General features: G+C 53.4%; 95 protein-coding genes (1 of these 95 only partly in view). 74 read left to right on the top strand and 21 right to left on the bottom strand.

Going from position 1 to position 115,343, the window contains the following annotated elements:
• Positions 1–82, top strand: the final stretch of a protein-coding gene (locus BBD41_RS30200; protein WP_237087022.1) for a DUF421 domain-containing protein. It extends 899 nt beyond the left edge of the window; the window shows 82 of its 981 coding nt (coding positions 900–981); its start codon lies off the left edge, out of view; its stop codon occupies positions 80–82.
• Here BBD41_RS30200 and spoVB read toward each other — a convergent pair.
• Positions 79–1,677, bottom strand: coding sequence for a stage V sporulation protein B (gene spoVB, locus BBD41_RS07080; RefSeq protein ID WP_099477113.1), 1,599 nt, complete (start codon positions 1,675–1,677; stop codon positions 79–81). The two genes, BBD41_RS30200 and spoVB, sit on opposite strands and share 4 nt — an antisense overlap.
• 203 nt (positions 1,678–1,880) lie before the next feature.
• On the opposite strand from spoVB, the gene BBD41_RS07075 reads away from it, so the two are divergent.
• The 6 genes from BBD41_RS07075 (at position 1,881) to BBD41_RS07050 (ending at position 8,500) form a co-directional block, all read left to right on the top strand.
• Positions 1,881–2,138 (top strand): post-transcriptional regulator, encoded by a 258-nt coding sequence (locus BBD41_RS07075; protein WP_077569196.1) that lies wholly within the window; start codon positions 1,881–1,883, stop codon positions 2,136–2,138.
• Positions 2,139–2,269: 131 nt separating this feature from the next.
• Positions 2,270–3,520, top strand: coding sequence for a protein translocase subunit SecD (gene secD, locus BBD41_RS07070; protein ID WP_077569195.1), 1,251 nt, complete (start codon positions 2,270–2,272; stop codon positions 3,518–3,520).
• Positions 3,510–4,430 carry a protein translocase subunit SecF gene (gene secF, locus BBD41_RS07065; protein ID WP_077569194.1) on the top strand — a complete coding sequence of 307 codons (921 nt, stop codon included), beginning with the start codon at positions 3,510–3,512 and terminating at the stop codon, positions 4,428–4,430. Before secD ends, secF begins: the two co-directional genes overlap by 11 nt.
• Before the next feature lie 99 nt (positions 4,431–4,529).
• Positions 4,530–5,498, top strand: a complete 969-nt coding sequence (locus BBD41_RS07060) for a cation diffusion facilitator family transporter (RefSeq protein WP_099477112.1) — start codon at positions 4,530–4,532, stop codon at positions 5,496–5,498.
• Positions 5,499–5,558: 60 nt separating this feature from the next.
• Positions 5,559–7,958: a single-stranded-DNA-specific exonuclease RecJ gene (gene recJ, locus BBD41_RS07055; RefSeq protein WP_077569192.1), complete on the top strand. Its 2,400-nt coding sequence runs from the start codon at positions 5,559–5,561 to the stop codon at positions 7,956–7,958.
• A 26-nt stretch (positions 7,959–7,984) separates the two neighbouring features.
• A complete protein-coding gene (locus tag BBD41_RS07050; RefSeq protein WP_007133175.1) occupies positions 7,985–8,500 on the top strand; it encodes an adenine phosphoribosyltransferase in 516 nt (171 codons plus the stop codon).
• A 329-nt stretch (positions 8,501–8,829) separates the two neighbouring features.
• Here the strand turns inward: BBD41_RS07050 and uraA are convergent, their stop codons facing one another.
• Entirely contained in the window at positions 8,830–10,131 is a 1,302-nt protein-coding gene (uraA, locus tag BBD41_RS07045) for a uracil permease (RefSeq protein ID WP_099477111.1), read from the bottom strand.
• A gap of 334 nt (positions 10,132–10,465) precedes the next feature.
• Here uraA and BBD41_RS07040 point away from each other — a divergent pair, with 334 nt between their 5' ends.
• The 9 genes from BBD41_RS07040 (at position 10,466) to BBD41_RS07000 (ending at position 21,698) form a co-directional block, all read left to right on the top strand.
• Positions 10,466–12,646, top strand: a complete 2,181-nt coding sequence (locus BBD41_RS07040; RefSeq protein ID WP_077569190.1) for a RelA/SpoT family protein — start codon at positions 10,466–10,468, stop codon at positions 12,644–12,646.
• A gap of 115 nt (positions 12,647–12,761) precedes the next feature.
• On the top strand, positions 12,762–13,208 hold the full coding sequence (dtd, locus tag BBD41_RS07035) for a D-aminoacyl-tRNA deacylase (RefSeq protein WP_099477110.1): 447 nt from the start codon (positions 12,762–12,764) through the stop codon (positions 13,206–13,208).
• Positions 13,209–13,315: 107 nt separating this feature from the next.
• Positions 13,316–13,483 carry a hypothetical protein gene (locus tag BBD41_RS29760; protein WP_157929276.1) on the top strand — a complete coding sequence of 56 codons (168 nt, stop codon included), beginning with the start codon at positions 13,316–13,318 and terminating at the stop codon, positions 13,481–13,483.
• Between the two features lie 216 nt (positions 13,484–13,699).
• Positions 13,700–14,206 (top strand): type 1 glutamine amidotransferase domain-containing protein, encoded by a 507-nt coding sequence (locus tag BBD41_RS07030; RefSeq protein WP_077569188.1) that lies wholly within the window; start codon positions 13,700–13,702, stop codon positions 14,204–14,206.
• A gap of 77 nt (positions 14,207–14,283) precedes the next feature.
• On the top strand, positions 14,284–14,736 hold the full coding sequence (locus tag BBD41_RS07025; RefSeq protein WP_099477109.1) for a hypothetical protein: 453 nt from the start codon (positions 14,284–14,286) through the stop codon (positions 14,734–14,736).
• 688 nt (positions 14,737–15,424) lie between these two features.
• A complete protein-coding gene (gene hisS / locus BBD41_RS07020) occupies positions 15,425–16,678 on the top strand; it encodes a histidine--tRNA ligase (RefSeq protein ID WP_099477108.1) in 1,254 nt (417 codons plus the stop codon).
• A gap of 47 nt (positions 16,679–16,725) precedes the next feature.
• Entirely contained in the window at positions 16,726–18,501 is a 1,776-nt protein-coding gene (gene aspS, locus BBD41_RS07015; RefSeq protein ID WP_099480504.1) for an aspartate--tRNA ligase, read from the top strand.
• A gap of 36 nt (positions 18,502–18,537) precedes the next feature.
• Complete coding sequence (locus BBD41_RS07010; protein WP_007133185.1) at positions 18,538–19,293, top strand: tRNA threonylcarbamoyladenosine dehydratase; 756 nt, start codon at positions 18,538–18,540, stop codon at positions 19,291–19,293.
• 233 nt (positions 19,294–19,526) lie between these two features.
• Positions 19,527–21,698: a HelD family protein gene (locus BBD41_RS07000; protein WP_099477107.1), complete on the top strand. Its 2,172-nt coding sequence runs from the start codon at positions 19,527–19,529 to the stop codon at positions 21,696–21,698.
• A 373-nt stretch (positions 21,699–22,071) separates the two neighbouring features.
• Here the strand turns inward: BBD41_RS07000 and BBD41_RS30465 are convergent, their stop codons facing one another.
• A complete protein-coding gene (locus BBD41_RS30465) occupies positions 22,072–22,197 on the bottom strand; it encodes a hypothetical protein (RefSeq protein WP_257790698.1) in 126 nt (41 codons plus the stop codon).
• Between the two features lie 26 nt (positions 22,198–22,223).
• The gene (locus BBD41_RS06995; RefSeq protein ID WP_099477106.1) at positions 22,224–22,499 is read right to left on the bottom strand and encodes a hypothetical protein; all 276 of its coding nucleotides are present in this window, start codon (positions 22,497–22,499) and stop codon (positions 22,224–22,226) included.
• A gap of 93 nt (positions 22,500–22,592) precedes the next feature.
• Here BBD41_RS06995 and BBD41_RS29755 point away from each other — a divergent pair, with 93 nt between their 5' ends.
• The 5 genes from BBD41_RS29755 to nrdG all read left to right on the top strand — a co-directional run bounded on the left by BBD41_RS29755 (position 22,593) and on the right by nrdG (position 27,988).
• Positions 22,593–22,751 (top strand): hypothetical protein, encoded by a 159-nt coding sequence (locus BBD41_RS29755; protein ID WP_157929275.1) that lies wholly within the window; start codon positions 22,593–22,595, stop codon positions 22,749–22,751.
• A gap of 241 nt (positions 22,752–22,992) precedes the next feature.
• Positions 22,993–24,300 (top strand): replication-associated recombination protein A, encoded by a 1,308-nt coding sequence (locus BBD41_RS06990; RefSeq protein ID WP_099477105.1) that lies wholly within the window; start codon positions 22,993–22,995, stop codon positions 24,298–24,300.
• 83 nt (positions 24,301–24,383) lie between these two features.
• Positions 24,384–24,920 carry a PCYCGC motif-containing (lipo)protein gene (locus BBD41_RS06985; protein WP_099477104.1) on the top strand — a complete coding sequence of 179 codons (537 nt, stop codon included), beginning with the start codon at positions 24,384–24,386 and terminating at the stop codon, positions 24,918–24,920.
• Positions 24,921–25,265: 345 nt separating this feature from the next.
• Positions 25,266–27,491 (top strand): anaerobic ribonucleoside triphosphate reductase, encoded by a 2,226-nt coding sequence (locus BBD41_RS06980; RefSeq protein WP_099477103.1) that lies wholly within the window; start codon positions 25,266–25,268, stop codon positions 27,489–27,491.
• Complete coding sequence (nrdG, locus tag BBD41_RS06975; RefSeq protein WP_099477102.1) at positions 27,488–27,988, top strand: anaerobic ribonucleoside-triphosphate reductase activating protein; 501 nt, start codon at positions 27,488–27,490, stop codon at positions 27,986–27,988. Before BBD41_RS06980 ends, nrdG begins: the two co-directional genes overlap by 4 nt.
• Before the next feature lie 785 nt (positions 27,989–28,773).
• Here nrdG and mnmA read toward each other — a convergent pair.
• A complete protein-coding gene (gene mnmA / locus BBD41_RS06970) occupies positions 28,774–29,883 on the bottom strand; it encodes a tRNA 2-thiouridine(34) synthase MnmA (protein ID WP_189636140.1) in 1,110 nt (369 codons plus the stop codon).
• A gap of 302 nt (positions 29,884–30,185) precedes the next feature.
• On the opposite strand from mnmA, the gene cymR reads away from it, so the two are divergent.
• The gene (gene cymR / locus BBD41_RS06965) at positions 30,186–30,605 is read left to right on the top strand and encodes a cysteine metabolism transcriptional regulator CymR (RefSeq protein WP_077569177.1); all 420 of its coding nucleotides are present in this window, start codon (positions 30,186–30,188) and stop codon (positions 30,603–30,605) included.
• Positions 30,606–30,620: 15 nt separating this feature from the next.
• Here the strand turns inward: cymR and BBD41_RS06960 are convergent, their stop codons facing one another.
• Positions 30,621–30,872, bottom strand: a complete 252-nt coding sequence (locus tag BBD41_RS06960; RefSeq protein ID WP_099477101.1) for a hypothetical protein — start codon at positions 30,870–30,872, stop codon at positions 30,621–30,623.
• A gap of 221 nt (positions 30,873–31,093) precedes the next feature.
• On the opposite strand from BBD41_RS06960, the gene BBD41_RS06955 reads away from it, so the two are divergent.
• The 15 genes from BBD41_RS06955 (at position 31,094) to BBD41_RS06885 (ending at position 47,770) form a co-directional block, all read left to right on the top strand.
• Entirely contained in the window at positions 31,094–31,405 is a 312-nt protein-coding gene (locus tag BBD41_RS06955) for a hypothetical protein (RefSeq protein ID WP_099477100.1), read from the top strand.
• A gap of 435 nt (positions 31,406–31,840) precedes the next feature.
• Positions 31,841–32,986: a cysteine desulfurase family protein gene (locus tag BBD41_RS06950; protein ID WP_099477099.1), complete on the top strand. Its 1,146-nt coding sequence runs from the start codon at positions 31,841–31,843 to the stop codon at positions 32,984–32,986.
• 143 nt (positions 32,987–33,129) lie between these two features.
• On the top strand, positions 33,130–33,651 hold the full coding sequence (locus BBD41_RS06945; protein WP_077569173.1) for a PRC-barrel domain-containing protein: 522 nt from the start codon (positions 33,130–33,132) through the stop codon (positions 33,649–33,651).
• Positions 33,652–33,662: 11 nt separating this feature from the next.
• A complete protein-coding gene (locus BBD41_RS06940) occupies positions 33,663–33,872 on the top strand; it encodes a hypothetical protein (protein WP_007129253.1) in 210 nt (69 codons plus the stop codon).
• 170 nt (positions 33,873–34,042) lie between these two features.
• Entirely contained in the window at positions 34,043–35,110 is a 1,068-nt protein-coding gene (locus BBD41_RS06935; RefSeq protein WP_077569172.1) for an AI-2E family transporter, read from the top strand.
• A gap of 430 nt (positions 35,111–35,540) precedes the next feature.
• Positions 35,541–38,168 (top strand): alanine--tRNA ligase, encoded by a 2,628-nt coding sequence (alaS, locus tag BBD41_RS06930; RefSeq protein WP_099480502.1) that lies wholly within the window; start codon positions 35,541–35,543, stop codon positions 38,166–38,168.
• A 201-nt stretch (positions 38,169–38,369) separates the two neighbouring features.
• The gene (locus BBD41_RS06925; protein WP_007129256.1) at positions 38,370–38,630 is read left to right on the top strand and encodes an IreB family regulatory phosphoprotein; all 261 of its coding nucleotides are present in this window, start codon (positions 38,370–38,372) and stop codon (positions 38,628–38,630) included.
• A gap of 11 nt (positions 38,631–38,641) precedes the next feature.
• A complete protein-coding gene (gene ruvX, locus BBD41_RS06920; RefSeq protein WP_077569171.1) occupies positions 38,642–39,055 on the top strand; it encodes a Holliday junction resolvase RuvX in 414 nt (137 codons plus the stop codon).
• A 12-nt stretch (positions 39,056–39,067) separates the two neighbouring features.
• Entirely contained in the window at positions 39,068–39,370 is a 303-nt protein-coding gene (locus tag BBD41_RS06915; protein ID WP_007129258.1) for a DUF1292 domain-containing protein, read from the top strand.
• Positions 39,370–39,681: a DUF1292 domain-containing protein gene (locus tag BBD41_RS06910; protein ID WP_077569170.1), complete on the top strand. Its 312-nt coding sequence runs from the start codon at positions 39,370–39,372 to the stop codon at positions 39,679–39,681. The genes BBD41_RS06915 and BBD41_RS06910 overlap by 1 nt, the downstream gene beginning before the upstream one ends.
• 105 nt (positions 39,682–39,786) lie before the next feature.
• Complete coding sequence (gene mltG / locus BBD41_RS06905) at positions 39,787–40,833, top strand: endolytic transglycosylase MltG (RefSeq protein WP_099477098.1); 1,047 nt, start codon at positions 39,787–39,789, stop codon at positions 40,831–40,833.
• A 13-nt stretch (positions 40,834–40,846) separates the two neighbouring features.
• Entirely contained in the window at positions 40,847–41,779 is a 933-nt protein-coding gene (locus tag BBD41_RS06900; protein ID WP_077569168.1) for a peptidase U32 family protein, read from the top strand.
• A 12-nt stretch (positions 41,780–41,791) separates the two neighbouring features.
• Complete coding sequence (locus BBD41_RS06895; protein WP_077569167.1) at positions 41,792–43,135, top strand: peptidase U32 family protein; 1,344 nt, start codon at positions 41,792–41,794, stop codon at positions 43,133–43,135.
• A gap of 226 nt (positions 43,136–43,361) precedes the next feature.
• Positions 43,362–45,548, top strand: coding sequence for a methyl-accepting chemotaxis protein (locus tag BBD41_RS06890; protein ID WP_099477097.1), 2,187 nt, complete (start codon positions 43,362–43,364; stop codon positions 45,546–45,548).
• Between the two features lie 407 nt (positions 45,549–45,955).
• Positions 45,956–47,770, top strand: a complete 1,815-nt coding sequence (locus BBD41_RS06885) for a peptidoglycan D,D-transpeptidase FtsI family protein (protein WP_099477096.1) — start codon at positions 45,956–45,958, stop codon at positions 47,768–47,770.
• Here BBD41_RS06885 and BBD41_RS06880 read toward each other — a convergent pair.
• Positions 47,695–48,915 (bottom strand): AI-2E family transporter, encoded by a 1,221-nt coding sequence (locus tag BBD41_RS06880; protein WP_099477095.1) that lies wholly within the window; start codon positions 48,913–48,915, stop codon positions 47,695–47,697. The two genes, BBD41_RS06885 and BBD41_RS06880, sit on opposite strands and share 76 nt — an antisense overlap.
• A gap of 144 nt (positions 48,916–49,059) precedes the next feature.
• On the opposite strand from BBD41_RS06880, the gene BBD41_RS06875 reads away from it, so the two are divergent.
• A complete protein-coding gene (locus BBD41_RS06875) occupies positions 49,060–50,448 on the top strand; it encodes a polysaccharide deacetylase family protein (RefSeq protein WP_099477094.1) in 1,389 nt (462 codons plus the stop codon).
• Between the two features lie 138 nt (positions 50,449–50,586).
• Here BBD41_RS06875 and ilvD read toward each other — a convergent pair whose 3' ends face one another.
• Together ilvD and BBD41_RS06865 are read right to left on the bottom strand one after the other, a co-directional pair.
• The gene (gene ilvD, locus BBD41_RS06870) at positions 50,587–52,275 is read right to left on the bottom strand and encodes a dihydroxy-acid dehydratase (protein ID WP_077569162.1); all 1,689 of its coding nucleotides are present in this window, start codon (positions 52,273–52,275) and stop codon (positions 50,587–50,589) included.
• A 265-nt stretch (positions 52,276–52,540) separates the two neighbouring features.
• The gene (locus tag BBD41_RS06865; protein ID WP_099477093.1) at positions 52,541–52,786 is read right to left on the bottom strand and encodes a KGG domain-containing protein; all 246 of its coding nucleotides are present in this window, start codon (positions 52,784–52,786) and stop codon (positions 52,541–52,543) included.
• A gap of 206 nt (positions 52,787–52,992) precedes the next feature.
• Between BBD41_RS06865 and BBD41_RS06860 the strand changes: the two genes are divergently transcribed.
• The 3 genes from BBD41_RS06860 (at position 52,993) to mgrA (ending at position 55,782) form a co-directional block, all read left to right on the top strand.
• Positions 52,993–53,766, top strand: coding sequence for an HAD family hydrolase (locus BBD41_RS06860; protein ID WP_077569160.1), 774 nt, complete (start codon positions 52,993–52,995; stop codon positions 53,764–53,766).
• A gap of 160 nt (positions 53,767–53,926) precedes the next feature.
• A complete protein-coding gene (locus BBD41_RS06855; protein WP_099477092.1) occupies positions 53,927–54,685 on the top strand; it encodes an NAD-dependent protein deacylase in 759 nt (252 codons plus the stop codon).
• Between the two features lie 83 nt (positions 54,686–54,768).
• Positions 54,769–55,782, top strand: coding sequence for an L-glyceraldehyde 3-phosphate reductase (mgrA, locus tag BBD41_RS06850; RefSeq protein ID WP_077569158.1), 1,014 nt, complete (start codon positions 54,769–54,771; stop codon positions 55,780–55,782).
• A gap of 153 nt (positions 55,783–55,935) precedes the next feature.
• Here mgrA and BBD41_RS06845 read toward each other — a convergent pair whose 3' ends face one another.
• Positions 55,936–56,820: an AraC family transcriptional regulator gene (locus tag BBD41_RS06845; RefSeq protein ID WP_077569157.1), complete on the bottom strand. Its 885-nt coding sequence runs from the start codon at positions 56,818–56,820 to the stop codon at positions 55,936–55,938.
• A 185-nt stretch (positions 56,821–57,005) separates the two neighbouring features.
• Here BBD41_RS06845 and BBD41_RS06840 point away from each other — a divergent pair, with 185 nt between their 5' ends.
• The 12 genes from BBD41_RS06840 to BBD41_RS06785 all read left to right on the top strand — a co-directional run bounded on the left by BBD41_RS06840 (position 57,006) and on the right by BBD41_RS06785 (position 73,928).
• Positions 57,006–58,181: a galactokinase gene (locus BBD41_RS06840; RefSeq protein WP_099480500.1), complete on the top strand. Its 1,176-nt coding sequence runs from the start codon at positions 57,006–57,008 to the stop codon at positions 58,179–58,181.
• 1 nt (position 58,182) lies between these two features.
• Entirely contained in the window at positions 58,183–59,172 is a 990-nt protein-coding gene (gene galE / locus BBD41_RS06835) for a UDP-glucose 4-epimerase GalE (protein ID WP_077569155.1), read from the top strand.
• A gap of 19 nt (positions 59,173–59,191) precedes the next feature.
• A complete protein-coding gene (locus BBD41_RS06830) occupies positions 59,192–60,781 on the top strand; it encodes a UDP-glucose--hexose-1-phosphate uridylyltransferase (RefSeq protein ID WP_099480497.1) in 1,590 nt (529 codons plus the stop codon).
• A gap of 337 nt (positions 60,782–61,118) precedes the next feature.
• A complete protein-coding gene (locus tag BBD41_RS06825) occupies positions 61,119–62,282 on the top strand; it encodes an iron-containing alcohol dehydrogenase (RefSeq protein ID WP_099477091.1) in 1,164 nt (387 codons plus the stop codon).
• A gap of 232 nt (positions 62,283–62,514) precedes the next feature.
• The gene (locus tag BBD41_RS06820) at positions 62,515–63,048 is read left to right on the top strand and encodes an NfeD family membrane protein (protein WP_007129277.1); all 534 of its coding nucleotides are present in this window, start codon (positions 62,515–62,517) and stop codon (positions 63,046–63,048) included.
• A gap of 4 nt (positions 63,049–63,052) precedes the next feature.
• Positions 63,053–64,573 (top strand): flotillin lipid rafts scaffold protein FloT, encoded by a 1,521-nt coding sequence (locus BBD41_RS06815; protein WP_007129278.1) that lies wholly within the window; start codon positions 63,053–63,055, stop codon positions 64,571–64,573.
• Positions 64,574–64,948: 375 nt separating this feature from the next.
• The gene (glcT, locus tag BBD41_RS06810) at positions 64,949–65,800 is read left to right on the top strand and encodes a glucose PTS transporter transcription antiterminator GlcT (protein WP_099477090.1); all 852 of its coding nucleotides are present in this window, start codon (positions 64,949–64,951) and stop codon (positions 65,798–65,800) included.
• Between the two features lie 289 nt (positions 65,801–66,089).
• Entirely contained in the window at positions 66,090–68,192 is a 2,103-nt protein-coding gene (gene ptsG, locus BBD41_RS06805) for a glucose-specific PTS transporter subunit IIBC (protein WP_028405017.1), read from the top strand.
• Positions 68,193–68,270: 78 nt separating this feature from the next.
• Positions 68,271–68,546, top strand: coding sequence for an HPr family phosphocarrier protein (locus tag BBD41_RS06800; protein ID WP_007129281.1), 276 nt, complete (start codon positions 68,271–68,273; stop codon positions 68,544–68,546).
• Positions 68,539–70,260 (top strand): phosphoenolpyruvate--protein phosphotransferase, encoded by a 1,722-nt coding sequence (ptsP, locus tag BBD41_RS06795; protein WP_099477089.1) that lies wholly within the window; start codon positions 68,539–68,541, stop codon positions 70,258–70,260. The genes BBD41_RS06800 and ptsP overlap by 8 nt, the downstream gene beginning before the upstream one ends.
• Positions 70,261–70,703: 443 nt before the next feature.
• On the top strand, positions 70,704–73,061 hold the full coding sequence (pulA, locus tag BBD41_RS06790; RefSeq protein WP_099477088.1) for a type I pullulanase: 2,358 nt from the start codon (positions 70,704–70,706) through the stop codon (positions 73,059–73,061).
• Positions 73,062–73,298: 237 nt separating this feature from the next.
• A complete protein-coding gene (locus BBD41_RS06785) occupies positions 73,299–73,928 on the top strand; it encodes a 50S ribosomal protein L25 (RefSeq protein WP_077569149.1) in 630 nt (209 codons plus the stop codon).
• Between the two features lie 130 nt (positions 73,929–74,058).
• Here the strand turns inward: BBD41_RS06785 and BBD41_RS06780 are convergent, their stop codons facing one another.
• From BBD41_RS06780 to kduI, 4 genes are all read right to left on the bottom strand, one after another.
• Positions 74,059–74,943 carry a transporter substrate-binding domain-containing protein gene (locus tag BBD41_RS06780; protein WP_077569148.1) on the bottom strand — a complete coding sequence of 295 codons (885 nt, stop codon included), beginning with the start codon at positions 74,941–74,943 and terminating at the stop codon, positions 74,059–74,061.
• Positions 74,944–75,231: 288 nt separating this feature from the next.
• A complete protein-coding gene (kduD, locus tag BBD41_RS06775) occupies positions 75,232–75,984 on the bottom strand; it encodes a 2-dehydro-3-deoxy-D-gluconate 5-dehydrogenase KduD (RefSeq protein ID WP_077569147.1) in 753 nt (250 codons plus the stop codon).
• A gap of 90 nt (positions 75,985–76,074) precedes the next feature.
• On the bottom strand, positions 76,075–76,824 hold the full coding sequence (locus BBD41_RS06770; RefSeq protein ID WP_077569146.1) for a DeoR/GlpR family DNA-binding transcription regulator: 750 nt from the start codon (positions 76,822–76,824) through the stop codon (positions 76,075–76,077).
• 48 nt (positions 76,825–76,872) lie between these two features.
• Positions 76,873–77,706, bottom strand: coding sequence for a 5-dehydro-4-deoxy-D-glucuronate isomerase (kduI, locus tag BBD41_RS06765; protein WP_077569145.1), 834 nt, complete (start codon positions 77,704–77,706; stop codon positions 76,873–76,875).
• A gap of 308 nt (positions 77,707–78,014) precedes the next feature.
• Between kduI and BBD41_RS06760 the strand changes: the two genes are divergently transcribed.
• From BBD41_RS06760 to BBD41_RS06735, 6 genes are all read left to right on the top strand, one after another.
• Positions 78,015–78,914, top strand: coding sequence for a glycerophosphodiester phosphodiesterase (locus BBD41_RS06760; protein ID WP_099477087.1), 900 nt, complete (start codon positions 78,015–78,017; stop codon positions 78,912–78,914).
• Between the two features lie 294 nt (positions 78,915–79,208).
• A complete protein-coding gene (araA, locus tag BBD41_RS06755; RefSeq protein ID WP_099477086.1) occupies positions 79,209–80,696 on the top strand; it encodes an L-arabinose isomerase in 1,488 nt (495 codons plus the stop codon).
• Between the two features lie 122 nt (positions 80,697–80,818).
• Positions 80,819–81,928: a GntR family transcriptional regulator gene (locus BBD41_RS06750; protein ID WP_189636184.1), complete on the top strand. Its 1,110-nt coding sequence runs from the start codon at positions 80,819–80,821 to the stop codon at positions 81,926–81,928.
• Positions 81,929–82,021: 93 nt separating this feature from the next.
• On the top strand, positions 82,022–82,711 hold the full coding sequence (gene araD, locus BBD41_RS06745) for an L-ribulose-5-phosphate 4-epimerase (protein ID WP_028405028.1): 690 nt from the start codon (positions 82,022–82,024) through the stop codon (positions 82,709–82,711).
• A gap of 213 nt (positions 82,712–82,924) precedes the next feature.
• A complete protein-coding gene (locus tag BBD41_RS06740; protein ID WP_099477085.1) occupies positions 82,925–84,595 on the top strand; it encodes a ribulokinase in 1,671 nt (556 codons plus the stop codon).
• A gap of 159 nt (positions 84,596–84,754) precedes the next feature.
• On the top strand, positions 84,755–85,936 hold the full coding sequence (locus BBD41_RS06735; protein ID WP_099477084.1) for a sn-glycerol-1-phosphate dehydrogenase: 1,182 nt from the start codon (positions 84,755–84,757) through the stop codon (positions 85,934–85,936).
• A gap of 422 nt (positions 85,937–86,358) precedes the next feature.
• On the opposite strand, the gene BBD41_RS06730 is transcribed toward BBD41_RS06735, so the two are convergent.
• The gene (locus BBD41_RS06730; RefSeq protein WP_099477083.1) at positions 86,359–87,276 is read right to left on the bottom strand and encodes an ArsR/SmtB family transcription factor; all 918 of its coding nucleotides are present in this window, start codon (positions 87,274–87,276) and stop codon (positions 86,359–86,361) included.
• A 412-nt stretch (positions 87,277–87,688) separates the two neighbouring features.
• On the opposite strand from BBD41_RS06730, the gene arfA reads away from it, so the two are divergent.
• The 5 genes from arfA (at position 87,689) to BBD41_RS06705 (ending at position 92,863) form a co-directional block, all read left to right on the top strand.
• Positions 87,689–89,176 (top strand): arabinosylfuranosidase ArfA, encoded by a 1,488-nt coding sequence (gene arfA, locus BBD41_RS06725; RefSeq protein ID WP_206098316.1) that lies wholly within the window; start codon positions 87,689–87,691, stop codon positions 89,174–89,176.
• Positions 89,177–89,359: 183 nt separating this feature from the next.
• The gene (locus tag BBD41_RS06720) at positions 89,360–90,688 is read left to right on the top strand and encodes an ABC transporter substrate-binding protein (RefSeq protein WP_099480495.1); all 1,329 of its coding nucleotides are present in this window, start codon (positions 89,360–89,362) and stop codon (positions 90,686–90,688) included.
• Between the two features lie 80 nt (positions 90,689–90,768).
• The gene (locus tag BBD41_RS06715; protein WP_077569137.1) at positions 90,769–91,662 is read left to right on the top strand and encodes a carbohydrate ABC transporter permease; all 894 of its coding nucleotides are present in this window, start codon (positions 90,769–90,771) and stop codon (positions 91,660–91,662) included.
• A 2-nt stretch (positions 91,663–91,664) separates the two neighbouring features.
• The gene (locus BBD41_RS06710; protein WP_099477081.1) at positions 91,665–92,498 is read left to right on the top strand and encodes a carbohydrate ABC transporter permease; all 834 of its coding nucleotides are present in this window, start codon (positions 91,665–91,667) and stop codon (positions 92,496–92,498) included.
• Between the two features lie 149 nt (positions 92,499–92,647).
• Complete coding sequence (locus BBD41_RS06705; RefSeq protein WP_099477080.1) at positions 92,648–92,863, top strand: DUF2905 domain-containing protein; 216 nt, start codon at positions 92,648–92,650, stop codon at positions 92,861–92,863.
• Between the two features lie 199 nt (positions 92,864–93,062).
• Here BBD41_RS06705 and BBD41_RS06700 read toward each other — a convergent pair whose 3' ends face one another.
• From BBD41_RS06700 to BBD41_RS06680, 5 genes are all read right to left on the bottom strand, one after another.
• Entirely contained in the window at positions 93,063–93,938 is an 876-nt protein-coding gene (locus BBD41_RS06700; protein ID WP_099477079.1) for a YitT family protein, read from the bottom strand.
• A gap of 17 nt (positions 93,939–93,955) precedes the next feature.
• Positions 93,956–95,200 carry a cation:proton antiporter gene (locus tag BBD41_RS06695; RefSeq protein ID WP_099477078.1) on the bottom strand — a complete coding sequence of 415 codons (1,245 nt, stop codon included), beginning with the start codon at positions 95,198–95,200 and terminating at the stop codon, positions 93,956–93,958.
• A gap of 3 nt (positions 95,201–95,203) precedes the next feature.
• On the bottom strand, positions 95,204–95,695 hold the full coding sequence (locus BBD41_RS06690; protein ID WP_099477077.1) for a cation:proton antiporter regulatory subunit: 492 nt from the start codon (positions 95,693–95,695) through the stop codon (positions 95,204–95,206).
• A 204-nt stretch (positions 95,696–95,899) separates the two neighbouring features.
• The gene (locus tag BBD41_RS06685) at positions 95,900–96,268 is read right to left on the bottom strand and encodes a hypothetical protein (RefSeq protein ID WP_099477076.1); all 369 of its coding nucleotides are present in this window, start codon (positions 96,266–96,268) and stop codon (positions 95,900–95,902) included.
• A gap of 178 nt (positions 96,269–96,446) precedes the next feature.
• The gene (locus BBD41_RS06680; protein ID WP_077564822.1) at positions 96,447–96,638 is read right to left on the bottom strand and encodes a hypothetical protein; all 192 of its coding nucleotides are present in this window, start codon (positions 96,636–96,638) and stop codon (positions 96,447–96,449) included.
• A gap of 186 nt (positions 96,639–96,824) precedes the next feature.
• Between BBD41_RS06680 and BBD41_RS06675 the strand changes: the two genes are divergently transcribed.
• The 5 genes from BBD41_RS06675 to BBD41_RS06655 all read left to right on the top strand — a co-directional run bounded on the left by BBD41_RS06675 (position 96,825) and on the right by BBD41_RS06655 (position 103,427).
• Positions 96,825–97,430, top strand: coding sequence for a stalk domain-containing protein (locus BBD41_RS06675; protein ID WP_099477075.1), 606 nt, complete (start codon positions 96,825–96,827; stop codon positions 97,428–97,430).
• A gap of 108 nt (positions 97,431–97,538) precedes the next feature.
• Positions 97,539–97,970, top strand: coding sequence for a zinc ribbon domain-containing protein (locus BBD41_RS06670; protein WP_077564824.1), 432 nt, complete (start codon positions 97,539–97,541; stop codon positions 97,968–97,970).
• Positions 97,971–98,405: 435 nt separating this feature from the next.
• Positions 98,406–99,965 carry an extracellular solute-binding protein gene (locus BBD41_RS06665; protein WP_099477074.1) on the top strand — a complete coding sequence of 520 codons (1,560 nt, stop codon included), beginning with the start codon at positions 98,406–98,408 and terminating at the stop codon, positions 99,963–99,965.
• 27 nt (positions 99,966–99,992) lie between these two features.
• Entirely contained in the window at positions 99,993–101,807 is a 1,815-nt protein-coding gene (locus BBD41_RS06660) for a sensor histidine kinase (RefSeq protein WP_099477073.1), read from the top strand.
• A 3-nt stretch (positions 101,808–101,810) separates the two neighbouring features.
• Positions 101,811–103,427 carry a response regulator transcription factor gene (locus BBD41_RS06655; protein WP_099477072.1) on the top strand — a complete coding sequence of 539 codons (1,617 nt, stop codon included), beginning with the start codon at positions 101,811–101,813 and terminating at the stop codon, positions 103,425–103,427.
• Positions 103,428–104,918: 1,491 nt separating this feature from the next.
• Here BBD41_RS06655 and BBD41_RS06650 read toward each other — a convergent pair.
• Entirely contained in the window at positions 104,919–105,155 is a 237-nt protein-coding gene (locus tag BBD41_RS06650) for a DUF6953 family protein (protein WP_007129311.1), read from the bottom strand.
• A 562-nt stretch (positions 105,156–105,717) separates the two neighbouring features.
• On the opposite strand from BBD41_RS06650, the gene BBD41_RS30460 reads away from it, so the two are divergent.
• The 5 genes from BBD41_RS30460 to BBD41_RS06630 all read left to right on the top strand — a co-directional run bounded on the left by BBD41_RS30460 (position 105,718) and on the right by BBD41_RS06630 (position 115,275).
• Positions 105,718–105,840: a hypothetical protein gene (locus BBD41_RS30460; RefSeq protein ID WP_257790697.1), complete on the top strand. Its 123-nt coding sequence runs from the start codon at positions 105,718–105,720 to the stop codon at positions 105,838–105,840.
• Between the two features lie 994 nt (positions 105,841–106,834).
• Positions 106,835–107,821, top strand: coding sequence for an ABC transporter permease (locus BBD41_RS06645; RefSeq protein ID WP_077564828.1), 987 nt, complete (start codon positions 106,835–106,837; stop codon positions 107,819–107,821).
• 17 nt (positions 107,822–107,838) lie between these two features.
• Positions 107,839–108,756: a carbohydrate ABC transporter permease gene (locus BBD41_RS06640; protein WP_077564829.1), complete on the top strand. Its 918-nt coding sequence runs from the start codon at positions 107,839–107,841 to the stop codon at positions 108,754–108,756.
• A gap of 206 nt (positions 108,757–108,962) precedes the next feature.
• A complete protein-coding gene (locus BBD41_RS06635; protein WP_099477071.1) occupies positions 108,963–110,507 on the top strand; it encodes an extracellular solute-binding protein in 1,545 nt (514 codons plus the stop codon).
• A 130-nt stretch (positions 110,508–110,637) separates the two neighbouring features.
• Complete coding sequence (locus BBD41_RS06630) at positions 110,638–115,275, top strand: S-layer homology domain-containing protein (RefSeq protein WP_099477070.1); 4,638 nt, start codon at positions 110,638–110,640, stop codon at positions 115,273–115,275.
• Positions 115,276–115,343: the final 68 nt, after the last annotated feature.

Here is a 115,343-nt window from a genome sequence, read left to right as displayed (position 1 = left end):
ATTTAACGATTTTGAGGATGTATTCCTCTGCTCCATCGATCATAAAGGTAGAATCTACGTAGACGGGAAAGAGCAGGATTAACGGCGGCTGCTGCGGTTGAGCCAAGCCCCGACCACGGGAACGCGTTCCAGATCGCGCGGCGTCACCAGTCTGGTCAAAAAGATGACGGCAAAATAAACGACAAAGCCGATGAAAACGGACGCCAGAAATTGAAGCCATGGCTGTGTACTAAACGGCAGATGGTTATATCCATAGAGAATTGAAGCCCCCATGATCAGCATGACGGCAGCCGTTTTCATGTAATCGAGCCAACGGAAGCGAAATCCGATCAGCCGGGACAGACTGAAGCCGTGCAGCACGGTGACCGCAACGCTGTTCACGAGAATGGCTATGACCGCCCCCTTGATGCCGAAGGCCGGATTGGATGCCAAATAGACGATCAGGCTCATTTTAATCAACGCTCCGATCAAGGTATTGACAAGGGCTCTTCCTGGCCGATCCAGTGCCTGCAGCGCTGCTTGGAGCGGAGACTGAACATAAAGGAACAGCGCAAAGGGGGCCATCATTTTAAGCATGGATCCGACCTCTCGGTTATCGTACAAGAGGAGGCACAGCGGTTCGGCCAGGACATACATAACAACGGCAAAGGGCGCGCCTGATACGAGAGCCAGTCTAAGGGACTGGTTCATCCGTTTGTGTATGGTCACCCGGTCATTACGCGCGGAGGCCTCCGAGAGTGAAGGGACCAGGGAGATGGCGAGTGAAACCGTGAGCGCCCCCGGAAGCAGCAGCAGCGGTATGACCATGCCCTGAAGGGCTCCGTATTGGGCGGTTGCAACCGTTGTGGCGATTCCGGCCAGGGCAAGGCTTCGATTCGTAAGAATGGTTTCAAGCAGATAGGAGAAGGAGCCAACCATTCGGCCTCCGGTGACCGGAATCGCGATTCCCGCCAGCCGCTTCAGAATCCCCCGGGTAGAATCCGCCGGTTCCTTCAACCCGGAGGTGTCCGGCGGAGGCGATTTGGGCAGGAGCTTGCCGTTTCGGCGCCCCTCGCCGGCATACTGCATCAGCAGGGCAATCATCCCGATCAGCTCGCCAACGGCCGTGCCGAGCATCGCGCCAGCCGCTCCGTACTCGATGCCTTTGGGCATAAGAAGATGGGCAAACCACAGCATGCATACGATTCGGACGATCGTCTCGATGACGGAGGAGCTTGCGGAGGGAATCATGTTTTGTTTGCCTTGGAAGTAGCCCCTGTATACGGAAGAGACCGCAATGATAATCAGCATGGGCGTCATGCTGATAAAGGTCTGGAACACCCGCTCGTCCGGCAGGAGGACACCCGTAACCCAAGGAGCCAGCAGCAGGCTCAATCCCATAAAGAGCGTTCCGGCTGTCAGCGTCAGCATCAGGCTGACCTGGAGAATTTGCTTGGAAGCATCCCGCTTTCCGGCGCCTTCCGCCTCGGCGACCATTTTGGCGATGGCAAGCGGAATTCCGCCGGTGATGATCGTGACAAGTACGATGAAGAAGGGGTAACCGAGCTGGTAAATGCCAACGCCTTCCGGGCCGATGATTCGTGGCAGGGCGATCCGCGGAATGAAGCCGAGGATACGGTTCAGTATGCCTGCAGCCAGTAAAATTAATGTTCCTTTGATAAACGATTGCTTGTTCACTGTCCATCCCTCTCCCTGGTTGAGGCTGAATTTAAGGGCTTGTTTCCTGTAAGAACCGCCAAATTATCGTCATTCTTATGGATATGCCCTACCTGTCCCATCTGATGACTTTACTTTTTAACGCGGGCGTGGTACGAATAGAAGGAAACAGGCTTTAGGAGTCGAATCTATCAAAGGGGACGACAGGGAGGAGGCTATACGTCATGGAACTGACACCTATGACTGAGGACGAATTGATGAGCACCATCGAAATGGTCTGCCAAAGCAAAGTCGAGGAGATGCACCTCATAGGCTACGAGCACGTGACGACGGATGATATCTGGAACTGCGTCAACAGCAAGTATGAGAAGGAAGGCGTTCCGTCCCTCCACAAGCTGGTCAATGATATCTTATCTTTGAAGGCAATGAGCTTAATGAATTATATGACAATATCAGCATATAAGGGATCGTCTTTCGATTAATGAAAGAGGTCCCTTTTTGCCTTGCCGTATATAGAATTGATTCTCATCCCGACAAATTTTGATAAATTGACTGGGTTTTCTGACATCGCTATAATAGGAATATTGAGTAAAAAGGGGGAAAAAGGGACGGCATGAAAAGAATCATCAGTTTCATCGTTACCGTGCTCGGGCTTACCATTATAATGGCCGTTACAACTCCAGGCTTGCTGAAAGATGTCCGCCTAGGTCTAGATCTAAAGGGCGGCTTTGAAATACTCTATGAAGCGGAGCCGTTAATGGAAGGGCAGCAAGTCACGAAAGAAGCATTGCAGGAAACTGCGAAGAGCTTGCAGAAGCGCGCAGATGCGCTCGGCACAACAGAGCCGGAGGTTACACCGGAAGGAACCAACCGCATCCGGTTGAAAGTGGCCGGCGTGACGGATGAGGCCGAGGTCCGGAAGACGATGAAGGAACCTGCGAACCTCACATTCCGAAGCAATGACGGCTGTAAAGAAGGCGAGGAGTTCTGTAAGATCGAGCTCCGGGGCAATGATTTTGTAGAGAATGGCGCATCCATTGCCTATGACCAGCTGAATCAGCCTATGATAGACATTAAGGTGAAAGACAAAGCAAAGTTTGCTGAAATTACGGAACGCCTGCTTGGTCAGGAATTGGCCATCTTCATGGATGACCAGCTGCTGTCCGCTCCGACGGTACAAGCCGTACTTACCGATGGCTCCGCTCAAATCACAGGAAGCTATACGCTGGATGAAGCGAAGCAAATCCGCGATACGATCAACCTTGGCGCGTTGCCGCTCAAGCTGGTTGAGAAGTATTCGCAGAGCGTTGGCGCAACTCTTGGCATGCAGTCTCTAACGAAGACGCTTCAAGCAGGTCTCCTGGCTTCGGTTGCGATTCTGCTGTTCATGATTATCCGGTACCGCATTCCTGGCTTGCTGGCAAGCTTTGCACTCATTTTGCATACATGGCTCTTGATTCTCGTGTTTGTATGGGCGGACTTTACCTTGACCCTTCCGGGGATTGCAGCGTTCATTCTCGGGGTAGGTATGGCCGTTGACGCCAATATCATAACCTATGAACGGATCCGAGAAGAGATCAGAACAGGCAAGAGCGTCGCTTCCGCGGTAAAATCCGGAGGAAAGTCCTCGCTGCGCGCAATCATGGACTCGAACGTGACGACGATTCTCGTTGCGGCTGTCATGTTCGCATTCGGTACGGGTGCCGTTAAAGGCTTCGCCATCGTATTGATTTTGGAGATCCTTATCAGTATCGCCACGAACGTTTATTTCTCCCGTTTCTTGCTCAATCTACTTGTGAGAATAGGTTGGGCCGGCAAACCGAGCCATTACGGTGTAAAGGAGCGTGACATTCGTGAGCTTTAAAAACTTCAACTATGTCGGCAAAAGTAAAATCTTCTTTATCTTCTCAATTGTCATTACCGTTTTGGGCTTGGTATTCCTGTTGACGCGTGGGCTGAACTATGGCGTTGACTTCCGTTCCGGTTCCAACGTAGACATATCTTTGAAGCAGGAGCTGACGAACGAGCAGATTCAGCCGGTGCTAGATGAGATCGGGATCGGTAAGGACGCCAGCATTACACAAGGGGCAGACCGCATCAATATCCGGTTCAGCGACGTACTGAGCGAGGACCAGGACAGTCAGCTGCGGGCTGCGGTTCAAAAGCTCGACCCTTCGGCAACCTTTGAAATCAATACGGTAGACCCCGAGATGGCCAAGGAGCTTGGACGCAACGCCATTTATGCGGTGCTGCTGTCCTGTATCGGGATTATCATTTATGTCAGCATTCGGTTCGAGTGGCGCTTCGCCCTTGCAGCCATCGTAGCATTGCTGCATGATGCCTTTGTTGTCGTCAGCATATTCTCGATTCTGGGGCTGGAGGTCAATCTTACCTTCATTATCGCGGTGCTTACCATTATCGGTTATTCGATCAATGATACGATTGTTATTTTTGACCGGATCCGGGAAAATCTCCGCTTTGCTAAAATCAAACGCCGTTCCGATCTGGTTGAACTGGTTAATAAAAGCTTGTCCCAGACGATCGGGCGCTCGATCTACACGGCGCTGTCGGTGTTTATCGCAGCATTGTTCATGCTTATCCTCGGCGGTGAATCGATTCGCATGTTCTCCCTGGCGATCTGTATCGGTCTCTTGATCGGTGCATACTCGTCGATCTTCATCGCTAGCCCGTTGTGGCTTGTTCTTAAAGGGAAAAATGTCAGCAACAAGCCGCAAAAAGCAGTGAAGCCGAACAAAGATAAAATCGAGATTTAATCCAATCGATCCTATACACATGAAAGCCGCGTCGCAGGCGACGCGGCTTTCAAAAGTTAGCTGCCTTACAGCGTGCATGATTGGGGGGGGGGGCCTCAAGTGAGGAACGAACGATCGAACCAAACGGAAGCTGTCCTCTGGACAGGCATCGTGACAGATTTCGCCTTGGCAGTCTTCAAAGGCATTGCCGGCTATTTGTTAAACAGCAAGGCTTTGATGGCAGATGCCATGTACTCGTCAGCAAGCGCTGCGTCGCTGCTGGCGGACCGTTTGCCGCATCTCCGGATCTTCGGGCGAAGGAATGCAGAACGTAGTAAGCAAGGTCCATCCATGCAGTCTGAGTCCGTGATCTCCATTCTCTTTGCTGTATTGATTATGATGGGCGGGCTTCAAATCGGAGTTTCCGCGTTCCAAACGTTTTCTTCCGGGGTGCCGGAAGCGCCGGATAAAACAGCGCTGCTGGCCGTGCTCATCTCGTTGGCCATCAATGAAGCGGTATTTCAGTACCAGTATCATCATATGAAAAAGAACAGGGACCATCGATTGCAGTCGATATTGGAGAACCACCGCTTTGCGTTATATTGCTCGATCACGGTTATCATCGGTGTTTTTTTGTCTTTCATTTCGGGGGTATATTTTGACGGGTACGGACTTATCTATATGGATTCAGTGGCGGCTCTGATTGTGGCGTGCCTCGTGATCCGCAAAGGGTATATCTCCATCATTCATTCCGTATACGGCACGCTGACGGAGGAGAAGCGGCATGAATTCGAACCCGAATTTATGGACACGATTCAGCGCGTTCATGGCGTCATTACGGTTGAGAAACTTAAGGTTCAGGAGTACGGTCAGGTTCGCCAGGTCAATCTGGAGGTTATGGTCAGCGTCAACCCGCGTACATCCGTACTGGAGGCTCAGGAAATTGCCGAACGCATCCGCAAGCTTCTGACCCATCGGTTTATGCTGGTATCGGATGTCAAGGTTTCCGTCGTTCCGTATGATCCGGGTTATCCCTATAAATCGAATTTTGACCTGATGGACAATGATTCACCAACACTGCCGCAGTAATCGAATGATCTACGCACAAGACAGCAGGAAAGCGGCAGGAGAGAGGAAGGTGATTATCCTGTGCTGTATTCCAAATATGAATGGCGGGTAAAAGCCCCGGATCATCATACGGCACAATGGCTTGCTAAGGAAATGTCCCTGTCGCCTGTCGTGGCATCATTGCTGGCGGCACGGGGAGTATTATCCTTGGAAGACGGGAACAGGTTCCTGTACGGCTCTTTGGAGCTTACCCACGATCCTTATCTCATGCAGGGGATGCGTGAGGCCGTTCCGCGTATTCGAAAAGCGCTGGAGGATCGGGAGCATATTCTGATCTACGGCGATTATGATGCCGACGGGGTCTCCAGCACCTCGCTCATGATTCAGTTAATGCGGGAGCTGGGAGCCTCCTACGATATATACATTCCTCACCGCGCGAACGAAGGTTATGGCCTACATAATCATGCGCTCGATTGGGCGCACCAGCAAGGCGTTAGCCTGGTGATTACGGTCGATACGGGAATCAGCGCGGTCGAACAGATCGCATATGCAAATGAGCTTGGTATGGATGTGATCGTCACCGATCATCATGAACCGCCGGAGCGGCTGCCCGATGCGTATGCGCTGATCAACCCGAAAATGAAAACTTGCCCCTACCCGTTTAAAGGCCTGGCAGGGGTCGGCGTAGCCTATAAACTGGCACAGGCCCTTGTGGGAGAACCGCCGAAAGAATGGCTCGAGATCGTTGCGATCGGTACGATTGCCGACCTGATGCCGCTGACCGGCGAGAATCGCGTGCTCGTTAAGCAAGGGATCGAATCGATGCGATTTACCCGGTATGAAGGCATTCGTTGTCTGCTCGAGGTATCGGGGGTCCATGTCGAGCAGGTGACGGCTGTCAACGTGGCCTTTGCCATGGCCCCGAGGATTAATGCCAGCGGCCGGCTGGATCACGCCGGCAGGGCGGTTACGCTTCTTACGACGGAGAGCCGGGAGGAGGCCGAGCGGCTGGCGTTTGAGCTGGACGCCTTGAACAAGGACCGGCAGCAGGTCGTAGAAACGATCGTACAGGAAGCGCTTGAAATGGTTAACGCCAAGTGGGGAGAGCGCTTGCCCTCCGTTATTGTACTGGCTGGCGAAGGCTGGAATGTAGGGGTTGTCGGCATTGTAGCGTCCAAAGTGCTGGAGCGGTTCTACCGGCCGGTTGTCATTCTTGGTATCGATCCCGAGAGTGGCAACTGCAAGGGCTCGGCCCGTTCCATTCCAGGGCTGGACATTTATGAGGCTCTAAACTCCTGCCGGGACGTCATGGATCATTTCGGCGGCCATCCGTCGGCTGCAGGCATGAGCCTGCACCGGGACAGGCTGGACGAATTTGAACATGCACTACAGCAATTCGCTGATGGAGTGCTGAGGGAAGAGCATTTTACCGCTGTTTGCGAAGCGGATTTGGAATGCAGCATGTCGGACGTCTCGCTTCCCGTCATTGAGCAGCTGGAGCTGCTTGGACCGTTCGGGATGGCCAACGCCGTTCCCAAGATCATTTTTCGGGATGTTACGGTACAAGAAGTACGGAAAATCGGCAAGGAAGGCAAGCATCTGAAGCTGCGGATTGCGCAGAAGGGGCAGCAAATCGATGCGCTCTTCTTCGGGAGCGGCCATCTGGCCGATCTGCTGCCGGCTGGCACGGTGATGGATGTTCTTGGCGAGATGTCTGTCAATGAATGGAACGGCAGCCGCAGGCTCCAGCTCCTGGTTCAAGACCTTCGGGTTTCTTCCAGGCAGGTGTTTGATTTCCGCGGGACTCCGGAGCCTTTAAGTGCAATCAAACGGTGGAGAGCGGAGCTTGCGCCTTACCTGCAGTGCTCAGCCGACAAGTCCGCCGTCGTATATGCAAAAGATTCACATCCTGAAATAAAAAGTCAATTGTATGATATGTGCCTTTGGGTATATGATAGGAATGCTGGCATTATGCCGGATAATGATGTTGCTGAGAGCAAACCTAAAGAAGACACTTCCGTTTTGTTCGTGCTGGACATACCGGAGAGCGCCGAACAGCTGGATGCGATGATGAAGGCATTCCATAACGTTCCTAATATATTCATGCTGCATCCGACTCGGAATGAGCGTGAACGATTGCTGATCCCGAGCCGCGAACAGTTCAAGCAGCTATACGTTCTGCTCGCCGGCATGGCATCCTCGCCGGTACCGGAGCAGGAAGCGGTGGCCCAGCTGAAGCGGCGAACCTCGCTGTCCTCACGCATGCTGGCCAAAGCGCTGGATGTATTTGAGGAATTGGTGTTCATCCAGCGTTCCAAGGGATGGATTACCTTTGTTCCTAAACCGGAGAAGAAACCGCTTGATGCTTCCCGGCATTTCCGGGAATTAAGCAATCTTGCGGACATGGAACAGCATTTGCTGCATGCCGGTACTGAACAATTAACCCAGTGGATGATGTCCCGTACTAAAGATGTTTCTTAGCCGTAATGATACAGGAGGAGATTAAGTTGGATTTTAAAGATTATATTCGCGTCGTTCCCGACTTTCCGCAGCCAGGAATCAGTTTTAAAGACATTACGACGCTTCTGAAAAATGGCGAGGTATACCGCAAAGCAATCGAAGAGCTGAAAACGATGGTATCCGACCTCAAAATTGACGTGATCGCGGGCCCGGAGGCGCGCGGCTTTGTTGTCGGCGCACCGCTGGCCTATGCGCTTGGCGTCGGGTTTACGCCGATTCGCAAGAGCGGAAAGCTCCCTTACGAAACGATTGAGGTAGGATATGACCTCGAGTATGGCAAAGACCGACTGGCTATGCATACCGACGCCATCGAAAAAGGACAGAATGTACTGATTGCCGATGATCTTCTCGCAACCGGCGGCACCATTTCCACATCGGTTAACTTGATTCGTCAGCTGGGCGGCAATGTGGTCGGCGCTGCATTTATGATCGAGCTTGCAGATCTGAACGGGCGTTCGAAGCTGGATGGAATCGATGTCTTTACGCTTATGAAATACGAGTAAACGACAAATTTTCCCGGGAAATAAAGAAAGGTCCTGAGCAATGGCTCAGGACCTTTTTTTTACGATTGTTCAGGGGGCTGAAGGATATGCAACCGTGCCCTCTTTGGTCTATATTGAGATATAGCTCTCCCTGATTAATAACCTTCGATCCACTGAGAGGCGGTACGGAGAAGGGGGGAAATCCCTTGATTGAAATATACTTCATGTCCATACGATCAATGTCTTTATATCGAGGGCACTAAAAGGCGATTGAAACAGAGAATCTCGCAATGGAAGATGAAAAAACAGCCGCAGTTTGCGGCTGTTTTTCATCATGCTCCCACACAGCTTTAGTCCGGCGTTTTCTCGGTGATAGGCTGTTCGTTATTCTTTTCGTTAGAGAGCCCCGTTATTTCAAACAGTTTGAAGAGAATAGCGAGGCACATGCCCACGATCGTTGCCAAAGCCATACCTTTCAATTCTACCGTCCAGATCTTCAAGGAAACGCCGCTGATGCCGGTTACGAATACCAGCGTCGCCATAATCATGTTGCTTGCCTTGGAGAAATCGACTTTCTGCTCAACGAAAATCCGCAGGCCGGAAGCCGCGATTACACCAAACAGCAGCAAGGACACGCCGCCCATAACCGGCGTTGGAATATTGGCCACGACGGCCGAGAACGAGCCGGAGAACGAGAGCAGAATCGCAATGACGGCCGCTCCGGCAATGACGTATACCGAGTATACCTTCGTCAGCGCCATGACGCCGATGTTCTCCCCATAGGTCGTGTTCGGCGTCGAGCCGACGAAGCCGGACAAAATGGTGGAGACCCCGTTGCCGAGCAGGGAGCGGTGAAGCCCCGGGTCTTTCGCTAAATCCCTGCCAACAATATTGCTGGTTACGAGCAGGTGTCCGATGTGCTCCACGATCACGACAAGCGAGACCAGAATAATGCTGAAGATGGCTGTAGCGTCGAATACCGGCGTCGTAATTTCAGGCATGGAGAGGAAGCTGGCCTCGGCGATTCTCTCCGTTTCCACAACGCCAAGCGCAAAGGACAGCGCATAACCTACCACGATCCCGATCAGGATATGAATGATTTTGGGAAAGCCCCGGAACAGCACCGATCCGAACACGGTTACGCCGAGGGTTACGAGCGAGATCGTTACCGTTGTCGGATTGATGGACTCCCCTTCTGCAGGGAGTAAGCCGGCCATGTCTGCGGCAACTGGCACGAGCTCCAAACCGATCATGGCGATAATGGCGCCCATGACGGCCGGAGGGAAAACAAAGTCGATCCACTTGGTTCCTGCGTACTTAACGATAAGGGCAACAAAGCAGAAGATGACCCCGGTAACGATGAACGCGCCGAGTGCTTTTCCGTAGTTGGCATCCGGGTTGCCATCCAGCACCAGCAGGACCGGTGCGATGAAGGCGAAGCTTGAGCCGAGGTAGGCGGGAATTTTCCCTTTACAGAAAAAAATGTAGAGCAGCGTGCCGATCCCGTTCATCAGCAGGATCATGCCGGGATCCACACCGAACAAGTTAGGAACGAGCACCGTGCTTCCGAACATGGCGAACAAATGCTGAAGGCTCAGCAGGAAACCGGGGCCAAGCGGAAGCTTTTCATCAACCTGAATTTCGCGTTGCAAGTTATTCCACTCCTCTATAGGACTTTAAATATAGGACCGTTCGCGTACGATCTTTAATAGATTAAATACAATTGTTCGTTTTTTCAACAATATTTTTTGCAGTCCGTCAAAAAAGATACAAGCTTTGTCGAATCCGGATGTCTGTTCACCAGGAATAGGGCATAATGTATGTAACTGTTAGCGATTGCGCGATCCGTGATTGGAGAAACCTGCATACGGTTGACGTAAACCGCCACAAGCGTCATAATGAGAGGAAAACCATCAAGAGGGAACCTGCACGTTTTGACAAGGGCGGGTTCCATTTTATATAGAAAGGGAAGAGAAGGACTCCAAAATGGGCATAGAGCGATTACTCGAAAAGGCCAGCGCCTATATTAAAGAACCCGATCTTCTCCGCATCCGGGAAGCGTATGAATTTGCGGAACAAGCCCACCACGGACAAGTGCGGAAATCGGGAGAACCTTATATTCTTCATCCGCTCGCGGTTGCCGACATCGTGGTGAACATGCAGATGGACACGCTGTCGATCATCGCTGCGCTGCTGCACGATGTCGTTGAGGACACGACCGTATCCCTTGACCAGATTCGGGAGCGTTTCGGGGATACCTGCGCCATGCTGGTGGATGGGCTTACCAAGCTCGAGCGGATCCAGTTCAGATCCAAGGAAGAGCAGCAGAACGAAAATTACCGCAAGATGTTTATCGCCATGGCGCGGGATATCCGGGTCATCGTGATCAAACTGGCGGATCGACTTCATAATATGCGGACTTTGAAATACCAGTCCGAGGAAAGCCAGCGTCGCATCTCTTATGAGACCCTGGAGATTTTCTGTCCCATCGCCCATCGCCTCGGTATTTCCGCGATCAAGTGGGAGATGGAGGATATTGCACTGCGCTACTTGAACCCGCAGCAGTATTACCGCATCGCGAATCTGATGCATAAGAAGCGGGCGGAGCGCGAGCAGTATATTGACAACGTTATCGTCTGTATCCGCGAGAAGCTGGATGAAATGGGTATTCAGGCGGATCTGTCGGGAAGACCGAAGCATATTTACAGCGTCTTTAAGAAGATGACGGTGAAGAACAAGCAATTTAACGAAATTTACGATTTGCTTGCCATTCGGATTATTGTCGACAATATTAAAGATTGTTATGCCACGCTGGGGATCATCCACACCCTGTGGAAGCCGATGCCGGGCCGATTCAAAGATTATATCGCCATGCCGAAGACGAATATGTACCAGTCCTTGCATACGACCGTCGTCGGACCTAACGGAGAGCCTACCGAGGTCCAGATCCGGACGTGGGAGATGCATCGGACGGCCGAATACGGTATCGCCGCCCACTGGGCGTATAAAGAAGGCTCTGCCGGTTCCAGCGGAAGCTTCGATAACCGGTTGACATTTTTCCGTGAAATTCTGGAGCTCCAGCATGAGACAAAGGATGCGTCGGAATTTGTCGAATCGTTAAAAATGGACTTTTTCTCGGATTTGGTCTTTGTATTCACGCCGAAAGGCGAGGTCATCGAGCTCCCGTCCGGTTCGGTGCCCCTGGATTTTGCGTATCGGATTCATACCGAGGTCGGCAACCGGACGATCGGCGCCAAGGTCAACGGACGGATTGTTCCGCTGGATCATCAGCTGAAAACGGGCGATATCGTCGAAATCCTTACCTCCAAGCATTCCTACGGGCCGAGCCAGGATTGGCTCAAGATTGCCCAGTCCTCCCATGCTCGGAGCAAAATCAAGCAGTGGTTCAAGAAGGAAAAGCGGGAAGAGAATGTGGAAAAGGGACGCGAAATGCTGGAGCGGGAATTTAAGCGCCTCGGCCTTGACGTGTCCGAATGGACCACCGATGATAAGCTGATCGAAGCGGCGAAGAAATTCGCTTTCAATGATATCGAAGACATGCTTTCGGCCATCGGCTTCGGGGGCATTACCGCCGCGCAGATCTGTACCAAGGTTACGGAGAAGATGCGCAGGGAGCAGGAGGAAGCAGCCAATCAGCTGGAGATGACCTCCGAGATGAAGGAGATCAAGCCGGCCGAGAAGCGCAGCCGTCCAACGAACGGCGTTCGCGTCAAGGGGATCGATAATCTGTTGGTCCGTTTCGCCCGCTGCTGCAACCCGGTTCCGGGAGACGATATCGTCGGTTATGTTACGCGGGGCCGCGGCGTGTCGGTCCATCGATCGGACTGTCCGAACCTGCCGGCCACGGGCGAAGGCGAGGATGCCGCACGGGTGATCGAGGTCGAATGGGAATCCTCGGTGGAGGCTAACTACAGCGTCGATATCGAGGTGACCGGGCATGATCGGAACGGGCTCTTGAATGAGGTGCTGCAAGCCGTTTCGGAGAGCAAGACGAATATATCCGCCGTCACGGGCCGCTCGGACAAGAATAAAATGGCGATGATCCACATGACGATTCTGATTCGGAATACCGATCATCTGCATTCGGTCGTAGAGCGCATTAAGCGGGTGAAGGATGTCTATACCGTTCACCGGATCATGCAGTGATTCTTATTTCGTGCGGGCTTCCGGTGCCTGATGCATTCACGGTCTGCTGCCCTTCAGGGAGCAGGCCTTTTATTATTGTGGAAACTTATTTTTTTGACAGAGGGAGCTAAGTGTTATGAGAGTTGTCATTCAGCGATGCAAGCATGCGGAGGTTTCGGTCGGAGGCGAGGTTGTGGGCCGGATCGGAGAGGGGCTTATGGTGCTCGTCGGCGTGACCCATGAAGATGACGAGAAGGACGTAAAATATATAGCGGACAAGGTGGCCGGACTGCGGATATTCGAGGATGAGGAAGGGAAAATGAACTTCAGCGTCCTGGATGTCGGCGGGGCTGTGCTGTCCGTTTCCCAGTTCACGCTCTACGGCGACACCCGTAAGGGAAAGCGTCCGAACTTCATGGCGGCGGCGAAGCCAGACGCGGCCAAGGCACTTTACGAGGCATTCAACCAGGAGCTGACGGCAAAAGGACTGACTGTGGAGACCGGCATATTCGGCGCGATGATGGACGTGTCGCTCACGAACTGGGGTCCTGTCACGATTATTATCGATAGCCGTGCTTCCTAGCCATCAGTTATGATGGCCTTTCGTGCATGATCCCGAAATTTTTGGGCAACCTGTGGGGGTAATTGTTCTGCTTGCACTACCAAGCGAATGAAGGAGTGATGCGACCGATGCGTCAATCCCCCAAGTCTTCCCTTTGCAGCGGGTTGAAAGCATGTGAGCCGTCGAGCGGCATCAGAGAGAGCACGGGAGTGGAGCGGCTATCGGCGGCGCCGGATGATCCTGTGCTGGCGCTGGCAATGAAGGGGCAGTACCGAAGGCTGCTGCCGAGATCGTAGCCCCTTTATGGAATAGGGAACTTAGGAATAAGGTTTTAGAAGGTCCGGAGGTCGTGCTCCGGGCTTTTTTAGGTTGGAAGCCATGCTTAATGCAAGCATTGCGTGTCAAGTCAAGGTCGGTCGGCCCTCTACTGCCCTTCGGAAGTTCGTTGTTATAAAAGAAGCGCGACAGGGTAATAACAAATCGAGGACCAATCGTGAAAGGAGACATGCCAGATGAGCAAGGTTGCATTTCTGCTAGCAGATCAGTTCGAGGATTCCGAGATGAAGACCCCTTATGACGCCGTAAAGGAAGCTGGGCATGAGGCGGAGATAATCGGCTTGAAGCAGGGTCAGGAAGTGAAAGGCAAGCAAGGTAAGGCTTCGTACACGACGGATAAAGCAATTGCCGATGCTAAAATAGAGGATTATGATGCGGTGGTTATTCCAGGCGGCTCTTCACCGGAGAATTTACGTCTGGATTCCCATATATTGCAGTTTGTCACAGCGGCAGACCGTGCGGGCAAGCCGATTGCCGCCATCTGTCACGGACCGCAAATTCTGGCAAGCGCCGATCTGCTGAAGGGCCGAACGATCACATCGTATCCGCCGCTTCAGGACGACATGGTGAACGCCGGTGCGCAGTTCAAGGATGAAGAGGTTGTAGTGGACCGAAATTTCATTACGTCCCGCACGCCGAAGGACGAGCCGGCCTTTGTTCGCGAGCTGCTGAAGGCGCTCTGATCCGGCAGTAAAGGCAGTTTTTCCATGCAAGGCCAGTCTTTTCAAAACGATAGCTTTTGAAAAAAGGAGGAATGGACATGTCGAAACAAATTCAAGCTTATTTCAGGACCGAAGATGAAGCAGAAGGTGCCAGAACGACGCTGCTGACCTACCACACCGAGCAGCTTGAGGTGGGTCAGCTTCAAGACCCGATCCGCAGCTGGACAAATATTCTGGTGCCGCTAGTGCCTTGGAACAACTCAGGCACCGCCGGCGCGACGATGGGAACCGGTACTGCGGCCGCACCCGGCGGCGTCATCGGGGCACCCGGCGTCGTTATCGGAGGGGACAGGGCGCTGACCGGAGATCTCGCGGAGGACCGCGCGGACGGCGACGGAGACCGTTCCGACCGGTGGCGGGAAGCGGACGTGACGGACAGGGACTACGGGGATTTGAAGTATGCGTTGTCCGTTAAGGTAAGAGACGAGGATTACGACGCGATTGTCCACGCGCTTCGGGCAAACCACGCCTACGTCGAACGTTTCGATTGATTACGGGACGGGTCAGGAATGTCCGGATCCGAGAGCGGAAGACCATCTGAGATTATGACGAGACCCGACATCATTTTAAAGCGTTTTCCTGCTTGTAATATAACTGTAATGTTTGTTCAATCTTTCTTTAATATAAGATGCTTATAATAACAGCATGACCCCCTTTTTTATATAATATATGTTTTGGACCTACGGCATTTGGCCTGTAGGTTTTTTTCTTTTTTCGGGTTATTTCTACAAAGCAGCTTGACTTTAGCTCGGCGGTTCATTAGAATCTAAAAATATAATGTTTCGGGTATACTGATAACATGATATCGGATTTGATGACGGGACCAAGTACTCCATCCCCACAAGAACAGAGAGGAATCCCTTTGGCTGTAAGGATTCTCTTGATGAATGGACGAATGACTTCCTCGAGAACAGACGGCGAACCTTCGCACCGGCAGCCCGGTGGCAAGAACAGTAGCCGCTCTGCGCGGCCGGGCGTTACGCGGTTGAAGCGGATGCAGGATTGCATAGGAGTACATGATGTACGCTTGTGCGGGCCGTTCCGGAATGTGGGTGGTACCACGGGTGATTGCGTTTACGAACATCTCTCGTCCCAGTTGTCTTATGGACAGCGGGGCGGGGGATTTTTTAATTTCTAGCGATTGTTTGGGCAAAAGCAGTAGGATGTGGAGGGATGAAGATGGCAAACGAAAAATTTGAGAAACCGACCGGCACGCAGGATATTTTGCCGGGAACGGTTGAGAAATGGCAGCTGATCGAGGAGAAAGCCCGGGATTTGTGCCGGAGATATAATTACCGCGAGATCCGGACGCCGATCTTCGAGCAGACCGAATTATTCGAGCGCGGAGTCGGAGAGACAACCGATATCGTTGAGAAGGAAATGTATACCTTCAAGGATAAAGGCGATCGCAGCATGACCCTTCGTCCGGAGGGAACGGCGGGCGTCGTACGGGCCTATGTGCAGAACAAGCTCTATGGCGAGCCCGATATTACCAAGCTGTATTACATCGGGCCGATGTTCCGTTATGAGCGGCCCCAAGCCGGAAGATACCGGCAGTTCCACCAGTTCGGCGTCGAAGTGTTCGGCACGGCCGATCCGGCTGTGGATGCGGAGGTTATCGCGCTGGGCTACACCTTTTATAAGGAGCTTGGACTTCAGGGCGTGAAGGCGGAGATTAACTCCGTCGGTACGCCGGAGGTGCGGGCGGCTTACCGTAGCCGGCTGCTTGCTTACCTGGAGCCGATGAAGGATAATCTTTGTTCGGACTGCCAATCCCGAATGGAACGGAATCCGCTCCGCGTGCTGGATTGCAAGAAGGACCAGGACAAGTTCACGGACGCGCCTTCCATCCTGGATAGCTTGGACGAGGAATGCAGCCTGCACTTCGGTAAGGTGCAAAGCTATCTGGATGCGATGAACATCGAGTACGAGATTAATCCGAGACTGGTTCGAGGCCTCGATTATTATACGCATACCGCCTTCGAATTCAAGGCGCAGGGGATCGGCGCTATCGATACGGTCGGCGGAGGCGGACGCTTTAACGGATTGGTGGACCAGATCGGCGGACCGGATCAGCCGGGCATCGGCTTCGGAATCGGGCTGGAGCGCATTCAGCTGATTCTGGAGCACCAGAGCGTAGACCTGTCGGGCGTAAAACCGCTGGATGTGTACCTGGTGGCCCTCGGGGAAGCAGCCGAGCGGGAAATCGTGAAGATCATTTACGAGCTGCGCGGCAGAGGCATTTCCGCGGAACGGGACTATCTCGGACGGAAAATGAAGGCGCAAATGAAATCCGCCGATCGGCTGAACGCCCGCTATACCGCCATATTGGGGGATGACGAGCTTGCCCGCGGGGAAATCGCGCTGAAATCCATGGAAAGCGGCGAGCAGCGCACGGTGAAGCTCGAACAGCTGTTTGAAGAACTTGTTTAACCGCCCGCGATCAGCGGCTAACTATACTAAAGGGGAATGATATGAAGATGAAAAGGACACATCAATGCGGTCTGCTGACGACCGCGAACATCGGAGAAACCGTAACGCTGAACGGCTGGGTACAGACCCGCCGCGACTTGGGGGGCGTATTGTTCATCGACCTTCGCGACCGCAGCGGCATTATGCAGGTCGTATTCAATCCGGATTTCTCCGGCGAGGCTTTGGCGGTTGCCGACAAAGTGCGCAGCGAATACGTTATTGCCGTATCCGGCAAAGTCGTTAAACGCGCGCCCGAGACGTTCAATCCAAATCTGCCGACCGGCGAGATCGAAGTTCAAGTGACCGAAATCGAAGTGCTGAACGCTGCCAAGACGCCGCCGTTCTTCATCGAGGACGGGGTTGAGGTTGACGAGCAGCTGCGCCTGAAATACCGTTACCTGGACCTGCGTCGTCCGGAAATGCAGAAGACGCTCATGCTCCGCTCCAAAGCGGCCAAAGTATTCCGCGATTTCCTTGACGGCGAGGGCTTCGTCGATGTAGAGACGCCGATCCTGACCAAGAGCACGCCGGAAGGCGCGCGTGATTACCTCGTGCCGAGCCGCGTACATGCAGGCGAATTCTTCGCGCTGCCGCAATCTCCGCAAATCTACAAGCAGCTGCTGATGGTCAGCGGCGTCGAGCGTTATTACCAGATCGCGCGCTGCTTCCGGGACGAGGACCTGCGGGCGGACCGCCAGCCGGAGTTCACTCAGGTCGACATCGAAACGTCATTCATGGAGCGCGACGATCTCTTGAATATGATGGAGCAGCTCATGGTGAAATTGTTCAAGGAAACGATCGGCGTAGAGCTTGCGACTCCGTTCCAGCGCATCAGCTATGCCGAAGCGATGGGCAAGTACGGCTCCGATAAGCCAGACCTTCGGTTCGGGCTCGAATTAATTGAGATGAACGACATCGTAGCAAACAGCGGCGTAAAAGTATTCTCCTCCGTCATTGAAAAAGGCGGCGAAGTGAAGTGCTTGAACGCGAAAGGCTGCGGCACCTGGACTCGTAAAGAGATTGACGACCTGGGACCGTATGCGGCTCGTTATGGCGCGAAAGGTCTGGCCTGGATCCAAGTGAAGGAAGGCGAATTCAAGGGGCCGATCGTGAAATTCTTTACGGAGCAGGAGATCGAAGCGGTACGCGAGCGCACCGGCGCCGAGGAAGGCGACCTGCTGCTGTTCTCCGCCGACAACAAGAAGGTTGTAGCTGATGTGCTGGGCGCCCTCCGTCTGAAAATCGGACGTCAGCTCGGTCTCATTAACGACAACGAATACAAGTTTGCATGGGTGCTTGACTTCCCGCTGCTCAGCTATGACGAAGAGGCGAAGCGTTATGTAGCCGAGCACCATCCGTTCACCCGTCCGAAGGACGAGGATCTGGAGCTGATGGACACGGATCCGCTTGCCGTGCGCGCTCAAGCGTACGACCTGGTGCTGAACGGCTATGAAGTCGGCGGTGGTTCGATGCGGATCTACAAGCGCGAAATTCAAGAAAAAATGTTCGCTGCGCTGGGCCTTTCGCCAGAAGAGGCGCATGAGAAATTCGGCTTCCTGCTTGATGCGTTCGAGTATGGTACGCCTCCGCACGGCGGGATCGCCTTTGGCTTCGACCGTCTTGTAATGCTGCTGGCGGGCCGCAACAACCTGCGGGAAACGATCGCGTTTCCTAAGACGGCAAGCGCAACGGATCTGCTCATGGACGCTCCTTCCCAAGTGGACGGCGGACAGCTGGAGCAGCTGCATATCAAGCTGGCCAAGAAGCCGGGCGACGAGAAGTAAGCCGTCTGTCTCGATAAAGGAGGATTTGCATAGATTATGCTGCATCAATTTTCCCGGACGGAACTAGCCATTGGCCCTGAGGGCCTCGAGATCATGAAGAACAGCACGGTCGCGGTGCTCGGGATCGGAGGCGTCGGCTCCATTGCGGTAGAGGCCCTGGCCCGGACCGGCGTCGGCCGCATCATTCTGATCGATAAGGATGTCGTCGATATTACGAACATCAATCGTCAGATCCACGCCCTGACGACGACCATCGGTCAGAAGAAGGCGGATCTGATGGTCGAGCGCGTGAAGCTCATTAATCCGGAATGCGAAGCGATCGCGCTGAACATGTTCTACACGGAGGAGACCTATGAAGAGCTGTTCAAGTATGAGCTCGATTATGTGATCGACGCCTCCGACACGATCATTTACAAGGTGCATCTGATCAAGGAATGTCTGAAACGCGGTATTCCGATCATCTCGAGCATGGGGGCTGCCAACAAAATGGATCCGACCAAGTTCCAGGTGGCCGACATCTCCAAAACCTCGATGGATCCGATTGCGCGCGTTGTCCGTACCAAGCTGCGCAAGGACGGCATCAAGAAAGGCGTCAAGGTCGTCTTCTCGCTCGAAGAGCCGATGAAGCCCCGCAAAGACGTAACGGAGAAGATCGTTCCCGAGAATGCGCCGGAAATCCGTAAGGCCAAGCAGCCGCCGGCAAGCAATGCTTTCGTGCCGCCGGTAGCCGGACTCATCATGGTCAGCGTGACCGTAAGAGAGCTGCTGGAAAAGGGCGGCGTCACCGTATAACCGTAAAAATAGATCAGGCAAAAGCAGCATTCCATGGCCGGGATGCTGCTTTTTTTTGGCAAGCGCCATCTCGTCGACCGGATCACGCAGCACGTAACAGGGTGTAATGTAAGCGGTATGATCTGGTATAACGGCAGGAGGTATGTTACAATAGAACTCCTTTTTGTGTCACGGCTCGCTAAAGCCAGGCTTTTCGATGCGAAAAAATTAGATTTCTTAGGAGGTAACTGAAAGTGTCACAATCTTTTCAAAGTGCCTATCAAGAAGAGGAGTCAAGGCTTCGCGAGGTGATCGTCGAGATCGACCGGCAGCTTGAACGGCTGCGCAGCATCCCGGTGTATACCGGACATGATTTTACGGAGCAGGTGCTCGAGGCCGGGAGGGAAGAGAAGCGGCAGGCGCTGGCCAAGAGTCTGCCCGAGCCATACTTCGGGAGGCTGGATTTTCAGGAGAACGGAACCGGAGAGAAGAAACCGCTGTATATCGGGAAGGTAGGCTTCGATAAGGAAGAGGCTGGGGATCATCCGATGGTGATCGATTGGCGCGCACCTGTCGCAAGCCTGTTTTATTCGTTTACGGGCGGCACGGAGCCTGCATCCTTCGAGGCGCCGGAGGGTTTGATTGAAGGGCTGGTATATCTCAAGCGCAATGTCGTCATCCGGAAACAGATTTTGGAGCGGGTATCGGATACGTATAATCGCGAGAGCGGCGGTCCGGCCGTGAACGACGAGTTTCTGGTCTACCGCCTTGGAGAGAACAAGGACAACCGCCTGCGGGATATCGTCTCGACGATTCAGGCCGAGCAGGACAAGATTATTCGGGCGGCGAAAAACACGGCGCTGATCATCCAAGGGGTTGCAGGGAGCGGAAAAACCACGGTAGCGCTTCACCGGCTTGCTTATTTGCTGTATCAGTACAAGGAGCAGGTCCATGCCGAAAAGATGATTATTTTTGCACCGAACCTGATGTTTCTGGACTACATATCCGACGTGCTGCCGGAGCTGGGGGTTGGCGATATCCAGCAGCGAACCTTCGGCGACTGGGCAGCGGAGCTGCTTGGAATCGAGCTGTTCTCGGGTGATCATGCGCAGACGCTTCATCGGTGGTTCGAAATTGAGCCGGGGCGCGGGACGCCGGATATTAACGATGAGGTCAGCGGCCGCTACAAGGGCTCATTGCGCCTTATGGGGCTGATCCGCCGCTTTGTCGAGCGGATGGAGGAGAATGCGCTTCCGGATGAGGATTTCATCCCTTGGGACGGGGCCGTCCTGAAACGGGAGGCGATCGCCGAGTGGTTCGAGCAGGAGTATAAGCCCTATCCGCTTGCCAAGCGGAAGGAACGGCTGCTTGCCCGGCTGCATCGCTGGATCGAAATGGAGCTGAAGAAATCGCCATCCGGGGCGGTGATGAAGGAACGGAAGAAGAAAGCGGCCCAGCGGGAAAAAGCGTACGCAAACCGATGGCCGAAATTCGAGCCGCTCGCCCTGTATAAACAGCTGTTCGGGGCATCGAAGGCAGCTGGGGCATGGGTCGAGGAGCTGGCCGGAGAAATTCCGGCCGATGTGCTCAAGGCAACGCGGAAGGATCTGAAGCAGAATATCGTTCGGGAAGAGGATCTGCCGGCGCTGTTGTATTTCCACTGCCTGCTTCATGATATAACGGGCGAACAGCGGTTCGACCATATCGTCATCGACGAGGCGCAGGATTTCTCCCCGTTTCAGGTGGCCGTACTGGATCTGTTCGTCAGGGGACATTCCTTCACGATCCTCGGCGATCTGTCCCAGGGCATTCATGCCTATCGCGGCGTCCATGCCTGGGAGGAAATGAGCTCTTTATTCAAGGAAGAGGAGACCGCTTATTTTGCCCTGACGCGCAGCTACCGGTCGACGATGGAGATTATTGAATTTGCGAACGGTATTTTGGAAAAGGGTGTCGGCAGCGAGCTGCTTGCGGTTCCGGTATTCCGGAGCGGGGATGCGGTGCGCCTGATCCCATACGGTTCCGGCAGCTCAAGGACGAAGGACCTAAAGCGGGCGATGGAGTCTCTGATCGCGAAGGATTATCGTACGGTCGCGATTCTGACGCGGACGCTGCGCGAGGCGGAAGAGCTTCACGTAGAGCTGCGTGCGGCATGGCCGGAGCTGAACCTGATCGACGGCAGCGAAGGTACGTATCAGGGCGGATACTCGGTGCTGCCGGTCTATTTGTCCAAAGGCCTTGAATTCGATGCAGTCATCGTTGCGGATGCAGATGCGGGACATTACGCGGAAAAAGCTTGGGATGCCAAGCTGATGTACGTCGGCTGTACCCGGGCATTGCATGAGCTGTGGCTGCTGCACGGGGAAGCGCGTCCTTCTTACGTGACGGCGGAAGCCTCGGATATTACGGCCATCGGCTGGCCGTGAACGCCGGGTTACTTAGGCGTGAACCCGTGATACAAGGATACATGGCCGGGAGTAGACCGATTGGTTAGGGAATGACAACGAGTGGAGATATGAATGCGAAGAGCAGGGAAAGCCCCTGAAGTTAGCGGTTGCTGTATGTACCGTTTCTTCAGGGGCTTTTTTCGCGGCGGGGAATTCGTCCATTGTCTATTCAATACAGGGCAATCCATGGTATAAACGCAATACGTGCTATAAACGCAATCCGGTATAAACGCAATCCGGTATAAACGCAATCCGGTATAAACGCAATACGTGCTATAAACGCAATACATGGTGTAAACGCAATACGTGCAATACATACAATACACGTAATTAAACGCAAGGAATAAGTAATCTAACCCAGCATCCGGTACGATTCCCCCAGATGGTCGATATACCGAAGCAGCGTCCATACGATCAGCGAAGCCGCTGCCAGCAGCACCCCCGAGAGGATCGCAGCTCGCATTCTATTTCTTTTCATAACAACCTCCGTCGATCATGATCAGATTACCGGTAGAACTCGCCCTCGTCCCGGCGGATTTCCTGTTTGTGTTCCCATACCCGAAATGCAGAGCGGGTTAAAACGGCAAGGGAGCACAAAAGCTGGAGCGTAAGCAAGATATCCATCATCCTAACGGCCAGGATGTGCTCGGTCAGAGCCTCAGGCTCATAGATTTCGAAGAGCACTTGATTGTGCTGGGCAAGAATGCACATGATGAGCAGGCTCGTTCCGATTCCGACGGCCGCATGAACCATTTTCCGTCTGGCGTTCTGAATCTTCATGCCTGCTTCCCCTCTCCACTTAATAATGGCATCTATATACTTATTTAACGCTCACAGTTAGAAGAAAGTTTAGGATAATTTAAAGACGTTAGGATGGATATTACAATCGCAGGCTCCGACGTTGTCTCCGATGAGAATCGTGAAGAGCGAACCGCCGGCCAAATCTCTTGGGAAAATGAGGAGAATAACCGCTGCCGGCCATCTCTCGGGAGTGCGGAGAATGAAGCGCCACCGACGATCTACCGGGATTAGGGAACGAACCGCCGCCGACCATCTCTCGGGAGTGAGGAGCGTGAAGCGCCACCGATGGTCTATCGGGATTAGGGGGACGACCGCCGGCATAGATCTCCCGGGAGTGAGAGGAGCGAACCGCGGCCGTTCAACGCTCGGGCAGTACGGGCAAGCCCGCTGCGGATATGATATGATAGAGGGTGATGGATTTTAAGGGCCAGGGTTGGCCGACGATTGATCTACAGACAAGGAAGTGTAGCACATGGACTTATTCAGTTACGGACGGGAAGCCGACCGGGATTCCAGGCTGCTGGCCGACCGGATGCGGCCGGTTTCGCTGGATGAATATATAGGACAAGAGCATATTATCGGACCGGGGAAGCTGCTCCGCCGAGCCATCGAAGCGGATCAGGTGTCCTCTATTTTGCTGTACGGTCCTCCCGGATGCGGCAAAACGACGCTCGCGCATATTATTTCACAGCAGACCCAAGGCCATTTTGTCCGGCTTAATGCGGTAGAGGCTTCGGTTAAAGATGTGCGGGAAGTCATTGACCAGGCTCAGAGCAACCGCAGCCTGTACGGAACGAAAACGATTTTGTTTCTGGACGAGGTCCACCGATTCAATAGTTCGAGGCAGGATGCGCTGCTGCCGGCGGTTGAGAACGGGACCATCATCTTCATCGGAGCGACAACGGAAAACCCTTTTCATTACGTGAACGGGGCCTTGATGAGCCGGTCCACGTTGTTTCAATTGCAGTCTTTGACCAAGGAGCATTCGCTGATTGCGATGCGGCGCGCGCTGACCGATTCCGACAAGGGACTTGGCTATATGGATTTGAAAGCAGATGACGAGGCGCTGGAGCATATCGCAACGATGGCTAACGGCGACATCCGCCGTGCCTTGAACGCCCTCGAACTAGCCGCTATGACTACGCCCCCGGATGAAAGCGGCGCCGTTCATATTACGCTTGATGTGGCCGAGGAGTCGATCCGCAAGCCGCTCGTGAAGGCGGATGAATCCACGCAGTACGACGTTCTGTCCGCTTTCCATAAGAGCATTCGTGGCTCGAGCGATGCGGCGGTGTTCTGGTTCCTGTACGCGGTCGAAAAGCTGGGGATGGACCCGATGGTGTTCATCCGGCGGCTCATTGCCGCAAGCAGCGAGGATATCGGCCTTGCCAATCCGCAGGCGATGGTCCAGGCGGTCAGCGCCTTGGAGGCTTACCGGAACAACGGCTGGCCGGAAGCGAAGCTGAACGTTGTCCAGGCGATATTGTTCGCGGTAGAGAGTCCGAAGTCCAATGCGGTCGTGGAGGCGATATCTCGCGCCATGGCGGCCATGGACGAGGTGAAATCGGCGGAGGTTCCGCTGCATTTGCGGGACGCGCATTACCAGGGAGCCATCAAGCTCGGACATGTCGGATACAAATACCCGCATGATTACCCGGGGCATTACGTGAAGCAGGAGTATTTGCCGAAGGAGCTGTCCAATCGGGTGTTCTACCAGGCGACGGAGCAAGGGAATGAGGCGAAGATCGCCCACAACCAGCGGCTTAGACGCGAACAATAGGCTTTTTCGGTAAGAAGGGACTCGGGTGTGTGAGATGCGAACAGCTTTTCCGGTGCAGCCTATTGAGTTAGAGGAGGATGAAGATGAGAATAGGGAAACGGAGCTTTGTCATATTACTGTTATCGATCGGTGTCGTTCTGGGCGGTTGTTCAGCCAAGAGCGGCGAGGAGCAGGCACCTGGCGGACAGGCTGCGGAATCCGCGCATGCCCATGGACACCAGACGCAAGTGGCCAACGGAGACCTTCAGGAACTGACGGCTTCTGCCGATGTGCTGCCTGAATTTCTAAAGGGCCAGACAAGCGAAATTCAGACCGTGTATGCATTGTCCGCTCAGGTAAGCGACGTGCTGAAACATATTCCCTGCTACTGCGGCTGCGGGGAAAGTGCCGGACATCAAAGCAATCTGAACTGCTTTATTCATGAAATACGCGAAGACGGGAGCGTCGTATGGGATGATCACGGCACCCGATGCGGTGTATGCCTTGATATAGCGGTCGAATCGGCAAAAATGAGCAGTGAAGGCATGAGCTTAACGGATATTCGCCAGACGATTGACGATAAATATGGTACCGGCTATGCAAAACCGACTCCTACGCCGATGCCGCCGGCGGAGAGCTGATGGCGGACCTGCCGCACAACGTGCAAAATGCGCGATGTGTCCCTCCGGGTAAGGAGATGCCAAACTAGATTGACTTCGATACCCCCTAAGCGCTTATTCACGATCCTACAGGATTCGGAAGGGCGCTTTTTTTTGCATGATCGCGGGTCCCGTTCAGCCCAAAAATCTCCCTTGAAGGCGTCATCGAACGGTCCTGCCGAAGGAAGGACACCCTGCTTGGATACCGATCTTTTTCGTGTACCGTGATCGAAATCACAGCTTGATACTATATATAGATTATAAATTATGTTTGTGTACTATATATGGTGTTCGTAATGACTGGAGAACAAGGAGCTGATATAACACATGAAGGTTATCAAGCTTGATGGAAGCGGGGCGCCCTTTGAGGCTGGCAGGATCGTGAATGCGATAGACAAAGCTTTTGCAGCCGTTGAGGGCAAAGCGCGGAAGGAGGCCTCCGTTCGGATCGCAGGATTCGCGACCGAAGCGTTGCGGGGAAAGGAACGGGTTACGGTCGAAGAAATTCAGGATCTGGTCATTCGGCATTTGCGGCAGGAGGGATATCGGGAAGTGGCTGCTGCTTACCAGCAGTACCGGGAGTCCCGGGATTTGGAGCGGATAAGGCGGGGCGAGCTGTATAAAATCAGCAGCGATGTGCTCTTGTCGGCCGATCCCGATCTGCTAAGGGAGAATGCGAATTTAAACGGCGAGTCGTTCAGCGGAAAAATGAGCCGAATTGGCTCGGAGTACAGCAAGTGGATGGCAAGACGCTTTGTGCTTCCTCCCGAGCTCGCGAATGCCGTCCGGGAAGGCTCCATTTACGTCCATGACCTGGATCAGTACACGCTCGGTACGACTAACTGCATCTTCATCCCCTTTGACCGTCTGCTTGCCAAAGGCTTTAATACCGGCAACGGTTCGGTACGGCCGCCGAAAAGCATCATGACGGCGATGGCCCTCGTGGCGATCATTTTCCAATCCCAGCAGAACAGCCAGTACGGCGGCGTCTCCGCGAACAAAATCGACTGGGACCTCGCACCTTACGTTGGTCAAACGTTCCGGCGGCACTTCCGCAAGGGTGCTGTTTATCTCGGAGATGCCGAATCTTCCGCAGGGACAACTGATTGGGAGGATGATGAATTGTATATCGACAACCCCCGATTGAAGGAGATAGCCCCACGTATTTACCGGTATGCCTATGAGGAAACGCTGAATGAAGTGAAGCAGGCCGCCGAATCGTTAATCCACAACCTGAACACGATGAGCAGCCGGGCCGGGGGGCAAATCCCGTTCACATCGCTGAATTACGGCATGTGCACTTCAACGGAAGGCCGCATGGTTTCCCATGCGCTCCTGGATGCCACGATGAACGGACTCGGGCGGGGGGAGACGCCGATTTTTCCGCAGCATATTTTCCAGTGCAAGCGGGGAGTGAATCAGGCGGAGGGCGAGCCCAACTACGACCTGTTCCTGAAGGCGGTCGAATGCTCCAGCCGCAGGCTTTACCCGAATTTCGTCAATGTGGACGCTTCATTCAACCTGCCGTATTACAAGCCGGACGACCCGGATACCATCATTGCCACGATGGGATGCCGAACCCGGACGATCGCCGACCGCTTCGGGCGAAACCGATTGAGCGGCAAAGGCAACTTGTCCTTCAACACCGTCAATTTGGTCAAGCTGGGGATCGAGCATGGCATCGTCCTGCAGCAGCGGGTGAAGCCGGATCTCGAAGGCTTTTTGTCCAGGCTCGATGATTTTATAAACATCGCTGTAGCCGGACTGGTTCACCGCTTCGGGATCCAAGCCGAACAGCCGGCGAAGGCGTCTGATTTCATGATGAGGGAGGGTGTATGGGAAGGCGGAGAGAAGCTCGCGCCGGTGGATAGCGTAAGGGAACTCATCAAGCACGGCACATTGGCGGTGGGCTTCATCGGGCTGGCCGAATGCCTGAAGGCGCTGACCGGATGCCATCACGGCGAGAACGAGGCGGCCTTTCAGCTCGGCCTCGAGATTGTGCGCCATATGCGGCGGCGATGCGATGAAGCCAGCGAAACCCATAACCTGAACATCACCTTGTTTGCCACACCGGCAGAGGGCTTGTCCGGGAAATTTACGAAGCTGGACCGTAAGCAGTACGGCGTTATTGAGGGGGTTACCGACCGGGAGTATTATACAAATTCTTTTCACATTCCCGTCTATTACAGCTTGCCCGCTTACCGAAAAATCCGCCTCGAGGCTCCGTTTCACGAGCTGTGCAACGCCGGAGCGATCTCGTACGTGGAGCTGGACGGCAGCGCACGGCTGAACACGAAGGCCTTCCTCGACATCGTTCGCTTTGCCTTGGATGCGGATATCGGCTATTTTTCCGTGAACCATCCGATCGACCGTTGTCTAAGCTGCGGGCATGAGGGGGTGATCGGCAGCTCTTGCCCGGAGTGCGGGATATCCGAAACGGATGGGCGCTTCCAGCGGCTGCGGAGGGTGACGGGGTATTTGACCGGCAGCTATACCGAGCGTTTCAATTCCGCGAAGCAGGCGGAAGTCAGAGACCGGGTGAAGCACCTGTGAACCTGATCGGCTACGTTCCGGAGAGCATTAGCGAAGGAGAGGGGCTCCGTGCAGTGATCTTCATCAGCGGCTGCTGGCACGCCTGTCCCGGCTGCTTCAACCCGGCGTCTTGGGATTTTGAGGCAGGCGCTCCTTTTACGGAGGACGTGTCCGCACGGATCCTTCGGGATATCGGCTCCAATCCTCTGATCGATGGATTGACTCTATGCGGAGGCGACCCGTTTTTTTCGCCGGAGGAGTGCACAGCCTTTGTCGCGAGCTTTCGTTCACTCTGTCCGGACAAAACCGTATGGGCTTATACAGGCTTTACATTCGAGGCACTTATGCGGCACCCGGAGCGGCGTGAGCTGGCGCTGCTGTGCGACGTCATTGTCGACGGCCGGTTCGTGCTTGAGCTGAAGGATGTGTCGCTCCCCTATCGCGGGAGCTCTAATCAGCGGCTCATCGATGTGGCGGAGACCATGCGCAGAGGGGCAATCACGGAGTATGCGTTATGAGTATGTTCATCCAAGTGTACTTTACAAGTCCCGTTGTGTAACATCACTTCGCATGCGGATCATGTCTCGAGCATGAGTGTCTTCGCAGGTCCCATTGTGTAGCATCACACTGCATGCGGATCATGTCTCGAGCATGAGTGTCATCGCAAGTCCGGTTGTGTGACATGACTCCGCGTACGCTTCATGTCTCGAGTATGAGTGTCTTCGCAAGTTCCGTTGTGTAACATCACTTCGGATGCGGATCATGCCTCGATGGGTATGAGTGTCTTCACAAGTCCGGTTGTGTGACAACATCACTCCGCATGCGGATCATGTCTCCAATCTCTGTTGTCCTCTAATTTCCTGGAATAATTTTCGAAGTCGTAAAAATTAGCGGACAAAGGAGAGCGCTGGCGCTTTTCCGGCATGATTCCGCCTGCTCCGTTGAGGCCTTAACTTGCAGACCATAGAACTTGCAGACCACAGAACTTGCAGACCACAGAACTTGCAGACCACAGAACTTGCAGACCATAGGACTTGCTGTGCTGACCATAGAAATTTGCGACCCTAAAAACTTGGTTACTAACCCAGAGCCCGACGTTGTACGTATAATGGCCCTCCATCCATAGAAACATGGCTGCCGACATGGAATAGCGGGTTGGGCATTTGAGACTCACTCCGGCAGAAAAAATGCACCTCCGTCGTCACCTCACCACTTTCCGGTGAGGTATGACAGAGGTGCATTTTTATTGAAGCTTTGATCCGATCTAGCCCGGCAATCAAGGGCTTCCTATTGTGCCGGCGGATTAATACGGGATTTTGTCCGCGGATTCGATCGTTCCGCCGCCAAGGCACTCTTCGCCTTGATAGAATACGACGGCTTGTCCCGGCGTAATGGCTTTTTGCGGTTTCGCAAACGCCACATGCACCGTGCCGTCTTCTCGCGGCGTAAGGGTCACTTCCTGATCCGGCTGGCGATAACGGAATTTGGCGGTGCAGGTAAAGGCGGCTTTGGGCATAGCGTCCTCGCCTGCAATCCAGTTGACTCCCGAGGCGATCAAGCCTGTTGAATACAAGCTTGGATGATCTCCTTGCACAACGTAAAGAATATTGTTGTTCAGATCTTTGTCAGCTACGAACCAAGGTTCGCCCGAGCCGGATCCGCCAATGCCGAGACCTTGGCGCTGACCGAGCGTATAGTACATGAGACCGTCATGACGGCCTTTTACCTCTCCGGTGACGATATCCACCATGTCGCCGGATTGGGCCGGCAAGTACTGGCTCAGGAATTCCTTGAAATTCCGTTCACCGATAAAGCAGACGCCGGTGCTGTCTTTTTTCTTCGCGGTGTACAGACCGGCCTCTTCCGCGAGGCGGCGTACTTCCGGTTTCGGCAAATGCCCGATCGGGAACATCGCTTTGGACAGCTGCTCCTGGCTGAGCGCGTTCAGGAAATAGGTTTGGTCTTTGTTGCCATCGACGCCCCGGAGAAGATGGAATTGCCCGTTCTCCTCGGTGACGCGTGCATAATGGCCGGTTGCGACATAATCGGCTCCGAGATCGAGCGCTTTGTTCAGAAACTCGCCGAATTTGATTTCACGGTTGCACATGACATCGGGGTTCGGCGTTCTTCCGGCTTTATATTCATCAAGAAAATAGGAGAATACTTTATCGAAGTACTCCTTCTCGAAATTGACGGTGTAGTAGGGAATGTCCAGCTGTTCGCATACCCGGCGCACGTCTTCCGCATCCGCTTCGGCGGTGCAGTAGCCGAGTTCGTCGGTATCGTCCCAGTTTTTCATAAAGATGCCGATTACTTCATAGCCCTGCTGCTTGAGCAGCAGCGCCGTTACGGAGGAATCGACTCCCCCTGACATGCCGACAACGATCCGAGTGTTCTTATTATCTGTAGACATCGTTATCACCATTTTCATCTTAAATTGTGCCCATGACGTATTTTAACATACTTTCGCCAAGGTTCCCATGCTTGGTTATGTCCACTCAGGGTGAACAAATTTTTACGATTTGACCCGGATTATTACCCATTGCCATTCAGGATATGGTACCATAAGCTGAGGGTAATGATCGGAATACGGAGAAAACTCAGAATTAGCAGGAATTGAGCATGCGTTTACCGTATTTATCGTGTTATCCGATTCCCCTAACAGCATGTTCAAGTATGGACATCATATACAAATTTTCGAAAGAGGTGTCACCTTTGAAGATATCAACAAAAGGAAGGTACGGATTGACGATTATGATGGAACTGGCCGCCAAATTCGGCGAAGGCCCGACCTCGCTGAAAAGCATCGCGGAGAAGAATCAGCTCTCGGAGCATTATCTGGAGCAGTTGATCGCGCCGCTTCGGAACGCAGGTCTGGTCAAGAGCATTCGCGGCGCATACGGCGGTTACATTTTATCCCGTGATCCGGCTTCGATTACCGCTGGCGACGTCATCCGTGTCCTGGAAGGGCCGATCTCCCCGGTGGATTTTACGGAAGAAGACGATCCGGCAAAGCGGGATTTGTGGCTGCGTATCCGCGACAGCATCGCCGAGGTACTGGATTCCACGACGCTTGATAACCTCATCAATTTCCAGGAACAGTCCGCTGCGGACAACTATATGTTCTACATTTAATTCGAAGGCAGAGCATTATTGCTGAGCCGCATCATCAAGGGGTATTGCGTTACTCTGTGGTATCCCTTGATCCATAACATGAACCCACGTTTTTTTACAGATTGACTCCGCTTCAATTTGGAAGTTTAAACTCCATTGCTTTTTAGCTAGCTGATCGCTCCACACGCCTTCCGGCTGAGGTAAGTCTATCCGACCCGTGAAGCTCCATCCGACATGTTCAACTTTTCCTAGCTCTTCGTTCCATATCGAATCCGTCTCTTCGGACATGCCATGGTTTCTTTCTTTGGATGACAAGAGAGCACTACTAATGGAGATGACCGAGAGCCCTCTAACGTAAGCTTTATAGTTTCTTTATTGAATAGAAAGACCTTTAACTAGCTGTTATTGAACGGAAAGATCTTAACTAGTTAATGAAGGGGAAAAAATTTGGGGGGGCGCTAATGATGGCGGACAAGTAGTTATAACATTGACTAGAAAGGGGAGAAATAATGACTAGAGACTGGCAAGAGGATAAGAATAATTGCCATTCGTTTGATGAGGACAGCAATTCTGCCGCGCTAAAATATTGGCTCGAGAGAGCAGCACTCGAGAAACAACGGGCGGATACGCTCGATGCTGCCGTCAAAGAAGCTATCGAAATTTGCGAAAGGATGACGGATTCCGATGACCCCTTGGAGATCCTTGAGCAAGCGTTGATTAAACTGCAATTAGTCGTGTCTCTTCCATTGAATAAGGGAAGCTTAAATAATACGAGCAGCTGGAGCTTTGGAGAAACGAGCTTTAAGAAAGAAAGTCTATAGAAAATAGGCTCCTTGGCCGTTATACTTGATCCGTTGTTGATTTCCGTTTTTGCGTGCAGGGAAGCGGCTTATCATGACAATGATTTTTGTTGCTTTTGTTTCAGAAATTTTTCATGATAAGTTGCGGAGCGAAGACTCATCGTATATGCTATTATCGGGTTGTGATAAAAAGAACTTCCACGAGCCAAAGGCCTGAACGGGTCCTCCTGCGCTTATATAGATCCATGAAAGAAGCCGATGAGTTTATCATTAAACATTCAATCTCTTTGAGGACTTACAATTTTGCTGCGAAGCTCCCCTGCTTTCGCTATAGCATAAAAATCACATTCCCGGCATTCGGGCGCGGGTCACGATGAAGTGACGAATCGCCTAACCGCCTAATCGCCTTTCGCCGGACTGTGAATACTCGACTAATATCAAGGTGTGTGAATAAACATGAAAACCGTGTATTTGGATCATGCAGCCTCGACGCCGGTACACCCGGAGGTCGCGGAAGCGATGATGGACATCATGACGAATTGGCACGGCAATGCTTCGAGCGTCCATGCGTATGGACGGGAAGCGAAGAAGATTGTGAACGGGGCGCGGGATCAAATCGCGTCCCTTTTGGGGTGCCAATCGGATGAGCTGGTATTTACCTCCGGCGGCACCGAGAGCGATAATCTGGCTATCTTCGGCATCGTCGAGGCGGCTGGAGTAAGCGGCAAGCATGTCATTACTTCCGCGGTGGAGCATCATGCGGTGCTTCATGCCTGCCAAGAGCTGGAGAAGAAAGGCTGCGAGGTTACTTATATTCCGGTCGACCGTACCGGTCGCGTATCGGTGGAGGACATCGCCGGTGCCATCAAGGAGAATACCGTGCTCGTCACGATTATGTACGGAAATAATGAAGTGGGCACCATCCAGCCGATAGCCGAGATCGGCGAGCTGTGCGCAAGCCGGGGCGTCGTCTTTCATACGGACGCCGTTCAGGCGCTGGGTTCTGCGCGGATCTCCTGCCGAGACCTCCCCGTGGATCTGTGGAGCTTCTCCGCTCACAAAATCAACGGCCCGCAGGGCGTCGGCGCTTTGGTGGTCAAACGGGGGTTGAGCTTGTCGCCGCGCCTATTCGGCGGGCTGCAGGAGAAGAAGCGCCGTGCCGGAACGGAGAATATGGCGGGAATTGCCGGATTTGCGGCGGCAGCGGAGCTGGCCGTTAACGGGATTGACAAGCGGCTTGCGCATTATCGGCTGCTGCGGCAAACGCTGCTCGAGGAGCTTCGCCGGTTGATCGGCGAGGAGGCCTTTTCGATCAACGGAAGCCAGGAATATTATCTCCCGCATGTGCTGAATCTCAGCTTTCCCGGCGTCAGCACCGAGACGATGCTGATGAATCTGGACATGGAAGGCATAGCGGCTGCAAGCGGCTCGGCCTGCACTTCGGGCTCGCTGGAGATCTCGCATGTGCTTCAGGCCATGAAGCTTCCGGATCCGATTTTGCGTTCTGCGATTCGATTTAGTTTCGGTTTGGGTAATACTACTCAAGAAATGGAGTTCACGGCCCAAAAAATTGAAACCATCCTTAAACGGCTGCGTAAATAGATGTTGAGGGATTTCTCTTTTTCGCTAATAAAGGGGGTATGCGTTCATCCATTTCATCCTTAGAAGCCGAGGGTCTGGCTGCATGCCATGCTGGATTGCCGGTTTCAAACCAAGCGGAGGATGAGGAGGTATCCATCTTAGCTATGAAGCTTCAGGAAATGATCGGACTGGCTGTATTCGACGTGGAAAACGGTAAAGAAATCGGAAAAATCCACGATTTTATACTAGATGATAACTGGCTGATTACCGGATTGGAACTTGAAGGCAGGGCTTTGTTCTCCACACATGTGAAAAGCGTTGCATGGGAAGATATCGTAGCCTATGGAGAAGATGCCGTCATGATCCGGAGTCAAGAGGCTGTACGGAAGGTAGGGACGGCCGAAATCGGCTTAACTTACCTTACAGGCAAGCGTAAATTGAAAGAAATGCAGGTCCTGACGGAGGACGGAGTTCTGCTCGGCCGTGTTTCGGATGTTTATTTTGAGCAGGAACAGGGCAATACAATATTAGGATTGGAAATATCCGACGGTTTTGTATCGGATTTGATCGAAGGCCGCAAATGGCTGCCTTGCACAGCGGAAATGGCTGTCGGTGAACATGCCGTAATGGTCCCCCCGATGAGCGAACAGCGTCTGGAAAAAGCCATTAATTCTGTGAACGGATAGGGTGAAGTAGGATGAAATGTCCAAACTGCAGTTCCAAAGATATTGGAAAAATCGGCTCCCACCAGTTTTACTGCTGGGGATGCTTTATTGAATTAACGGTGAACGGGGAGAAGATGTCCGTTTACCAGGTTGAGGAGGACGGCACGCTCAGCTCGCTGGATGATTTATTCTTTGGCGATGAAATGCAGCCGGAATTCCCGCATCTGCACGCCTCTTCCTAAAGAGCGCGTACATAATTATCATAGAATAGGACTTTCCCGCCGGATCCATGGAGATCCTCCGCGAGGGAGGTCCTTTTTCTATAATCGGGGCGAAAACGGAAGGTTAGATTAAATCCGGAAGCTTGGACATATACTACAGGGTAAGCTTTTGCGGTAAAGGAGAGTGCTCTGTGGAACAGCTGACCGAGAGCAAGTGGTTTCGCTTTTTAATATGGCTGCTGCTTGGACTGATTACCCTTTATTTTGTATGGCTTCTTAGGCCTTTGTTTCTCGATGTCTATCGTTTTGTCAAAGCGGTGCTTGCTCCGTTTCTGATAGCCATGATCATATCCTATGTCCTGAATCCGATTGTATGCATGCTGTCCGACCGCAAGGTCCCGCGAAGCGCAGCGGTCCTTCTCATCTATGCGGTGTTCTTGACCGCACTTGCCGTCATCCTCATCAATTTGATCCCGATGCTGATCCGCCAGCTGGAGGAATTAAACGAGCATCTGCCCGAATTGACGATGAACGCTCAGTCCCTGATGACCAGCCTGGACAGCCGGCTGCTGCCGCCGGGCGTACGGACCGGGGTGAACAGCTGGTTTCTGACCATCGAATCGAGGCTGGCCGGAGGCATCTCGGACTTTATGGACAATATCGGCAACGCGATTAACATTTTGTTCAATGTGATGATCGTGCCGTTCCTCATTTTTTACATATTAAAAGATTTCGAGGTGTTCCAGCGGACGGCCGTATCCTATCTGCCCCGAAGCCACCGCAAGTCGATCGTTATCCTGCTTAAGGACATTGACAGTGCCCTTGGCAACTATGTCCGGGGGCAGTTTCTCGTATGCCTCATTATCGGCATTCTTGCTTACATCGGGTATATGATCGTAGGCATGCCTTACGCGCTGCTGCTTGCCAGCATCGTGGCCGTGTTCAACATCATTCCGTATTTGGGGCCTTTTCTGGGCGCTGCTCCGGCGCTTGTTATGGCTTCGACCCTCTCGTGGAAAATGGTGCTGATGGTCGCGCTCGTCAATATGGTGTGCCAGACGCTCGAAAGCAATGTGATCTCACCGCAGGTGGTCGGCAAAAAGCTGCATATGCATCCGCTTCTTATCATATTTGCCCTGCTTGTCGGAGGCCAGATCGCGGGCACTGTCGGCCTGATCCTCGCCGTACCTGTCTTTGCGGTGCTCAAGGTCCTCTTGCAGCATGTGTTCGCTTATTATGTAAGGCGGAAATCGGGCTGACAGCCGGGCAGGCGTTGACGAACGGGGGGACGGATTGACAATATGCCGTTTTCGTGGATATACTTGAAATATTAAACGAATACGTGTCCAAATCGATGAGAAAATCCCAGTAGGCTGTGTGCACCTTGCCCAGAGAACAGGTTCCTTTCGGCGGATCGATGCGATCCGAGACGAATGGCTGCGAGAACCTGGAAGCGTCCAAGCTGAAATGCTAATTTTTGAGTGTGAACAAAATTCACCGGGTGGCTGCCGTTATCCAGCTGCAACGAGGCGATCGTCGCATGCGCTTTCCGGTCAACGACCGGATGGATTGATGCACGATAACCAGGGTGGTACCGCGAGAACATCGTCCCTGAACTATTTCAGGGGCGTTTTTTGTGTTCGGGTTATATTGGCCCGGGCGTTATATTATGACTGGAGGATGCTAATGATGAAAGCAAGTGAAATTCGATCCAAATGGCTGGCGTTTTTCGCCGAGAAAGGCCATCATATTGAGCCAAGCGCTTCGCTTGTCCCGCACAACGACCCGTCGCTGCTGTGGATTAATGCAGGCATGGCGCCGCTGAAGCCGTACTTTGACGGCCGGGTGATCCCGGACAATCCGAGAATCGCCAACTCGCAGAAGTGCATTCGCACCAACGACATCGAGAATGTCGGCAAGACGCGCCGTCACCACACGTTCTTCGAAATGCTCGGCAACTTCTCCATCGGGGACTATTTCAAGGAAGAGGTCATTACCTGGGCATGGGAGTTTCTGACCGATAAGAAGTGGATCGGATTCGATCCGGAGCGCCTGTCCGTCACGGTATATCCGGAGGACGAGGAAGCCTTCAAGCTGTGGAACGAGAAGATCGGCCTGCCCGAGAGCCGGATTATCAAGCTGCAGGACAACTTCTGGGATATCGGGGAGGGGCCGTGCGGACCATGTACCGAGATCTTCTACGACCGCGGGGAGGAATATGGCCACGGGACGCCGGAGGAAGAGCTGTTCCCGGGCGGCGAGAACGAGCGCTGGCTCGAGGTATGGAACCTCGTGTTCTCGCAGTTCAACCATAACAAGGACGGCAGCTATACGCCGCTTCCGAACAAGAACATCGATACGGGTGCAGGGCTTGAGCGCTTTGCCTCCATTCTGCAAGATGTCGATTCCAACTTCGATACCGACCTGTTCCAGCCGATCATTCAAAAGACTGCTGAGCTTGCCGGTGTGAAATACAAGGAGAAGGCGGAATACGACGTGGCGCTCAAGGTCATTGCGGACCATATCCGTACCGTCGCCTTTGCCGTTGCCGATGGCGTGCTGCCTTCCAATGAAGGACGAGGCTATGTCATCCGCCGTCTGCTCCGCCGTGCGGTTCGATACGGGAAGGTGCTCGGTCTCGACAAGCCGTTCATGTTCACATTGACCGGCACGGTCGGCGACATTATGGGTGCCTACTATCCGGAGGTTGTGGAGAAGCAGGCGTTCATTGAGAAGGTCATCGCGACGGAAGAAGAGCAGTTCCACAAGACGCTCTCCGACGGGCTGGCGATTCTGGCAGAGATGAGCGCGGAAGCGAAGAAGCAAGGCCAGTCGGTCATTAGCGGGGCCGATGCGTTCAAGCTGTACGATACCTACGGCTTCCCGTTCGATTTGACGGAGGATTATGCCGCCGAGCACGGGCTGAGCGTCGATCGCGAGGGCTTCGACGAGGCGATGAAGGAACAGCGCGAGCGTGCGCGCAAAGCCCGCCACGAAACGGAAAGCATGAAGGTTCAAGGCGGGGTTCTATCCGATTATACGGTTAAAAGTGAATTTGTTGGATATAATGACACCGTTCGCGATGCGAAGGTGCTGGCCATCATTGCGGAGGATCAATTCGCCGATGGAATCGGCGAAGGACAGTCCGCCCAGGTCATTCTGGATGCAACGCCGTTCTACGCCGAAAGCGGCGGCCAGGTCAGCGACCAAGGCGTGCTTGAAGGCGATACGGTACGCGCTAGAGTAGAAGGCTTGTTCAAGGCCCCTCACGGACAGCATGTGCATCTTGTTACCGTGGAGGCAGGTGAGCTTAAGGTAGGTGACATCGTAGCCGCCAAGGTGGATGCCAGCCTTCGAAATGACATCGTGAAGAACCATACGGCAACCCACTTGCTGCATAAAGCGCTGAAAGAAGTGCTTGGGGAGCATGTCAACCAGGCGGGCTCTCTCGTCGAGCCGCAGCGGCTGCGCTTTGACTTCTCGCATTTCGGCAGCATCACCCCGGAGGAGCTGGCCGAAATCGAGCGCCGCGTCAATGAGCAAGTGTGGAAGAGCATCCCGGTCGTCATCGACCTCAAGCCGATTGACGAAGCGAAGGCTATGGGAGCGATGGCGCTGTTCGGGGAAAAATACGGGGATATCGTCCGCGTCGTCCAAGTCGGCGACTACAGCATCGAGCTGTGCGGCGGATGCCATGTGGACAATACGTCCCGAATCGGCATCTTCAAGCTGCTCGGAGAGAGCGGCATCGGCTCCGGCGTGCGGCGGATCGAAGCGGTGACCGGGCGTCACGCCTATGAGTATCTGGAAGGTCAGCTGGATCTCCTCAAGCAGGCTTCCAGCCTCTTGAAGAGCAACATCGCTGACGTGCCGAAGCGGATCGAGGGGCTGAACCAACAGCTGAAGGAGCTGGCCCGCGAGAATGAATCGCTGCAAGGCAAGCTGGGAGCGATCGAGGCCAGTCAGCTGACGGATAAAGTGAAGCAAGTCGGCGAGGTCCAGCTGCTGGCGGCTGAGGTCCAGGCAGGCGGTATGGACGGGCTTCGCAGCATTGCGGATGAGCTGAAGGGCAAGCTGCCGAATGCGATCATCGTGCTCGGATCCAAAGCAGGCGAGAAAGTGAACTTCGTCGTAGCCGTGCCGCAGGATCTGGTGAAGCAGGGCTATCATGCAGGCAAGCTGGTGAAGGAAGTGGCTTCGGTCTGCGGAGGAGGCGGAGGCGGCCGTCCGGATATGGCCCAGGCCGGCGGCAAGGATGCATCCAAGATGGCCCAGGCTCTCCAGCGGGCTGAGGAGCTCGTCGCCCAAGGCGTTTAATGCGTTGTCCTTCAGTGGTGTACAGCAGACGGGAACGCATTCGCTGTACACTATCCTGAATTTTTTGGAGCCCCCTCTAAATATTTCGCTTTGGATTTCCGTAGTGACGACGGAGTATGGTATGATATAACAAGATCAAGCTGGTAAATTTTCGACGAGGCATGGTTTGCATGTTCTTTGAAGAAGCGAGGTGTGTCACACATGGACTCCATGGATAAGACAGTCAAGTTCAATGTAAAAGGTGATGAGAAGGAGGTTTCCGCTCAGGACATTTTACTTTCGGTATACGACTCGTTGGTCGAGAAGGAGTACAATCCGATTAACCAGATCGTGGGATATCTTTTGTCCGGGGACCCTGCTTATATACCTCGGCACAACAATGCCAGAAGTTTGATCCGGAAGAAAGAGCGAGATGAATTGATTGAAGAACTGGTCCGGTTCTACTTAGCCAGTCACCGTTAGGAGTATAGGGAATGCATAGAATCATGGGATTGGATTACGGGGATCGCAGAATCGGGATTGCCCTAAGCGACGTATTTGGGTGGACGGCCCAAGGGCTCGAAGTCATCGAACGCCGCCGGGACGGAAGCGAGCTGAACCGAATCGCCGAGCTTGTAAAAGAGCATGAGGTTGGTGAGATCGTGGTCGGCCTTCCTAAAAATATGAACGGCACGATCGGTCCCCGGGGTGAAATCTGCATGGAATTCGCAGGCACGCTGCGGGATTCCCTAGACTTACCCGTTCACCTTTGGGATGAACGGCTATCAACAGTATCCGCTGAGAGGACATTGCTGGAAGCCGATGTCAGCCGAAAAAAGCGAAAACAGGTCGTGGACAAAATGGCCGCAAGTTTGATATTACAAAACTACTTGGATTCTAAAAGGTGAGGGTGATTTCGAATGGCGAACGAGCATATTGGCATGGAAGAAGAACCGGAAATTATTTATATTCCCGATGACGAGGGCAATGAGGAAGAATTTGAAGTCATCATGAAATTCGAGGTGGACGGCTCCGACGCCAGATACATGATGGTCGTGCCGCGTGAAGCGGCCGATGAGGAGACCGATGAAGTGTACGCCTTCCGCTATGAGGAAGACGGTGATGATTTGAAGCTGTTCATGATCGAGGATGACGAGGAATGGGCGATCGTCGAAGAAACCTTCAATACGCTCGTGGATGAGCTGAATGGGAGCGACGAGTAATGGCTGATTTTTCGGTTGAGAATATCGTGTGGACCCAGGTGCTCAAGGAAGCATTCGGTGAAAGCATCGAGCTTGAGGACGAGAAGGGTCAAGTCGAGGTCTATGATATTGCCGCCGAATTTGAAGTGGATGGCCAAGGCTATGCCATTCTGGTTCAGCCGGACCGGATGGACGAGGAGTACGAGGTGCTCCGGATCGTGACGGACCCGGACGGCAGCCTGCAGCTGGCGACCATTGACGACGATGAAGAGTGGGAAAATGTGTCGGAGCTGTATGATGAGCTGACGTTTCCGGAGGAAGACGAGGATTAAGGTCAGCTGAATCGATACTTACGCGGATTCTCTCGATTGGATTTCAAATGAGTTTATGGAAGGGGCGGAGCTGTCCGCCCCTTTTGGTGTGAAGGGATGAGTAGATTGAAGAAATTGGCTATAGCAGCACTGGCGTTGATCCTCATTGCCGGCGGGGCTGCATTCTATGTGTGGAACGGCCTTCAGCCTGTTCAGAGCTCGGATGCCCCGGTAGAATTTACGGTGGAGCCGGGCATGAGCACATCATCCATTGCCGATCTGCTGGAGGACAAGGGATTAATTAAGAACGCCCTAATACTTAAAGGTTATTTGAAGCTTACGAATGAAGGGAGCCGGTTAATGGCCGGCACCTACGAGGCGACACCCGGCACTTCCTTTCAGGATCTGCTGACCATGATGAATAACGGCGAGGTCAAGCCGGAGGAGATGGTCCGCTTTACGATTCCGGAAGGCTTCACGGTCGCCCAAATGGCGGAGAAGATATCCGAGGAAAGCGGGATCGATGAGAAAGAAATTCTGGACCTCGCTGACCAGTCCTCCGGATGGGACATTCCGGTGGCGGCCGAAATCCCTGAGGATCCGGAGCTGAAGCATCATTTGGAGGGCTATCTGTTCCCGGCAACGTACGAGCTCCCGAAGAAGGATTTATCGGCCAAAGGAATCGTGGAGACCATGCTGCAGGAGACCGAAAAGCGTCTTGAAGAGATCCCGAATTGGGAGGAGCAGCTGAAGGCTCGCGGCGTGACGTTCCATGAGCTGATGACGATCGCTTCGCTGGTTGAGCGCGAGGTAGTCGTCGATCATGAGCGTCCGCTTGTGGCCGGCGTGATCTATAACCGCCTGGAGCAGGACATGAAGCTGGAGATCGACGCTACAGTGCAGTATTTGCTGGATAAACCGAAGGAGCGGCTGCTTTATGCCGATCTGGAGGTCAAGAGCCCTTATAATACGTATCGCCAAAAGGGGCTTCCTCCGGGACCGATCGCAAGCCCGAGTCTGGAATCGATCAAGGCGGCGCTGAATCCCGAGAAGTCCGATTACCTGTTCTATGTCACAAAGAAGGACGGGACCCAGGAGCATTTGTTTGCCAAGACGTATAAGGAGCACTTGAAGAACATCGAGAAGAGCAAGAAGATGGGACAACAGGAATAGGAGGCATCCTAAAATGAGTAACAAACCGGAATTACTGGCTGCAGCCGGATCGACGGCTGATGTGCGGGCTTACCTGGATGCAGGGGCGGACGCTGTCGTCGTCGGCGAGGATCGCTTCGGCATGAGGCTGCCGGGGAGCATGACCTTAGAGGAAATCCGAGAGGCTGCCGGGCTGACGCACAGCCGCGGCTGCAGCATTTATGTGTGCGTGAACAATTTAATGACCAATGAGCTGTTGAATGATCTGCCGGATTATATCCGGGCGCTGGGAGAGATCGGGATCGATGCTGTCGAATTTAACGACCCATCGGTGTTGACCGCAGTCAAGGAGCATGCTCCTAATGTCAAGCTTCATTGGAACGCGGAAATGACGGCAACCAATTACGCTACCGCCAATTATTGGGGAAGCAAGGGCGCCTCGCGCGTCATCCTTGCCCGGGAGCTGAACATGGATGAGGTAACTGAAATGAAGCCTCGTCTTGAGATTGAAGCCCAGGTACAGATTCATGGCATGACGAACATTTACCACTCCAAGCGCCGTTTGGTCAAGAGTTACATGGCTCACCAGGGAAGACCGGTGGAGGATGGGAACCTCGGCAAAGAGCGGGGCCTGTTCCTCATTGAAGCGGAGCGGCAGGAAGAGAAATACCCGATCTATGAGGATATGAACGGCACGCATATTATGAGCTCTGAAGATATATGTATTCTTGAGGACCTGCATCTGTTGATGGCTGCAGGCGTGGACAGCTTTAAGGTAGAGACTTTGCTGAAGCCCCGCCACTACAACGAGACCGTTCTCCGCACGTATCGCAAGGCAATCGATGCATACGCAGCCGATCCGTCAAGCTATGCGTTTCAGGAGGATTGGCTCGATGCAATTCGAGAGGTTCAAGATCCGGAGCGGGAATTGTCGTTTGGATTCTTCTACAAGGAACAAGTTTATTAAGGAGTGGACAGCATGGAAGCTATGGCACAGCCAAAATACAAAGGCAAACGCTATCGCCTGGACAAGCCGGAGCTGCTCGCCCCGGCCGGAAATTTGGAAAAACTGAAATTTGCGGTGCACTACGGTGCAGACGCTGTATATATTGGCGGACAGAAATACGGCCTTCGTTCCAATGCGGACAATTTCACCTTTGAGGAAATGAAGGAAGGCGTAGAGTTTGCGGCCAAGTATGGCGCAAAAGTGTTCGTCGCCACGAACATTTATGCCCACAATGAAGATATTGAAGGAATCGAGGAGTATTTGCGGAGCTTGCAGGATGCCGGTATTGCCGCTATTATTGCGGCCGATCCTGCGATCATAGAGGTGGCGAAGCGAGCTGCGCCCAAGCTCGAGGTTCATCTGAGCACCCAGCAGTCGACGCTCAACTGGCAGGCGGTGAAATTCTGGAAGGATGAGGGGCTTCCCCGCGTCGTTTTGGGCCGGGAGACGAGCCTTGAAGAGATCGCAGCGATCAAGGAGCATGTCGATATCGAAATCGAGGCGTTTATTCACGGAGCGATGTGCTCCTCGTTCTCCGGCCGCTGCGTGCTCTCGAACCATTTCACCGATCGGGACTCGAATCGCGGAGGCTGCTGCCAGTCCTGCCGCTGGAAATACGATCTGTTCGAAGACGGAAGGGAGGATGCGGCAAGCTGGGTATCCGAGGAAGACCGGCTCATGCAGCAGGCCGCTCCGGCGCCGGCCCCGTTCAAGCCGGGAGTGACCCAGATTCCGCTGTTTCAGCCGCAGGACAATCCGTTTACGATGGGATCGAAGGATCTGTGCATGCTGGAGCATATTCCGGACCTCATTGAAGTGGGGATCGACAGCTTTAAGATCGAGGGCCGGATGAAGTCCATTCACTATGTAGCGACGGTTGTAAACGTCTATCGGCAGGCGATCGACTCCTATATGGCCGATCCGGAGAATTATGTATTGAAGCCGGAATGGATCGAGGAGATCAACAAGGCGGCCAACCGCCCGCTTAATACCGGATTTTTCTATGACACGCCGGATCATGAGGATCATATCTACGAGCCGGAAGAAAAGGCCGTCCCTTACGATTTCGCCGGATTGGTGATGGAATACGACGAGAAGACCGGAATGGCTGTGATCCAGCAGCGGAATCATTTCAAGCCGGGCGACGAAATCGAGTTTTTCGGTCCGGACGGAACGTTCTTTAAGCAGGTAGTTGGACGAATCGAAGATGAGAACGGTCAAGCATTGGATGCAGCCCGCCATCCGCTGCAGCTGGTGCGAATGAAAGTGGATCAGCCGGTTCGCTTTTTTGACATGATGCGAAAACGCAAAAACTAGAATTTTATAGTTCCTTAGAATTACACAATAAAGAATCTAAGGTCGTTAGACGGACCTTGGGTTCTTTTTTATTTAAAATAATTAGGAAAAACAGATTATTTTTTTGCGAAAAGCCAAAGGAAAACACCCCCAATTGTCGAAATATAAAGTAACGAATACGTTACGCGGATCTTTTTGATAACGTATCCAAGATTTAATACTATGATTGTGGTAGGTGAACAGCAAAATGTCAGGAGTAGAACAGCATGAACAGAAGCCGAAGAAAGATAAGAAACCCGGAGGGAAGCAGAAGAACGGGGATAAGACCAAGAAAAGCCCTTCGGTTTCACAAGGAATACATAATGCCAAGTCCATGTTTTCTTCCATGGGGGCGGCCGTAGCGAGGATGCCGGTCAATCCATCGAAATCCGTCGGGATCCGGCTGTTTTTAATCTTTTTTGCGGCCATCGTCTTCTTCGTTATCGTATTAGGCTGGTTGTCCTATGACAAGGCGAGAAGCACGATCGAGAAGAATGCGGCGAATGCCAACCAGCAGACTATCATTCAGACCTCGGAGAAGATCGATATCATTCTGGAGAAGTATGAGAGTGCAGGCAGGTCAATATTCTACGATGTTGAGCTGCAGAAGCTGCTTGATGAAGTATCGGGCACGAATCTGAGCGATTATGATCGATTTACGATGGAGCGGGAAATCCGGGACAAGCTTTCCAATCAGATCAATTCGGATTCCTCGATCCGGGCGATGTATTTGATACCGGCCAAAGGGGAGCGGATTTTCTCGGCAGGACAATCCTCGAAGGCATCGCAGACCGTCTTTGAGCAGGCATGGTACAAGGAGCTTATGGAGGGGACCAAGAAGGTCGTATGGCTGCCGTCGGCGGAGGACAGCGGAGCGCCGTACTTTACGGTTGCCCGGGCATTAAGCTCCATGAACAACCTGAACTCCAAATACGTCGTGATGTTCGAGCTGAATTCGTCCATCCTCGACCAGCAATTGGAGGGCATCGATCTCGGAGATAACGGAGAGCTTCAGCTCGTAAGCCCGGACGGGACGGTTGTATCGTCCGCGAAGCCTGATCAGGTTGCCGCTCCGACCGAGTGGACCTTTACGAAGGAGCTTTCTGAGGAGTCGAAGACGGACAGTCTGAGAACTCAGGATGCGAGCGGAAGAGAAGTTCTTGCGGTTTACAATACGCTGAGCATCAATGATTGGAGACTGATTGGCGCCGTACAGACCGGCGAGCTGACGAAGGATGCGAACAGCATCTTGATGATTACGCTGATCGTCGCTGTCGTTGACGTGATCGTGGCGATCCTGATCGGATTATGGATGGTGCGGATGATCGCCCGTCCGCTGGGCAAGCTCAACCTTCTGATGAAGGAAGGGGCGAAGGGCAACTTGAACGTCCGCACCGATCATAAGAGTCAGGATGAGATCGGCCAGCTGTCTGCGAGCTTCAACGATATGATGGAGCAGATCACTTCGCTCGTACAGCAGACGAACAATACGGCTCAGGAGGTATTGAAGACCGCTGCGGAGCTTAGCGATGCCTCCAAGAAGACGGCGCTTTCCGCGAAGGAGATCGCCATCGCGACGGAAGAAATTGCAAACGGAGCCAGCAGCTTGGCTGTGGAAGCGGAACGGGGCAGCGATCTGACGAACAATATTTCGAAGCAGATGGAAATCGTCGTGAATGCCAACGAGGAGATGGGCAGATCGGCCCGTCATGTTGAAAGCGCCAGTGAGCTCGGCACGAAGCATTTGAGCGACCTGCTCGATAAAACTCATCAGACCGAGAATATGACACGCTCCATGATGCATAAGGTGGATGGTCTCAAGGAGACGACTTCTTCGGTAGCTAAAGTGTTGGATGTTCTGCAGAATATTACGAAGCAGACCAATATCCTGTCGCTGAATGCTACGATTGAAGCCGCCAGAGCTGGTGCCGCCGGTCGCGGATTCATGGTCGTTGCCGATGAGATCAGGCAGCTTGCCGACCAGTCCAGACAATCGATCGACATGGTAAGTCAGATTACGGACCGCATCATGGCCGAAATGAACGAGACCGTCCGGGTGCTGCTTGATGCCAATCCGCTGTTCAAGGGCCAGATCGATGCCGTCAAGGAAACGAACGATATCTTCGTATCGGTCCAACAGCAAATGGTCGAGTTTATCGAACGGCTGGATTCGGTCACGTATTCCATCGACGAGCTGAATCAATCCCAAAGCGTGCTGTCGGAAGCGATGACGAATGTGAGCGCCGTGGCCGAGGAATCCTCCGCGACATCGGAGGAGGTTGCTTCCCTCTCTACGGAGCAGCAAAGTGTCAGCAATCAGCTTGTGAATTTATCCGCCAAGCTTGAAAATGTATCCAACGAGCTTAAAGAGACGCTATCGCGTTTTAGACTGTAATCCGAATAAGGAAGGGGCCCACAGGTCGAAGCGACCGGGGCCCCTGTTTTTTTCGCTCCGGATCTGGCTCCGCTTTCGCTCGGATCTTGTCCCGTTTTCGCTCCGGATCTCGCTCTCGCTCCGTTTTAGTTCGGTACTCGCTCCGTTTTCGCCCGGCATCTCGCTCGATATCCTGCTCCGTTTCGCTCCGAGCCGAATGCAGCCTATGCCCTTCTTTCTGGCAGCAGCCGGGGCTATGAAGCGATAGGTTGGGCTTTAAGCTATCCTTGTGAAGAAAGCCATTAATTTAGGCGATTTGGACAATACTAAGGGCTCGCGCGAATCCTAGGGCTGTAAGCATGGTGGGATTGTTTCCCGATGCAAATGGAAATAATGGACAACAACGATTCGCGTGGAGGTTGAGATGGATGAGGCTGGTCCGTAACCGAAGAATAAAATACGGATGGTTGATATTGACCGTGCTCCTGATGTTTGTGACGGTCCGCCTGGCATGGGTTCAGCTGGTAATGAAGCATCAGCGGGTGCCGGGCAGCCGGCATACGATGGTGGAAGCATCGCTTATTCAGCGCGAGCGAGGGATCGTGCTCGATTCCGGGCGAGGCCACTTTACCGACAGGCATGGACAAGCTCTGACAGGCGGACTCACCTGGGCAGCCGTCTTGTTCCCAGTAACGGAGAAGGAGCTAAACGATTCCCAAACCCAGATCGATCGCCTTGCCAAGATCCTGCGAACGGATGCGAAGCATTTGAAGCAAGTGTGGGGGAAACAGAAGGAGCCCCGGCTGTGGCATGGGAAAAACGCTGCCATCCCGCTTACCCTGACGAAGGATCAGATCCGGCAAATTCAGGAGCTCCATCTGCCCAAGGTCAAAATTCTTCCTTACGAGCAGCGATATGGAAATCGGCTGTCGGGCATGCAGTGGCTGGGATTCGTGTCGGGCCAGCGAAAGGAAAGCCTGTTTTATCAAGATGAACCGGACATTACGGGTACCAGCGGTTTGGAGAAAACGCTGGATGCGCTGATCCGGGGCGACGGTTCAACGATTGTGTATTATCCGGTCAATAGCGGCAATGAGGTTATACAGGATCTGAAACCGATGGTCAAGGCGCCCGGCAATCCCTATTATCCGCTTCGCGTCGTCACCACCGTGGACGCTAAGATCCAGCATGGGATCGAGCAATTGACCGAGAATGCCGGCATGAAGGAGGGGGCCGTCGTTGTTTTGGACACCCGTAACGCGGATATCGTAGCGATGGTATCCAGGCCTTTTTACAATCCGGAGTCGATTCAGCCTGAATACGGGGCCTGGGAGAATCGCGGGATCAAGGCGAAGGCGCCTGGATCCATCTTCAAGCTGGTCACGGCTGCGGCCGTTCTTGAGCAGGGCTTGAGCTCACCGGACGAGGTTTTTCACTGTGACGGGGAGTACGGGAAGTTCGGGCTGTCCTGCTGGAAGGAAGGGGGACATGGGACGATCGGGCTTCGCGAGGGCTTCGCGGAATCGTGCAACGTGGTGTTTGCCGAGCTTTCGGAGCGGTTGACGGCGTCCCAAATGCAGTCGGCGGCAGCGGCCCTCGGCTTTGGTCAAACCGTTGGCTGGGAAGCGAAGGATTTCCTGGGCCTCCCTGCCTTGCGCCCGCTGGATCTTGAACAGAAGGGGACCATCTTCTCAGACAAGGCCAATGCGGATGATGCCGGGGTGCGGGTTCAGACGGGCATCGGACAGCGGGATGCGGCGGTTACGCCGCTTCAGGCCGCGAATGCCGTGGTGACGCTGCTTCACGGCGGGGTAAAGACGAGGCCCCGCATCCTGAAGCAGATCCACTATGCCAACGGACAGCTGCTTAAGGAGGCAAGCCCGCAGGCAGAACGGCCGGCCAAGGGAGGGATTTCCCGAAGAACCTCATCCATTCTGCTGGAGTGGATGGAGGATGTCGTTCAGGATGGGACAGGCTCCACCTTAAAAGACCGGAAATGGAAGCTGGCCGGCAAATCGGGAACCGCTCAGGTAACGATAAAGGGCCGCCCCCGAAATAACCAATGGTTTATCGGGTACGGCCCTGTGGAGCAACCTCGTTATGCGATCGCCGTGCTGGTGGAGAATCGGAGTCCGAACAGCCGCAATCAGGCAACCGACATCTTCGGTCAGGTTGCAGATTTGCTCGCTTCGTTGGAGTCCGGATCCAAATCGTCATCGGCGGGATTGTCCTCGGAATCGTGAACGGAAGCGGGATCCGTTTCGGGCTTGTCCGCCGATGGCGTAAATTCCCATGGGGAGACATCAAATTCTTCACTTGGCAGATGAATCCACTGCTGCAGATAACCTTGCGCAATCAGCTCTTTAATAAGAATGAGCAGAATCGGCGCCAGGATCAGCCCTGCGACCCCGAATATCGACAGGGAGATCATCATGAAGGACAGCATAAGAAATGCCGAGGATACGCCGATGGAATTGCCCGTGATCTTCGGTTCCAGCAGCTGGCGGGAGATGACGACCACGGCAAGAAGAACGATCAAGCCGACCGCAAGCCCCGTGTTGCCGACGATGAACAAATAGATAATCCATGGAATCAGAATAACGGGAACACCAAGCAGCGGCAGCACATCAAACACGGCGCATATCAAAGCGATGGACAAGGAATTCCCCGTTCCCAGAATGAGCAGCCCGATATATACGATCACAAACGTGATGCTCACCAGCTTCAATTGTGCCTTCAAATAGGAACCGATCGTTTTGAAGACGTTATTTTTCAGAAACAGGAATGCGGTTTTGAAGGTTTTCGGGGTTTTATCTTTGGCAATTTTGCGCCAGCTTCCGATTTCCGTGCTCAAGAAGAAGGCTAGAATAATCGCGACCCCGAAATTCGCGATAAAGGCGGAGAACGAACCCATGAAGCCGACGATATAATGTAAGAAGGATTGGGCCGCCTCGGTCGCGATGTTGGTGATGTCCTCAAAATATCCATTCAAACGCAGCGTAAGATCCGGCGGCAGCGCCTCCAGCTTATTTTGCAGGAACAGTACCGTATCCGAGAAATGGCGCTGAAGCGTCCTGGTGTAATCCGGCAGATTATCCTGAAGGTGCAGGAATTGGGATACAATGATCGCTCCCGCCCCGAACAAGATCCCGAGAATGATCAGCAGGAAGAGCAGAACCGATATCGCCGCGGCAAAAGGCTTGGGAAGGCCTCTTCGGTGAAGAAATCTGGAGAACGGTTCAATAATCAGAAATACCAGAAAGGACAGGAACACAGGGGCAGCAATCTGGTAAAGCTTACTGAATATGAACATAATCAGGTACACGGTGAGTACGATTAAACCAATATCGAATGCGGTTCTCCAATATTTTTTGTACAAGGGAAGCATAGTAGAGTATCGGCTCCTTTAAACTATAATAATTGATACCATTGTACACGATTTAAGAAAAAAAAGCCTATTTCTCAATGTGCTATGCTAAAATAATATATAGGGGAGTTACTTAGAAATAGAAATAAAAAGCGGGGAGTTAGCATGCAGACACTACTGCTATGGTTGTTTTATCTTTCATCGTTTTATGCATTTATTCCCGGCATCCTGACCCGGATATTCGGTTTCCGCGTATTCCGCCGAGGCTCAGGCACGAATGAATTTGCCTTGACCTTTGACGACGGTCCAGATCCGTTATATACGCCAAGACTGCTTGATTTATTGAAGCGGTATGATATGAAGGCAACCTTCTTTGTTGTCGGTTCCCATGCCGAGAAGCATCCCGAGGTTGTCAGACGGATTCACCGAGAAGGCCATCTGATCGGGATCCACAATTATGTCCATAAGAGCAACTGGCTGATGAGGCCGGTCACGGTCCGTAAGCAGGTGAAGCGGACGGATGATATCATTTACGAGATAACGGGCGAACGCTCTACGTATTACCGGCCGCCTTGGGGCATTGTGAATCTGTTCGATTTTGCCAAGAATACGGGATGTCGGATCATATTGTGGTCCTCCATGTTCAGTGACTGGCGCAGCAAAATCGGTGCCGACCGGCTCACGGAGCGAATCCTGGCCAAGCTTCGCGGCGGGGAGGTCATGCTGCTGCATGACTGCGGCACAACGATGGGCGCCAATCCGGATGCGCCGGAGCAGATGCTCATTGCGCTGGAGCGGGTCCTGGAGGTCGCACAGCAGAAAGGAATGAGAAGTATCCGCGTGGACGAAATGATGGCCAAGGAAAGCAAGTCGAAGGTGAAGAAGGTGTCTCTCCTGAAGCGTATGCTCGTCTCTGTCTGGCTCTTGTGGGAAAAGGGATTTCACGCCCTGTTCTCGCTGGAAACCGTCACGCCTGACGATCCGATGCTTCACTTCCGCAAGCGTGCCTATACAGGCAAGCCGGTCGTGATGGAAGACGGAACCCGGCTGGAAAAGGGAGATCAGATTTTGGAGCTTCATTTTGACAATCGCAAGCTGTACCAGATCGGCAGCCGTTCCCGTTCGGAAATGCAGCTGGCCATTCAGATGATCCGTGCGGTTCAGAAGGATCTGCCGGCCCTGGCGAATATGGTGCTGGAGCGGCCCGAATTCAAGGAAGTGCGAGGTTTATACGGGGTCAGCATGATTTCCCGCGGGCCCGAGCAATTCGGGTTCCATGTGCTTGATCTTCCGTCCGGGCTGTTTGCAAGCTCGACACGCCTGTACCTGAAGCTTCTGCTAAGCGTGATCCATCCGAAAGGCCAGGCTAGGCTGAAGGAAGGAAGCCAGGTCATGGAGCCGAAAATGCTGATGATGCCTGTGGAGGTCCTGATTGAGCGCTATGCCGAGAAGCGGACGCCTCCGGTTAAGCCGCCGACCGAAGAGCCCCATGAGCTGGCACAAGAGCAGATTGTGGACTTAACGATGGCGGGCGCCACTGCATCGAGAATGTAATTTATAATAAGCAGCAGATTCATATCCAGGTTACGAACATAAGCAATAATGACAGATTCATTTCGAACTTATTCTCGAAAAAATAAAGGGTTACTCCTACAGACCGTTATCGTCTGAGGGAGTAACCCTTTTGTTGTATTAGATTTTCATGACGCCGCCGGAGCTTGCGTTCGTAACAAGCTTGGAATAGCGGGCAAGGTAACCTGTTTTCACTTTAGGCTGGAACTCGACCCATTTGCTGCGGCGCTCAGCCATTTCTTCATCACTTACGCCGAGCAGCTGAATCGTCCGGTTGTTCAGATCAAGCTCGATGATATCCCCGTCCTCGACGAATGCGATCGGGCCGCCCTCGGCCGCTTCCGGGGAAATATGGCCGATGCTGATGCCGCGGGATGCGCCGGAGAAGCGTCCGTCCGTAATCAGGCCGACCTTCGCTCCAAGGCCCATGCCGGCGATTTGGGAGGTGGGCGCAAGCATTTCCGGCATGCCCGGTCCGCCCTTCGGACCCTCGTAGCGAATCACGACGACGTGACCTTCCTTGACCTTGCCGTTCGCAATGCCTTCAAGTGCCTCTTCCTGCGAGTTAAAGCAGATGGCAGGTCCTTTGTGGTAGCCGCCAACCGACGGGTCGACTGCGCCCACTTTAATGATCGAGCCTTCCGGAGCAAGGTTGCCGTACAGCACGGCCAGGCCGCCGCGTTCGGAATAAGGACGGTCGATCGGATGGATGACGTCGGTGTCCTGAATTTCGCATCCGGCCACGTTCTCGGCAAGCGTCTTGCCGGTTACCGTAATGCAGTCCCCGTGAAGCGCACCCGGCTTCTTCAGCAGCTCGTTCAGCACGGCGCTGACGCCGCCGGCCGTGTGCACGTCTTCGATGAAATAGTCCGAAGCCGGAGCCAGCTTGGAGATATGCGGCACGCGGTCAGCCACCTCGTTGATCCGCTCCAGCGGATAATCCAGCCCTGCTTCATGCGCAAGGGCGAGCGTATGCAGTACGGTATTGGTCGAACCGCCCATCGCCATATCGAGCGCGAACGCATTGTCGATCGCTTCGATCGTTACGATGTCGCGCGGCTTCAAATCCATCTTCACGAGCTCCATCAGCTGCTTCGCCGATTGTCTTACGAACTCCTTGCGTTCCTCGGCAATGGCTAGAATCGTACCGTTCCCCGGAAGCGCCAGACCGAGAGCCTCGGCCAGACAGTTCATCGAGTTGGCGGTAAACATGCCGGAGCAGGAGCCGCAGGTAGGACAGCCGTATTGTTCGAGCTCGAGCAGCTCTTTATCGTCGATTTTGCCGACTTGGTGAGCGCCAACGCCTTCAAAGACGGAGGTCAGCGACAATCTGCGTCCCTTGCTGTCCACGCCGGCCTTCATCGGACCGCCGCTGACGAATACCGTCGGGATATTGACGCGCAGCGCGCCCATCAGCATGCCCGGCGTAATCTTGTCGCAGTTCGGGATGCAGACCATACCGTCAAACCAGTGCGCGGATACGACCGTTTCCAGGGAGTCTGCAATAATTTCGCGGCTTGGCAGGGAATAACGCATTCCGATATGGCCCATTGCAATGCCGTCGTCAACGCCGATCGTGTTGAATTCGAATGGAACACCGCCGGCTTCGCGGATGGCCTCCTTTACGATCTTCCCGAATTCCTGAAGATGCACATGGCCCGGAACGATGTCGATGTAAGAGTTGCACACCGCGATAAACGGTTTGCCGAAGTCTTCTTCCTTAACGCCTGCGGCGCGCAGAAGGCTGCGGTGCGGTGCACGGTCAAAGCCTTTTTTGATCATGTCTGAACGCATTTTTTTGGTTGTCATGATGTCTTGTTCCCCCCAGATCTATTATGAATTGTTGCGCTTTAGCGCGGTCTTCCGGCAAAGCAGCCGGATACCTCTTAACACGGAAATAGGTTTTAAATGAGTCTATCACAAAAAGGTAGGTTTTTCTACATGATATTAATAGGAAGCTACGGGGCTGGCGGGGGACTGCGCGGCAAAAAAGAGCCTGCTCCCCGAATGGGGAACAGGCCTCCCGGACTGCTTATTTATAAAGGTTGTTCAAAAAAGCCGCCTCGTGCTTATATTATTTTCGTCCGCCTTTGCGGCCGATTTCCTGATAAAACTCTCGGGAATGATTCCGGGAAGTGGCTTCTCCGCCCTTTTGCCCGATTTCCTGGTAAAAATCGCGGCTATGGTTGCGTGACGTTGCCCGCCCGCCTTTTTTACCGATCTCCTGGTAAAATTCCCGGCTGTGATTTTTAGCGGTAGCTTCGCCGCCCAAACGGCCGGCTTCTTCTCTCGTCATCTTGCGGTTGCTGTTCTGAGCCATCACCAATCCTCCTTATTTTGACATCATGGCCTTACTGTATCTGTTACTTACCACGGCTTAATTGTCATGAATCACAATATTTAACTAAAGATTGGAAGTTTTTCGTTTGGACGGTGAACGGAAATATTCGGATGGATTTCAGCTTATATCCTCGTTCGATTCATGGTTTAATAATAATAGAACTTGACGACGGGGAGGGTCATCCATTGCCGAAGCTGCAAATAACCGGAAAAGAACGATCGGTGCCTTGTGAAGGAATCTTGTTTGACAAAGACGGTACGCTGCTCCATTTCTTGACATTATGGGGAGGATGGGCCGAATATGTGCTGGACTCCATGGAGAAGCAGCTTGCGATGATGGGGGCAGGCTTTACCAGCCCTCGGGAGCAAGTCCTCGGGACGAAGCATGATGCGAAGGGGCATATCTGCGGTTATGATGTTACGGGGCCGCTGGCCATGGGAACCGTGGAGGAAACGACGGGCATGCTCGCCTGGCAGCTATATGCCGCAGGCATGCCGTGGAACGAGGCGATTATTCAAGTCAAGCAAATGACGAAGAATGCCATGTATGAAATCCGCCGCAGCAAGCCGGCATTTCCGATGGAGGGTCTCGAGCAATTTTTGACCAAATGCAAGCAGTCATCCTTGAAGCTGGCCGTCGTTACGTCAGACGACACTGCGGCAGCGATGGAGCATATCGAGTGGCTCGGACTAAGCTCCTACTTTACCGCTATCATCGGCCGGGACCAGGTCCGAAACGGCAAACCTCATCCGGACATGGCGGAGATGGCGTGCAGGCTGCTCGGCATCAAGCCTGAGGAGGCGGTGGTCGTCGGAGACAGCAACGCGGATATGCAGATGGGCAAGCAGGCGGGAGCAGCCCTGGCGGTAGGCTTGTGCGACAATATCGAAGATGCGGCTCATTTGATAGATGCCGATGTCGTCATCTCCGATTATAATGAACTAGAGGTGTATAGATAGACGTGAGGATTTTGCTAAAATCCAAAGTACAATCTGCAATATATAGAAATATATAGCGCGAAATGGTTCAGCCCGTCTATCAATGGTAACGGTGGCGGCTGTAATCGCATTTAGCAAAATTCTGAAGCGACAGTAATTTGGCTGTGAGGAGGTGTGAAGAGTGGAGAACAGGAAGAAGATCGAGCAGTTGGCAACATGGATTGAGGCAAGCGATTATATTGTTTTTTTCGGAGGGGCCGGCACGTCTACCGAGAGCGGAATACCTGATTTCCGTTCGGCAGCCGGTTTGTATCAGAGCGAGCATCAGTCTCCGTATCCGCCGGAGGTTATGCTCAGCCACTCATTTTTCATGAAGCACCCTGAGGTGTTCTATGATTTCTACCGGAGTAAAATGCTGCATCCCCATGCGCAGCCAAACGGCTGTCATCGCCTGCTGTCGAGACTTGCGCGAGAGGGCAAGCTGAAAGCGGTCATCACGCAAAATATCGATGGTCTCCATCAGAGCGCCGGCTGCGCCGACGTGCTGGAGCTCCATGGCTCGGTGCATCGCAATTATTGCATGGAATGCTCCCGGTTTTTCAGCCTTCAGGACATTCTGGACATTAAGGAGACGGTTCCGCGCTGCCCGGACTGCGGCGGGGTGGTCAGACCGGACGTTGTATTATATGAGGAAGAGCTTGACCAAAAGATCCTCATGCGTTCGATTCAGGAAATTTCGACGGCGGATCTGTTGATCATCGGAGGCACTTCATTGACCGTACATCCGGCAGCGGGTCTGGTTTCCTACTTTCAAGGAAGCAAAGTAGCCCTTCTGAATGCGGATCCTACGCCATATGATCATCGGGCGGGACTCCTGATCGCGGACCGCATCGGCGAGGTCATGACGGAGGTTGACAAGCTGATCCATACCAAGCTGTAATCGTTTTCTTGTCAACAGGCGGCAAAACAGGATAAGATATTTCTTGCAATGGACGTAACCTTAATCGAGAGGCAGGGATATAAGTGACCTACGTGGCTAGCGAAGACCGCTATGAAGGCATGATCTATAACCGCTGCGGGCGATCCGGCTTGAAGCTTCCGGCTATCTCGCTCGGCTTATGGCATAATTTCGGCGGCATCGATACGTATGAGAACGGACGTAATATGATTACGCGCGCATTTGACCTTGGTATCACGCACTTTGACCTGGCGAACAATTACGGACCGCCCCCAGGCTCAGCGGAAGAGACGTTCGGAAAAATTCTCTCCAGGGATCTGAAGGCCTATCGCGACGAAATCGTCATCTCTTCCAAGGCAGGCTATTATATGTGGCCGGGTCCATATGGCGATTGGGGCTCGCGCAAGTATTTGGTATCCAGTCTCGATCAGAGCCTCAAGCGGATGGGATTGGATTATGTTGATATTTTCTATCATCACCGGATGGATCCGGAAACACCGCTCGAAGAGACGATGATGGCGCTTGATCACATTGTCCGGTCCGGTAAGGCCCTGTATATCGGAATATCCAACTATTCCCCTGAGAAGACGAGGGAAGCAATCTCGATTCTGAAGGATCTCGGCACGCCGCTGCTGATTCATCAGCCGAGCTACTCCATGCTGGACCGGTGGGTAGAGAACGGCCTGCTGGACGTGCTCGAGGAGAACGGAGTCGGCAGCATTGCCTTTACGCCGCTCGCTCAAGGGCTTCTGACGAATAAATATTTGAACGGCGTGCCTGTCGATTCGCGCGCAGCCAGCGCGTCGGTATTCCTGAACGAAGGCAACATCACGCCGGACGTTCTCCGTAAAATCCGGGCGCTGAACCAGATGGCGGCCGCACGCGGCCAGAGCCTGGCTCAATTCGCCCTGGCCTGGGTGCTGCGAGGGGGAAGAGTAACCTCGGCCTTGATCGGTGCGAGCAAGGTTAGCCAGATCGAGGATAATGTGGCTGCCCTGAATCATTTGGATTTCTCCAAAGAGGAGCTCGACCGGATCGAGGCGATCCTGAAGACGGAGAGCGAGGATAAATCGTCCTAAACCCGAATCGATTTGCGAGAGGCAGCAAGCTTTATGATGCGATGATCTTTTAAGAACAACGGAATAATCGATTACTGAATGAAGAAGAGCGTCCCGGGTCAAGATGGTTGACCTTCCGGGGCGCTCTTTTGCTGAAGCGGCAGGGGTCATAGTTTAATCTTCTGCCGGGGCACCTTCGATATCCTTCCGGTATCGGGTGGGGGATTTCCCGACCCAACGCTTGAACTGGCGCGAGAAGTAGAGCGGATCCGTCAGGCCCACCGAAGCGGCGACCTGTTCAATGGACAGATCAGGACGCTCGCGCAGCAGCCGCTTGGACTGATCGATTCGCAGGCGGAGCAAATAGGTGATGGGGGTCATCCCGGTTTCTTTCTTGAAGATGCGCGAAAGATATGCGCGATTGTAACCGAGACTCGCACACATCTGCTCGATGGAGACGGGATGGGCATACTGGGCGGTCATATAATTGATCATTTGCTTCACCGTGCGCTGAACCTGCGGTTCGGCCAGCAGAACCTGTGCGGGGCTCCCGCCGAGCCGCATAATTTCCGCCCATATGAGGTAGAGGTAGCCGACGGCGGCTACATGAGAGCTTTCCTCCTTCGTCTGGAAGCCGGCTTGAATGCGCGATATATAGCCGGGAATAAGGCTCTCGCAAGGCATATGAAGAACCGGCCGCTCAGGCAGCAGGCCGGTGGCTTCGACCTCCTCGGCGGCGGCGTCCCCGTCAAAGGCAACCCAGCGGTACCGCCACGGATCGTTGTGGTCGGAGACGTAGCTGACAAGCTGCCCCGGGTGAATGAGAAAGCAGTCTCCGGGCCCGAGCGGGTATGTATCGGACTCGGTACGGAAGGTTCCGCGGCCTGATTCAATGACATGCAGCAGGAAATGATCGTATATTTTGGGCCCGAGCGCATGCCTGGGGAGCGTCTGGCTTTCGCCGGCAAACCGCACTCTCAGCCTGGAGGCTTCCGGCTGGGCCGGGTTCGATGCAACAGAATAGGTTGTCGGTTTCAATAAAATGACCTTCCTTAACATAGAGTCTAGCTTGCTTGCTACAAGGGATGGAGCTGATGTCATGCTGTCTGCAATCCAACCTTATTGTATCCTGCAAGGTCACATAAATCCATATGTAACTCACAAGACTTCATTACCGCCAGACGTCAATTTCGCTATACTTGAATCAGTAAATCTACCATATGTACAGGATGGAGTGATTGGCAGTGGACACAAATCAACTTATGGAAGCATTCAAGAATAAGCACGGTGAAAGCAAGCATCAGGCCCGAATATTCAACGCGCCGGGGCGCGTCAATCTGATCGGCGAGCACTTGGATTATAACGGCGGTTACGTTCTACCGGCGGCGCTGGAATTCGGCACCACCTTAATCATCCGTCCGCGCGACGATGACAAGCTGTCGCTGGCTTCAACGAATCTGGCCCACACAGCTGATATCCGCTTGCAGGATATCGGCACCAAGACGGAGGAATGGACGGATTATCCGGCGGGTGTCATCGTGGAGCTGAACAAGCTTGGCGTTACGCTCTCCAGCGGCTACGATCTGCTCTACCATGGCGATATTCCGAATGGTGCGGGTCTTTCCTCCTCAGCGTCGCTGGAGGTTGTGACCGCCTATGCTCTCCTGTCGATGGAAGGCAAGGAGAGGGATACGGTGGAGATCGCGAAGCTGTCCCAGCGTGCCGAGAACCAGTTCGTCGGCGTCAACTCCGGCATCATGGACCAATTTGCCGTAGCCAACGGAAGAAAAGACCATGCGATTCTGCTCATGTGCGATACGCTGGAGTATGAGCTCGTTCCTTTCCGGACGGGGGCTTACAAGCTGGTCATTGCCAATACCAATAAGCGCCGCGGCCTCGTTGATTCCAAGTACAATGAACGCCGCAGCGAATGCGACAAGGCGCTTGAAATTTTACAGAAGGAACTTCCGGCGCTGTCGTACCTGGCTCAGCTTAACCCGCAGCAGTTCAAGGATGTTCGGGACTCCATCAAGGATGAAACGGTATCCAGACGGGCCCAGCATGTTGTTGAAGAGAATCAGCGCGTGCTCGACTCGGTGAAGGCTTTGAAGGATAACGATCTGGAAGCATTCGGACAATACATGAACCAATCGCATGAATCGCTTCGCTATCTGTATGAAGTGACCGGGGATGAGCTCGATGCCCTGGTAGAGGAAGCGCAGCGGATACCGGGGACGCTTGGCTCCAGAATGACCGGCGCCGGATTCGGAGGATGTACGGTATCGCTTGTTCATGAGGATGCGGTGGAGCGCTTTATCGAAGAGGTTGGCCGAAAGTATGAGGCAAGAACCGGACTGAAAGCCGATTTCTACGTATGCGGCGTCGGTCACGGCGTACATGAAATAAAGGAGGGCAACTAAAATGGCTATATTGGTAACCGGGGGAGCAGGGTATATCGGCTCGCATACCGTGGCAGAACTGCTGGAGAAGGGTGAAGAGGTGGTTGTCATCGACAGCCTGGAGACGGGACACCGCGAGGCGCTGCTTGGCGGAAAGCTGTATGAGGGGGATCTGCGTGATAAGGCGCTGCTGAAGCAGCTGTTTTCGGAAAATGAAATCGATGCCGTCATCCACTTCGCAGCAAACTCGCTCGTTGGCGAGAGCATGAAGGACCCTGTCAAGTACTATGACAACAACGTCTATGGAACGCTGTGCCTGCTGGAAGCGATGAATGAAGCGAATGTCCGGAAGATCGTCTTCTCTTCAACGGCAGCGACATATGGCGAGCCTGAGAAAGTGCCGATTGAGGAAGCGGATCGGACGCAGCCGACGAATGTGTACGGCGAAACCAAGCTGATGATGGAGCGGATGATGGCCTGGTTCGATACGGTGCTCGGCATCAAATATGTCTCCCTTCGCTATTTCAATGCCGCCGGCTCGCATGAAAGCGGGAAGATCGGCGAGGATCACCGGCCGGAGAGCCATCTGATTCCGCTCGTGCTGCAGACGGCGCTGAAGCAGCGCCCGCATATTTCGGTGTTCGGCAGCGATTATGCTACACCGGACGGCACCTGCGTCCGGGATTATATCCATGTCAGCGACCTGGCGGATGCCCATCTGCGGGCGGTTGAATATTTGCGGCGCGGGGAGCCCAGCAATGTGTTCAACCTTGGCAACGGGCTGGGCTTCTCGGTGAACGAAGTGATCGAAACGTCGAGAAAGGTGACCGGAGCCGACATTCCGGTTGTGATGGAAGCCAGACGGGCCGGGGATCCGGCGGTGCTGGTGGCCTCTTCCGATAAGGCGCGGGCCGTGCTCGGATGGAAGCCGGCGCGTACGACGCTCGAGGAAATCATTGAAAGCGCCTGGAGATGGCACAGCAGCCATCCGGATGGTTACGGGAATCGATAAATCCAAGGGGGAGATCAAGATGGATAGGACAACTGCAAGCACTCCCGAAGCAAAACTGGCCCAGTACGCGATCGAAATGCTGGTAACATATGCCCTGCAGAAAGGCCTGATCCGCGAAGCGGACGTCGACTACAGCCGGAATCTTCTGCTGGAGGATTTCGGGTTCAGCGAGCCGTACCTTGAAGAGGTCAAGGGTGAAGTCCCTGAAGGACCCCAATCCTTGCTCGATACGCTGATCGATTACGGGGCCGCTCACGGCCTCATCCCGGAAAATACGGATACGTATCGGGATTTGCTGGATGCCAAAATTATGGGACGGCTGATGGCAAGGCCTTCGGAGGTGGAGCAGGCCTTTCAAACCTTGAGGGAGGAGCAGGGGATTGAGGCGGCTACAAGCTGGTTTTATAACCTCAGCATCGACTCCAATTACATCCGCATGGACCGCGTGGCCAAGAACGAGTATTGGAAGCATCCGAGCGAATACGGGGATATCGAGATCACGATCAATCTGTCCAAGCCGGAAAAAAGCCCGAAGGAAATCGCGATGGCGAAGCTGCTTCCTCCGCCCGTCTATCCGAAATGCCAGCTATGCCGCGAAAATGTAGGGTATGCGGGCAGGGTAAACCACCCGGCCCGCCAAAACTTGCGCATCCTGCCGCTTGAGCTGAACGGGGAGCCGTGGTTCTTCCAATACTCGCCATACGTTTATTACAACGAACACTGCATCGTATTTCATCGGGAGCATGTTCCGATGAAGCTGACGACGGAGACGCTGGCCCGCCTCTTGAGCTTCGTGGATATTTACCCGCACTATTTCCTTGGCTCGAATGCGGATTTGCCGATTGTCGGCGGTTCTATTCTGACGCATGACCATTTCCAGGGAGGACGGCACACTTTCCCGATCCAGAATGCCCCCCGTGTGCTCGGGTTCGTACACTCGCAGTTCCCGGGTGTATCGGTCGACATCGTGAAATGGCCGATGTCCGTAATCCGGCTCGCCTCGAAGGACCGGCAGCGGCTGCTGGATTGCGCGTCCCAAATTTACGAAGCCTGGAAATCCTACAGTGACCCGGAAGCGGATATTCTGGCTTTCAGCGAGAAGGATGGAGCGCGTGTCCGACATAACACGGTGACACCGATTGCGCGAAGAGATGCGGACGGCGGGTATGAAATGGATTTGGTGCTGCGCAACAACCGGACGAGTGCAGCGCATCCGGAGGGGATTTTTCATCCGCACCGCGAGATGCACCATATCAAGAAGGAAAATATCGGCTTGATCGAGGTGATGGGACTTGCCATCCTCCCGGGCCGGCTTAAGGTGGAGCTCGATTGGATCGCCGATATATTAGCCGGCAACGAAGAACTTTACGCCGCCAGCCGCCAGCCGGATCACCCGCTTGCCGTTCACGGCGAGTGGATTCAGAGCCTGCGGGAGCGTCTGCCGGCCGCCTCGGATAAAGCGGAAGCCGCGGAGTGGATACGCCGGGAGGTAGGTCAGAAGTTCACCACGATTCTGGAGCATGCAGGCGTTTATAAACAAACAGCGGAAGGGCAGCAAGCCTTCAAGCGCTTCTTGAGCAGCATGGGCTTTGTGACGGAGCAGGGATAAATGCCGGAGCCGAAGGCAAAGCATCCGGAGCAAAGCATGCGCACGCAGCGTCATAAGAGAGCATCATCTCCGTTTTGGCACCAGCCTTGAAGGATGTGAGCCCCTATAGCGGCCGTTCCTATGCAAATGGCAGGCAGGTTTTCGAACCGCCTTTTGCATAGGGACGGCTTTTTCATGGCCAAACGACAGGATACGATGGCGCCAAACCTTGCATTCAATTGCTTCTCTTGCGCTCGGCCAGGTGCCTGTTTGTTATGTCCTACGGGAATGGGGTAAAATGATAGAGCAGCAAAGACACATTAGCACAATCCCATTACACTTATTGGAGGTACGCAACATGAGACCTTTTGTATTTCATAATCCGACCCGGCTGATATTCGGGAAAGGCAAGCTGAGCGCCCTGAAGGAGGAAGTGTCGAAATACGACAAGAACGTACTGCTCGTATACGGCGGCGGGAGCATCAAACGAAGCGGCCTGTATGATCAGGTCCTCTCCTTGCTAAAGGAAGCGGGAGTATCCGTAACTGAGCTGGCCGGCGTAGAGCCGAATCCGCGACTGTCCACGGTTCATAAAGGCGTTTCGCTCTGCCGTGAGCACAGCATCGATCTGATCCTGGCCGTAGGCGGGGGGAGCGTCATTGACTGTTCGAAGGCGATTGCCGTCGGTGCCAAGTACGACGGGGATATGTGGGATTTCGTCGAGCGTAAGGCTACCCCGCAAGGAGCGCTTCCGCTCGGCACCGTACTGACCATGGCCGCAACGGGTTCCGAGATGAACGGGGGCTCGGTCATCACGAACGAAGCAACGAAGGAGAAGATGGGCTGGGGAAGCCCGTGGGCGTATCCCGCGTTCTCGATTTTGGATCCCGTACATACGTTCACGCTTCCCCGCGATCAGACGGTATACGGCATCGTCGACATCATGTCGCATGTTCTCGAGCATTATTTCCACCAGGATACCAATACGCCGGTTCAAGACGGCTTCTGCGAGACGATTTTGCGCACGATGATCGATACGGCGCCGAAGCTGGTCGAGGACCTGGAAAACTACGAGCTGCGGGAGACGGTGATGTACTGCGGAACGATGGCCCTGAACGGCATGATCAATATGGGCATGGCCGGCGACTGGGCAACCCATAATATCGAGCATGCAGTGTCGGCTGTGTACGACATCCCGCATGGCGGCGGCCTGGCGATTGTGTTCCCGAACTGGATGAAATATAATCTGCCTGCACAGCCTGCACGCTTCAAGTCGCTCGCGGTCAATGTGTTCGGGATCGATCCTGCCGGCAAGTCCGACGAAGAGGCTGGACTCGAAGGCATTGAGGCGCTCCGCCGTTTCTGGAGCTCGATCGGAGCCCCGAGCACGCTGGCAGACTATAACATTGACGACTCCGAAATTGAGGCGATGGCCGATAAGGCGATGCGCTTCGGTCCCTTCGGCAATTTCCGCAAGCTGCAGCGCGAGGATGTTGTCGAAATTTATAAAATGTCGCTGTAAGCTTCAGCGGATTAGGAACAATGAAGCAATGCCGATAATATTGGCTGCAAGCAGCCTTACAAGAAGCTGTCCTTCACGTGGAAATATCTGCGGCTGGGCGGCTTTTTTTCATGTAAAATGGGGAGATATGAAGAGATTTCCATACGATTACGGCAAATAATTGAAACTTTAGCAAACTTTTTGCCGTATTACTTGTTATACACAGTGAGGGATTCGAGAGGGGGCAATCATCATGGAAGCGTTATATTGGGGCTGTCTGATCGGAGGCATTCTGTTCGCCGTCGTCACCGTGCTGCTCGGAGATATTCTCAGCTCGGCGCTGGACGGTCTCCTGGACTTTTTGTCGGTGGATTTTTTTAATCCGGTTGTGATTGCAGGAGGAATCACCGTCTTCGGCGGAACCGGGATCATGCTGATGAAATATACGGACTTGGCGGCAGGAGCCCATATTACGCTGTCCATATTAGCGGCAATCGGGATCTCGATTATGGTCTACTTCGGCTATGTCAAGCCGATGGAGAACAGCGAGAACTCCACGGGCTTCTCCATAAAGGAGCTGGCAGGGCGAATTGGTGTCGTTACGGTACCGCTGCCGGCCGAAGGCTTTGGTGAAGTCATGATCAAGGTAGGCGCAGGCAATACGACGCATATCGCTTCAAGCTTTGACCGCAGCGTCCTGCCCGCCGGGATCCGGGTCGTGGTCATCGACGTCGTTGATGGTGTCCTCCGTGTGTCCGAACTGGAAGAACGAAAAGGAGATGAATGAGAACATGCCAGAGTATTTGGTAATTCCATCGATTGTTGTAGGTGTCCTGATCGTGCTGGGCCTTGCTTTTTGGGCTCGCTACAAGACGGTCAGCCCGGATGAGGCGATGATCGTGACAGGATCTTTCCTCGGCAGCAAAAATATTTCGGAGGACGAATCCGGCCGCAAGATCAAAATCGTTCGAGGCGGCGGAGCGTTTATTCTGCCGGTATTTCAGCGGTCCGAGTTCGTTTCGCTGTTATCCCATAAGCTTGACGTGATGACGCCGGAAGTGTACACAGAGCAGGGCGTTCCGGTCATGGCCGACGGGGTTGCGATCATCAAGGTCGGCAGCTCCATTGAGGACGTGGCCACAGCTGCCGAGCAATTCATGGGCAAGCCGATCGAGGCATTGAAGGGCGAAGCGCAAGAGGTGCTGGAAGGTCATCTGCGCGCGATCCTCGGTTCGATGACGGTTGAGGAAGTATACCGGAACCGTGACAAGTTCGCCCAGGAGGTGCAAGGGGTCGCTGCGAGAGACTTGAAGAAAATGGGGCTTCAGATCGTTTCGTTCACGATCAAGGATGTGCGGGATAAGCACGGTTATCTGGAAGCGCTGGGTAAACCGCGGATCGCAACCGTAAAGCGGGATGCGGAGATCGCGGAAGCGGAAGCCGTCCGGGATGCCCGGATTCAGAAGGCCCGCGCCGAAGAAGAAGGACAGAAGGCCGAGCTTCTGCGCGACACCAATATCGCCGAAGCCGAGAAGGAGAAGGAGCTGAAGGTTGCCTCCTTTAAGAAGGAACAGGATACGGCCAAGGCGGAAGCCGACCAGGCCTACCATATCCAGGAAGCACGGGCGAAGCAGACGATGGTTGAGGAGCAGATGAAGGTTGAGCTCGTCCGCAAAGAGCGGGAAATCGATCTGCAGGAAAAAGAAATCATGGTTCGTCAGAAACAGTACGATGCCGAAGTGAAGAAGAAGGCGGACGCGGACCGTTATGCCGTAGAGCAGGCCGCAGAAGCGGAGAAGGCGCGCAAAATGCGGGAAGCGGATGCGATCCAATACTCGATCGAAACACAGGCAAAGGCCTCGGCCGAGCAGAAGCGTCTGGACGGTCTCGCTGTCGCCGATGCCGAGCGCGCGAAAGGTACTGCCGAAGCGGAGGTTATCCGGCTGCGCGGTATTGCCGAGGCGGATGCGAAGGAAAAGCTGGCCGAAGCGTTCCAGAAGTTCGGCGAGGCTGCGGTGCTCGATATTATCGTGAAGATGCTGCCTGAGCTTGCAGGTAAAATTGCCCAGCCGATCTCTTCGATCGACAAGCTGACGGTTGTCGACACAGGGAAGGGCGAAGGCGCCGCTCGGGTGAGCAATTATGTAACGGAGCTGATGTCAACCGCGCCTGAAATGCTTAAAAGCGTATCGGGAATCGATGTGGAGGCGTTGATCCAAGGGCTGACGAAGAAGCCGGCCGAGGTCCAAAAGCCGGCAGCCATTGAGCCAGAGCTTGTGCCGGTTGAAGCGAGTGCAGCGAAGGAAGAGTAGGGCCGGGCAGCTTGCCAATTGAAACGAATGCAACAGCTGTCAGCTGTTTAGTTGAAGCGAATGCACACATGACAGTATAGCTGTCAGCCCCATTTGAAGCGAATTCAGAATAGACATTCAGCTTGCCATTTGAAGCGAATGAACATAGATTGTAGACCCCGCAGCCTGCCGCTGGAAACGTTCGAGATATGAAGGAAGGTGGGTTCATCCGGCGGCAGTCTGCTGGCAAGCCAGCTCTCTTTTCCCTGAATAGAATGCCGCTTGAGCAGGACCGGACAGCCGTGATTATGGAGGCCATCGTATTCTTTTTTGCCGCAACCTCATATTTCTGTTAAGATATCCGAGTATACGCGTTTGATCAAAAGAGGTGCGAATGTGAGCAGCTTACAAGTGGCTAAAGTTTTAAATAATAACGTAATCATAGCGATACATCCCCAGCATGGAGAGGTTGTCGTCATCGGTAAGGGAATCGGCTTCGGTCAGAAGAACAAGGACCGGATTCCGGTATCGGCCGTGGAGAAAATGTTCATTCTGACCAAGCCGGAGGAACAGGAGCAGTATAAGCAGCTGGTCCCGCATATCGATGAGAAGCTGATCGAGGCGATGAATGAGATTGTCACGCACGCCGAGAAAACGAGCGGTTCTTCCCTGAACGAGCATATTCACATTGCATTGACCGACCATATTGCTTTTGCAATCAAACGCCATGCCCAGGGACTGTATATTCATAATCCCTTTTTATATGAAACCCGTGAAATGTATCCGGAAGAATACAAAATGGCGGCGTATGCGGTTCGGACGATCCATGAGAAGCTTGGGGTCGATTTAGGGGAGGAAGAGATCGGGTTCATTGCGCTGCATATTCACGGGGCGCTTACCAATCAGCATATATCGGAGGTTCGCAAGCATTCGGAGCTGATCGCCGATCTGGTACATACCGTGGAGCAGCAGCTCGATTATGTCATTCCGAAGGATTCGCTTGATTATTCCCGGCTGTTAACGCATCTTCGGTTCGCTTTGGAACGGGTCCGCAGAGGGGAAGCGGTTCAGGAGGCAAGTGCGCTTGACGGTCTGCTCAAGCGGGAGTACCCTGAGATTTATTCCTTGGCCTGGAAGCTGACAAAGATCATGGAGCAGCGTCTGAAGAAGCCGGTTTACCCGGCCGAGGCCGGATATTTGACGATTCACCTTCAACGTCTGGTACAGCGAAAGCAGCAGGATGAGTAAAAGTGAAGATTTTATGAAGCCTTGGCAGTTGGTAGTTGCAACCGTGTACGAACGGTGATACAATACGAACAGTTCATAAGCAAAACAGCAAAATCGACGTGTAACTGATTCGATCAGGCATGAGGATTGCAGGAATTTGGTTGTTATTACCCATTTTCGGGTAATCTAATCCATAGGATTAGAGACCAACCGGTTCCCGTAATTGCTCATGCCTTTTTTTGTTGTTTTATGCTTGCAACACACATTTCGCACATCTGTGACAACAACTAGATAGAGGGTGAGAATCGTCATGTTTAAACGGCTTTTCGGCGTTTTGCAAAGAGTCGGTAAAGCGCTGATGCTGCCCGTAGCCATCCTTCCGGCTGCCGGTCTGCTGCTCGGTCTGGGCAATATGCTCGTCAATGAGGATTTCCTCAAGTATGCGCCTTGGCTTGATGCCGCCTGGGTACAAGCAGCTGCGACGATCATGATGAACGCAGGACAGATCGTGTTTACGAATCTGCCGCTGCTGTTCGCGGTAGGCGTAGCCGTCGGCTTGGCCGGAGGCGAAGGTGTAGCGGGTCTTGCTGCGATTATCGGGTATCTGGTCATGAACGTAACGATGGGAAGCGTCATCGGCGTAACCCCTTCCATGATCGGCACCAATTACGAGTATGCCAGTGTGTTAGGCATCCCGACATTAGCCACCGGGGTGTTCGGCGGAATTATCGTCGGCATACTTGCTGCCAGCATGTACCGAAGATTTTTCAATATGGAGCTTCCGTCCTATCTGGGCTTCTTCGCCGGGAAACGGTTTGTTCCGATTATGACGGCTGCGACTTCACTATTGCTAGGTTTATTGATGGTCGTGATCTGGCCGCCGATCCAGTCTGCGCTTAACACCGCATCCCATTTCATGCTGGAACAAAATTTGACGCTGTCCGCATTCGTATTCGGCGTCGTGGAACGCGGATTGATTCCATTCGGTCTGCACCACATCTTCTACTCCCCATTCTGGTTCGAATTCGGGGAATACTTTAATCAGGCAGGTCAAATGGTACGCGGTGATCAAAATATATTCATGGCCCAGCTGCGGGACGGCGTGGAATTTACGGCCGGTACGTTCATGACCGGTAAATTCCCGTTCATGATGTTCGGTTTGCCCGCTGCCGCGCTGGCCATCTACCACGAGGCAAGACCGGAGCACAAGAAATATGTCGCCGGCATTATGGGCTCGGCTGCCCTGACCTCGTTCCTGACAGGAATCACGGAGCCGCTTGAGTTCTCCTTCCTGTTCGTGGCGCCGCTGCTGTTCGCAGTCCATGCGCTGTTTGCCGGATTGTCCTTCATGACGATGCATATTCTGGGCACGAAGATCGGCATGACCTTCTCCGGGGGGCTTATCGATTACATGATCTTCGGCGTCATCCCGAACCGGACACCGTGGTGGAATGTGCTGATCGTCGGCGCGATCCTGGCGGTCATCTACTATTTCGGCTTCCGATTCGTCATCCGGAAGTTCAATCTGAAGACGCCTGGCCGCGAAGATGCCGCGGCTGCGACAGACTCGGGCTCGAAAGCTTCGGGAAGCAGCAAGGACGAGCTGCCGTCCAATATTCTGACCGCACTCGGAGGACAGACGAATATCGCTCATCTGGATGCTTGCATTACCCGGCTTCGGGTGGAAGTCAAAGACAAGGGCAATGTCGATAAAGCCAGATTGAAGCAGCTTGGAGCATCCGGAGTGCTTGAGGTCGGCAACAATATCCAGGCGATCTTCGGAACCCGTTCCGATACGATTAAATCGCAGATCCAGGATATTATTTCCGGGAAAGCAGCTCCAACTGAAACAACCTCTGCCACGGCGGGTTCGCCTGGGGAGGACGCACCGGTTCAACCAGTCGTCTCGAATGAGCAGGCCGGTGATACGGATGCAGCGGAAGGGACGCTTGTCTCGGAGCAGATCGTGTCTCCGGTAGACGGCGAGCTGATGGATATATCCCATGTGCCGGATCCGGTCTTTTCGGAGCGCATGACAGGCGATGGATTCGCGGTTGTGCCACATAACGGAACCATTGCTTCACCGGTCAACGGCAAAGTGTTTAACGTATTCCCGAGCAAGCACGCGGTCGGCATCATGTCGGACGGCGGCAAGGAAGTGCTCGTCCATATCGGCGTAAATACGGTGAAGCTGAAGGGACAAGGATTTACCGTGCTTGTCGAGGAAGGCGATGCTGTAACCGCAGGACAGCCGATTATGCAGGTCGATCTGGAGTATGTGAAAGAGAATGCCAAATCCATCATTTCTCCGATCATCTTCTCGAATCTGCCGGAAGGCGCAGCGGTTAAGCTGAACAAAACCGGTGATGTAAAGAGCGGCGAAGAGGCCATCATCACGATCACCAAGGGGTAAACTTCTTTGAATGAGCAGGCTTATGCTATGCTAGAAAGAACCTAAATTATAAAAACCGAAGAAAGTAGGATGATGAACATGCAACAAACTTTCAGAATTATCGACGAAGACGGAATCCATGCACGCCCTGCAACAGCACTGGTTAACACAGCTAACAAATTCCAGGACACGAATTCTTTCGCGGAATCCAACGGCAAGAAAGTGACGTTGAAATCCATTCTTGGCGTGCTGTCCCTCGGTCTTGAGCAAGGTGATACGCTGACGCTGATTACTGAAGGCGGCAACGAGAGCGAAGCGCTTCAAGCGCTCCAGGAAGTCATGATCAACGAAGGGCTAGGGGAACTTCATGAATAATCTGAAAGGAATCGCGGCATCGGCTGGTATTGCGATTGCCCGGGCTTTCATCCTCGAGCATCCTGATTATTCGATCAGCCAAAAGCAGGTGACGGACATAGACGCCGAGCTTGCGAAGCTCGATGCCGCTTTGGCTCAGTCCCAGACTGAGCTGGAAGCGATCAAGGCGCGGACGCTTCAGGAGCTTGGCGAGAAGAAGGCTGAGATTTTCGAATCTCACCTTCTCATTCTGAACGACCCCGAGCTGATTGATCCGGTTAAGGAGAAAATCAAGTCCGAGTCGGTTAATGCAGAATATGCGTTAAACGAAACGGCAGCGCAGTTCATCCAGATGTTCGAGAACATGAAAAGCGCTTATCTGCAGGAACGGGCTGCCGACATGCGTGACGTGACGAAGCGCATCCTGAAGCATTTGCTTGGACTGAATTATGTCAGCCCTTCGGAAATCAGCGAGGAAGTGATAGTCGTTGCCGAGGACTTGACGCCATCGGATACGGCGCAGCTGAACCGCAAATATGTGAAGGGCTTTACGACGAACATTGGCGGCCGGACCTCGCATTCGGCCATCATGGCCCGGTCGCTTGAAATTCCGGCCGTTGTCGGAACGAAGAATGTGCTGTCCTCGGTTCAGAGCGGCGACCTCATGATCGTTGACGGCCTGGAAGGCGATGTCATCATCAATCCGACCGAGGCGATCGTTGCCCAATATCGCGCCAAGCAAGAGGCTTATGCAAAGCAGGTAGAGGAGTGGAAGAAGCTTCGCACCGAGCCGACCGTATCGAAGGACGGCGTGCATGTCGAGCTGGCAGCCAATATCGGTACGCCTAACGACGTGGCCGGCGTATTGGATAACGGCGGCGAAGCGGTCGGCCTGTATCGTACCGAGTTTCTGTATATGGGCAGAGACAAGCTGCCTTCCGAAGAGATTCAATATGTCGCGTACAAGTCGGTCCTGGAGAAAATGGAAGGCAAGCCGGTTGTCGTCCGGACGCTGGATATCGGCGGCGACAAGGAGCTTCCTTACCTCGATTTGCCGAAGGAAATGAACCCGTTCCTCGGTTTCCGCGCGGTTCGCCTGTGCCTTGACCGCCAGGATATATTCAGAACGCAGCTGCGCGCGCTGCTTCGCGCCAGCGTTCACGGCAACCTGCGCATCATGTTCCCGATGATCGCTACGCTCGGCGAATTCCGGGAAGCCAAAGCCGTTCTTGAAGAAGAGAAGGCGAAGCTGGAGGCCGAAGGAATCCAGGTTGCGAGCAATATCCAGCTGGGGATTATGGTCGAAATTCCGTCAACGGCGGTGCTGGCTGACCAATTCGCCAAGGAAGTGGATTTCTTCAGCATCGGCACCAATGATCTGATTCAATATACGATGGCGGCGGACCGTATGAACGAACGCGTATCCTATCTGTATCAGCCGTACAATCCGGCGATTCTTCGCCTGATTAAAATGGTCATTGACGCTGCCCACCGCGAAGGCCGCTGGGTCGGCATGTGCGGCGAAATGGCCGGCGATTCAACGGCGATTCCGATCTTGCTCGGACTGGGGCTGGATGAGTTCAGCATGAGCGCAACCTCAATCCTTCCGGCACGCAGCCAGATCAGTAAGCTGTCCCGCGCCGAGATGCAGACGCTCGCAGCGAAAGCGCTGGAGATGGGAACCGCGGAGGAAGTGGTCGAGCTGGTTCGTGCGATCGACGCTGCGAACGCGTAATTCATTGAAGCTATACGTTTTGCGCCATAAACTGGGTCATAACTTGATATTCCCAAGGGAATCTTGAACATCTTTTTCCAAAGTAAATGATGAATTGACGGCATCTGTCCACCCGGACAGATGCTATTTTTTCGTTTGCGGCATGATTAGGGATGCGATAGCATCCCAATACGTTTTATCAGCTTCGAACAGATGACCGGAATTTCCTGGTTCATTTGGTGCCGTAAGCATTCTCGCAATAAAAAAAGAAAGACAGCAGGCATGTTTGCTTGTATAATAGCCTAAAAAATATGGGGATTTGGCGGGAACCCAAACCAAATGAAGGCTTTTGGCATATCCTGATATATGAAAGCGTTTTACTTTCAAATGCTGGAGGTCTGTCTCATGATTCAGGTGCCCATACTGGATGCGAATCTACTTTTAAAGCGACGGTGAGGTTGAATATGGACATGATCAAGAGCTGTACGAGCAGCAGGCTGGGAGCGAGCTATAGCAAGCAGGGAACCATCTTTCAGGTGTGGGCTCCCGCTGCGAAGAGCGTTCGGCTGGCGCTCTATGATAGTGCCGGCGAGTACAACGATAATGGCCTTGTGACAAACCATGAGGGCGGGGAACGATACGTAATGGATCGCAGCCTGGATGGAATCTGGAGCGTGCATGTCCACGGAGATCTGCACGGGAAATTTTATATGTACGAGATCCGGTCCGAAGACAACACGGCTTGCTATGGGGTGGATCCTTACGCCAGAGCTGTTTCGGCTAACGGCTGCCGGGGAGCGATCATCGATCCGGCCGTTACCAATCCCGAGGGATGGGCGAACGATGTAAGACCGCCGCTGCTTCAGCCGACCGATGCCGTGGTGTACGAGCTTCATGTGCGCGATTTCTCGATTCATACCGATTCGGGAATGAAATATAGAGGGAAATTCAAGGCTTTTACCGAGCGCGGACTCAGGGATGAGCACGGCAACACGCTTGGTTTGGACCATCTGGTCGAGCTTGGCATCACGCATGTGCATTTGCTTCCGATCTTCGATTTTGCCACGGTCAATGAGCTCGACGGATACGGCTCCGACTCCATCAGCAGCCAGTACAACTGGGGCTATGATCCGCTGCATTACAATGTTCCCGAAGGATCATATGCAACCGACCCGATGGACCCTGCCGTCCGGATCCGCGAGCTAAAGGAAATGATTCAGGCGCTGCATGCCTGCGGAATCCGTGTCGTCATGGATGTCGTATACAACCATACGTTTACGGTGGATGACGGGCCATTCGAACGGTTTGCTCCGGGATATTTTTATCGCAGGGACTCGGGCGGTGCTCTATCCAACGGTTCCGGGGTCGGTAACGAGCTGGCGACGGAGAAGCCGATGGTGCGCAAATTTATCAAGGATTCGCTCAGGTACTGGGCAGAGGAATATCATATCGACGGATTCCGGTTCGATCTGATGGGGCTCATCGATACAACCACCATGAAGGAAGTGGTGCAGGAGCTTCGGGAGAAGGTTGATCCGTCGCTGCTGTTTTACGGCGAGCCGTGGACCGGAGGGCTTAGCCCGCTGGCGGAGCAGACCGTGAAGGGCACGCAGCGGGGCCAAGGCTTTGCGGTGTTCAACGACCATTTCCGGTATGCCATCAAAGGCGATAATGACGGGCGAGGAAGAGGGTTTGCTGCCGGCGAACCGTGGACGGAAGGGGCGATTGCGGAAGGAATGATGGGGTCCATCCACGATTTTGCGCAGGAGGCTTGCGAGACGGTGAATTATGTCACGGTCCATGACAACCTAAATCTATGGGATAAGATGTTGATTGCGTTGGGCATGGACCAGGAGGCGGGTCTGCTTCGGCTGCATGACGGCAGGCTGGGGAACGGGGGCAGCCTCTGGGAGGCCACGGCAGCTTCCCGGCCTTATGCCGGCGTCGAAGCGGACCAGGTCATGTCATCGGAGCCGGTCCGCCGCAGCCTGCTTGCCAACGGGATCGTGCTGCTTGCTCAAGGCATTCCGCTGCTGCACGCTGGCGACGAGCTGCTCCGGACGAAATTTGGCGACCACAACAGCTACCGGAGCGGTGATGCCATTAACGCAATCCGCTGGTCCAACAAAAGGCTGTTCAAGCCGGTGTTCGATTATTATAAAGGACTGATCCAGCTTCGCCGTTCGCAGCCGGCCTTTCGGATGTCGAAGCGCGAGGAAATTGAGCGCCGCATGCAGGTGCTCCAGGCAAGCGACCGCTTGGTCGCCTGCCGTATTCAAGGCGGCTCCCGCAGCGGGGAATGGAGGCAAATCGTCGTTATTGCCAACGCGAATGAGCAGGATTTGACGGTCGAGCTGCCGCCTACGCCATACCGCTGGAGCATCGTGGTGAACGAGGAGCGCGCTGGCACTGAACCGATTGGAACGACGAATCAGGCGTCCATCCGGGTACCTGGTGTTTCCCTGATGGTTCTGTATGAAGACCACAGTGCTTTCAAAGACGGATTGGTCAAGATTGAGCTGGAGTACGAACGGAAGGACGGCAAGTACGAGGGCTGGAACGCATGGGTGTGGGGAACCGGCGTGCAGGACGGCAGCGTCTCGTTATCGCAAGGGGTCGACAGCAAGGCAAGGGCGGTCATATACGCCGCAGCGGGCGTTCAGCGGATCGGCTGCATCATACGGCTCCGCGAGTGGGAGAACCGGGAGGGCGACCGGGATTACTATATCGACATCCCGCCTGGACAGAAGACGGTCCGTTTCTCGATGCATAGCGGAAGCGAGGGATGGTCCGTAACCCAGCGCAGCGGGGTTGCCAGTTAAGCAAGCGGCGAAACGGCTTGTTCGTCATATGCGGCATCCAAAGAAGGAGCCATCCTTTTCTCAGTGAAGGATGGCTCCTGTTTTATATTTCAAAAGGGGTAATACTTATTACACTGCACGTTTCGAAGTGAAACATATATTTTTATCTCGGCTCTTTCCAGAAACAATGATTAACCAGCAGGAAATACGGGTAATAATGAGATAGACTTTGTTTTCGTTAAAGGAGGATTTTTACTCATGGCAAAAGGAAACAACGTTCAACTCACCGCACAAGTGCGAAATGAATTTACAAGGGGTTCACGGCGAGCGCTTCGAGAGAGAGGCGGCGTTCCGGGTGTTGTATACGGCGGGGGCGACGAAAGCATTCCCGTAGCCGTTGATTTGAAGGAGACGGCCAAGCTGTTTCATACCGGACGCTCGGAAGTGTTCCATCTGGACATTCCAGGCTCTGGCCAGATTCCCGTATTGATTAAAGATATACAGAAGAGACGCGGAAACGTCGCTCATATTGATTTTCTTCGCATATCGATGAATAAGCCTGTACGTGTCAGCATTCCGGTCGAATATCATGGAACCGCTGCCGGAACCAAAACAGGCGGGATCCTGCAAACGCAAGTAACAGAGCTTGAAGTCGAGGGACTGCCGGGCGAGCTGCCGACGGCGCTTGAAGCCGATGTGTCCTCGCTCGAAATCGGCGATAAGCTCACCGTTGCCGATATTCAAGTGCCGAAGGGCATCACCCTGCACGCCTCGGATGAGGAAGTGCTAGCCACGGTCATCGTACCACGGGCCGTCGAGGCAGCCGAGACGGAAGCGCCTGCAGACGCAGACGAAGCTGCGGCCGAAGAGAAGACAGACGAATCCTAACGAGCGGATAATTTAAAGGAGCCTGCATTTAGCTGATATCAGCTAAATGCAGGCTCCTCTTATTTTGGCTTGCCGGTCCACCAGGGATGCCTGGCAAGGTTTATAACTGGGAAGCTCACAGCGGGCTTAGCTACGGCTTGTCCTTGAGGTCATGAATGCCTTTGTAGCTTTGCGGGGTATCCCCAAAGTATTTGTTCCAGATCGTTAAGTAGGTTCCATCCTGCTGCATGGTAGCCAGTGCATTGTTAACCGCAGCGAGCAGATCGGGGTTCCCTTTCACGAATGCGGCGGATACTTCGAATACCTCCCTGGATGAAGCGGCCGCTTGCACCGGCAGGTCCGGCAGCTGCTGCTTCAGATTGGTGACGGACAGCTGGTCGGTGATCACCGCATCGACGCTTCCCTTCACCAGCATGTCAGCGGCTTCCCGTATATATTTGGCCGGCACGACCTCCGCTCCGTGCTTCCGGGCAATTTCTTGATAGGCTCCCGTCGGGTTCAGGCCGATCCGTTTGCCCTTCATATCCGAAAAAGACCGGATTTCTTCTTCCCCGGTCCGAACCAGTAAGACGGGGACGGTTGACAGATAGGCGATGGAGAAGTCGTACAATTCCCGCCGGTCGGGCCGGTCTTCGATTTGATTAAAAACGGCATCGTATTTACCTTCGGTTAATCCGGGGAGGAGACGGTCCCAGGCTTCTTCTGTAAATTCAGCCCTGAGATCCATATGGCGTGCGACCTCTTCGGCAATCTCCACGTCAAACCCCGTAAGTCTTCCGCCGGTGCCGCGATAGCTGAATGGAGGATAGTCCCGCTCGGTTCCGATCCGCAAAGTGCCGCGTTCCACGGCATTGCCGAGCAGGTTCCCCGTATTGACCCGGTACGGGTTAATTCCCATATTCGGCGTCGGCACCCGGTCCTGGCTGTCGAATGTACAACCGGGAAGCAGCATCGTGCTTGCAAGGGAGAGCAGCAAGAGCAGGCTGACAGATCGTTTTGCACGTGTTCCGCGCATGATTGATATCATCCTTTCTATGTTCAAGGCCCTGTGACGGCCATACCGTAACGTTAGCTTTTCCCAAAGGTGGAAGGAGCTATTCGCGCTTTTGATATGATTGAAGCTTTGAAGCCGCCAATATGGAATCGCTGAAAGGAAAGGATGAAGAAGACCGGTTAAACGGCAAAGCATTCGATAAGGTCCCATGCTGTGACGAAGGCATTTGGAATAAATAAAAAGCCTTCAGGCTCACCGCGTGGCGGATCTGCCTGAAGGCCTCAAAAGTCTATTGCTTTGCGAAAGTCATTAACGGGCCATCCAGCCGCCGTCAACGCACAGAATATGACCGTTCATATAATCGGAAGCGGCCGAGGCCAGGAATACGGCAGGACCGCCGATATCTTCCGGCTTGCCCCAGCGTCCGGCCGGAATCCGTTCGGTAATGGATGCCCGGCGCTCCTTGTCTTGACGAATCGCCTCGGTATTATCGGTTTCGATGTAACCCGGCGCGATGCCGTTGACCTGAATACCGCTGGCTGCCCATTCGTTGGCCAAAGCCTTGGTCAGACCGGCAACGCCATGCTTGCTGGCCGTATATCCCGGCACATTGATTCCGCCTTGATAGGACAGCATGGAGCAGATATTGATAATTTTTCCGCTTCCGCGCTCGATCATATGTCTTCCGGCAAGCTGGGACAGCATAAAGACCGTGTTCAGATTCAGATCGATCACGTCAAGCCAGTCCTGCACCGGATGATCTTTGGCTGGTGTGCGCCGAATGATGCCGGCGTTGTTAACGAGGATGTCAACGCGTCCATTTAGCTGCAGCGCCTGACTGAACGTATCCTCAAGCTTGCTCTGGTCACTTAAGTCCACCCGAATTTCCGAAGCCTTTCGGCCGAACGACTTTACGGCCTCAATCGTTTCCGCGCTTGTATTCATGGACACCGCTACGATATCGGCTCCCGCCTCGGCGAGAGCAATGGCGATTCCCTGACCCAAGCCGCGCGCCGATCCGGTGACCAGCGCGGTTTTGCCTGTTAAATCAAACCTGTTCATGTGCAGTTGAATCTCCTTTCCCGTCCAATTTTTTAACTTGCATCAGCTAGGCAATCGGCTAAACAGAAGAGAGACCAATGCGAAGCAATGCTATTCCAGTTTGATGCCTGCGGCAGTGTACCGGCTGTACGTTTCTCCCGGCAAGCCCTTATCGGTAATGATCCCGGAAAGCTCATGCAGCGTGGAAAATGTGCGGAGCGCCGTTTGGCCGAATTTGTGATGGTCGACAACCGCGTATACCTCGATCGAGGTGTCGATCAAAGCCCGTTTAAAGGCGATCAGATCACCTGTATATATCGACAGCCCGTGATCGAGATGGACACCGGTTGCCGAGATGAACGCCTTCTGTATGTTCAGCTGCTTCACATACGCTACGCCTTCGGGGCCGGCAAGCATGTTCCGAACGCGGTATCCGCCCGGTACGACGAGACGGATGCTGCTCTTAGAAGCCAGCTCGCTGATAATATAGACGTCATTGGTAACGACCGTCAGTTCGGTATCCCCCAGCTTGCGGGCGATTTCCAATGTCGTGCTGCCTCCATCGAGTGCGATGATGTCGCCTCCCTGTATATGAGCCAAGGCCTTGTCCGCAATCTCGGATTTCTCATCCGCATGCTTGGCAAGGGGCTCCCTTGAAGGCAAAATCCCGAACTGATCGCTCTGGGCCAGCACGGCTCCACCGTGCACGCGCACGATCAGTCCTTGCTCCTCCAGCTTTGTCAGATCTTCGCGGATCGTTTTGCCGCTGACCTCAAGCTGGCGGCTCAAATCGGCCACGGTTACTTCCTTGTAGGTCAGAAGGTATTCCATGATTTTTTCATAACGCCGCAGCGGGTTCATAAAGCCTCAACTCTTCCGTCATAAGAATGGATATGGAGCATATCCTCTCTATTTTAAATCCTTCATGGACACAGGGTCCATATCATCGTATCTTTTATTATCTCCTGCCATTCCCCAAATAAAGGTATAGTTGCTTGTGCCGACACCGCTGTGAATCGACCAGCTAGGGGAGATCACCGCCTGCTCGTTGCGCATGATGATATGTCTTGTTTCGGAAGGCTCTCCCATCAGATGAATGACGACCGCGTCCTCCGGCAAATCGAAATACAAGTAAGCCTCCATGCGGCGCGGATGCGTATGGGCAGGCATCGTGTTCCACATATTGCCTTCCTTCAGCAGAGTCATGCCCATGACGAGCTGGGCGCTTTGAATGCCCTTCTGATGAATAAAACGATAGATGACGCGGTCGTTGGAATTTTTAATATCGCCAAGCGCGCTGGAATCGGCTTCCTCAAGCGTCGCTTTAGCCGTCGGGAATGACTGGTGAGCCGGAGCCGAATTCAGGTAGAACTTAGCCGGGTTCCCCGGATCGTTGCTTGTAAAAATGACTTCTTCTGCCCCCATGCCGACGTAAAGGCATTCTTTGTTGTTTAACGGGTACTCCGTGCCGTCAACGGCAACGCTTCCAGCTCCTCCGATGTTGATAATGCCGAGCTCGCGCCGCTCAAGGAAGAAGGATACGCCCAGCTCCTTCATGTCCGTATCCAGCTTCACCGGCTTGTGTACCGGAGCAGCGCCGCCGATTATCAAGCGATCCTCATGCGTAAGGACAAGCTCCAATTCATCCGGCTTGAATAAAACCGGGATGTGAAACTCCTTCCGCAGCCGTTCGGTATCAAACTGTTTAACTTCATTCGGATGTGAGGCATATCTTCTTTCCATTTCTTCATCTCTCCTCGTAATCATAGTAAAAAAACAATATCGCGTTCATATATGTTCAACTTACTCCATTTACGTTCATTTTACAAGACATAAAATAGAAAATGCACATGAGCTGCGATTCATTCAGCCAAAAATCTTATGGGAAAGTGCGGCAGACAGCGGGTGGAGAAGCCTTTTTGGAAAATGACCAAGCCGGTTCGATTGAAACGTGAAATGGCAGGGAACTACTAATATCAAGAGTTTTCAAAAACGCGCATGAGGACGGATACGGCCTTCGGACCGATCGGGGCAGAGGTGATTCAATCGATATGAAAAAGTGCATGGTTATTCTGGCGGTATTGCTGGCCTTTAGCAGCTTGCGTCCTGCTGCAGCATCGCTGCGGGAGCCGCCGCATACCCTGGCATCGGCGGATGTTCGGAGCGAATGGAGAGAAGAGCTCAGCGGCGACTGGGTGAATATTGCGCATCGCGGGGCTTCGGGCTACGCTCCTGAGAACACGATGGCGTCCTTCCAGAAGGCATTCGATATGGGGGCGGATATGCTGGAGCTGGACGTGCAGCTTAGTCGGGACGGACATGCAGTTATCATCCATGACAGCGATGTGGAACGGACCAGCAACGGCCGGGGCGAAGTGGGAGCGTTGTCCCTGCAGGAGCTGAAGTCGCTGGATGTCGGAGCCTGGTATCATACGGATTATTCGGGAGAGACGATCCCGACGCTGGAGGAAGTCGTGGAGCGCTTCGGCGGGGAAATCGGTTTGTTAATTGAGCTCAAGCTTCCTTCCCGGTATCCCGGAATCGAAGAGAAGGTTGCCGATGTGTTGAAGCGGAAGGCGCCGGGAGCAAGCCGCCCGCAGGATGTCTCGCGGATGATTATGGTCCAATCGGCAGACACGGATTCTCTCCGCCGCTTTCACGCGCTGATGCCGGAAGTGCCGCTTGGCATCGTCGTTACCAGCTCGAAGGAGCTTTCGAAGGAGCGGCTGCAGGAATTCAGCAGCTTTGCCGGCTACATTAACGTCTCCGTTAAGCTGGTGTCCAGGTCATTAATCCGGAAAATACATGAAGCCGGAATGAAGACCTTCGTCTGGACGATTCGGGATGTGCTGCAAATCCCCTTTCTGATGGAGAGCGGAGTCGATGGGATTATAACGGACTATCCGGACAGGGTGCCGGTATCTTATCTGAATCATCGGGCAAGAAGCTGAGGTTATTTTTTTGAAAACTAGCAAAACGCTGCGTGATGATTAGGAAATGAAAGCCGGGCTCCGGCTGCTGAAGCTGGACAGATCGAAAATCATAGAGGCTGATTCAGGCAATGAGAGCAATGCTGTGCCTGCTTCAGCCTCTTTTTGTATAAATTCTGCTTGCTATTTATGATAAGCACGGGTAGAATGTGAGTAAATCAACTTGTACGTACAATTAGGTGATATTAAAACGATTATAATTATAGGTATGTACAAGTTAGCTAAACAGCACTCATAACAGGAGGCGTTATAATCATGAAGTTGAAACCGCATACTTTTTGGTTCGTTACCGGCAGCCAGCATTTATACGGACCGGAGACGCTTGAACAGGTTGCAGAGCATTCCCGCATCGTAGCCGCCGATTTTGGCAAGGATCCGGTATTTCCGTACCCTATCGTGTTCAAGCCGATCGTAACGACACCGGATGAGATATACCATTTGATTCTCGAGGCCAACAATGATGAGACCTGTGCAGGGATCATGACCTGGATGCACACATTCTCCCCTGCGAAAATGTGGATCGCCGGCTTGTCCCAATTGCAGAAGCCGCTTCTTCATTTCCACACCCAATTCAACCGCGATATTCCTTGGGAAACGATCGACATGGATTTCATGAACCTGAACCAGTCCGCGCACGGAGACCGTGAATACGGCCATATCGGAGCACGTCTCGGCATCGCCCGCAAGGTCGTTGTCGGCCACTGGGAGGACGGCGAGGTTCGCGGCGCGATCGCGGGCTGGATGCGAACGGCTGCCGCTTATGCAGAGAGCCGCAGACTGAAGGTTGCCCGCTTTGGCGATAACATGCGCCAAGTTGCCGTGACCGAGGGGGATAAGGTCGAAGCGCAAATTAAGCTTGGATGGTCCGTCAACGGCTATGGCATCGGCGATCTGGTTCATGCGATGAATCAAGTCGGCGACGATGAAGTGAAGGCGCTGCTGAACGAATATGCGGAGCAGTACTCCATCACGAAGGAAGGGCTCTCTGACGGTCCGGTCCGCGATTCCATCGCTTATCAAGCCCGCATCGAGATCGGTTTGCGTCGCTTCCTCGAAGAGGGCGGATTTGGCGCATTCACGACGACATTCGAGGATTTGCACGGCATGGAGCAGCTTCCCGGCTTAGCCGTACAGAGACTGATGGAAGCAGGCTACGGATTCGGCGGCGAAGGCGACTGGAAGACGGCGGCGTTGACCCGAGTTCTGAAGGTCCTTGCGGGCAATAAGAGCACTTCCTTTATGGAGGACTACACCTATCATTTCGAGCCGGGTAACCATATGATTCTCGGATCCCACATGCTGGAGGTATGTCCTACCATCGCGCTCGATAAGCCATCGGTTGAGGTACATCCGCTCGGTATCGGCGGAAAAGCCGACCCGGCCCGTCTCGTATTCAACGGCCAGGACGGTCCGGCCGTGAATGCATCGCTCGTCGACCTCGGCCATCGATTCCGCCTTCTCGTCAATGTCGTGGACGGCGTCAAAGTGGAGAAGCCGATGCCGAAGCTGCCTGTAGCCCGCGTATTGTGGAAGCCGCAGCCGTCGCTTCGGGAATCGGCAGAGGCTTGGATTTTGGCCGGCGGCGCGCATCATACGGTGCTTTCTTACGCGATCACGTCCGAGCAGCTGAGCGACTGGGCGGAGATGGCCGGTATTGAAGCGGTTATCATTGACAAAGACACAAGCCTGGCCCGGTTTAAAAATGAACTCCGCTGGAGCGAAGCTGCCTATCGTCTTCGCTAAGCGGGTTTCGGGTTCTGTCAGTAATGCCCTGGCCTGTGTTACAATAACGAGATAGCTCCGGAATGATCAATGAATAAAGGATTGATTCCGGTATCATGAGTGCGTAAGGCTAGAGGTGAATGATGAATAACAGACGGATACCCAAATATATTGTATTGAAGAACGAGCTGCTGTCCTGGTTCGAATCGGGCAGGCTGGAGCCGGGGAAGCAGGTGCCCTCGGAGCATGAGATCGCCGATCAGTTCGGCGTCAGCCGGCAAACGGTCCGCCAAACCTTCGGCGAGCTGGAGAAGGAAGGCTGGCTTGAGCGAATTCAGGGCAAGGGGACGTTCGCGAAAAATCCCAAGCGGCACGGCAGCGAGCAGGTGAAGACGATCGGCATCATCACAACCTACATCTCCGATTACATCTTTCCGCATATTGTCCGCGGGGCGGAAGCCGAGCTTCGCAGCAGAGGCTACCGCCTCCTGCTGGCAAGCACGGACAACAACAAGGAGAAGGAGATGGAGAGCCTGCAGCTGATGACAAGCCAGCCGCTCAGCGGGCTGATCATCGAGCCGACCAAGAGTGCGGAAGGCAACCCGAACCTCGGTTATTTTTTGTCACTGCAGGAGAAAGGGATTCCGTTTCTGATGATCAACGAGAAGTATCAGGAGCTCGAATGCCCGTGCCTGAAAGTGGATGACGAGGCCGGAGGCTATAAGGCTGCCCGCCACCTGATCGAGAAGGGCCACACCCGGATTGCCGGCTTCTTTAAAAGGGATGACCTCCAGGGCGTAAACCGGCTGAAGGGCTTTCTGCGCGCCCACCGGGAATTCGGCATTCCGGTGTCGCCTGACCGGGTGATCACCTATACGACCGAGCAGCGGAACGTGCTCCCCTACGAGCAGGCGGTGCAGCTGCTGAGCCGGCCGCAGGACCAGCGTCCGACGGGGCTGGTATGCTACAACGACGAGCTGGCCGTTGCCCTGATCGAAGCAGCAGGACGCTGCGGCCACCATATCCCTAGCGATGTATCGGTGATCGGCTTTGACGATTCGGCGCTCGCCTTGGCAGCGGGAGCGAAATTGACGACATTGACGCATCCGAAGACCGAGATGGGCGTGATGGCTGCCAGTCAGCTGATCAGCATGATTGAGGAGGCCGCCGTCATTGAGGATACGATCTTCCAGCCGCAGCTGGTGGAGAGGGAGTCCGTCATGAAACCGGCAGGACAGATACTGAATAGTTGAGCATAAATGAACAAAGGTCCGAGTAATCGGACCGGTGCTCGCCAACTTGTACGTACAACTATATTTTTCAAATATAGAGAGGAGCGGTTGTTCATGTTAGAGGATTTGAAACAGCAGGTGCTGGAAGCCAATCTGGCGCTGCCCAAGCATGGGCTTGTCACATTTACGTGGGGAAATGTAAGCGGGATAGACCGTGAGCAAGGGCTGGTCGTCATCAAGCCGAGCGGTGTCCCTTACGAGGAGTTAAAGGCGGAGGATATGGTCGTGCTGGACCTGCAAGGCCAAATTGTCGAAGGCCATCTGCGGCCATCTTCCGATACGCCGACCCACCTGGTGCTCTATCGGCATTTTACGGAGATCGGAGGGATCGTGCATACCCATTCCCCATGGGGAACGAGCTGGGCTCAGGCTGGGCGCGCACTGCCTGCTTATGGAACGACCCATGCGGATTACTTCTACGGAGAGATTCCCGTCACCCGCCCGATGACCCGCAGCGAAATTGAAGGAGACTATGAGCTCGAGACCGGCAACGTGATCGTCGAGCGTTTCGCTGATCTGGACCCGAACCGGATACCGGGGGTACTGGTTCATTCCCATGCCCCGTTCGTATGGGGAAAGGATGCGGATAATGCGGTTCACAATGCGGTCGTGCTCGAAGAGTGCGCCAAAATTGCGGCGAGAATGCAGCAGATCAATCCGGATACGCCTCCGATGGATCAAGCGCTGCTGGATCGGCACTATTTGCGAAAGCATGGCGTCAATGCCTATTACGGACAAAAGTAGAAATAGAACCCGCCTTTATTTTAATATTATGGATTTAATAAGTAATTGATCGAGGAAACAAAAGCAGCAGCGAGATTTTTAGGGGTCGTCGATCCCTTTGACAGCTTGTTTCAACCACGGTTCATTCAATTGAAGAAACAACAGGCGGACAACAGAACGATGAGCACAAAACAGGAGCACCTTTTTAACATTATGCTTTGAGGAGGAAATCAAGTGGGGAAAAAGTATACCATCGGTGTCGATTACGGTACCCAATCGGGCCGTGCGGTTCTGGTCGATCTGGCGAACGGGCATGAAATCGCCGATCATGTTACGCCTTACCGGCATCACGTCATTGACGAGGTATTGCCTGGCTCGGGGAAGAAGCTGGAGCATGACTGGGCGCTTCAGCATCCTGGTGATTATCTCGAGGTTTTGCGGGAATCGGTGCCGGCCGTCATTCGTCAGTCGGGAATCGATCCGGCGGACGTGATCGGCATCGGGATTGATTTTACGGCGTGCACGATGCTCCCGGTGGATGAACGGGGCGAGCCGCTTTGCTTCGATCCCGGACTTGCCGACGAGCCGCACAGCTGGGTGAAGCTATGGAAGCATCATGCGGCCCAGCCGGAAGCCGACAAGATTAACCGGATCGCGGCGGAGCGGGGCGAAGCCTTCCTTCCTCGCTACGGAGGCAAAATTTCATCCGAATGGATGATTGCTAAAGTATGGCAAATCCTTGATGAAGCGCCGGCCATCTATGAACGCGCGGATATGTTCCTTGAAGCGACGGACTGGGTGATCTCCCAAATGACGGGCAACATCGTCCGCAACAGCTGTACGGCAGGCTATAAAGCGATCTGGCACAAGCAGGACGGATATCCGAGCAAGGCGTATTTCAAAGCGCTTGATCCTAGGCTCGAGCATTTAACCGATACGAAGCTGCGCGGCGACGTTATTCCGCTCGGAAGCAACGCAGGCGGATTGACGGAAGCGATGGCCGAGATGATGGGGCTTAAGCCGGGTATTGCCGTTGCGGTAGGCAATGTGGACGCCCATGCGGCCGTACCGGCGGTCGGCGTGGTCACCCCCGGAAAGCTGGTTATGGCGATGGGAACCTCGATCTGCCATATGCTGCTAGGCACGGAAGAGAAGCAGGTCGAAGGCATGTGCGGAGTTGTGGAGGACGGCATTATCCCGGGACTGTTCGGTTATGAGGCGGGACAATCGGCGGTCGGCGATATTTTCGAATGGTACGTGGAAGAAGCGCTCCCTGCTTATGTTAAAGAGGCTGCTGCGCAGGAGGGCATCGGTGTCCATCAATGGCTGGAGCGGGAAGCCGCGGCCTACAAGCCGGGCCAGACCGGGCTGCTGGCGCTCGATTGGTGGAACGGCAACCGCTCGGTGCTCGTGGATACGGATCTGACCGGGATGATCCTCGGGATGACCCTGTTGACGAAGCCGCAGGAGATATACCGGGCCCTGCTTGAAGCAACGGCGTTCGGTACCCGTAAAATCGTAGATGCATTCAATAATAACGGCGTGAATGTCGACGTACTGTATGCATGCGGAGGTTTGCCGCAGAAAAATCGCCTGCTGATGCAGATTTATGCGGATGTCACCAACCGCGAAATCATCGTAGCAGACTCCAAGCAGACACCGGCCCTCGGAGCGGCGATGTTTGCGGCCGTCGCGGCAGGCAAGGAGCAGGGCGGCTACGATACGATCATTGATGCCGCCCAATATATGGCGCGCGTGAAGGAAGAGACCTTCAAGCCGATCCCCGAGCATGTAGAAGTGTACGACTCGTTGTATCAGGAATACAGCAAGCTGCATGATTATTTCGGACGCGGCGAGAACGATGTGATGAAGCGGTTGAAGCGGATTAAGCAGGCCGCCGAATAAACCGACGTAATTGTCGTGACAGCTACTTTTATAGGGCGGTACCTACAGCGTTTGCAGGAATATGCTGCGTGCTTGCCCTAACATCCAATGGTTTGTTCAACTTGTATAGAGATAAAGATATATTGCAGATATGCCGGAATGGAGAGGGGAGAAGCTGCAATGACGGATCATTTAAGCTACGCGAAGAGCCTGGTCAGCGAGATGAAGGAACAGAATCCGGGCTTTGGCGGACTTTCGCATATGGTGCTTGAAGCGGGTGCCGTTCTTCAAGTGTCCCGTTACGTTAAGGAGAACGGCCTCGGACCTTCCATCATTGTCGTAGATGCGAATACGTACGAGGCTTGCGGCAAAATATTGGAGGAGCAGTTTGCGGCAGAGGGACTGGAGGCCAGGCTATGCCTCCTGAAGCCGGACAAACAGGGGGATGTGGTCGCGGACGAGCAGTCGATCATGCAGCTGTTCATTGAAGCGGAGCCGGCGCGCACGGGCAGCCTGATCGCGGCCGGTTCAGGCACGATTCATGATATTGCGCGCTTCGTGAGCCACCGCACCGGCAAGCCGTTCATTTCCGTGCCGACGGCTCCTTCGGTGGACGGATTTACTTCGCTCGGAGCTCCTATCATCGTGCGCGGCGTAAAACAAACCTTCCCGGCTGCGGCTCCGGTCGCCATCTTCGCGGATCTGGACATCCTAACCAGTGCGCCGCAGCCGCTCGTTGCGGCCGGCTTTGGCGATATGCTCGGCAAGTATACGTCGCTGTTCGACTGGAAATTTTCGGCGCTGGCCGGAAACGAGCCGTATAATGATCAGGTGGCCATGATTACAGAGCGTGCGCTTGAAGCCTGTGTCAGACATGTGGAGTCGATCGGCGAGCGGTCTGAAGAAGGGATAAGGACTCTGATGACGGCGCTGATCGAGTCCGGCATCGCCATGCTGCTGTTCGGACAGTCCCACCCGGCATCGGGCGCAGAGCATCACTTGTCCCATTACTGGGAAATGGAATATTTGCGTCTCGGACGTCGTGCGCTGCTGCATGGAGCCAAGGTGGGCGTCGCCTGCGGCGAGATTTCCCGGCTGTATCATAATGCAGTGGATAACGGGATCCTTCCGGGCGTCGAGCCGAAGGAATGGAACCCGCTGCGGCATCGGGCGCGGGAGTGGCTTGAGCACGTGCCGGCCCAAGATGAGATTGCCCGTCTATTGAAGCAGGCCGGCGGCCCGTCCAGCATCAGCGAGCTCGGTGTTGACCGAGCACTGCTGGAGTCAAGTCTTCAGGAAGCCCACACGCTGCGAAATCGTCACACGCTGTTGCGGATATTGAATGAAGCAAGGGACCATTAGGGAACCGAGCGCACTAGAAGATAAGCGAGCAGTCGAATGGCTGAAAGCCGTGTATATCGAAGCAAGCCGGGCGAATATCGCGCCGGTTATATAAGAACGAGCCTGAACTCGTCTAGATGATCTTGTAAAAAACAATAGCTAAATATTTCAAAAATCTTGGGTGGTTTCACCCGAGAAACGAAAATTTGAAATGATCATGAAACCAAAAGAACTGTCCCAATGCAGAATGTTCTACCGGGGGACAGTTCTTTTGTTCATACTATGAGAAATCAACAGGCGAAAGGTTAACCCAGCATGTTTCGATTACCTTCAAGCGTGGCTTTAGCCTAGTTAAGGAGGGTTTCGGACAAATGAAAATGCTCACTCAGTAGCCCGTATATGCGATTATCGAGCCGGAGCCGTTCCTCAGAACGGCTCCGCTTCTATTCTTCCTTCACATCGTAGAGCACGCGCGCCAGCAGATCCTGGCTGTAATTGCCGAAGTGCTTGCCGTAAATCGTTAGGCCCCGTTTGTTGACGGAGCGCTCGTTAACTGCAATCCGGAACGTAATGTCGCTCTTGTAATTAAGCTGGATCTGGTCCAGGCTGACGTCCGAAATGCGGCAGCCATCGATGAAGCTGCCCTCCTGATTGATCCGGATCAGCTTCAGCATGCCGTATTGATTCAGATGAGGCGGCCACCATTCCGGATTGAAGGTGCCGCGGGTGTCTCCGAAATCGCCGGGGCTGGTCCAGCTGCCAAGCTCCACTCCGTTAATATAGAAAAAAATGTCCGACGGATAATTGTCGCAAAATCCCGGCGCTTCGGAGCCGAGCTCCAAGGAAAACTGAATTTCGCGAAATGCCTGGTTCGGCTTTAAATAGTTCGGAATGCGGTACTCCAGAAACCCTTCTGTCAGCCAAATGATTTCGGCATCGATCCGCTGCGGATCGGCGAAGTAGCGCGGATCGTCGAAGTCCCCGATAATGCTGTCCTTGGTTGCCAGACCGCAGGTCGGAACGGCCTGATAGTCGCTGTAATGCCCGACCCGAATCTCGACCTCGTACAAATTCTCGACATCCTTGCTGCGCAAATCCACCATCAGCTTATCCTTGTTCAGATAGCAGATCTTCTGAATGCCGTGTTTGCCTCCGGTGGTGTGGATTTCAATCAGTCCGCTTTCCTCCAGCTTCTTGATATGCATGGTGATGGCACCGTTGCTTAGGTTCAGCCGGTTGGCCAAATCGTTCAAATTGAGGCTTTGATTCTTGGCAAGCAGCTCAAGAATCTGGATGCGAATATCGGAGCTGAGCGCTTTGAAAATATCCAGTCCGCTCATTAAATCCTTAATATAGATCATGGTATTCAAAACCTTCTTCCAGTTAGGTGATAGGACACATGCACAGGCTTCACTTCGGTTTATTTCAAATAATTATAAATCAATATGTCGAGGAAATAAAGATGCCAGTTTTCCATGTCAAAATGGCTGCTGCAATTCAGGAAAAAAGTCGAAAACAACGCATTTCCTCCATATTTATATAAACCAAAACCCCAAAAACAGTGGAAGGGGAAGGGATGAAAATCCCCAAATAACAAGAAATTTGAATTTGATTCAAACAAATATAAATTATTTTATATTTTATTATTTACATCCAAATTCTCATATGCTATTTTATAACTGAAAACGGATTCATTCAATATCATTTGAATTGTTTTATAATTTAATTAAATGGAAGGTGAACGATTTGACAGCTAAGAACACCAAGGCACGCATGATCGTGGATAAATCATTCCGCATCGCCCAAGTTGATAACCGGATTTATGGATCCTTTATCGAGCATCTTGGCCGTGCCGTGTATGGAGGCATTTACGAACCCGGACACGAGACGGCGGACGCAAGCGGGTTTCGGAACGACGTGAAAGCTTTGATCAAGGAGTTGAACGTTCCGATCATTCGTTATCCGGGCGGGAACTTTGTATCGGGTTATAACTGGGAAGACGGCGTTGGGCCGGTTGCCGAACGCCCCAAGCGGCTCGAGCTTGCCTGGCGGACGCTGGAGCCCAATGAGGTCGGCACGAACGAGTTTATTTCCTGGGCTAAGGAGGTCGGCTCCGATGTCATGATGGCCGTTAACCTGGGCACCCGGGGCATCGATGCCGCCCGAAATTTACTGGAGTACACGAACCACCCGGGAGGCACTTACTGGAGCGATCTGCGCCGCAGTCACGGCTACGAGCAGCCGCACAAGATCAAGACCTGGTGTCTCGGCAACGAGATGGATGGTCCATGGCAGATCGGTCATAAAACCTCCGCCGAATACGGCAGGCTGGCTGTCGAAACCGCAAGAGCCATGCGTCTTGTGGACCCGGATATCGAGCTGGTTGCTTGCGGAAGCTCCAGCTCCTCGATGCCGACCTTCCCTGAGTGGGAAGCCGTTACGCTCGACCATACGTATGAGGCCGTCGACTACATATCGCTGCACCAGTACTATGGCAACCGTGATAACGACACCGCCAACTATTTGGCGCTAACCCTCGATATGGATCACTTTATCCATACCGTGAAGTCTACCTGCGATTACATTAAAGCCAAGAAGCGAAGCAAAAAAACGATGTATCTCAGCTTTGACGAATGGAATGTCTGGTATCATTCCAACGATGCGGATCGAAAAATTGAGCCTTGGACGGTGGCTCCGCCTCAGCTGGAGGATGTCTACAACTTCGAGGACGCCCTGCTGGTCGGAAGCATGCTGATCACGTTCCTCCGTCACGCGGACCGGCTGAAGATGGCATGTCTGGCGCAGCTGGTTAACGTTATTGCGCCGATCATGACGGAAAACGGAGGACGCGCCTGGAAGCAGACCATCTTCTATCCGTATCTGCATGCTTCGAAATACGGCCGCGGCGTATCGCTGCTTCCGATCGTGGATTCGCCGGTATACGATTCCAAGGATTTCACGGATGTGCCGTATTTGGACAGCGCGGTCGTGCATAACGAGGAGGAGGAGGAAATCACGATCTTTGCCGTCAACCGCCATCTGGAAGAAGCGCTGGAGCTGTCCTGCGACGTCCGCAGCTTCGAGGGCTACCGTCTTGTCGAGCATATCGTGCTGGAGCACGAGGATCTGAAAGCGGTGAATACCGCTGCAGAGGAGAAGGTAAAGCCGCATAACCGCGGAGAAGCGAAGCTCGATAGCGGAATCGTGACGGCAAGGCTTGCCAAGGCATCCTGGAATGTCATCCGTTTGAAAAAGGCCTAAACACAATATTATTAGAGCAGCTGCGCATCCACTGCGCACTGCTCTATCTCCCAATAATTATTCCATTGCACATTTTGTAAGCGCTTCACTTTCGGAGCGAGTGTCTGAAGGGTCAGATGCATTTTCTGTTTTGAAGTGACGGTTGGAATCGAGTGAATGAATATTTCGGGGAGGGTCTTGATGATGACAAAGAAGTGGGCAATTGTGAGTCTCATACTATCGATGGCGCTGCTGCTGTGGGGCTGCGGAAAGTCCGGCGGTACCGGCGGCGAAACCTCTGTTCTGGACGGAGGGGCCGGCGAGAACGCGACGGAGCTGTCCTATTGGACATTCGTGGAGCTCCACGGACAGCATTTCGAGAAGATGCTGGGGAAATGGAACGCGGAGAACCCGGACCGGCAGATTAAGCTCAACGTTACTGTGATGCCATATGACGACATGCATAACAAATTATCGATTGCCGTTCAGTCCGGCACCGGTGCACCTGATATTGCCGATATCGAGCTTGGCAAATTCCCGGATTTTCTGGCCGGCACGCCGCAGCTTGAGCCGCTGAACGACGTCATTGACCCATACCGAGACACCCTCGTCCAGTCCCGAATCGACCTTTACAGCAAGGACGGCGTTAACTATGGCGCACCGACGCATGTCGGCGCTAGCGTAGCGTTTTATAATACCGAAATCTTGAAGGAAGCCGGCGTAAATTACGAGGATATCGTCACCTGGGAGGACTTCAAGCAGGCGGGAATCCAAGTGTATGAAAAAACCGGAAAATATATGGGAACCGCCGATACGAGCGCCGCTTGGCAGGCTTCCATGCTGCTTGCGCAGCAGGGTGCCGATCTGACCGATGAATCGGGCAATCCGATCGTAAATTCGGAGGAAATGGTGAAGGCGATGACGCTGCTGAAGGATTTGCAGGACAACAACGTTATCGCTACGATTGCCGGCGGGCAGCCGGATACGGAGGAGGCCTACGGCGAATTCAATGCCGGCAATTATGCGACGGCCTTTATGCCGCTGTGGCAGATGTCCAGATACACCAATTACATGCCGGACCTGTCGGGTAAAATTGCGATCGCTCCCATTCCTGTTATGGAGGAGGGCATGCCAAGGTCAGTCGGAGGCGGGGGAACCGGTACTGTCGTCACCAAAACCGCCAAGGACGTCAAGCTGGCGAAGGATTTCCTTGCTTTTGCCAAACTGTCCCTGGACGCCAACAAGGAGATTTGGAACACGCTCGGATTCGACCCGGTCAATATGGATGTCTGGGAGATGAAGGATGTGACCCATAATCCCGAGAATCAGTTCGTGAAGTACTTCGTCAACAATCCGTTTGACGTGCTAAATGAACTAAAGGATGAAATCCGCCTCATTAAGTCAACCTCCGCGTCGCCCACAATCAATAACGTCCTCTGTACAACGACCTTCAATGAGATATTCGAGGACGGCAAGGATATTACCGAAGCTTTGAATGACGCGCAGAAGCAAATCGAGCAGGAATTGAAATAGCCGTGTGATGGATATGCATTCAATCGAAAAAGAGCTGCCCCTATGCCAGGGGCGGCTCTCTTCAAAAGGAGTAGAGTCCGATGATTAAAAAATTTCTGTACTCCCAGAAGGTGGCTCCTTATGTATTTGTCCTGCCGTTCATCCTCGTCTTTCTCGTGTTCTGGGTGTACCCTCTCGGGAGCTCGCTCGGCATGAGCTTTCAGAAGATTCAGCTGGGCCAAGAGGCGTCATGGATCGGCTTGGACAACTATGAGAAGCTGTCAGGAGACGGCGTGTTTCTAAAGGCGGTGACGAACAGTGCGATCTATATGGTCCTTACGCTGCTTATCCTCATTCCGTTTCCGATGCTGTTTGCGGTGTTGATCAACAGCAAGCTGATGTGGGGAAGGGAGTTTTTCAAGTCGTCCTTCTTTTTCCCTGCGCTGACCTCCGTTGTCGTAGCGGGCACGATCTTCCGGCTTATGTTCGGCGAGATGGAAGGCTCGCTGATCAATAGCATATTAGGCTGGTTCGGCATCGACCCCGTCAAATTTTTGAAAGGACAGGTGACCGGCTTTATCGCATTGCTGGCTTTGGCAACCTGGCGCTGGACCGGAGTCAATATGCTGTATTTTTTATCGGGCTTGAAGAACATTCCGGATGAATATTACGAGGCGGCCTCCATTGACGGCGCGTCATCCTTTCAGAAATTCACGAAAATCACCATGCCCTTGCTGAAGCCGACCACGATTTATGTGCTGACGATCAGCATTTATGCAGGCTTGGCCATGTTCATCGAGAGCATGATGCTGTGGAACGGCAACAATTCCCCTAAAAATATCGGCCTCACCATCGTCGGGTACTTGTACCGCCAAGGAATCGAGAAGAACAATCTGGGATATGCCGCCGCCGTCGGGATCGTGCTTCTTGCCATTACGATGATCATTAATCTGACGCAGCTCAAGCTGTCGGGCATGTTCAAGAAGGAGGATTGACCATGAGACGGGAAACGGTGATCAAGGTGCTGCTCTTTCTTCTTTTCGCGGTTCTGTGCTTCCTGATTCTGGTGCCCTTTTATGCGGTGACGATTGCATCCTTCAAGCCTGGCGAGGATCTGATCCGGTATGGGCTCAACCTGAAATTCGATCTGTCGGTCATCAATTTTGATAATTTTGCCTACCTCTTTACCGGAGACCATTCCTACTTCATGTGGTTCTTCAACTCCCTGCTGTTGACGGTGGTTCAGGTAGCGTTAACTTTGATCGTCAGCGCGACGGTGGCATACGGGTTTGCCGCATATGATTTCGTCGGAAAAAACCTGCTGTTCGTATGCGTGCTTCTGATCATGATGGTACCGTTTGAGATTCTGCTGCTCCCGCTGTACACGCTGACGTACAACATCGGCCTCATGAATTCGTATTCGGCCATCGTGCTCCCCGGCATCGCCAGCGCGGCCACCATTTTCTTCTTCAGGCAGTATTTGCGCGGCGTCCCGAAAGAAATTATCGCTGCAGGGAGAGTTGACGGCGCCTCGGAGTACGGCATCTATATGCGGCTTATTCTGCCCGTCATGAAGCCTTCCTTCGCGGCAATGGCGATCCTGAACGGGATGAACAGCTGGAATAACTTTCTGTGGCCTTTTATGGTGCTCAGCGATGCGAATAAATATACGCTGCCCATCGGCTTGAAGACGCTGCTGACCCCCTACGGCAACAACTATGACCTGTTGATTGTCGGCTCCTTCTTCTCCATCATTCCGATCTTTATCCTGTTTGTGGCGTTCCAAAAATACTTCATTGACGGCATGACGGCGGGAGCGGTGAAGGGCTAAATGGGGATAAAACGAAAGAAGTGCAAATAGGGTTCATCCATTTCGGCATACGTAGAGGGCAACCTTGCATCCTGTCCGTCAAATCCTTTATGATACAAGAAACCGAGGCTTGCGCTTGCAGGTAGGATGAATGAATGAGGTGATGGAAGATGCATCCGGTGACCCGGACCCTGCTGTGGATTGGCGGCGCCTTGATCGTCGTCGGGCTGCTGTGGCCGGTAATCGGCCGCTTTATCGGGCGGCTGCCTGGCGATATCGTCGTGGATAAGCCGAATGTCAAAATTTATTTTCCGATCGTTACTTGCCTGGTGATCAGTGTTGTAGGATCCTTGATCCTGTTTCTGATCCAGCAATTTCGCAAATAGCCGGACATTCGGGCATTGCAGATATCCAGGAATGTGAAATGGATAAAAGATGATCCCTGTATCGTACAGGAATCATCTTTTTTAGTAGTTCGTGATCGGTGATGGTTGGAAGATACGTCCCAGCTTCAGCAGCATAGCAAGAGGCTGCCCGGGGTCAATGGACCTTCTGGACAGCCTCTTGGACTGGAGAGATGGAATCTCATTCATGCAGTATCGTAATTTCCGCACGGGGATCGAGGCTCCAGACGATCGATTTGAATCTGGGCATCTCCAGTACGTGAACCAAATAAACAAGCTCGTCGGTTTCAAGGGGGACAGGTAACGGGTTCTCCTCCCCATGTTCGCCTAAGACCGGGGGTCTCGGCTCATATCCCATCATGGCTTTGATACCCTGCGCAATCTCTGCCGAGCTGGCGCATTGGATGCGAATTTCCCGTTTCAAGGGAAGACGGGATGTTGTAATTCGCCCGGTTTCCAGTGCCAAGAGGCAGGCGACTGCGGAATACATCGCCCGTTCCCAGCCTAGAAGCAGCCCCGCCAGCGTTAACACCAGAAGGTTAACCAGGATCTGAATATAGGGCAGCTTCAGATGCGCAAGCAGATATGATAGCTGCTGGGGCAGTTTGGGCATCTGCAGCGTATCCAGCACGACGCCGTATCGAAGGCCGATGCCGATCCCGAGTCCGAGGAAAATGCCGCCGATGCCGGCGCTGCCAATCTTGCTGTCGACCAGCGACGGGATGGGGAAGAACAAAATCGAACAGACGGAAAACGTCAGCAAGCCGGCCGTAGCGATCAGAGCCCGCTCCCGGTCAGGCTGCCGGTAAACAAGCAGCAGCAGGGGCAAGTTCAGCCCAAACAGGAACATGCCGGTATGAAGCCCCGTCAGATGCGCCGCAAGCGCAGATATTCCCGATACGCCGCCTGCAATGATGCCGCTTGGCACAAGAAACAGATCCAGGCCGAAGGCGGCGATCAGTCCGCCAATGATGGCCATGGCCAGCCGCCTCCCCATGCCTTCCCTTTTGATTGCGCCCTGCACTTTGTTCATGGCCCTGTTCGGGACTTGAACCATAGGAAGTAACCCCTCCTTTATCCGCTGGCACTTTCATCCTTTAGCTTCGGTTTAACCGGTTTCTTCTCCTTGTAGTCTTTAAATTTAAAAATTTTATTCAAAAAGTTATACACATGCTTGGATTCTTTCGTCAGCAATGGCCCGAGAATCGCCAGGATCAGCACGTATAACGCGGCGAACGGCTGGATGAAGGCTGCAAGCCCGCCGGCTTTTCCCATATTGGCGAGAATAATCGAGAACTCCCCCCGGGATACGATAGTCAGGCCGATATTCGAGGATGCTTTGGTAGATAATCCTGCGCTGCGGCCTGCAAGCATGCCCGCGATAAAGTTGCCGAGCAGGGTGATGATAACGGCGATCAACGACAGCCATACAGCTCCGCCAAGCTCGGAAGGTACGATCGTTAAACCGAAACTAAAGAAGAATAACGCACCGAAGAAATCCCGGAACGGCAAAATTAAATGCTCAATCCGTTCGCGATGCTCGGTCTCCGCCAGGACAAGCCCGACGAGCAGCGCACCAATGGCTTCCGCCACGTGAATGGTCTCGGCAAAGCCCGCAAGCAGAAATAATGCTGCAAATATCACCAGGGCAAACAGTTCATTCGACCTGATATTAAGGGCTTTATTCAGCAATGGAACGGCTTTTCTGCCGACAATGATGACAAGCAGCATAAAGCCAAGTGCAATGACGGCTGACAGCAGCACGCCTCCGAGCGAGGAAGAGCCGCTTAGAACAAGACCGGACAGAATCGAAATATAGACGGCGAGGAACACGTCCTCGAACATAATGATGCCAAGAATCATTTCCGTCTCGGGATTTGCGGTTCTTCTCAGGTCAACCAGCACCTTGGCGACGATTGCGCTGGAGGATATCGTGGTAATCCCTGCAACGATGAGCGTCTCGGCGACTGGAAAGCCGGAGAATATCCCGATCATGAGCCCCAGCGTAAAGTTGATGGCAATATAAATGCTGCCGCCGATTACGATCGATTTGCCGGATTTAATGAGACGGCCGACGGAAAACTCCAGGCCGAGGTAGAACAATAGAAACAGCACGCCGATCCTGCCCATGAATTCAATGATCTCGGCGCTCTCAATAAAGCGGAAATCAAATTCGCCCCAGTGAAACGCATGCGGTCCTACCGCCATCCCTACCAAAATATAGAAGGGGACGACGGAAAACCGGAGTTTAGCGGATAACAGCCCCGCAAGGGCAATCAGGGCGATTGCCAATCCGACTTCTAAAACCATATGATTCATTCATCAACCACGTCCGTTCATCAAGATTTGCTTAAATAACCGCTGCTGCTGACGCTCCCCCACGACAACAAGCGTCGAATCGGGGGTAATGATTACGTCAGGGCCGGGATTGATTTGTTTGCTGTTTTTATCAACGGCTGCAATGACCGTCGCACCGGAGTGCTGACGTACGCCGAGATCGCCGATCGATTTGCCTGCCCCATAATAGTGGGGTTCGATGCGGTACCACTCGATGATCAGCTCATCGAGGGCCATATCAATCGTCTCGAGCGCTTTCGGTTTATAGGTAAGACCGCCAACAATGGCAGCTATTTGGCGGGCTTCATCATCATCCAAAGAAATCATAGAGATGCTTTCCTCCGGATCGTCATATTCGTAATGGTACATTTCGCGCCGGCCGTCATCGTGAATAATGACGACCAGCTTATCTCCTCCACGCGTATCAATGACGAATTTTTTACCGATTCCGGGTAAATCTGTTTCACGAACATGCATAGGCTAACATCCTCCTGAAAAAATCAATCCGATATTTTTATAAACTCATTTAGTAAGTCGAAATAAAGACAAAGAGACATGAGTGATGCCCAGGTTTTATGCACAGCATGAAATAAACCTAGGGATTGTTGACATTTAACACTAGGCTGAATATAACTTTATATTTATGGGAAATGGGCATGTTTAAAAGGAACGCGGTCCGGATCAGACTGCGAATCGGGAAGGACGGCTAACGTAAACCGATGTGTACTTAATGGGGAATAGAACCATAAGTCTGAGTCGACGCGGTATAATCGGCCGGTAAGGCAGACGAATTTTGGGGATACGCTGCATCAGGACGGCCGATAGCATGAAGAACACCGACTTGGAGCTGCCGGCGACCTTAAGCTTGGAGAGAATTTGCGAATGTTTCAGAACAGCGGCTTTCGGATTCATGCTATGCTTGTAAACATATCTCTCGTCCACAGTTTCATCGGTGTAATACTCTTGAACGGGAATGTAGAGAGCAAATGCCGTAATCAGCACAAGAATAAGCATCCAGATCGTTTTAACCAGCTTTAAGAAACGTTCCATGGGATTCCCTCCTTTCGACCCAAACTTTCTATATGTAATGATAACATAAAAATAATCGTTCTCAAAACGAGAACGATTATTTTTATTTCAACACTTTTACAGATCAATTGAAGTTTTGCCTGTATTTTTAATATATGGTGGATATAGGCTTGGGACTGGCTGAACGAGAGATGCTGTCTTATTTCTCACGGAGTTTATCGTAATTTTTCGTTTCAGGCTCCAAGTCCAAATCTTCCTCGTTTTCGTTTTCAAGCACGCCCAGGACGAGATCGTCCAGTTTGTCTGTAGCTGCTTGATCCGGACGGTCCGGTTCGGGAATCGGGTCCACGCCGGGAAATTTTCCGTCGTATTCGGGTTTGTCTTTGCTCATATCGGCCTCATTCCTTTCCGGCAATATTTTGGCACAAAGGGATCGGTTATATGTAACGATAAACCGCAAACCGGAAGGTGAAACGAAAGTCGTGATTTAAAAGATAAAGCTTTTGTTCTTTATATGAATCTTCTATATAGAATTATGCTAGAATGTTGAGGAATATTATCCCAGGAGGTCATTAAGTTGAAGAAAAAAATAGGGTTTGCAGCGATAGCATTGATTCTGTTGTCCAGCACGGTTGCTTCCGCACATCCTGGAAGAACGGACGCCAGCGGCGGGCATCATTGCTGGACGAATTGCGAGCGGTGGGGGTTATCGTATGGCGAATACCACTATCATAACGGAGGAAGCAGCTCCGGCAGCAAGTCTTCTTCCTCGAAGTCGACAACGCGCGCTTCGTCCAAACCGCAACCAAAACCAAAGGCTCCAACCTATGCAAAGTCGGATATTAAGGTATATGTTAACGGGAGTCTCGTGAAATTCGGAAGCCATCCGCTGATTTATAACCATACCAATTTGGTGCCGCTTCGTGAAATTGCCGAAGGTATGGGGGCCAAGGTGAGCTGGAACAAGGAAGTCGGGGCGATTGGCGTCCAACGGGGAACCCATAAAGTGACTTTGACCATCGGAAGCCGGACCGTATTCTATAACGGCAAGTCGGAATCCATAGCGGTAGCTCCCAAAGTTATCGATGGAGTGACTTATGTTCCGCTGCAGGTATTTGCCAGAGGTCTTGGCTCCAGCATATCTTACAATGCTTCTGACGGGATTGTAAGAATCACTTTTTAATCCGAGAACCATTGGAGATCCCTGTCGTTGGATGTTCATGATGCGGCATAGCGGAGATAAGCTATAATACAATGGATGGAGAACAGGTGAAAGGAGGGGATCGTTAGCTTGAGTTTTTTCGATAAATTCAAGGCCGGCGTGTCTGATGCCGGAAACAAAGCGAAAATTTTGGTGGAAGTCAATAAATTAAAGCTGCAGAACAGCGGCAAGAAGAGCGATATTAACGAGCAGCTTCTTGAAATCGGCAAGGCCGTATATGAGGCCGCCGAAGCGGGGCAGTGGCCCCCCGACCGGGAGAGCATCCAAGCCTATGTGGCGAAAATCCAGGAGCTGAAATTCGAAATCGAGCAAAATCAGCTGCAGATTGCAAACCTTACGGATGAAAAGGTATGCCGCAGCTGCGGGAATAGCTCGGCCATTAACGCCAAGTTCTGTTCTCACTGCGGCAAGACGTTCGAGGTGATTCAAGTTGGCGGGGAGCAGCCCGCCGACAGTCTCCCGCTGCTGGAGCAGCCAGGGAGCGAAGACGAAAGAAAATAAGGAAGCCCGCTCACTTTCGATGTTTCTTGTCGGAGAAGGGGCGGTCGGCTTCTTGAACTGCTTATAGAAATAGCCAGGGTCCCAATAACAAGGCGGTCCTGGCTATTTGGCTTATTTTCAGGTTCTTTCAGGTTCGTCGTCTTTGACAAGATCTGGACCTGCTTAACGCTTAACGTACAACGCACAACGCTTTGATGTAGTCGTTGATGCCCTCGATTGCCGTTCCTGACGATACGACTTGCGTATCGAAAGGGACGGCTTTTTCCTAGATCAGGCTAACCAACAAGCTTCGGGTTCCTCTGTTTTTTTGTCCGACGATCATTCTTCTAAAGAAAAAACAAAAAAGACCACTGCAGAAAAAATAACGATCTTACTCACAAAAAAATCGTTATATAGTAGTATTAGTTTACGAGATGAAGGGAGTGACAAGAACCTATGCCGATTAACAAGGCTTGTAAGAATGGGATTCAACGCGGCAAGGATAACGATCCAAGGCTGTTTGCTGGTAATGTTCTGTGGCTTCCTGTACTAGTATTTCTGATCCTTCTCGTCACCGGCTGTATGGATACGGGCGGAGCTAACGAGGAGCAGCCTTCGGGAGATCCGAAGGCAACGACGATCAACATCGTCATATCGAATCTCGGCATGACGTTTCCGGCCGGGATGGATGAGAATGACAACCGCTATTTGAATTACATCGAGCAGAACACCGGGCTGGATATCCAAGTCAACACCCCGCCGACGGAAGTGTACAATGAAAAGCTCGATGTCATTATGTCCTCCGGCAATCTGCCGGATATGCTCCACACCTATGAGCCGGTATGGTTTGACAACTATGTCAAGCAGGGGGCGTTCATGCCGCTGGATGAGCTGATCGACAAGTACGGTCCCCACCTGAAGGAGAAAATCCCGGCCGAGGTATGGGAACGGGTAAAATACGGCGGTAAAATCTATGCAATTCCGAGCCTGAACGAGGTGACGGGGGTAGAGCTGATGTACGCCAGAAAGGATTGGCTTGACCGCCTCGGCCTGGAGCCGCCCGAAACGCTGGACGAATATTACGAGGTGATTCGCGCCTTCGCCCAGGACGATCCGGACGGCAACGGCGTTCAGGATACGATCGGTCTCATCTTTACTTCCGATCTGGGCAGGTCATCGCCCTTCTTCGGCGCGTTCGGGACGCAGCTGAATGATACCTGGTTCGAGCGGGACGGACAGCTGGTGTACGGAAGCACGCTGCCAGAAACAAAGGAAGCGCTTGCATTTTTCGCAAAGCTGTACAGCGAGAACCTCCTGGACCGGGAGTTTCCCCTTAATCTGCAAAACAACCTGTTCGAAAAAATCGAAGACGGCCAGGTCGGGCTGTTCTCGGCGACGTGGTACGACACCCGGGGACCGATTGCAGCCAATATGAAAAAGGATCCGAACGCGGAATGGATTCCGCTTGAATACCCGATCGGGCCGGGAGGTCAGAAAGGGGTATACGGCAAGGATATTATTCGCGGGTATAACGTCATCCCGGCGGAATCAAAGCATGCGGCCGAGGTGATTCAGCTATTGGATTTCATCGCCAGCAACTACAAAACGCTGAAGCTTGGCTTCGAGAATGAAATCTGGTGGTGGCAGGACGGCAAGATTGTGACCGATTTTGCCCTCCATGACGAGCATTTGTATAGGGGGATATATCAATCGCTTGTGGATGTCCCTGACGAGCTGCTGTTCAAGGAACGGCTGGATTCGCTGGGAGACTTCAATCTGTATGACAATTTGCAGCGGATCACCCCGAATATTATGCCGAGTGCCTTCTACGGGGTACCTACGCCGGCCATGGGCAAATACAGCAAGAAGCTGGGCACCTTGGACGACGTGTTCACGAAGATCATCATGGGCTTGGAGCCCCTGGACGCATTCGATGAGTACGTGAAGCAGTGGAAGGAGCAAGGAGGAGATGAAATTACGAAGGAAGTGAACGAGTGGTATGCGAAACAAAAGTAATGGGCCCGGTCAAAGGAGGCCAATCGCATGATTGCAATGATTCGATGGATCCGGGACCGTTTCTCGCAAAATATCCAAACCCGCCTGACCGGCTATTTTTTGCTGATTCTGCTTCCGCTTGTCATCATCAGCCTCTTTGCGATCGAACGGTCAAGGGACATCCTGTATGAGCAGGCGGTCGAGCGGACGGAAATGGCGCTGTCCTCCGCGATGAATCACTTCGATCTGGCGCTGCAGAACGTCGAGGAAATATCGACCTTGATCGCAGCCGATCCGGCGATGAATGAAATGCTGAACAAGAACAGCACGGACTTTTCACCCCAGTCGATCGTCGATTTCTCCAGCATTCTGGAGCAGCTGTCGAATTCGGTATCCGTCAACCGTTATATATCCAACATCGCGATATATCACCAGGCCTCCAACCGATTTATCAGCACGCATTACGGCGGCAAAAAGCTGACCGGCGAACGGCAGCAGGAATGGCTCGTGGAGGCGGCAAGACGCAGCGGGACAGGGATTTCTTACGTGATGTCCGAGCTTCCGGTGACGGAGGGGGTCACCTTCGGCCAAATGACCAATACCGACAGCGTCTCCCTCATCCGGGCGATGGATTTGTATAACAACGAGAGGAATTCGAATCTTCTCGTCGTATCGTTCAATAAAAGCAAGCTGCTCAACATCATTAAAACACTGCTGCCTTCCGAGAACAGCAGGATTTCCCTACTGAATGAGCGAGGCGAAGTCGTGGTGGAGACCGGGAGAGCCCGAAGCCGGGATATCGCCGAGAAGGACATGACGGTTACGATCGATTCCGAATATTCCAACTGGCGCCTCGCCTTGGTGCAGCCGAAGGGCGAGCTGTACAAGGAGACGGACCAGCTGAGGTTGTTCACCGTGGCGATCATCGGGCTGAGCATCCTGCTTGCGATCATCATCTCCTGGGTTGTCTACAGCGGCATCGCTTCCCCGGTGCTGAAGCTGTCGCGGGGGATGAAGCGGCTTAGCAGCGGAGAACTCAATATTCATGTGGATACGAAACGGAAGGATGAGTTCGGATTCCTGATTCAGTCCTTCAATAAAATGGCGCTGGTCCAGAAGCATCTGATCGAGGATCACTACGAGCAGCAGCTGCGATTAACGACAACTGAGCTCAAGTTTTTGCAGTCTCAGATCAACCCGCACTTTTTGTACAATACGCTCGACTCGATCTATTGGATGGCCAAAAACTATGACGCGGACGAAATCAGCGAGATGGTGATGAATCTGTCGAAGTTCTTCCGCCTGAGCCTGAACAAGGGCCGCGAGGTGTTCACCATGGAGGAAAGCATCGAGCATCTGCATTACTATTTGCGGATTCAGCAGCTTCGCTTTATGGATAATTTTACGGTCGAATACCAGATCTCCGATGACAGCAAGAAGGTGCCGATCCTGAAGCTGCTGCTGCAGCCACTGGTGGAGAATGCGATTATTCACGGCATGGAAGGCAAAACATCGGGGGGAAGCGTCGTCATCTCCAGCTGGATTGAGAAAGGCCAGACCGTGATGATCCGGGTGGATGATAACGGACCGGGGATCGAACCGGATCGTCTGCGGTACATCCAGCATGAATTGGAGAAGATGGGTATGCGCAGCGTGCCCGCCTCCTCGCAGGATGAGGAGCATGTGAAGGATTTATTCGGTCTGCGCAATGTGCTGAGCCGGATGAAGCTGTATTACGGGAAGGAGGCGGAATTGTCGGTAACGAGCGTACGAGGCGAAGGTACGAGCGCGACGATCGCCATTCCATTGAATCGCTGCAGGGAAGACATGATGGAGAGCAATGCCCGAAAAGGAGAGAACTAAGCAATGAATCTGATCATCGTAGAGGACGAGCCAAGGCTGCGAAACGCGCTGGCGCATAATATCCCTTGGGAGAAGCATGACATTGAAGTCGTTGGATTGGCTGCGAACGGGCTGGAGGCGCTGGAGCTGGTCGGGAGGAAGAAGCCGGATATCATGCTGATCGATATTCAAATGCCCGAGATGGATGGGCTGACGCTGCTCCGGGAGCTGAAGGAGCGGCGGGAGATCGGCAGCTTGACGAAGCTGATTATTTTGAGCGGACACGATAACTTCGAATTTGCTCAGCTTGCGCTGGAGTACGGGGTGTCCAAATATTTGCTGAAGCCTGCCGGCGAGGAGGAAATCCTGGAGGCGGTGCTGGAGGCAAGACGCTCCCTTCGCAGGGACCTGGAGCAGTGGCAGCGCAAGGCGGCCCTCGAGCAGAAGTGGAAGGATAATCTCCCGCATCTGCAAAACCTGTTCTTCATTCAATGGGTCGGCGGAAAATATACGAAGGAGGACGTCCTGAAACGGAGCCGGGAGCTCTATATTCCGCTGCAGGAGCAGGACCGGATCGCCGTTGCCGTCGTCGATCTCGATCCCCTTTCCGAAGACGAGACCCGCTTTAAGCCGGGCGATATGGAGCTGCTGCAGTTTACGATGCTGTGCCTGGCCAAAGAGCTGCTTACGGATCCTTCCTGCTGGATCACCACCGATTCGAGCAATATGCTGCTGCTCGTGTTCGTCGTGGACGCCCAGCAGGACGGGAAGGACGCCATGCTGCGCATCAACGCGGAGGTATCGCGGCTTCTGTACTCGACGAAGGAGGTGCTCAAGCTGACCGCAAGCGCCGGCATTTGCGCTACCACCGGCGAGCTTGACGAGATGGGGCTGCTGTATGCGCAGGCCTGCCGGGCGCTGCAGGAGCGGGTGGTGTTCGGGCATGACCTGGCCATCCCGTACCGGGAGCCGCGGCCGGACGACGGTCAGGGGCAGGGGGTCATCGTACAGCCAAACCTGGAGAAGTCGCTTGAAATCGCGCTGGACACGGCCGATGTGGAGAAGGCGATGGAGGCCCTGAAGGAATTGTGGGACGACGTATTTACGAAGCCGGAATCCTCCGACGACTTCCATGAAGCGGTCCTCTACATGAACAGCTTCTTTACCCGGCTTATCCAGAAGCAGGGCTGGACGGTGAAAAAGGTGGTGGGCGACGATATCGTCTTCTTCCAAAACGTCAAGCTGCTCAGTACCAAAATGCAAACGTGGTCGCTCCTGGAGCGAACCGTCAAGCATATCACCGCCTTCATGAGCGAGCAGCGAAAATCGACCAGCCACCAGGTCGTAAAGGACATCTTGAACCTGGTGGAGGCCGAGATGGATCAGGATATCACCCTGCATATGGTGGCCGACCGGCTGTACGTCAACTCCTCGTATTTGAGCCGGCTTTTCAAGCAGGAGATGGGGGTGGCCTTCTCCACCTACGTCCTCGAGCGCAAAATGGAGCGGGCCAAATCCCTGCTGCAGGAAGGGGCGAAGGTGTACGACTGCGCGCGCCTGGTCGGGTACCGGGATGTCAGTTATTTTACCAAGGTGTTTCGTAAGTATTGGGGGGTTAATCCGGGTGAATTCAAGGGGTAGGGTAATGTGGGGAGGGATTGCTTTAATGCTTAAAGCGTCTGCTCCGCGTGCGTATCGCAGCTTAATCGCCGGGTGTCTGCAAAGATGAATAAGGTCCGCTCCGCGTACGTATCGCAGTTAATTCGCAGGATGTGGTCTGGATGAATAAGGTCCGCTCCGCGTACGTATCGCAGTTAAATCGCAGGGTGTGGTCTGGATGAATAAGGTCCGCTCCGCGTACGTATCGCAGTTAAATGGCAGGATGTGGTCTGGATGAATAAGGTCCGCTCCGCGTACGTATCGCAGTTAAATCGCAGGATGTGGTCTGGATGAATAAGGTCCGCTCCGCGTACGTATCGCAGTTAAATCGCCGGGGTGTTCTGGATGAATAAGGTCCGCTCCGCGTACGTATCGCAGTTAAATCGCCGGGTGTGGTCTGGATGAATAAGGTCCGCTCCGTGTACGTATCGCAGTTAAATCGCCGGGTGTGGTCTGGATGAATAAGGTCCGCTCCGCGTACGTATCGTTCCTTCAATCGCTGTTGTGGCTGAATTTCCTGGAATTATTAGTGAGCGTGGAAGAAATTCAGCCCCAAAGGCGACCGCTGCCGCTTTTCCGGAATCGATTCGTCCGCTGCGCTGGGTTCATGCAATGAAGGCAGCGTCCCTCCCACCTTGGTGGTGGGGAGGGGGGAAGGCGTAGCGCAGCAGAGCCTGCTGCTGTACTTGTTAGTTGCTCCGCGTACGTATCGTTCCTCCAATCGCTGTTGTGGCTGAATTGCCTGGAATTATTAGTGAGCGTGGAAGAAATTCAGCCCCAAAGGCGACCGCTGCCGCTTTTCCGGAATCGATTCGTCCGCTCCGCTGGGTTCATGCAATGAAGGCAGCGCCCCTCCCACCTTGGTGGTGGGGAGGGGGAAGGCGTAGCGCAGCAGAGCCTGCTGCTGTACTTGTTAGTTGCTCCGCGTACGTATCGTTCCTTCAATCGCTGTTGTGGCTGAATTTCCTGGAATTATTAGTGAGCGTGGAAGAAATTCAGCCCCAAAGGCGACCGCTGCCGCTTTTCCGGAATCGATTCGTCCGCTCCGCTGGGTTCATGCAATGAAGACAGCGCCCCTCCCACCTTGGTGGTGGGGAGGGGGGAAGGCGTAGCGCGGCATGGCCTGCTGCTGTACTTGTTAGTTACTCCGCGTACATATCGTTTCTTCAATCGCTGTTGTGGCTGAATTGCCTGGAATTATTAGTGAGTGTGGAAGAAATTCAGCCCCAAAGGCGACCGCTGCCGCTTTTCCGGAATCGATTCGTCCGCTGCGCGGGGTTCATGCAATGAAGGCAGCGCCCCTCCCACCTTGGTGGTGGGGGAGGGGGAAGGCGTAGCGCGGCATGGCCTGCTGCTGTACAATTAGACCGCTCAGGGTGTGATCACCTGAGCGGTTATTACGTGTGCATTGTGTTGGCAGGTTAAATAAAAAACCGACAGAGGGAATCCTCCACCGGTTCATTACACAATATGTTACGTCCAAGCCCATAAAAAGCCGTCCCGATCCCAAGCGATCCGACCACCGTGCAGCTTGCGGAACGCTTTTTTCACGTCTTTCGATAAGGACGGGTTTCCGTTTTCATTAACAAAAACGAATTGTTCCCCGAAATGCTCCTTTACGTACGCGATAGCGTCCTCTTGGCGCAAGGTTCCGGTGAATCGAATTTCTTTTACCATCCACTCGGCGACTTCCTGTGCTGTTGTTTCCAAGTGAAATCACCTCCGTTCAGTTACATATCATACCAAATAAATCACACCCAATGATAGGTTTATCTCATTCATTCGCAGTAGTTCGAACAAGTAAGGTTAGGGGCGGCAGCCATTTGTGAGAAAAATTACTGAAGAAAATGTGGTAAAACGATTTGTTAGAAAGCGATTCCTTCCGATTGCGAAGAAATCTTAACCACCCCGACCAAGAGCCGCTCAGGCGTGAAACCTGAGCGGCTCCCCCCACCCCCCAACCAGCAGGGGGGAGGGGATTTCACCAGCGAATCAACGACAGCATCCGCACCTGGAGAAAGCTTCAACGGAGCAGGCGGAATGGTGCTGTAGAAACGAAGTGTTCGCCTTTGTGCCTGGATTTCTCCCATTGGAAATATGAGTGCAAGAAATCCAGGCACAACAGCGATCGGAAGCAGCATCCGTATGCGAAGTGATGATTCCTCTCAGTAAGCAGCAACCGCAAGCGAAGTGATGATCCACTCCCAATGTCTGAAAGCACCATCCGCTCTCGGATTACAATGAATCTCCCCGACCAAGAGCCGCTCAGGACGTGAAACCTGAGCGGCTCCCCCCTCCCCCCAACCAGCAGGGGGAAGGGGATTTCACCGGCGAATCAACGACAGCATCCGCACTTGGAGAAAGCTTCAACGGAGCAGGCGGAATGGTGCTGTAGAAACGAAGTGTTCGCCTTTGTGCCTGGATTTCTCCCATTGGAAATATGAGTGCAAGAAATCCAGGCACAACAGCGATCGGAAGCAGCATCCGTATGCGAAGTGATGATTCCTCTCAGTAAGCAGCAACCGCAAGCTAAGTGATGATCCACTCCCAATGTCTGAAAGCACCATCCGCTCTCGGATTACAATGAATCTCCCCAACCAAGAGCCGCTCAGGCGTGAAACCTGAGCGGCTCCCCCTCCCCCCAACCAGCAGGGGGGAGGGGATTTCACCAGAATCAACGACAGCATCCGCACCTGGAGAAAGCTTCAACGGAGCAGGCGGAATGGTGCTGTAGAAACGAAGTGTTCGCCTTTGCGCCTGGATTTTTCCCATTGAAATATGAGTGCAAGAAATCCAGGCACAACAGCGATCGGAAGCAGCATCCGTATGCGAAGTGATGATTTCTCTCAGTAAGCAGCAACCGCAAGCGAAGTGATGATCCACTCCCAATGTCTGAAAGCACCATCCGCCTTCGGAGTGCAATGAATCTCCCCGACCAAGAGCCGCTCAGGCGTGAAACCTGAGCGGCTCCCCCCTCCCCCCAACCAGCAGGGGGGAGGGGATTTCACCAGCGAATCAACGACAGCATCACCTGGAGAAAGCTTCCACGGAGCAGGCGGAATGGTGCTGTAGAAACGAAGTGTTCGCCTTTGTGCCTGGATTTCTCCCATTGAAATATGAGTGCAAGATATCCAGGCACAACAGCGATCGGAAGCAGCATCCGTATGCGAAGTGATGATTCCTCTCATTAAGCAGCATCCGCATGAAAGTGATGCCTTTACCCCATTCCAGTCCAATAACCTCACACGCACATTACACTCCCCCCTGCTGAACACAACATCAGATTACCATAAATAGTAATGATCCTCGCCTACTCAGTCCCTCCGCCCGGAATTACAATGTGAAATAACCAAGGAGATTGAAAGACATAGAAAGGGGGAGACGATGATATGAAACCCGCAATCGAACCAACGAAGACGCCGGACGGTTCGGCAGCGCCGCGCATCCAGTCCAAACAGAGAAGAGGGTACTGGGGCAAGCTGGGGACCGATATTTGGAAAGAGTGGGATCTTTATTTGCTGCTCGTGCCGGGAATTTTGTTCCTGCTGTTGTTCAAATATACGCCGATGTACGGCATTACGATCGCATTTAAAGATTTCAACATATTCACAGGATTTGCCGATAGCCCGTGGGTGGGATGGAAGCACTTCGAGAAGCTGTTTACGTCGCCGGATTTTGCCCAGGTATTCAAAAACACGGTCATTATCAGCTTCCTGAAAATCGTCATCCTGTTCCCCCTCCCCATCATCATCGCCCTGATGCTGAATGAGCTGAGGAATATGATGTTTAAGCGCACGGTGCAGACCGTGATCTACCTTCCGCACTTTTTGTCCTGGGTTATCGTTGGCGGATTGTTCATCGATTTGCTCTCGACGAATGGCGGGATCGTAAATAAATTGCTGGTCAGCATGGGCATGGAGCCGATCGCCTTTTTCTTGGACAACAGCGTATTCCGGAGCGTGCTCATTACGTCGGCGGGCTGGAAGGAAACGGGCTGGAGCACGATCGTCTATCTGGCTGCCTTCACGATGATTGATCCGATGCTGTACGAAGCGGCCAAAATCGATGGAGCCGGAAGATGGAAGCAGCTGTGGCATATCACGCTGCCCGGTATCGCGCCGATCATTATCCTGATGTTCATCCTCCGCCTCGGCAATGTGCTGGAGGCCGGAACCGAGCAGATTCTCGTCATGTACAACCCGGTCGTGTATCAGGTATCCGATGTCATCGGAACCTACGTTTACCGGATGGGTCTAGGCAACCAGGATTACAGCTTCTCCACAGCGGTCGGGCTGTTTGAAGCGGTGATCTCCTTTACGCTCGTGATCGTCGGGAACGCGATGAGCCGAAAATACTTGCAGCGCGGGATTTGGTAAAGAAAGGGTGGCATGAAATGGATCATAAACAAGCACTGGAAGGAACCAACACCACCCGGGGCGTCATCAAGATGTCTCTGTCGGAAAAATGCTTCAACATTTTCAACTACGTCTTTTTCATCGTGATGGGATTGACGACATTGCTTCCGTTCGTGAACCTGATCGCCAAATCGCTGAGCAGCGAAGGGGCCGTCATTTCAGGCAAGGTGGGTTTGCTGCCGGTCGGCGTTCAGTTTGAAACGTATAAATATGTGCTGCAGGATTCGTTGTTCCTGAACTCGCTGAAAAATTCGATCCTGCTGACCATCGTCGGAACGGCCTGCAGCCTGCTGCTGACGACGATTACAGCTTACCCGCTATCCAAATACCGGCTGCGCGGACGGAAATGGCTGCTCTTGATGTTCGTGTTCACGATGCTGTTCAGCGGCGGTCTCATTCCGACGTACCTCTTGATGCAGAACTTGAACCTGGTCAACACGTTCCCGGTATTATTCCTGCCGGCCATGGTGAATGTGTATAACATGTTAATTATCAAAAACTATTTCGAAGGGCTGCCGGACTCGCTGGAGGAATCGGCCAAACTGGACGGCGCGGGCAATATCCGGATATTGGTCTCCGTCATCCTGCCGCTGTCCCTTCCGGTTATGGCAACGATTGGATTATTCTTCGCGGTTGCCTTCTGGAACGATTATTTCGCGGCGATGATTTATATCACCGATCCGGGACTAAAGCCGATGCAGCTGTATTTGAAGGAACTGCTCGTTTCCTCCAGCGGGGATTTTCTGAAGGATAACGTGGATGCAGCGATAAATACGACCCCGCAGTCCATTCAAGCCTCTTCGATTCTGCTCGCCACGATTCCGATTTTGCTCGTATATCCTTTCCTGCAAAAGTACTTCGTAAAGGGTGTGCTGGTCGGTTCGGTAAAAGGGTGATTTCAGAAAAGGATGTCATCAAAAAAAGAGTACTCCGGGGAATGGATGGTTGCTGCACGATGATCAGCGTCGACGCTCGGACGACAAGCCATGTCAGGAAAAGAACGACTTCAAGAAATGGTTGATTCCTGGGACCGTAAAGGTGGTGATGCTTCAACTTGCTCTGGTGCTGGATCTGTTGAGTACAATTACAAGGAGGGTTATCCATGATTAAGAAGAAAAAATCCGCTGTGCTTACCGCGATTCTCGGCTTTACGCTGGCATTGTCCGCCTGCGGTGGGGGAGGCGGAACGGGGACGAACACGCCGTCGGCGACACCGTCCGATCCGCCGGCCACGACTCCTGCGGAGAACGGCGGCGATAAAGGAACTCAAGGGGGCGAGAAGCCGGGACTGCGCATGATCATGCAGTACGGATTGTTTGACCCGAAGACCGAGTATGTAGCGAAATATATCGAAGAGCGAACCGGCTACAAAGTGGAGTATGAGCTGCTTCCGGCCGAGAACGCGGATGAGAAGCTGAACCTGCTCGTATCGAGCAAAGACAATTATGATCTGGTGAAGCTGAATGCCCCCCAGTTCTATAACCTGGCCTCTGCCGGAGCATTGGAGCCGATTGACGAGCTGCTGGAATCCCACGGCAATTATATTACGCAATCGATCAAACCAGAGTCTTTTGGAAGCGCCACCATCGACGGGAAGATCTACGGTATTCCTGAAACTGGTTCAGGGGTAAGCGTTGGTGAAGCGTTAGTGGTCAGACAAGACTGGATGGATGAATTGGGGCTGTCCACGCCTACGAACACCGATGAGCTTTATACTGTGCTGAAGACGATTAAAGAGAAGAAAAATGTCATACCGCTCACAATGAGCAAAGAGTCCGCTTCTCTTTATGGCGACATCGCTACGACTTTTGGCATTTTGACCGATTGGAAGGAAGTCGATGGCAAGTTGGTTCACCGTGCTGAACAGCCAGAGATGAAGGAATATATTACGTACATGAATAAATTGTACAAAGAAGGTCTGTTGGATACCGAAATGCCGGTTAATACGGCTCAGAAATCGATCGAGAAATTCTCAGGTGGTAAAGCAGCGATGTATAAGCTTGCCTGGTGGAATGCCGGAACGACAATTGCCGCGCTGAAGAAGAACTTCCCAGAGGCAAAAACGAGTGTTATCCCTTATCTGAAGGGGAAGGACGGTAAAGCGGTTGTCGGCGCGAAAGCCAATACGACCTGGTATATCGCAATCCTGAAATCCTCGAAGAACAAGGAAGCGGCCATGGATTTCCTGAATGCCAAGATGGAGCCGGAGACGTTCAAGGGCATCGCGATCGGCGAGGAAGGCGTGCACCATGAAGTGAAGGACGACAAATACTATCCGATCCTGCCGAAATTCAATGACGACCTGAACAATGCCAGCGCCTTCCTGACCGGGGTGGATGAAGAGAAATACCCAATATATTGGCAGGCTCGCGTCCGCAAAGATCCGATCCTGCAAGAGCATTTCGAAACCTTCCAGAAAAATGCCGAGGGCCTAATCGTTGTAGATCCGATGTCGCCAGCCCCGCCGATCGACGCGGTATCGAAGAATTTCCTGAAGCTGACGACGCTGCTGGATGACAATGTGCTGCAATTCATTTCGGGAGCGAAGCCGATTGATTCCTATGATCAATTCCTCGCACAGTGGAGAGCGGAAGGCGGAGCCGATATGGTGGCCGCAGCCAATGAATGGTTTCAATCGACGAAGTAAATGATGGAGTGAAAAAGCAGTTGCATAGCGCGGCTGCTTTTTCACAACTTTTAGAAAGGAGGTGTTGCTAAAAAAGTGGTGCTTCAACAAGCAGGAAATCTTAATATGCGATGAAAGGTGGTAACTGTTAATGAATCGTATGTTTCGGAGGAGGCTGTCTTTGCTGCTCGGCCTTTCGCTGATCTTCTCTTTGCTGGCTCCTGCGGCGATGCCGCTATATGCCGATACCGTCCCGGGCGATCCGGGAGGGGGCGGGGCGAGTCCTGAGCCCGTCACGTTCGTGGCAAAGGATGGAACCGAGCTGGAGTTGACCGACATTAATGTCAGCGGCGCTTCGCTGGAAGGAAAGAACGATTATTTGGCGCTGTATACCAGCGGCTCCGGGGTCACCAACGCGGTATATGACAAGGAAATCTGGGTGCCGACGCTGCATGTCGCCGTCGCTGTGGATGCAAACGGAACAGTGCAGACGGTGGTAGGTCCGGATAGCGATCCTCCTACAGGGTGGGACCCGGATATGCGTTTGCCGGTACCGGAAGGCGGGTATGTGGTCCTGACGGGGAAGACGGCAGACTGGGATACGTCTACGTACCAAAAAACGCTGTTCCAGCATTTCCGGGAAGGCGAGCAAGCGACGCTCATGCGCGCAGGAGCTGAGGTCAAGGCCGGGGACTTCCTGCCGGATCCGCCAGGACCGGATCCCGATCCTTTGCCTCCGGAGCTGTATCTGATTACGGAGGACGGTATGCTCGTCGATATCCCTGTCGTGGAGGTAGCGGGCTTTGTGGCTAACCTGCCGGCAGATCAGGATGCCGTCGTTACCGTGGACGGCGAGGAAGCCGAGCTGTCGGCGGAAGGAATGTTCCGGATGAACGTGTATCTGGAGCCTGGGGCCAACCCGATCACCGTAAAGCTGATCATCGGCGGGAATGAGCTGGCTTCGACGAAGATAAACGTGGTTTATGAGCCAATCGAAAATCAAGATTATATCGAGGTCGAAGCGGCCCCGAAGGATATTACGATCGACATTGAGGGTCCGCGCAAGAAACTGGACTATATTGATAAAGATGTAACCGGTATCCCGAACATCGTGGCTTTGTTTACGAGGGACTTCGGCACGTCTATCACGGTTCCGCAGACGAATGTCGCGGTTCAGGTGGATGCCAACAACCGGGTGCTGCAGGTCATCAACCCTTCCATCAACGGCAAGCCGCCGGTGTGGACGGGGCCGACGGAGCTTGAAATTCCCGAAGGCGGCTACGTGCTGATGGCACAGGACAACAGCTACACTGGCAACAACATCAAGCGTTATTTGGCCGAAAATTTCAAGGTGGGAGACGTTATCAAGCTGCGCAAGAACGGCGAGGTCGTTCAGGTGCGGGATCTGATGAGCGGCAACGGCGCCATTGCCCGGCTTAAGCTCGATAACGCGCAGATGTATACAGTGACGGAGGGCAGTACGGTCATATCGGGCAAGATCGACAACATAGACGACGTGAATGCGATCAAGCTGCTCGTGAACGGGACCGAGGTTCCTTTTGGTGCAGACGGCACGTTTACGTACAATTATTCGCTCACCGCCGGCATTAATTATATCGAGGTTCTGGTGCTGAAGAACGGGATTGAACAGGATAAGCAGGAGCTTGCGGTGTTCGCAAGACCGGGCTTTTCGTCTGAGAAAGAAGTCATTCTCTGGGTTGACCAGGCATCGAATGTGCGGAAATTCCAAAGCAGCGAGCAAGTCCGGGAATTCCTGGAGAGAGCCAAGGATACGGGCGTTACTTCCATCGCTTTGGACGTGAAGGGCGTGGAGGGCTATGTATCGTACAAAAAGAACGACCTCACGGGAAGGCCTTACGTCAGCGAGATCAAGGCGCCGGAGAAGGCCGGAGCAAGCCCGGATCTCGATCTGCTGCAGGAATTCATCGATCACGGCCATGCGCTGGGATTGAAGATTCATGCGGCGATCAATGTATTTGCCGAAGGCTCGATCGCTCATAATGAATACGCCGTGCTCAACGATCATCTGGACTGGGAGGAGCGCGTCTACTTCGCGGAGAACAACGGCGAGATCAAGCGCCTTCGGGAAAGCAACAAGCAGGGGCTCGTCGCTTTTGTCAATCCGGCCAATGACGAGGTCCGCGATTACCAGCTGAAGACGTTTGAGGAAATCATCAAAAACTATGACGTGGACGGCATCGTTCACGACCGCAGCCGTTACGATAACGAGGGGGCTGATTTCAGCGAGGAAACTCGCGTGAAGTTCGAGCAGTTCCTCCAGGCCCAAGGCAAGCAGTTGACCAATTGGCCGAACGATATTTTTTACTATGAGAACAATGTGCGGGTATATGGTCCGCTGATTCAAGAATGGTGGGAATTCCGCTCCGGAACGATCCAAAGCTTCTTCCGGGAGGTAAAAGAGCTGGCGGATTCCTATGAGGCTACCAAGGGCAAGACGATCCAGGTGTCCTCTTACGTCGGCTCCTGGTATGAAACCTATTACTTAAACGGCGTGAACTGGGGCAGCAAAAACTTCAGGTACCATCCTGCGCTCGGCATGCCGGACGAATCGGTGTATACGCCGGATTATTATGAGACGGGATACATTGAGTATCTGGATTTCCTCATGATCGGGGCTTATCAAACGACCAGTCAGGAGATTCAGAAGTACATTACGCTCGGCAATATTGTGACGAACGGGGAGATTCCGCTGTATGCAGGAATCGCCATGAACAACGTGCAGGCGCCAGCGGTGCAGCGGGAAGTATTCCAAGCCGGATTGAAGAATACGAACGGCCTGATGCTGTTCGACGCCTCCCAGGTCAACTGGCCGATCGCCAAGGCAGCGCTGCAGGACCGGGAATGGGTGAAGGACTACCAGCTCGGGATGAGCTTGCCGAATAGCCCGGATACGTTCCTGGAAGGCAACTATTATAATGTCAACCGCATTGAAGGGAACATCAACGTCATGACCGAGGCCTTCGGCTATTCTACGGGCACCAACCGGTTTGGCGTCGAGGTCGTTGTCGATAATACCGGTCAGGTTACGAAAGTCGTGAACCGCAATCAGGCCATCAAATGGAGCTGGGGATCACCGGAGGAGAACAACAGCGTCATCCCTCAGGGCGGCTTCGTCATATCCACGCTGGACCCGTCCGGCACGAGAACGCTGCGTCAGCTCGTGGCGAACGCCTACAATACGGGTGATCAGGTGCGTTCCGCGGTATTAAGCGGACTGATGGATGATGAGGGGAAAGAGACACGGGACAGCCAGCTTCAGCTCGAAGGTCAGGTCGAAGTTCTTGGACCCGGCAAGGCTACCGTAAATGTAAACGGCGGCGAAGCGTCGGTGTCCACAAACGGAAAATTTACGGCTGCAGTTCCGCTGGCAACCGGCGTCAACTCGGTTACGGTCGACGTGTACGTTGACAACTATAAGACCAACAGCAAAACGTTCGAGGTGATTCGGACATCAACGGGAGGCGGGGGCTCGAACCCTGGTAACCCTGGAAATCCGGGAGGCGGATCCGGTGGAGAGCCTCCGATTCCTCCTAAACCGGAAGAGCCGCGCCTAAACATCAAGAAAGAGACGGGCGCGGACGGACGGACCGTTGTGACAGCTGATGCGAATGAGAAGCGGATGCTGGCGGATATTGAACAGCTGCGCAAGCAAACAGCGCCGTCTCGTGTGCTTGCGTATGCATTCGACGAAGCGGCGGATTCCATCGTGCTGAACTTGCCGGCAAAAGGCATAAGCACAGCTGCAGCGGAGCTGCAAGGCGGCTCTATCACAGTGGAATCGACCTTCGGCAAGCTGGAGCTTCCAATTCAGGTGCTGCGGGAAATGCTGCAGCAGCAGGGGAATGCCGATACGCTTCAGATTCGGGTCGGCAGCGCCGCGAAAGCGGAGGAGGATGCGATCAGCAAAGCCTTACGGCAGGGAGCTTCCAAGCTCGGTGCATCCCTTGAGCTTTCCTTTGCCTGGAAACAGGGGGATACGGTGAAGCCGATCACTGCTTGGAAGGGGGCGCCGGCCAAGTTCACCAAGCCGCTGTCGGGAAGTGCCAACGCATCTGCTACATCGATTCTGAGATGGGATTCGGCTGCCGGTAAACTTTATTTCGTACCGGCGATAATCAGACCGGCCCATGCGGAGTTCAGATTCCGGGAAAGCGGAATTTATACGGCTGCCGCATATGAAAAGACGTTTGCGGATGTGAAGAATCACTGGTCCAATGAAGACGTCTCGCTGCTTGCCTCCAAGCACGTCATCGAAGGGCTCAGCGAGTCCCGGTTCGGTCCGAATGAGCAGGTAACGAGGGCCCAGTTTACGGCAATGCTCGTTCGGGCGCTCGGGCTGAAGGAGCAGGCGGACGATGCCGGCTTCCGGGACGTCGGGGCGGACGCTTGGTATGCTTCAGCTGTAGCGACGGCCGTGGAGCATGGATTGATTGAAGGCTTCAACAGCGGCGAGTTCAGACCGAATGACCGAATTACGCGGGAGCACATGAGCGTGCTGCTCGTCCGCGCAATGAAGCTAGCCGGAACCGAACTGGAGGCCGTTGATCCAGGCTCGGTGCTGGAGGGTTTCAAGGACCGTGACAGCATTGCGGGCTGGTCCGAGGAGGCGGTGTCGGCCATCGTGCATTCGGGCATTATGAAGGGACGCGGGTCCGAACGTTTTGCACCGGATGCCGAGTCTACCCGTGCCGAGGGCGCTGCCGTCTTGGCCAGAATGCTGGAAATGGCAGGTTATATGAACCGCTAATTTTCTTCAGGAGTCTGCGGAGGTGACCAGATAGCAGGTTGCCTTCGCTAGCTTCTCTATAGTACAGA

The sequence above is a fragment of the Paenibacillus ihbetae genome, from assembly GCF_002741055.1.
Taxonomy (GTDB): Bacteria; Bacillota; Bacilli; order Paenibacillales; family Paenibacillaceae; genus Paenibacillus_AQ; species Paenibacillus_AQ ihbetae.
Note: the sequence above shows the minus strand (reverse complement) of the source record. Positions and strands in the feature narration are given on the sequence as shown.

What these genes read in the sequence shown, in the direction of transcription:
- BBD41_RS07075 (WP_077569196.1), top strand. Translation starts at nt 1,881, where the DNA reads ATGGAACTGACACCTATGACTGAGGACGAATTGATGAGCACCATCGAA.
- secD (WP_077569195.1), top strand. Translation starts at nt 2,270, where the DNA reads ATGAAAAGAATCATCAGTTTCATCGTTACCGTGCTCGGGCTTACCATT.
- BBD41_RS07040 (WP_077569190.1), top strand. Translation starts at nt 10,466, where the DNA reads ATGGGCATAGAGCGATTACTCGAAAAGGCCAGCGCCTATATTAAAGAA.
- dtd (WP_099477110.1), top strand. Translation starts at nt 12,762, where the DNA reads ATGAGAGTTGTCATTCAGCGATGCAAGCATGCGGAGGTTTCGGTCGGA.
- BBD41_RS29760 (WP_157929276.1), top strand. Translation starts at nt 13,316, where the DNA reads ATGCGTCAATCCCCCAAGTCTTCCCTTTGCAGCGGGTTGAAAGCATGT.
- BBD41_RS07030 (WP_077569188.1), top strand. Translation starts at nt 13,700, where the DNA reads ATGAGCAAGGTTGCATTTCTGCTAGCAGATCAGTTCGAGGATTCCGAG.
- BBD41_RS07025 (WP_099477109.1), top strand. Translation starts at nt 14,284, where the DNA reads ATGTCGAAACAAATTCAAGCTTATTTCAGGACCGAAGATGAAGCAGAA.
- hisS (WP_099477108.1), top strand. Translation starts at nt 15,425, where the DNA reads ATGGCAAACGAAAAATTTGAGAAACCGACCGGCACGCAGGATATTTTG.
- aspS (WP_099480504.1), top strand. Translation starts at nt 16,726, where the DNA reads ATGAAAAGGACACATCAATGCGGTCTGCTGACGACCGCGAACATCGGA.
- BBD41_RS07010 (WP_007133185.1), top strand. Translation starts at nt 18,538, where the DNA reads ATGCTGCATCAATTTTCCCGGACGGAACTAGCCATTGGCCCTGAGGGC.
- BBD41_RS30465 (WP_257790698.1), bottom strand. Translation starts at nt 22,197, where the DNA reads ATGAAAAGAAATAGAATGCGAGCTGCGATCCTCTCGGGGGTGCTGCTG.
- BBD41_RS06995 (WP_099477106.1), bottom strand. Translation starts at nt 22,499, where the DNA reads ATGAAGATTCAGAACGCCAGACGGAAAATGGTTCATGCGGCCGTCGGA.
- BBD41_RS29755 (WP_157929275.1), top strand. Translation starts at nt 22,593, where the DNA reads ATGGATATTACAATCGCAGGCTCCGACGTTGTCTCCGATGAGAATCGT.
- BBD41_RS06990 (WP_099477105.1), top strand. Translation starts at nt 22,993, where the DNA reads ATGGACTTATTCAGTTACGGACGGGAAGCCGACCGGGATTCCAGGCTG.
- BBD41_RS06985 (WP_099477104.1), top strand. Translation starts at nt 24,384, where the DNA reads ATGAGAATAGGGAAACGGAGCTTTGTCATATTACTGTTATCGATCGGT.
- BBD41_RS06980 (WP_099477103.1), top strand. Translation starts at nt 25,266, where the DNA reads ATGAAGGTTATCAAGCTTGATGGAAGCGGGGCGCCCTTTGAGGCTGGC.
- mnmA (WP_189636140.1), bottom strand. Translation starts at nt 29,883, where the DNA reads ATGTCTACAGATAATAAGAACACTCGGATCGTTGTCGGCATGTCAGGG.
- BBD41_RS06960 (WP_099477101.1), bottom strand. Translation starts at nt 30,872, where the DNA reads ATGTCCGAAGAGACGGATTCGATATGGAACGAAGAGCTAGGAAAAGTT.
- BBD41_RS06955 (WP_099477100.1), top strand. Translation starts at nt 31,094, where the DNA reads ATGACTAGAGACTGGCAAGAGGATAAGAATAATTGCCATTCGTTTGAT.
- BBD41_RS06950 (WP_099477099.1), top strand. Translation starts at nt 31,841, where the DNA reads ATGAAAACCGTGTATTTGGATCATGCAGCCTCGACGCCGGTACACCCG.
- BBD41_RS06945 (WP_077569173.1), top strand. Translation starts at nt 33,130, where the DNA reads ATGAAGCTTCAGGAAATGATCGGACTGGCTGTATTCGACGTGGAAAAC.
- BBD41_RS06940 (WP_007129253.1), top strand. Translation starts at nt 33,663, where the DNA reads ATGAAATGTCCAAACTGCAGTTCCAAAGATATTGGAAAAATCGGCTCC.
- alaS (WP_099480502.1), top strand. Translation starts at nt 35,541, where the DNA reads ATGAAAGCAAGTGAAATTCGATCCAAATGGCTGGCGTTTTTCGCCGAG.
- BBD41_RS06925 (WP_007129256.1), top strand. Translation starts at nt 38,370, where the DNA reads ATGGACTCCATGGATAAGACAGTCAAGTTCAATGTAAAAGGTGATGAG.
- ruvX (WP_077569171.1), top strand. Translation starts at nt 38,642, where the DNA reads ATGCATAGAATCATGGGATTGGATTACGGGGATCGCAGAATCGGGATT.
- BBD41_RS06915 (WP_007129258.1), top strand. Translation starts at nt 39,068, where the DNA reads ATGGCGAACGAGCATATTGGCATGGAAGAAGAACCGGAAATTATTTAT.
- BBD41_RS06910 (WP_077569170.1), top strand. Translation starts at nt 39,370, where the DNA reads ATGGCTGATTTTTCGGTTGAGAATATCGTGTGGACCCAGGTGCTCAAG.
- BBD41_RS06900 (WP_077569168.1), top strand. Translation starts at nt 40,847, where the DNA reads ATGAGTAACAAACCGGAATTACTGGCTGCAGCCGGATCGACGGCTGAT.
- BBD41_RS06895 (WP_077569167.1), top strand. Translation starts at nt 41,792, where the DNA reads ATGGAAGCTATGGCACAGCCAAAATACAAAGGCAAACGCTATCGCCTG.
- BBD41_RS06890 (WP_099477097.1), top strand. Translation starts at nt 43,362, where the DNA reads ATGTCAGGAGTAGAACAGCATGAACAGAAGCCGAAGAAAGATAAGAAA.
- BBD41_RS06885 (WP_099477096.1), top strand. Translation starts at nt 45,956, where the DNA reads ATGAGGCTGGTCCGTAACCGAAGAATAAAATACGGATGGTTGATATTG.
- BBD41_RS06880 (WP_099477095.1), bottom strand. Translation starts at nt 48,915, where the DNA reads ATGCTTCCCTTGTACAAAAAATATTGGAGAACCGCATTCGATATTGGT.
- BBD41_RS06875 (WP_099477094.1), top strand. Translation starts at nt 49,060, where the DNA reads ATGCAGACACTACTGCTATGGTTGTTTTATCTTTCATCGTTTTATGCA.
- ilvD (WP_077569162.1), bottom strand. Translation starts at nt 52,275, where the DNA reads ATGACAACCAAAAAAATGCGTTCAGACATGATCAAAAAAGGCTTTGAC.
- BBD41_RS06865 (WP_099477093.1), bottom strand. Translation starts at nt 52,786, where the DNA reads ATGGCTCAGAACAGCAACCGCAAGATGACGAGAGAAGAAGCCGGCCGT.
- BBD41_RS06845 (WP_077569157.1), bottom strand. Translation starts at nt 56,820, where the DNA reads ATGTTAAGGAAGGTCATTTTATTGAAACCGACAACCTATTCTGTTGCA.
- galE (WP_077569155.1), top strand. Translation starts at nt 58,183, where the DNA reads ATGGCTATATTGGTAACCGGGGGAGCAGGGTATATCGGCTCGCATACC.
- BBD41_RS06830 (WP_099480497.1), top strand. Translation starts at nt 59,192, where the DNA reads ATGGATAGGACAACTGCAAGCACTCCCGAAGCAAAACTGGCCCAGTAC.
- BBD41_RS06825 (WP_099477091.1), top strand. Translation starts at nt 61,119, where the DNA reads ATGAGACCTTTTGTATTTCATAATCCGACCCGGCTGATATTCGGGAAA.
- BBD41_RS06820 (WP_007129277.1), top strand. Translation starts at nt 62,515, where the DNA reads ATGGAAGCGTTATATTGGGGCTGTCTGATCGGAGGCATTCTGTTCGCC.
- BBD41_RS06815 (WP_007129278.1), top strand. Translation starts at nt 63,053, where the DNA reads ATGCCAGAGTATTTGGTAATTCCATCGATTGTTGTAGGTGTCCTGATC.
- ptsG (WP_028405017.1), top strand. Translation starts at nt 66,090, where the DNA reads ATGTTTAAACGGCTTTTCGGCGTTTTGCAAAGAGTCGGTAAAGCGCTG.
- BBD41_RS06800 (WP_007129281.1), top strand. Translation starts at nt 68,271, where the DNA reads ATGCAACAAACTTTCAGAATTATCGACGAAGACGGAATCCATGCACGC.
- ptsP (WP_099477089.1), top strand. Translation starts at nt 68,539, where the DNA reads ATGAATAATCTGAAAGGAATCGCGGCATCGGCTGGTATTGCGATTGCC.
- pulA (WP_099477088.1), top strand. Translation starts at nt 70,704, where the DNA reads ATGGACATGATCAAGAGCTGTACGAGCAGCAGGCTGGGAGCGAGCTAT.
- BBD41_RS06785 (WP_077569149.1), top strand. Translation starts at nt 73,299, where the DNA reads ATGGCAAAAGGAAACAACGTTCAACTCACCGCACAAGTGCGAAATGAA.
- BBD41_RS06780 (WP_077569148.1), bottom strand. Translation starts at nt 74,943, where the DNA reads ATGCGCGGAACACGTGCAAAACGATCTGTCAGCCTGCTCTTGCTGCTC.
- kduD (WP_077569147.1), bottom strand. Translation starts at nt 75,984, where the DNA reads ATGAACAGGTTTGATTTAACAGGCAAAACCGCGCTGGTCACCGGATCG.
- BBD41_RS06770 (WP_077569146.1), bottom strand. Translation starts at nt 76,824, where the DNA reads ATGAACCCGCTGCGGCGTTATGAAAAAATCATGGAATACCTTCTGACC.
- kduI (WP_077569145.1), bottom strand. Translation starts at nt 77,706, where the DNA reads ATGGAAAGAAGATATGCCTCACATCCGAATGAAGTTAAACAGTTTGAT.
- BBD41_RS06760 (WP_099477087.1), top strand. Translation starts at nt 78,015, where the DNA reads ATGAAAAAGTGCATGGTTATTCTGGCGGTATTGCTGGCCTTTAGCAGC.
- araA (WP_099477086.1), top strand. Translation starts at nt 79,209, where the DNA reads ATGAAGTTGAAACCGCATACTTTTTGGTTCGTTACCGGCAGCCAGCAT.
- BBD41_RS06750 (WP_189636184.1), top strand. Translation starts at nt 80,819, where the DNA reads ATGAATAACAGACGGATACCCAAATATATTGTATTGAAGAACGAGCTG.
- araD (WP_028405028.1), top strand. Translation starts at nt 82,022, where the DNA reads ATGTTAGAGGATTTGAAACAGCAGGTGCTGGAAGCCAATCTGGCGCTG.
- BBD41_RS06735 (WP_099477084.1), top strand. Translation starts at nt 84,755, where the DNA reads ATGACGGATCATTTAAGCTACGCGAAGAGCCTGGTCAGCGAGATGAAG.
- BBD41_RS06730 (WP_099477083.1), bottom strand. Translation starts at nt 87,276, where the DNA reads ATGATCTATATTAAGGATTTAATGAGCGGACTGGATATTTTCAAAGCG.
- arfA (WP_206098316.1), top strand. Translation starts at nt 87,689, where the DNA reads ATGATCGTGGATAAATCATTCCGCATCGCCCAAGTTGATAACCGGATT.
- BBD41_RS06720 (WP_099480495.1), top strand. Translation starts at nt 89,360, where the DNA reads ATGACAAAGAAGTGGGCAATTGTGAGTCTCATACTATCGATGGCGCTG.
- BBD41_RS06715 (WP_077569137.1), top strand. Translation starts at nt 90,769, where the DNA reads ATGATTAAAAAATTTCTGTACTCCCAGAAGGTGGCTCCTTATGTATTT.
- BBD41_RS06710 (WP_099477081.1), top strand. Translation starts at nt 91,665, where the DNA reads ATGAGACGGGAAACGGTGATCAAGGTGCTGCTCTTTCTTCTTTTCGCG.
- BBD41_RS06705 (WP_099477080.1), top strand. Translation starts at nt 92,648, where the DNA reads ATGCATCCGGTGACCCGGACCCTGCTGTGGATTGGCGGCGCCTTGATC.
- BBD41_RS06700 (WP_099477079.1), bottom strand. Translation starts at nt 93,938, where the DNA reads ATGGTTCAAGTCCCGAACAGGGCCATGAACAAAGTGCAGGGCGCAATC.
- BBD41_RS06695 (WP_099477078.1), bottom strand. Translation starts at nt 95,200, where the DNA reads ATGAATCATATGGTTTTAGAAGTCGGATTGGCAATCGCCCTGATTGCC.
- BBD41_RS06690 (WP_099477077.1), bottom strand. Translation starts at nt 95,695, where the DNA reads ATGCATGTTCGTGAAACAGATTTACCCGGAATCGGTAAAAAATTCGTC.
- BBD41_RS06685 (WP_099477076.1), bottom strand. Translation starts at nt 96,268, where the DNA reads ATGGAACGTTTCTTAAAGCTGGTTAAAACGATCTGGATGCTTATTCTT.
- BBD41_RS06680 (WP_077564822.1), bottom strand. Translation starts at nt 96,638, where the DNA reads ATGAGCAAAGACAAACCCGAATACGACGGAAAATTTCCCGGCGTGGAC.
- BBD41_RS06665 (WP_099477074.1), top strand. Translation starts at nt 98,406, where the DNA reads ATGCCGATTAACAAGGCTTGTAAGAATGGGATTCAACGCGGCAAGGAT.
- BBD41_RS06660 (WP_099477073.1), top strand. Translation starts at nt 99,993, where the DNA reads ATGATTGCAATGATTCGATGGATCCGGGACCGTTTCTCGCAAAATATC.
- BBD41_RS06655 (WP_099477072.1), top strand. Translation starts at nt 101,811, where the DNA reads ATGAATCTGATCATCGTAGAGGACGAGCCAAGGCTGCGAAACGCGCTG.
- BBD41_RS06645 (WP_077564828.1), top strand. Translation starts at nt 106,835, where the DNA reads ATGAAACCCGCAATCGAACCAACGAAGACGCCGGACGGTTCGGCAGCG.
- BBD41_RS06640 (WP_077564829.1), top strand. Translation starts at nt 107,839, where the DNA reads ATGGATCATAAACAAGCACTGGAAGGAACCAACACCACCCGGGGCGTC.
- BBD41_RS06635 (WP_099477071.1), top strand. Translation starts at nt 108,963, where the DNA reads ATGATTAAGAAGAAAAAATCCGCTGTGCTTACCGCGATTCTCGGCTTT.
- BBD41_RS06630 (WP_099477070.1), top strand. Translation starts at nt 110,638, where the DNA reads ATGAATCGTATGTTTCGGAGGAGGCTGTCTTTGCTGCTCGGCCTTTCG.